Source organism: Mesorhizobium denitrificans (assembly GCF_003403035.1).
In the GTDB taxonomy this organism is placed as follows: Bacteria; Pseudomonadota; Alphaproteobacteria; order Rhizobiales; family Rhizobiaceae; genus Mesorhizobium_G; species Mesorhizobium_G denitrificans.
This window is the reverse complement of record NZ_QURN01000005.1, coordinates 1-114,104: the sequence shown is the minus strand read 5'-3', so window position 1 is coordinate 114,104 and position 114,104 is coordinate 1. Positions and strand designations below refer to the sequence as shown.

Annotated in this window: 109 protein-coding genes and 1 tRNA gene (1 of these 110 running past the window's edge); 56 read left to right on the top strand and 54 right to left on the bottom strand. The window is 58.3% G+C overall.

The features are described 5' to 3' along the window. The 6 genes from DY251_RS07420 to DY251_RS07395 form a co-directional block, all read left to right on the top strand. A protein-coding gene (locus DY251_RS07420; RefSeq protein ID WP_245415890.1) for a polysaccharide deacetylase family protein crosses the window boundary here: on the top strand, positions 1-84 show its final stretch. It extends 957 nt beyond the left edge of the window; the window shows 84 of its 1,041 coding nt (coding positions 958-1,041); its start codon lies off the left edge, out of view; its stop codon occupies positions 82-84. Positions 85-164: 80 nt separating this feature from the next. After that, positions 165-1,580 (top strand): magnesium transporter, encoded by a 1,416-nt coding sequence (gene mgtE, locus DY251_RS07415; protein WP_170971328.1) that lies wholly within the window; start codon positions 165-167, stop codon positions 1,578-1,580. 206 nt (positions 1,581-1,786) lie between these two features. Further along, on the top strand, positions 1,787-2,953 hold the full coding sequence (locus DY251_RS07410) for a tyrosine-type recombinase/integrase (RefSeq protein WP_116623243.1): 1,167 nt from the start codon (positions 1,787-1,789) through the stop codon (positions 2,951-2,953). Between the two features lie 219 nt (positions 2,954-3,172). Further along, the gene (locus DY251_RS21940; protein WP_116623242.1) at positions 3,173-3,373 is read left to right on the top strand and encodes a helix-turn-helix transcriptional regulator; all 201 of its coding nucleotides are present in this window, start codon (positions 3,173-3,175) and stop codon (positions 3,371-3,373) included. A gap of 342 nt (positions 3,374-3,715) precedes the next feature. Next, the gene (locus DY251_RS07400; RefSeq protein ID WP_116623241.1) at positions 3,716-6,136 is read left to right on the top strand and encodes a DUF3987 domain-containing protein; all 2,421 of its coding nucleotides are present in this window, start codon (positions 3,716-3,718) and stop codon (positions 6,134-6,136) included. A 411-nt stretch (positions 6,137-6,547) separates the two neighbouring features. After that, positions 6,548-6,769 carry a hypothetical protein gene (locus DY251_RS07395; protein WP_158553230.1) on the top strand — a complete coding sequence of 74 codons (222 nt, stop codon included), beginning with the start codon at positions 6,548-6,550 and terminating at the stop codon, positions 6,767-6,769. A gap of 59 nt (positions 6,770-6,828) precedes the next feature. Here the strand turns inward: DY251_RS07395 and DY251_RS07390 are convergent, their stop codons facing one another. Further along, positions 6,829-7,632, bottom strand: a complete 804-nt coding sequence (locus DY251_RS07390) for a HEPN-associated N-terminal domain-containing protein (protein ID WP_116623239.1) — start codon at positions 7,630-7,632, stop codon at positions 6,829-6,831. A gap of 447 nt (positions 7,633-8,079) precedes the next feature. Between DY251_RS07390 and DY251_RS07385 the strand changes: the two genes are divergently transcribed. The 5 genes from DY251_RS07385 to DY251_RS07365 all read left to right on the top strand — a co-directional run bounded on the left by DY251_RS07385 (position 8,080) and on the right by DY251_RS07365 (position 10,646). Then, positions 8,080-8,364, top strand: coding sequence for a hypothetical protein (locus tag DY251_RS07385; RefSeq protein ID WP_147307422.1), 285 nt, complete (start codon positions 8,080-8,082; stop codon positions 8,362-8,364). Continuing rightward, complete coding sequence (locus tag DY251_RS07380; RefSeq protein ID WP_158553229.1) at positions 8,361-8,666, top strand: hypothetical protein; 306 nt, start codon at positions 8,361-8,363, stop codon at positions 8,664-8,666. Before DY251_RS07385 ends, DY251_RS07380 begins: the two co-directional genes overlap by 4 nt. Positions 8,667-8,670: 4 nt before the next feature. After that, positions 8,671-9,309, top strand: a complete 639-nt coding sequence (locus DY251_RS07375; RefSeq protein ID WP_116623236.1) for a hypothetical protein — start codon at positions 8,671-8,673, stop codon at positions 9,307-9,309. Between the two features lie 218 nt (positions 9,310-9,527). Further along, entirely contained in the window at positions 9,528-9,821 is a 294-nt protein-coding gene (locus tag DY251_RS07370; RefSeq protein WP_116623235.1) for a helix-turn-helix domain-containing protein, read from the top strand. A gap of 111 nt (positions 9,822-9,932) precedes the next feature. After that, a complete protein-coding gene (locus tag DY251_RS07365; protein ID WP_147307420.1) occupies positions 9,933-10,646 on the top strand; it encodes a hypothetical protein in 714 nt (237 codons plus the stop codon). Here the strand turns inward: DY251_RS07365 and DY251_RS21245 are convergent, their stop codons facing one another. Next, the gene (locus DY251_RS21245) at positions 10,647-11,279 is read right to left on the bottom strand and encodes a HEPN domain-containing protein (protein WP_147307419.1); all 633 of its coding nucleotides are present in this window, start codon (positions 11,277-11,279) and stop codon (positions 10,647-10,649) included. It lies immediately after the preceding gene. 339 nt (positions 11,280-11,618) lie between these two features. On the opposite strand from DY251_RS21245, the gene DY251_RS07360 reads away from it, so the two are divergent. Beyond that, positions 11,619-12,005, top strand: a complete 387-nt coding sequence (locus DY251_RS07360; protein WP_116623453.1) for a MerR family transcriptional regulator — start codon at positions 11,619-11,621, stop codon at positions 12,003-12,005. 3 nt (positions 12,006-12,008) lie between these two features. Here DY251_RS07360 and deoD read toward each other — a convergent pair whose 3' ends face one another. The 3 genes from deoD to DY251_RS07345 are packed head-to-tail and all read right to left on the bottom strand — an operon-like array spanning position 12,009 to position 14,232. Beyond that, a complete protein-coding gene (gene deoD, locus DY251_RS07355) occupies positions 12,009-12,716 on the bottom strand; it encodes a purine-nucleoside phosphorylase (protein WP_116623233.1) in 708 nt (235 codons plus the stop codon). A gap of 59 nt (positions 12,717-12,775) precedes the next feature. Then, positions 12,776-13,246, bottom strand: coding sequence for a methyltransferase family protein (locus tag DY251_RS07350; protein WP_116623232.1), 471 nt, complete (start codon positions 13,244-13,246; stop codon positions 12,776-12,778). Next, positions 13,243-14,232 (bottom strand): heparan-alpha-glucosaminide N-acetyltransferase, encoded by a 990-nt coding sequence (locus tag DY251_RS07345; RefSeq protein WP_116623231.1) that lies wholly within the window; start codon positions 14,230-14,232, stop codon positions 13,243-13,245. The genes DY251_RS07350 and DY251_RS07345 overlap by 4 nt, the downstream gene beginning before the upstream one ends. Before the next feature lie 150 nt (positions 14,233-14,382). Between DY251_RS07345 and cobU the strand changes: the two genes are divergently transcribed. Further along, on the top strand, positions 14,383-14,889 hold the full coding sequence (cobU, locus tag DY251_RS07340) for a bifunctional adenosylcobinamide kinase/adenosylcobinamide-phosphate guanylyltransferase (RefSeq protein WP_116623230.1): 507 nt from the start codon (positions 14,383-14,385) through the stop codon (positions 14,887-14,889). Further along, complete coding sequence (gene cobO / locus DY251_RS07335) at positions 14,889-15,503, top strand: cob(I)yrinic acid a,c-diamide adenosyltransferase (RefSeq protein WP_116623229.1); 615 nt, start codon at positions 14,889-14,891, stop codon at positions 15,501-15,503. Before cobU ends, cobO begins: the two co-directional genes overlap by 1 nt. Positions 15,504-15,609: 106 nt before the next feature. Here cobO and cbiB read toward each other — a convergent pair whose 3' ends face one another. Then, on the bottom strand, positions 15,610-16,569 hold the full coding sequence (cbiB, locus tag DY251_RS07330; protein ID WP_116623228.1) for an adenosylcobinamide-phosphate synthase CbiB: 960 nt from the start codon (positions 16,567-16,569) through the stop codon (positions 15,610-15,612). Here cbiB and cobD point away from each other — a divergent pair. Together cobD and DY251_RS07320 are read left to right on the top strand one after the other, a co-directional pair. Then, the gene (gene cobD / locus DY251_RS07325) at positions 16,568-17,587 is read left to right on the top strand and encodes a threonine-phosphate decarboxylase CobD (protein WP_116623227.1); all 1,020 of its coding nucleotides are present in this window, start codon (positions 16,568-16,570) and stop codon (positions 17,585-17,587) included. The genes cbiB and cobD overlap by 2 nt on opposite strands. Beyond that, positions 17,584-18,087 carry a tyrosine phosphatase family protein gene (locus DY251_RS07320; protein ID WP_116623226.1) on the top strand — a complete coding sequence of 168 codons (504 nt, stop codon included), beginning with the start codon at positions 17,584-17,586 and terminating at the stop codon, positions 18,085-18,087. Before cobD ends, DY251_RS07320 begins: the two co-directional genes overlap by 4 nt. Here the strand turns inward: DY251_RS07320 and DY251_RS07315 are convergent. Further along, positions 18,071-18,895 (bottom strand): creatininase family protein, encoded by an 825-nt coding sequence (locus DY251_RS07315; RefSeq protein WP_116623452.1) that lies wholly within the window; start codon positions 18,893-18,895, stop codon positions 18,071-18,073. The two genes, DY251_RS07320 and DY251_RS07315, sit on opposite strands and share 17 nt — an antisense overlap. 167 nt (positions 18,896-19,062) lie before the next feature. Here DY251_RS07315 and DY251_RS07310 point away from each other — a divergent pair, with 167 nt between their 5' ends. Next, on the top strand, positions 19,063-19,770 hold the full coding sequence (locus tag DY251_RS07310) for a nitroreductase (protein ID WP_116623451.1): 708 nt from the start codon (positions 19,063-19,065) through the stop codon (positions 19,768-19,770). A 10-nt stretch (positions 19,771-19,780) separates the two neighbouring features. Here DY251_RS07310 and DY251_RS07305 read toward each other — a convergent pair whose 3' ends face one another. From DY251_RS07305 to DY251_RS07285, 5 genes are all read right to left on the bottom strand, one after another. Further along, complete coding sequence (locus tag DY251_RS07305; protein ID WP_116623225.1) at positions 19,781-20,407, bottom strand: hypothetical protein; 627 nt, start codon at positions 20,405-20,407, stop codon at positions 19,781-19,783. 140 nt (positions 20,408-20,547) lie between these two features. Next, the gene (locus tag DY251_RS07300) at positions 20,548-21,135 is read right to left on the bottom strand and encodes a sarcosine oxidase subunit gamma (protein ID WP_116623224.1); all 588 of its coding nucleotides are present in this window, start codon (positions 21,133-21,135) and stop codon (positions 20,548-20,550) included. After that, the gene (locus tag DY251_RS07295; protein WP_116623223.1) at positions 21,128-24,124 is read right to left on the bottom strand and encodes a sarcosine oxidase subunit alpha family protein; all 2,997 of its coding nucleotides are present in this window, start codon (positions 24,122-24,124) and stop codon (positions 21,128-21,130) included. Before DY251_RS07295 ends, DY251_RS07300 begins: the two co-directional genes overlap by 8 nt. After that, positions 24,121-24,426 (bottom strand): sarcosine oxidase subunit delta, encoded by a 306-nt coding sequence (locus DY251_RS07290; protein WP_116623222.1) that lies wholly within the window; start codon positions 24,424-24,426, stop codon positions 24,121-24,123. The genes DY251_RS07295 and DY251_RS07290 overlap by 4 nt, the downstream gene beginning before the upstream one ends. Next, on the bottom strand, positions 24,426-25,685 hold the full coding sequence (locus DY251_RS07285) for a sarcosine oxidase subunit beta family protein (RefSeq protein ID WP_116623221.1): 1,260 nt from the start codon (positions 25,683-25,685) through the stop codon (positions 24,426-24,428). The genes DY251_RS07290 and DY251_RS07285 overlap by 1 nt, the downstream gene beginning before the upstream one ends. A 370-nt stretch (positions 25,686-26,055) precedes the next feature. Here DY251_RS07285 and DY251_RS07280 point away from each other — a divergent pair, with 370 nt between their 5' ends. The 5 genes from DY251_RS07280 to DY251_RS07260 all read left to right on the top strand — a co-directional run bounded on the left by DY251_RS07280 (position 26,056) and on the right by DY251_RS07260 (position 33,087). After that, positions 26,056-28,527, top strand: a complete 2,472-nt coding sequence (locus DY251_RS07280) for a mechanosensitive ion channel family protein (RefSeq protein ID WP_116623220.1) — start codon at positions 26,056-26,058, stop codon at positions 28,525-28,527. Between the two features lie 130 nt (positions 28,528-28,657). Beyond that, positions 28,658-28,921, top strand: a complete 264-nt coding sequence (locus tag DY251_RS07275) for a hypothetical protein (protein ID WP_116623219.1) — start codon at positions 28,658-28,660, stop codon at positions 28,919-28,921. Between the two features lie 235 nt (positions 28,922-29,156). Next, a complete protein-coding gene (locus tag DY251_RS07270; RefSeq protein WP_116623218.1) occupies positions 29,157-31,718 on the top strand; it encodes a GcvT family protein in 2,562 nt (853 codons plus the stop codon). 88 nt (positions 31,719-31,806) lie between these two features. Then, positions 31,807-32,622 carry a DUF1194 domain-containing protein gene (locus DY251_RS07265; protein WP_116623217.1) on the top strand — a complete coding sequence of 272 codons (816 nt, stop codon included), beginning with the start codon at positions 31,807-31,809 and terminating at the stop codon, positions 32,620-32,622. Between the two features lie 33 nt (positions 32,623-32,655). Further along, positions 32,656-33,087 carry a GFA family protein gene (locus DY251_RS07260; protein ID WP_425373285.1) on the top strand — a complete coding sequence of 144 codons (432 nt, stop codon included), beginning with the start codon at positions 32,656-32,658 and terminating at the stop codon, positions 33,085-33,087. Positions 33,088-33,162: 75 nt separating this feature from the next. Here the strand turns inward: DY251_RS07260 and DY251_RS07255 are convergent, their stop codons facing one another. The 3 genes from DY251_RS07255 to DY251_RS21615 form a co-directional block, all read right to left on the bottom strand. Beyond that, the gene (locus DY251_RS07255) at positions 33,163-34,164 is read right to left on the bottom strand and encodes a GlxA family transcriptional regulator (RefSeq protein WP_116623450.1); all 1,002 of its coding nucleotides are present in this window, start codon (positions 34,162-34,164) and stop codon (positions 33,163-33,165) included. A gap of 159 nt (positions 34,165-34,323) precedes the next feature. Continuing rightward, positions 34,324-34,464, bottom strand: a complete 141-nt coding sequence (locus DY251_RS21620; RefSeq protein ID WP_170971327.1) for a hypothetical protein — start codon at positions 34,462-34,464, stop codon at positions 34,324-34,326. 335 nt (positions 34,465-34,799) lie between these two features. After that, positions 34,800-34,970, bottom strand: a complete 171-nt coding sequence (locus DY251_RS21615) for a hypothetical protein (protein WP_170971326.1) — start codon at positions 34,968-34,970, stop codon at positions 34,800-34,802. A 130-nt stretch (positions 34,971-35,100) separates the two neighbouring features. On the opposite strand from DY251_RS21615, the gene DY251_RS07245 reads away from it, so the two are divergent. After that, positions 35,101-35,997, top strand: coding sequence for a LysR substrate-binding domain-containing protein (locus tag DY251_RS07245; RefSeq protein WP_116623214.1), 897 nt, complete (start codon positions 35,101-35,103; stop codon positions 35,995-35,997). Positions 35,998-36,100: 103 nt separating this feature from the next. On the opposite strand, the gene DY251_RS07240 is transcribed toward DY251_RS07245, so the two are convergent. The 9 genes from DY251_RS07240 to DY251_RS07200 form a co-directional block, all read right to left on the bottom strand. Continuing rightward, complete coding sequence (locus DY251_RS07240) at positions 36,101-36,283, bottom strand: hypothetical protein (RefSeq protein ID WP_116623449.1); 183 nt, start codon at positions 36,281-36,283, stop codon at positions 36,101-36,103. Positions 36,284-36,533: 250 nt separating this feature from the next. After that, entirely contained in the window at positions 36,534-38,609 is a 2,076-nt protein-coding gene (locus tag DY251_RS07235) for an ASKHA domain-containing protein (RefSeq protein ID WP_116623213.1), read from the bottom strand. A gap of 179 nt (positions 38,610-38,788) precedes the next feature. Beyond that, the gene (locus tag DY251_RS07230) at positions 38,789-39,757 is read right to left on the bottom strand and encodes a methyltetrahydrofolate cobalamin methyltransferase (protein WP_116623212.1); all 969 of its coding nucleotides are present in this window, start codon (positions 39,755-39,757) and stop codon (positions 38,789-38,791) included. A gap of 66 nt (positions 39,758-39,823) precedes the next feature. Continuing rightward, positions 39,824-40,921, bottom strand: a complete 1,098-nt coding sequence (locus DY251_RS07225) for a methylenetetrahydrofolate reductase (protein WP_116623211.1) — start codon at positions 40,919-40,921, stop codon at positions 39,824-39,826. 255 nt (positions 40,922-41,176) lie between these two features. Beyond that, the gene (locus tag DY251_RS07220; protein WP_116623210.1) at positions 41,177-41,821 is read right to left on the bottom strand and encodes a methylenetetrahydrofolate reductase C-terminal domain-containing protein; all 645 of its coding nucleotides are present in this window, start codon (positions 41,819-41,821) and stop codon (positions 41,177-41,179) included. Continuing rightward, the gene (locus DY251_RS07215) at positions 41,814-42,116 is read right to left on the bottom strand and encodes a virulence factor (protein WP_116623209.1); all 303 of its coding nucleotides are present in this window, start codon (positions 42,114-42,116) and stop codon (positions 41,814-41,816) included. The genes DY251_RS07220 and DY251_RS07215 overlap by 8 nt, the downstream gene beginning before the upstream one ends. A 101-nt stretch (positions 42,117-42,217) precedes the next feature. After that, entirely contained in the window at positions 42,218-42,865 is a 648-nt protein-coding gene (locus DY251_RS07210; protein WP_116623208.1) for an exopolysaccharide biosynthesis protein, read from the bottom strand. A gap of 139 nt (positions 42,866-43,004) precedes the next feature. Then, positions 43,005-43,586, bottom strand: a complete 582-nt coding sequence (locus DY251_RS07205) for a DUF4893 domain-containing protein (protein WP_116623207.1) — start codon at positions 43,584-43,586, stop codon at positions 43,005-43,007. Beyond that, positions 43,583-44,209, bottom strand: a complete 627-nt coding sequence (locus tag DY251_RS07200) for a DUF1638 domain-containing protein (RefSeq protein WP_116623206.1) — start codon at positions 44,207-44,209, stop codon at positions 43,583-43,585. The genes DY251_RS07205 and DY251_RS07200 overlap by 4 nt, the downstream gene beginning before the upstream one ends. A gap of 66 nt (positions 44,210-44,275) precedes the next feature. Here DY251_RS07200 and DY251_RS07195 point away from each other — a divergent pair, with 66 nt between their 5' ends. Beyond that, the gene (locus DY251_RS07195; protein WP_116623205.1) at positions 44,276-44,410 is read left to right on the top strand and encodes an entericidin A/B family lipoprotein; all 135 of its coding nucleotides are present in this window, start codon (positions 44,276-44,278) and stop codon (positions 44,408-44,410) included. A 49-nt stretch (positions 44,411-44,459) separates the two neighbouring features. On the opposite strand, the gene DY251_RS07190 is transcribed toward DY251_RS07195, so the two are convergent. After that, positions 44,460-45,152, bottom strand: coding sequence for a corrinoid protein (locus DY251_RS07190; protein ID WP_116623204.1), 693 nt, complete (start codon positions 45,150-45,152; stop codon positions 44,460-44,462). A 264-nt stretch (positions 45,153-45,416) separates the two neighbouring features. Here DY251_RS07190 and DY251_RS07185 point away from each other — a divergent pair, with 264 nt between their 5' ends. Continuing rightward, a complete protein-coding gene (locus DY251_RS07185) occupies positions 45,417-46,997 on the top strand; it encodes a trimethylamine methyltransferase family protein (protein WP_116623203.1) in 1,581 nt (526 codons plus the stop codon). A 77-nt stretch (positions 46,998-47,074) separates the two neighbouring features. After that, positions 47,075-47,740, top strand: coding sequence for a hypothetical protein (locus tag DY251_RS07180; RefSeq protein ID WP_116623202.1), 666 nt, complete (start codon positions 47,075-47,077; stop codon positions 47,738-47,740). Here DY251_RS07180 and DY251_RS07175 read toward each other — a convergent pair. Further along, complete coding sequence (locus tag DY251_RS07175) at positions 47,737-48,693, bottom strand: SH3 domain-containing protein (RefSeq protein ID WP_116623201.1); 957 nt, start codon at positions 48,691-48,693, stop codon at positions 47,737-47,739. The two genes, DY251_RS07180 and DY251_RS07175, sit on opposite strands and share 4 nt — an antisense overlap. Positions 48,694-48,968: 275 nt before the next feature. On the opposite strand from DY251_RS07175, the gene DY251_RS07170 reads away from it, so the two are divergent. From DY251_RS07170 to DY251_RS07155, 4 genes are all read left to right on the top strand, one after another. After that, positions 48,969-49,511, top strand: a complete 543-nt coding sequence (locus tag DY251_RS07170; RefSeq protein WP_170971325.1) for an RNA polymerase sigma factor — start codon at positions 48,969-48,971, stop codon at positions 49,509-49,511. Between the two features lie 2 nt (positions 49,512-49,513). After that, complete coding sequence (locus DY251_RS07165; RefSeq protein ID WP_116623199.1) at positions 49,514-51,493, top strand: vWA domain-containing protein; 1,980 nt, start codon at positions 49,514-49,516, stop codon at positions 51,491-51,493. 132 nt (positions 51,494-51,625) lie between these two features. Beyond that, on the top strand, positions 51,626-52,408 hold the full coding sequence (locus DY251_RS07160) for a class I SAM-dependent methyltransferase (protein ID WP_199498800.1): 783 nt from the start codon (positions 51,626-51,628) through the stop codon (positions 52,406-52,408). A 143-nt stretch (positions 52,409-52,551) separates the two neighbouring features. Then, a complete protein-coding gene (locus DY251_RS07155; protein ID WP_116623447.1) occupies positions 52,552-53,148 on the top strand; it encodes a PadR family transcriptional regulator in 597 nt (198 codons plus the stop codon). On the opposite strand, the gene bmt is transcribed toward DY251_RS07155, so the two are convergent. Continuing rightward, positions 53,149-54,156, bottom strand: coding sequence for a betaine--homocysteine S-methyltransferase (gene bmt, locus DY251_RS07150; RefSeq protein ID WP_116623198.1), 1,008 nt, complete (start codon positions 54,154-54,156; stop codon positions 53,149-53,151). A gap of 47 nt (positions 54,157-54,203) precedes the next feature. Further along, the gene (locus DY251_RS07145) at positions 54,204-55,055 is read right to left on the bottom strand and encodes a helix-turn-helix domain-containing protein (protein ID WP_116623197.1); all 852 of its coding nucleotides are present in this window, start codon (positions 55,053-55,055) and stop codon (positions 54,204-54,206) included. Between the two features lie 151 nt (positions 55,056-55,206). On the opposite strand from DY251_RS07145, the gene DY251_RS07140 reads away from it, so the two are divergent. Genes DY251_RS07140 through DY251_RS07130 form a run of 3 tightly spaced genes read left to right on the top strand, consistent with a single transcriptional unit; the run spans position 55,207 to position 57,063 of the window. After that, a complete protein-coding gene (locus DY251_RS07140; protein ID WP_116623196.1) occupies positions 55,207-56,205 on the top strand; it encodes a fatty acid desaturase in 999 nt (332 codons plus the stop codon). A 22-nt stretch (positions 56,206-56,227) separates the two neighbouring features. Beyond that, positions 56,228-56,941, top strand: a complete 714-nt coding sequence (locus DY251_RS07135; RefSeq protein ID WP_116623446.1) for a phosphate/phosphite/phosphonate ABC transporter substrate-binding protein — start codon at positions 56,228-56,230, stop codon at positions 56,939-56,941. A 23-nt stretch (positions 56,942-56,964) separates the two neighbouring features. Further along, positions 56,965-57,063 (top strand): hypothetical protein, encoded by a 99-nt coding sequence (locus tag DY251_RS07130; protein WP_116623445.1) that lies wholly within the window; start codon positions 56,965-56,967, stop codon positions 57,061-57,063. Between the two features lie 8 nt (positions 57,064-57,071). On the opposite strand, the gene DY251_RS07125 is transcribed toward DY251_RS07130, so the two are convergent. Next, on the bottom strand, positions 57,072-59,648 hold the full coding sequence (locus DY251_RS07125; protein WP_116623195.1) for a GcvT family protein: 2,577 nt from the start codon (positions 59,646-59,648) through the stop codon (positions 57,072-57,074). Between the two features lie 40 nt (positions 59,649-59,688). Beyond that, positions 59,689-61,263, bottom strand: a complete 1,575-nt coding sequence (locus DY251_RS07120; protein ID WP_116623194.1) for a trimethylamine methyltransferase family protein — start codon at positions 61,261-61,263, stop codon at positions 59,689-59,691. Between DY251_RS07120 and DY251_RS21735 the strand changes: the two genes are divergently transcribed. Genes DY251_RS21735 through DY251_RS07105 form a run of 3 tightly spaced genes read left to right on the top strand, consistent with a single transcriptional unit; the run spans position 61,262 to position 63,342 of the window. Continuing rightward, a complete protein-coding gene (locus tag DY251_RS21735) occupies positions 61,262-61,528 on the top strand; it encodes a hypothetical protein (RefSeq protein ID WP_116623193.1) in 267 nt (88 codons plus the stop codon). The two genes, DY251_RS07120 and DY251_RS21735, sit on opposite strands and share 2 nt — an antisense overlap. Before the next feature lie 48 nt (positions 61,529-61,576). Continuing rightward, entirely contained in the window at positions 61,577-62,959 is a 1,383-nt protein-coding gene (locus DY251_RS07110; protein ID WP_116623192.1) for an aspartate aminotransferase family protein, read from the top strand. 38 nt (positions 62,960-62,997) lie between these two features. Then, entirely contained in the window at positions 62,998-63,342 is a 345-nt protein-coding gene (locus tag DY251_RS07105; protein WP_116623191.1) for a hypothetical protein, read from the top strand. Positions 63,343-63,787: 445 nt separating this feature from the next. On the opposite strand, the gene mmsB is transcribed toward DY251_RS07105, so the two are convergent. Both mmsB and DY251_RS07095 read right to left on the bottom strand, forming a co-directional pair. After that, the gene (gene mmsB, locus DY251_RS07100) at positions 63,788-64,675 is read right to left on the bottom strand and encodes a 3-hydroxyisobutyrate dehydrogenase (protein ID WP_116623190.1); all 888 of its coding nucleotides are present in this window, start codon (positions 64,673-64,675) and stop codon (positions 63,788-63,790) included. A gap of 23 nt (positions 64,676-64,698) precedes the next feature. Beyond that, positions 64,699-65,853, bottom strand: a complete 1,155-nt coding sequence (locus tag DY251_RS07095; RefSeq protein WP_170971330.1) for an isobutyryl-CoA dehydrogenase — start codon at positions 65,851-65,853, stop codon at positions 64,699-64,701. A gap of 176 nt (positions 65,854-66,029) precedes the next feature. Between DY251_RS07095 and DY251_RS07090 the strand changes: the two genes are divergently transcribed. Beyond that, a complete protein-coding gene (locus tag DY251_RS07090) occupies positions 66,030-67,499 on the top strand; it encodes a cobyric acid synthase (protein ID WP_116623188.1) in 1,470 nt (489 codons plus the stop codon). On the opposite strand, the gene DY251_RS07085 is transcribed toward DY251_RS07090, so the two are convergent. Continuing rightward, on the bottom strand, positions 67,496-68,281 hold the full coding sequence (locus tag DY251_RS07085; protein WP_116623444.1) for a TSUP family transporter: 786 nt from the start codon (positions 68,279-68,281) through the stop codon (positions 67,496-67,498). The two genes, DY251_RS07090 and DY251_RS07085, sit on opposite strands and share 4 nt — an antisense overlap. Positions 68,282-68,361: 80 nt before the next feature. Between DY251_RS07085 and DY251_RS07080 the strand changes: the two genes are divergently transcribed. Beyond that, positions 68,362-68,796 (top strand): TerB family tellurite resistance protein, encoded by a 435-nt coding sequence (locus DY251_RS07080; RefSeq protein WP_116623443.1) that lies wholly within the window; start codon positions 68,362-68,364, stop codon positions 68,794-68,796. On the opposite strand, the gene DY251_RS07075 is transcribed toward DY251_RS07080, so the two are convergent. The 6 genes from DY251_RS07075 to DY251_RS07050 all read right to left on the bottom strand — a co-directional run bounded on the left by DY251_RS07075 (position 68,740) and on the right by DY251_RS07050 (position 75,926). After that, positions 68,740-69,309, bottom strand: a complete 570-nt coding sequence (locus DY251_RS07075; protein WP_210210079.1) for a DUF924 family protein — start codon at positions 69,307-69,309, stop codon at positions 68,740-68,742. The genes DY251_RS07080 and DY251_RS07075 overlap by 57 nt on opposite strands. Positions 69,310-69,626: 317 nt before the next feature. Beyond that, positions 69,627-71,258 (bottom strand): ABC transporter ATP-binding protein, encoded by a 1,632-nt coding sequence (locus DY251_RS07070; protein ID WP_116623186.1) that lies wholly within the window; start codon positions 71,256-71,258, stop codon positions 69,627-69,629. After that, on the bottom strand, positions 71,255-72,127 hold the full coding sequence (locus DY251_RS07065) for an ABC transporter permease (RefSeq protein WP_116623185.1): 873 nt from the start codon (positions 72,125-72,127) through the stop codon (positions 71,255-71,257). The genes DY251_RS07070 and DY251_RS07065 overlap by 4 nt, the downstream gene beginning before the upstream one ends. After that, entirely contained in the window at positions 72,127-73,071 is a 945-nt protein-coding gene (locus tag DY251_RS07060) for an ABC transporter permease (protein ID WP_116623184.1), read from the bottom strand. Before DY251_RS07060 ends, DY251_RS07065 begins: the two co-directional genes overlap by 1 nt. Before the next feature lie 13 nt (positions 73,072-73,084). After that, positions 73,085-74,566, bottom strand: coding sequence for an ABC transporter substrate-binding protein (locus DY251_RS07055; protein WP_116623183.1), 1,482 nt, complete (start codon positions 74,564-74,566; stop codon positions 73,085-73,087). A gap of 82 nt (positions 74,567-74,648) precedes the next feature. Continuing rightward, positions 74,649-75,926 carry an acetylornithine deacetylase/succinyl-diaminopimelate desuccinylase family protein gene (locus tag DY251_RS07050; RefSeq protein WP_116623182.1) on the bottom strand — a complete coding sequence of 426 codons (1,278 nt, stop codon included), beginning with the start codon at positions 75,924-75,926 and terminating at the stop codon, positions 74,649-74,651. 167 nt (positions 75,927-76,093) lie between these two features. Here DY251_RS07050 and DY251_RS07045 point away from each other — a divergent pair, with 167 nt between their 5' ends. The 4 genes from DY251_RS07045 (at position 76,094) to DY251_RS07030 (ending at position 81,134) form a co-directional block, all read left to right on the top strand. Next, positions 76,094-76,525, top strand: coding sequence for a L,D-transpeptidase (locus DY251_RS07045; RefSeq protein WP_116623181.1), 432 nt, complete (start codon positions 76,094-76,096; stop codon positions 76,523-76,525). A 98-nt stretch (positions 76,526-76,623) separates the two neighbouring features. Then, on the top strand, positions 76,624-79,467 hold the full coding sequence (locus tag DY251_RS07040) for a molybdopterin oxidoreductase family protein (RefSeq protein ID WP_116623180.1): 2,844 nt from the start codon (positions 76,624-76,626) through the stop codon (positions 79,465-79,467). Beyond that, a complete protein-coding gene (locus DY251_RS07035; RefSeq protein WP_116623179.1) occupies positions 79,464-80,201 on the top strand; it encodes a 4Fe-4S dicluster domain-containing protein in 738 nt (245 codons plus the stop codon). The genes DY251_RS07040 and DY251_RS07035 overlap by 4 nt, the downstream gene beginning before the upstream one ends. Beyond that, entirely contained in the window at positions 80,202-81,134 is a 933-nt protein-coding gene (locus DY251_RS07030) for a dimethyl sulfoxide reductase anchor subunit family protein (RefSeq protein WP_116623178.1), read from the top strand. 289 nt (positions 81,135-81,423) lie between these two features. On the opposite strand, the gene DY251_RS07025 is transcribed toward DY251_RS07030, so the two are convergent. From DY251_RS07025 to DY251_RS07000, 6 genes are all read right to left on the bottom strand, one after another. Further along, positions 81,424-82,374 (bottom strand): lipid A biosynthesis lauroyl acyltransferase, encoded by a 951-nt coding sequence (locus tag DY251_RS07025; protein ID WP_116623177.1) that lies wholly within the window; start codon positions 82,372-82,374, stop codon positions 81,424-81,426. 3 nt (positions 82,375-82,377) lie between these two features. Then, positions 82,378-83,406 (bottom strand): zinc-binding dehydrogenase, encoded by a 1,029-nt coding sequence (locus tag DY251_RS07020; protein WP_116623176.1) that lies wholly within the window; start codon positions 83,404-83,406, stop codon positions 82,378-82,380. After that, positions 83,406-84,677: a beta-ketoacyl-ACP synthase gene (locus tag DY251_RS07015; RefSeq protein ID WP_116623175.1), complete on the bottom strand. Its 1,272-nt coding sequence runs from the start codon at positions 84,675-84,677 to the stop codon at positions 83,406-83,408. The genes DY251_RS07020 and DY251_RS07015 overlap by 1 nt, the downstream gene beginning before the upstream one ends. A 7-nt stretch (positions 84,678-84,684) precedes the next feature. Beyond that, positions 84,685-85,872 carry a beta-ketoacyl-ACP synthase gene (locus tag DY251_RS07010; RefSeq protein ID WP_116623174.1) on the bottom strand — a complete coding sequence of 396 codons (1,188 nt, stop codon included), beginning with the start codon at positions 85,870-85,872 and terminating at the stop codon, positions 84,685-84,687. A gap of 50 nt (positions 85,873-85,922) precedes the next feature. Next, positions 85,923-86,207, bottom strand: coding sequence for an acyl carrier protein (locus DY251_RS07005; RefSeq protein WP_116623173.1), 285 nt, complete (start codon positions 86,205-86,207; stop codon positions 85,923-85,925). Positions 86,208-86,338: 131 nt separating this feature from the next. Beyond that, the gene (locus DY251_RS07000; RefSeq protein WP_116623172.1) at positions 86,339-86,815 is read right to left on the bottom strand and encodes a pyridoxamine 5'-phosphate oxidase family protein; all 477 of its coding nucleotides are present in this window, start codon (positions 86,813-86,815) and stop codon (positions 86,339-86,341) included. Positions 86,816-86,949: 134 nt separating this feature from the next. Between DY251_RS07000 and DY251_RS06995 the strand changes: the two genes are divergently transcribed. The 3 genes from DY251_RS06995 to DY251_RS06985 all read left to right on the top strand — a co-directional run bounded on the left by DY251_RS06995 (position 86,950) and on the right by DY251_RS06985 (position 90,583). Next, positions 86,950-87,897, top strand: a complete 948-nt coding sequence (locus DY251_RS06995) for an AEC family transporter (protein ID WP_116623171.1) — start codon at positions 86,950-86,952, stop codon at positions 87,895-87,897. Positions 87,898-88,068: 171 nt separating this feature from the next. After that, positions 88,069-89,526 (top strand): NAD-dependent succinate-semialdehyde dehydrogenase, encoded by a 1,458-nt coding sequence (locus DY251_RS06990; RefSeq protein ID WP_116623442.1) that lies wholly within the window; start codon positions 88,069-88,071, stop codon positions 89,524-89,526. 34 nt (positions 89,527-89,560) lie between these two features. Next, on the top strand, positions 89,561-90,583 hold the full coding sequence (locus DY251_RS06985; protein WP_116623170.1) for an aldose epimerase family protein: 1,023 nt from the start codon (positions 89,561-89,563) through the stop codon (positions 90,581-90,583). Here DY251_RS06985 and DY251_RS06980 read toward each other — a convergent pair. Beyond that, positions 90,580-91,497, bottom strand: coding sequence for a sugar kinase (locus DY251_RS06980; protein WP_116623169.1), 918 nt, complete (start codon positions 91,495-91,497; stop codon positions 90,580-90,582). The two genes, DY251_RS06985 and DY251_RS06980, sit on opposite strands and share 4 nt — an antisense overlap. 45 nt (positions 91,498-91,542) lie before the next feature. Then, a complete protein-coding gene (locus DY251_RS06975) occupies positions 91,543-92,001 on the bottom strand; it encodes an Lrp/AsnC family transcriptional regulator (RefSeq protein WP_483466592.1) in 459 nt (152 codons plus the stop codon). 131 nt (positions 92,002-92,132) lie between these two features. Between DY251_RS06975 and putA the strand changes: the two genes are divergently transcribed. The 3 genes from putA (at position 92,133) to DY251_RS06960 (ending at position 97,943) form a co-directional block, all read left to right on the top strand. Then, positions 92,133-95,750: a bifunctional proline dehydrogenase/L-glutamate gamma-semialdehyde dehydrogenase PutA gene (gene putA, locus DY251_RS06970; protein ID WP_116623440.1), complete on the top strand. Its 3,618-nt coding sequence runs from the start codon at positions 92,133-92,135 to the stop codon at positions 95,748-95,750. A 73-nt stretch (positions 95,751-95,823) separates the two neighbouring features. Further along, positions 95,824-97,014, top strand: a complete 1,191-nt coding sequence (locus DY251_RS06965) for a M23 family metallopeptidase (protein WP_116623168.1) — start codon at positions 95,824-95,826, stop codon at positions 97,012-97,014. Between the two features lie 2 nt (positions 97,015-97,016). After that, positions 97,017-97,943 carry a hypothetical protein gene (locus DY251_RS06960; RefSeq protein WP_116623167.1) on the top strand — a complete coding sequence of 309 codons (927 nt, stop codon included), beginning with the start codon at positions 97,017-97,019 and terminating at the stop codon, positions 97,941-97,943. Here DY251_RS06960 and DY251_RS06955 read toward each other — a convergent pair. The 4 genes from DY251_RS06955 to DY251_RS06940 form a co-directional block, all read right to left on the bottom strand. Continuing rightward, positions 97,940-99,655 (bottom strand): SulP family inorganic anion transporter, encoded by a 1,716-nt coding sequence (locus DY251_RS06955; protein ID WP_116623166.1) that lies wholly within the window; start codon positions 99,653-99,655, stop codon positions 97,940-97,942. The genes DY251_RS06960 and DY251_RS06955 overlap by 4 nt on opposite strands. Before the next feature lie 91 nt (positions 99,656-99,746). Continuing rightward, complete coding sequence (locus tag DY251_RS06950) at positions 99,747-99,998, bottom strand: helix-turn-helix domain-containing protein (RefSeq protein WP_116623165.1); 252 nt, start codon at positions 99,996-99,998, stop codon at positions 99,747-99,749. Positions 99,999-100,111: 113 nt separating this feature from the next. Then, a complete protein-coding gene (locus tag DY251_RS06945) occupies positions 100,112-101,035 on the bottom strand; it encodes a pseudouridine-5'-phosphate glycosidase (protein ID WP_116623439.1) in 924 nt (307 codons plus the stop codon). 23 nt (positions 101,036-101,058) lie between these two features. Continuing rightward, complete coding sequence (locus DY251_RS06940; RefSeq protein WP_116623164.1) at positions 101,059-101,988, bottom strand: carbohydrate kinase family protein; 930 nt, start codon at positions 101,986-101,988, stop codon at positions 101,059-101,061. A gap of 232 nt (positions 101,989-102,220) precedes the next feature. Between DY251_RS06940 and recA the strand changes: the two genes are divergently transcribed. Then, the gene (gene recA, locus DY251_RS06935) at positions 102,221-103,306 is read left to right on the top strand and encodes a recombinase RecA (RefSeq protein WP_116623163.1); all 1,086 of its coding nucleotides are present in this window, start codon (positions 102,221-102,223) and stop codon (positions 103,304-103,306) included. A 295-nt stretch (positions 103,307-103,601) separates the two neighbouring features. Next, on the top strand, positions 103,602-104,666 hold the full coding sequence (locus DY251_RS06930; RefSeq protein ID WP_116623162.1) for a glycoside hydrolase family 25 protein: 1,065 nt from the start codon (positions 103,602-103,604) through the stop codon (positions 104,664-104,666). A gap of 76 nt (positions 104,667-104,742) precedes the next feature. Here DY251_RS06930 and DY251_RS06925 read toward each other — a convergent pair whose 3' ends face one another. Then, complete coding sequence (locus DY251_RS06925; protein ID WP_116623161.1) at positions 104,743-104,988, bottom strand: YMGG-like glycine zipper-containing protein; 246 nt, start codon at positions 104,986-104,988, stop codon at positions 104,743-104,745. Between the two features lie 266 nt (positions 104,989-105,254). On the opposite strand from DY251_RS06925, the gene DY251_RS06920 reads away from it, so the two are divergent. Further along, a tRNA-Gln gene (locus DY251_RS06920) sits at positions 105,255-105,328 on the top strand. A gap of 640 nt (positions 105,329-105,968) precedes the next feature. Here DY251_RS06920 and DY251_RS06910 read toward each other — a convergent pair. Both DY251_RS06910 and DY251_RS06905 read right to left on the bottom strand, forming a co-directional pair. Beyond that, positions 105,969-106,685, bottom strand: a complete 717-nt coding sequence (locus tag DY251_RS06910) for an aspartate/glutamate racemase family protein (RefSeq protein WP_116623159.1) — start codon at positions 106,683-106,685, stop codon at positions 105,969-105,971. After that, on the bottom strand, positions 106,685-107,602 hold the full coding sequence (locus tag DY251_RS06905; protein ID WP_116623158.1) for a 3-hydroxyacyl-CoA dehydrogenase NAD-binding domain-containing protein: 918 nt from the start codon (positions 107,600-107,602) through the stop codon (positions 106,685-106,687). Before DY251_RS06905 ends, DY251_RS06910 begins: the two co-directional genes overlap by 1 nt. Positions 107,603-107,940: 338 nt before the next feature. Here DY251_RS06905 and DY251_RS06900 point away from each other — a divergent pair, with 338 nt between their 5' ends. The 5 genes from DY251_RS06900 to DY251_RS06880 are packed head-to-tail and all read left to right on the top strand — an operon-like array spanning position 107,941 to position 114,034. Beyond that, positions 107,941-108,867 carry a 3-hydroxyacyl-CoA dehydrogenase NAD-binding domain-containing protein gene (locus DY251_RS06900; protein WP_158553228.1) on the top strand — a complete coding sequence of 309 codons (927 nt, stop codon included), beginning with the start codon at positions 107,941-107,943 and terminating at the stop codon, positions 108,865-108,867. After that, positions 108,857-109,804 carry a 3,5-dioxohexanoate:acetyl-CoA acetone transferase gene (gene kce, locus DY251_RS06895; RefSeq protein WP_116623156.1) on the top strand — a complete coding sequence of 316 codons (948 nt, stop codon included), beginning with the start codon at positions 108,857-108,859 and terminating at the stop codon, positions 109,802-109,804. Before DY251_RS06900 ends, kce begins: the two co-directional genes overlap by 11 nt. A gap of 51 nt (positions 109,805-109,855) precedes the next feature. Beyond that, entirely contained in the window at positions 109,856-111,931 is a 2,076-nt protein-coding gene (locus DY251_RS06890) for a hydantoinase/oxoprolinase family protein (protein ID WP_116623155.1), read from the top strand. After that, complete coding sequence (locus DY251_RS06885) at positions 111,928-113,712, top strand: hydantoinase B/oxoprolinase family protein (RefSeq protein ID WP_116623154.1); 1,785 nt, start codon at positions 111,928-111,930, stop codon at positions 113,710-113,712. Before DY251_RS06890 ends, DY251_RS06885 begins: the two co-directional genes overlap by 4 nt. Positions 113,713-113,752: 40 nt before the next feature. Continuing rightward, a complete protein-coding gene (locus DY251_RS06880; protein WP_116623153.1) occupies positions 113,753-114,034 on the top strand; it encodes an ABC transporter substrate-binding protein in 282 nt (93 codons plus the stop codon). Positions 114,035-114,104 lie beyond the last annotated feature (70 nt).

The following is a 114,104-nucleotide window of genomic DNA, read 5'->3' as shown; positions in this document are numbered from 1 at the left end:
CCGCGAATCTCGCTGAACGGCCTTTTTCAACAGCCGCGATATGTGCGCGCCTTGATTTCCGGGCTTCCTTTTCTGTTTCGTTAGGCCGCTCATTTTATTTGAATTTCTGCAGCGTTTGTCTAAACCAAACGCACTCACTTTCGCAGCCAAACTGGGAGGCGCCCTTGGAACAGGACCAGGAGAAAGCGCCGGCTCACGAAGCAATAGATGTGCTGCCGCATGCCGACATTTACAACGAGGATGGCGTGGTTCGCGCGTCCTTCCTGTCGCAGATCGGCGCGGCGATTGCGGACCGCGACGTCCTTGCGCTCAAGGCCGATGTTGGCAGGCTGCACCAATCTGAACTTGGCGACTTGCTGGAAGCGCTGCTGCCTGAGCAGCGCCGCGCACTGGTCGATCTGCTTGGCAATGATTTCGATTTCTCGGCGCTGACCGAGGTTGATGATGCGATTCGCGCGGAGATCGTCGATCATCTGCCGAACGACCAGATCGCAGACGCCGTCAAGGATCTGGATTCAGACGACGCCGTCTACATTCTGGAAGACATGGATGAGGAAGACCGGCAGGAGATTCTGTCGAAGCTTCCTTTCACGGAGCGCATCCGCCTCAAGCGTGCCTTGGACTATCCGGAAGAAACGGCAGGTCGGCGCATGCAGACCGAGTTCGTCGCCGTCCCTCCGTTCTGGACGGTTGGCCAGACGATCGACTATTTGCGCGATGACACCGATCTGCCGGACCGGTTCAGCGAGATTTTCGTCATTGATCCCACGTTCAAGCTGCTTGGTGCAGTCTATCTCGATCAGATTTTGCGCACCAAGCGCTCCACCAAAATCGAAGATATAAAGCACGAAACGCGCCATGCCATTCCCGCCACGATGGATCAGGAAGAGGCGGCGCGCGAATTTGAGCAATACGATCTGTTGTCAGCCGCTGTTGTCGATGACAACGAGCGGTTGGTCGGTGTGCTGACCATTGATGACGTGGTCGACGTCATCCAGCAGGAAGCCGAAGAAGATTTGATGCGCATGGGCGGCGTCGGCGATGAAGAACTTTCCGACACGGTGCTGGCAACCTCCCGCTCGCGCGTTCCGTGGCTGGCGGTCAATTTGCTCACGGCCTTTCTCGCCGCCTCGGTCATTGGCTTGTTCGATCAGACGATCCAGAAAATCGTCGCGCTTGCGGTGCTCATGCCCATCGTCGCCGGCATGGGCGGCAATGCCGGGTCGCAGACCATGACTGTTACGGTGCGCGCGCTCGCCACCAGGGAAATCGACATTTACAACGCCTGGCGCATCATCCGCCGCGAAATGGGCGTCGGAATGATAAACGGTATCGTGTTCGCCATTCTTATCGGTCTGGTGGCGACGTTCTGGTTCGAAAACAAAAACATCGGCGGCATCATCGCCGCTGCGATGGTCATCAACATGTTCGCCGCCGCGCTGGCGGGTATTCTCATCCCGCTGCTGCTGGACAAGGTGGGGGCAGACCCCGCCGTCGCATCCTCCGTCTTTGTCACCGCGGTCACGGATTGTGTGGGCTTTTTCGCTTTCCTTGGCCTCGCCACATGGTGGTTCGGGTAAATCGCCATAGGACCAACATTGACTTTTACGTATAGGCATACGTCGATCTGAATACCTCATATTTCTCCATTGGTTGCGTGATATAAGTTTGTAGCGTTTTCAATAGCTTGTCTTAACTCTGTTTGTTCAAATGATCTCGGTTGATTTCGCATCGTTTCACCTGATAGCATGTCCGCATGTAGGGAAATTGTGGGGAAGGGCGAGGCGTGGCCAAGAAACTTAATGACAGGCAACTGATGTTGAAGAAGAAGCCCGGACGATATCTAGCGGGCGACAACCTGTATCTTGTGGTGGGCAAGGGCAACGCTCGGTCATGGGCGTTCATTTACACTTCGCCGGTTACAGGGAAGCGCCGCGAGTTTGGGCTAGGTTCTGAAAAGGGTATGACGCTCGCCGCAGCCCGTGATGAGGCTGACGAACTCCGGCCCAAGATCAGGAAGGGTTTCGACCCAATCGAGGACAAGAAGTCTACGAAGTCGCAGGCGAAGGCTGGGGCGAAAGCAATCACCTTCGGCGAGTATGTGGATGATTGGATCAAGGCGCTAGAAACGCGCAAAGAGAAACCCTTGCGTCCCGGCACGATCAGAAACATGCGAGGGGCGATGAAGAACCTCTCCGAAGCGTTCACGACCAAGAAGATTGCCGATATTTCTGGCGAAGACGTAATTGCAGAGCTCAAACCCATTTGGGCCAGAACACCGAATGTCGGCGTGCTCGTTCAGAACATCATGGAGCGCGTCTTTGACGTTGCCCGTGTTGAGAAGAAGCGTGAGGGCGAAAATCCTGCAAGGTGGAAGGCCAACTTGAAAACCTTGGACCACCTCTTTCTCAAACCCGATCCTCATGATCCAGACAAGCATCATCCCGCGATGCCGTACAAAGATATTTCCGCGTGGTTCGCTGGCAACGAATGTGATCTGCTCAAGTTCTTGGTTTTGACTGCCGCTCGATCCACAGAGGCGCGACTAGCGCAGTGGTCGGAGTTGGACCTCGACCAAAAGATTTGGACGATTCCGGCGGCGCGCATGAAATCGAAGCGCCAACACAAGGTACCCCTCACAGACGCTGCCGTTAGCATTATTGAGAGGCAAACGCGGACTCGTTCGCCCTTCATATTTAACGGCGGCAAGTTCGCCCAAGCGCATCTCGTGAAAAAGATTGGCGTGCCCGGGGTAACTGTGCACGGATTCCGATCTGCGTTTCGGGATTGGGCACTAGAACAAAGCGACCATTCACGGGAGATCATAGAAATGAGTCTTGCCCACGCTGTGGGAAATAAGACCGAGCGCGCTTACCGCCGTGGCGACGCAATCGACAAGAGGCGCGTGCTGCTGCAAGACTGGGAGAAGTTCGTAACCAGCAAGGTGACGTAACGGAAGATCCTCTTTTTCACTATTGTAGCCAACGCGAAATTATGTGAGCGTAATTGCAACGACGAAACGATGTGAATTAGGAAACTTTGGCATCTGATCCCGCGCCCTTGCAGGACAGCTGCCAACCTCAGCTAGGAAATTAGGAAACTAGGAAGCCCGTGCTTTCACTGGCTGCGCTTTCGCGCGGCTGCCGATGGTTTCAATTTCTGGGCAAATCCCATGTCTGCTTTATCCGATCGACTTTTGTCTATTGACGAAGTCAAAGTCATGGTCGGCCTCTCCGCTCCCACGATTTGGCGCTTGCGGAAGGCTGGTCAGTTTCCAAATCCATTGAAGATCACACCGGGCATGACTGGTGCAACGCGATGGCGGCTTAGCGAATTAATCGCATGGGTGGACACCCGAGAGCGTTCGCTATGAATGCCGCTCCGAACCCTCGTGACTATAGGCTTAGGTCATCCCTATCTCGAAATTCCAAGGGGATAGGGAAGGGCCGTCGCTTGGCCCCCACAGTAACCCCCATTTTCCGCGCGTGTGAAGCAAGTTCCAGCTTTGCGCGGGCGAATGTGCATCACGATAGATGGATGCGCTGTGCGGCGAGCGTCAGCCCCACGATGAAAAAATAATGCCCTGCGGATGTGCCGTCCGCAGGGCGATTCCAACATGAAGGGAACTATTTCGACATGCTGATATTCCCAGCGTTGCCCGTATTTGGCAATCAGCGCGTCGAGGTTCCTTTCGCTACAGCGAAAGCATTCCAATATGACCGCGCCTGACCACAGTGAACGTTTCGATTTCGACAATATCCCAGCTGAACTGCGAGAACGGCGACAATGGGTGAATTGGAAGGCCGTTGAGCGCGACGGCCAGCTAACCAAACCGCCGCTTAACCCGAATGCCCCATCCAGCTTTGCCGATCACGGAGACCCTTCCACTTGGGGAACATTTGAGCAGGCTGTAGATACTTGGCGCGCCAATCGTTCTACAGTTGAAGGCATCGGGTTCGTTTTCACAAATGACGATCCATACTTCGGGATCGACATTGACGACATAGCTAAAGTCGATCTCGCATTTCTGAACCAGCGTCACGCGCTGGAAGAAGAAATTCTGGAGACCGTTGAAACTTACACCGAGTTCTCGCCGTCCGGCAAAGGCTACCACATCATTGGCCGGGGCCGTTTGTCCAACGGTTTGGATGGCAAGCGATCACCCCAGACAAAGATCGAAGTCTATCAAAGCAGACGCTATTTCACTTTCACGGGCAACGTGGTTGGTAAAAAAGCGCAGATAACAGACCAACAAAAATTCCTTGACGACTTCATTGCAGCATTCGGTGGTCAGCAGTCTGCCAAAGAGCTTGGTCCCGTAAGCGATTCCGTCGAGTACCGGCGCACTGATCTACCTGATACCGATGTGATATTGAAACTTGCGATCTATCCGAGCCTGTTAGCGCGGTTCAACGCGCAAACGGGCTGCGAGCCGGGTGCATGGTCCGAAACATTCATGGCCATCGTGGCGGCAATTGACCGTCTGACCGGCAGCGCGACACAGGTTGAACGGCTAGTGATGAACTCGCCGATGGTGATGAAGTCACCCGCGTCAGCGAGCGGCGAATCCCGGATCGCTAAAGCAGAGCGCAACTTTCAGCACGTGTATCGGCAGGTTCGCGAAGGCAATACACCAATGCTGCGTTTCGTTGAGCACGGGCGGGAGCAATACGAGAACATTCAGCGTGCCAATTCCCAGAAAGATGCCGAAATGGCGGCAAACGCGGTCGACATATGGCAAAATGCGGCTGCGCCAGAGTTTCCAGTCAATCAACTTCCACCAGCTATGCGCGCTTATGTTGAGAGCTTGTCAATGTCGACCGGGGCCGACATCTCCGCGTGTGCAATGTCCGCTATTATGTCGATTGCGGGGGTGCTGGACCACCGCATCAAAGTCTATCCCGTTGAAGGTTCCGACCATCGCGTCGGGCCGAATCTGTGGGCGATGATTGTGGGCGCGGTCTCGGCCCGCAAATCCGCTCCTGTTCGCGCATCAATGGGTTTTCTCAGATTTTTCGACATTGAAGACCACAAGAGATTGCAGGCCGTACACGACGAACTGCGGGAAAAGGGTGCTGAAGTTCCCAAAGAGGATTTTTCAAGGCGGCGCATTGTCAAAGACGCTACCAGCGAAGCTCTTTGTGTAATCTTGTCAAAGCAAGATCAGGGTACCACGGGCGCTCGTGACGAAATCGCGGGGTGGATGGGAGCACTAGAAAAGAGTGCTCTCAGCAAAACGGCAGCATCTCAAGATCGCGGAATTTATCTGACTGGCTTCGACGGCGAAGATGATTATGAGCAGGTCCGCATAAGTCGCGGAAGCACCTTCATTCCCCACCTTTCAATCGGCATGTTTGGCGGCATTCAGTTGGACAAAATTCGTTCCATTGCGAAAAGCCTCGATGATGATGGGTTGTTGCAGCGCTTCATCCCGATCACAGTCGGCAGAAGCAGGCCTAGCCAAAGAGTGCTCGATTTCAAACAGCACCGGGCGAATTTTCTAACCATGCTAAGGTTTATGAACGACTTTCCCCCTTGCGACATTCAACTGAGCGCAGAGGCTTGTTCAATCTACAGGGAAGTCGAAGCTGATTATCTTGAAATGGCAGAAGCGGGCGAAACCATGTCGGACGCCTTCGCGGGTTGGTTAGGTAAGACGCCTCGCCGTTTCGCACAATTCTGTCTGATCTTCCATGCGGCGGGGGCAGCTGCTGGTTGCTGGGAACTCACCGATCCAATCCGTGCGGACGTAGCTGGCTTCGCGCGAGAACTAATCGACAAGTTCGTTTTTCGACATGGCTACGCGTTTTATGAGGGGTTGGTCGGCGGCGACAAGCAGCGATCTTTGCATCAAGCGGTCGCTGATTGCTTTTTGCGTTGGCAGCGCGCCAATCCCGATCAGCCGGTTGAGATGCGCCATGTGCAGCAAAACTGCCGGGCGTTCAGAAGCATGACTGACCAGAATGCGCGAGAAGAACTATTCAAGTTCTTTGTCATTTCTGGTTGGCTCACCGAGATCGATGGCAGAAAAGCGTGGTCAATTACGCCAGGGTTGGCTGATCGATTTTCTGCACAGATGGAGGCCCGCGCTCAACAAGTCGCCAAGATTCAGGCGAAGATCACAGGCAGGGCGTAAATCTGCTGTCTACGTCGCGCGCGCATACGCGAGGCAACAATGACAACGTCACGCAACGCTATCTAGCAAAATGTTGCCATTGTTGCCTCGCGCGTCGCGATTCAAAGAGAGAAAGAGAGGGGTTTTCCTTCATTCCCCCTGTGATCGCGAGGCAACAATGACAACGTCAACATTTTCGCGGATCGGCGTTGTTGGACGAGCGCCAACCGGTTCACGCGCGCATATACGCGGACGCGCGCGACCGTACATGGATTCAAACTTACCCATCGCCAGTTCTGACATCCCCGTGTTGTGCGAGACGTTTTGTCACCCACTGCCCGCATTACCCGGGCCCCTTCAATCTCGTGCCAGAGTGCCATCCGATCAACTTGATGAGATTCTTTGTTCGTCAGCATCGAAAGGAATCCCGACATGACGACCGAGAAGAAATCCAAACCCGCTCCTGCAAAGAAGGAATCCCCATTTGCGCAAGCGCGCAAAATCTATTGGGCTAACCCTCGTCAAGATCGCGCGACGTTTCTCGCCGCCTGTGCTGCTATCCAGATGAACGTGGCGACGGCGAAGACGCGCTTCTACTGCCTGACCACAGGACGAGACGCATCTTGCAAAGACGAGGCACTTCGCACCGCCTGATCCAAATCAATGCAGCAACCCGCGTCGAGAGGCGCGGGTTTTTGTTTGGCAGGAGAAAATCAAAACGGAAGGTTATGGCCTATTGCTTCCAACCATTGACTGGCGACATCTGTGAGAGATAGCAGCCGAGTGCCAATTACAACCAGTGCCGCGCGCGTTCCCCAACGACCAAATTGTTTGCCTGCCTCTTTGACCGCTTCCGTGATGAAATTATCTGCCTGCTTAGTAACGTAACCTCCAAGTTTTACAGCCCATTCTTTCAGACGGGTGATTGCAGCTGTGGCGGCTTTACCTCCGTCTTCAGGTTCAACTGGCTGCGCTTTGAGGACCGCAACTGAGTTCATGATATCTTGGAGGTCCACTTGCTCTACGAGTGGATCGATCTCCTCGGGTGGATTGTTGTGACCAATGCCCGGGGTGGCAGGAGGAATTTGAGAGATTGCGTCTTCAAATTGCGAGATCTGATTGAGCATTTCGCTGTGAAGCTCGCTCGCAGTGAATTCATGCTCTAAGTCGTCTTCATCTGGTGGCTGGAGTCGATTGGAGTTTGGTACCCAATCGAAGCCGCCCCTTTGGATCTGGTTGACGGCATCTTCCACAGCAGCCTTAGACGCAGTGTCCTCAAAGACGCTCTCGATTATTTCTCGAGCATCATAAGGTCCGCCCCAGATGTACTGATAGCCGCCCTCAGCGCTCTCGTATGGTGTTGTCTCGGCTGGGTCTTCGAAATTCTCAAAGAACCATTCAACGATTGCCTCGACGACTTCGGATTTCTTCATCCCAGTGAAGTCGCTAGGGGGCATGCTTACCGGATCGTGTTGTATTTCGTCCCAATTGTCGAGAATCGCTGGCCGTTTTTCCATGTTGCCCTCCGATTCATAGATTGCATTTCGTGAAGGCATGAATTCAAGGGCATTTCCCCCAAAAGGGTTAGCGACTTTCCATCAAAGTTGACCACAGCGTGAAATTCCAACGCGGTATCCCAAGACCGGCAACCCTCTCCCAAGACTTTGCCAACATACGCGTCAAAAAATCTCGCCGTACAGGCGATTTCTAGGCGCGACCCTCCCGACCTACGTCGAAACGCCTGTTCTGCGCTGTGAGCGCAGTAATTTTGGCAACGCGCAAGGTCTGATCGCCAACGCTCGCCCCTCCCGTAACGCGCTGCACCTGACAAACGCGACAATCTGCATTTTAGACAACATTAATGTCACTTTTCGGCTTGCCCTAATATTCATCAGCGTGGACCCTCCAATCACACGCCCGAGCATCGTGTACCCGACAACAAGGAACGATGCTCGATGCACCTGATGAAGATTGAAGCGAAGCGAATGAGGCGCTCGAAAGGGGCGACTTACATGGACGTGTTTATGCGCACTGCCGATGAAGCCGGGCACTTATTCGTGGATCGGATCACAGTCTCCCATCCGAAGCGCAAGCGGGATGTGGCTATCGGCATTTGCAAGCGCGATAGCCTCGAACAACTCGCATCCCCTGACCAAACCATTCGGGTCGGGTTCTTCGAAAGTCGGATCAGTGCTTACGGCACGGTCGATGGCAGACGGACCCACCTTTTGAATCTAAACCTCATTTGAAGGAACGAAAAATGAATAGGCAATTTGTGACCACAGGCTCGCAGGGCCAGCAGGAACGGACTAACGTCGAAGGCATTGCCGAGCGCGTGGCGAGCGCCGTCGAAAAAGAAATCACGAAAGCCATTGAGCCTTTGGTTAGCCGGATCGCCGAGGTCGAGAAGAAGCAGGCGAAGGCTGCGGGAAAAAGAATCGACAATAAACTCCATGAGTTCAAACCGCCCAAAGCGGACGGGGGCGACGACAAGCCGAAGGCCGAAAGACGAAAAGACTTCGGCTACAAGCTTCCACGGGCGGAGGACTGAGATCATGACCGTCCGAGATTATGACCTCACGCAGGTTTTCGATCCGTCCGACCTGTGGCCGAACGAGAACGATTGCCCTGATTATCCGATTTTCCAGAACGAGCAATCACGGATGCTCAATCCGCCGTTCTCCCGTCAAGACGCCATGAACAGTCTCATGCGGATCAGATACACGCTCAACAAAGGGACGGAGGATTTGCGTCCACCGTCTAAGGGCGAGGCAGAAGAGGCAAAGGCTCGATATTTCAAGAGCGGCACGCCGACAAACTGGCGTTGGAACAATCTTGGATTGGGTCATCTTCAACCGGCGCGGCTGGACAACGATGATGCTGATCTGATCGTGACAGCGGTCCATCTGCGCGGCTTCATCCGAAAGATCGATGCAAAGGTTGATCGTAAGCTTGACGAGCGAGCAGATCGCGAACGGGCGGCACGGGCCGCACTTGCTGACTATGCGGCCAACGCACCGCGGGTTAGCGCGGAGTTGGACGGGCTGGCGGAAGCCGCAGCACGGCATCAGCAGCGCATGGAAGACGAGCAGGCCTTCTATCGCACACAAGAGTTGCGTAGGTCGTTTTCCGAATTGCAGACGAAAGCAACTAACGCGGCTAATACGCTCGGGGTCGAGTTGCCCACAATCTGAGGAATTCAGCGACGATTTTTCCTGCTCGGATCGGATCGTCGTTGTTAGGCTGTGGAGGAGGGCTTTGACATGGTGGTCTTCCTCCACAGTTCAGTTTGCATACGGTTGCGTGGCCTTGAGCGCGGGCTTGCGGCAACCGATAGCGCTGGTGGGATTGAGTTCGACCGAGATCGCTTGATCCCGCCAGCGATTGAAACCCAGAAAAAGGATTCGATCAGATGAAACTTACCCCTGAGCGAGTTGCCACAGCACTGCACAATGCGGGTGGTATTGTTGCGCAAGCTGCAAGGGCGTTGGGTTGCTCGCGCCAAAGCGTTTACGTGTATCTTTCGGAAAATCCCGAGTTGCAGGCATTGCGTGAGCGTATCGAGACGGACTTGCTCAATCGGGCGAAGGATCGCGTTGCCGAAGGAATCCGAAACGGGGAACTCGAAGCCTCTCTTGTTTACTTGTCAGCAAAGAGCAAGACCGAAGCCATAAGGGCGCGGGTTGAGATTGTGACAGCGGATTAACGTGGCGGACCGAAGCCCTGCTCGGCAGTCGAGCGGCGGACCTGTATTGTTTTAGAGAGAACTTTATGTGCCTCTAAGATGTTTCGCCAACAATAACGTCTAGGGTCGAAAATGTCGGACCACAAACAAACGAGTCTGATGATACCACTGGCAGTTGTGGTTGCTGGCATATTTGCCTTGCTAATTCTCAGCGGCCTCCTCTACTTCAAGCTAGAGGACGGATACCCGCAATGGCTGATGGCGATAGCCGCACTCGTTTCTGTCGGAGTAAGTCTTTGGGCAATTTACCTGTTATCTGAAACGCTTAAAGCAACGCGCGATGCTGTAGATTCCGCAAATCAAACCGTCGAGCTAACTCGCGATATTGGTCAAGCACAGGTTCGCGCTTATCTCGGAATAGTTGCCGTTGCGGCGTTTGAGTGCCATTTGCACGGCGATCTCTCGTTCCAACTACGGATCGACAATACAGGACTGTCCCCTGCTAGGAATGTTCAGCATCGGTCAGCTACGCTTGTCGCCCATGACGTGCCCGACAAATCCGATTTTGCGTTCGGCAGTTTGAGCGAAATGGAGCTTGCGGCGCAGCAAAATGTGAACCTGTACGTACCAGTAGATATTGCAGCGGAAGGTCGCCAAGCCGTGCAAGAAGAACGACAAAGCATCTTCATCGCTTGCGAAGTCGAATATTTTGATGTGTTCAATCAGCAGCACCAAATCTATTGGTTGGGCAGGTACACCGTAGTCGGACGTGCTGCGCTTGTGGACGGCCAGCCACAACTGCACTGGGGTGTAACTCCTGTTTTTGGATCGCTACGCTCGACGTGACTACCAAGGGGCTGGCATTCCGTGGCTCTGCATCAAATGGTGCGAGAATGCTCGATCCGTTTCGCGCACCAAAAAATCGAACAGTTCCCTGCATTCCTTAACGAGATTGAGTGTCAGTCGCGACTGGCCGTTTGATCCCGCCAGCCATATGATTTGGGCAGGTAACGCAAACCCGTGCGCTATTGAATGTCGTATATTCAGCCAGTTATTTATTCGCTCTCTTACCGCACTTGACGCCCAATTTCGGCGTCCCTGTCTCCATTGCCATGCTGGCCAAGGATCGAATCCAAGAGAGTCATTGAACAGTCGCCTAACGTTCTCAGAGTTGGGCGTATTGAACTTGTTAATTTCGCTGTTCAACTGCGCCCTGCGCATCTCGAACGCGTGGATAGACCATTGTGGCGCGCTAGGCGTTGTATTCTGATAGCTAACAGAAATTGCGTTCAAAGCTTCTTGAAGAATCTTTTCGACATACGACTCCCATGCGGCGACGGTGAGAACAACACTGGCACGATGCAAAGCTTCTTGTTCATGCCGCCTGCCGCGTCCTTGCTGCAATTGTCCGTGTATGCCGAAAATCTGATCTACCCAACCTATAAGGGTTTCATACTCTCCAGCCGATTGTGATGGCATCTGACCTCCTGAATGGGCAACCAACCCACAGGGTACAGACTTAATCTTCACATGCGCTGAATCTTTCCCAAAGATCTGGGCTCGATGGTCCACATTGACACCAAAGGTGCCTACGCATAGACCTTGCAAGGAGCGAGCCGCAATCCGTTGCAGCGCGCGTTTTGTTGTGGGGAAATATGTGGGGAAGGGCGATTGGCAGCCCCCTCAGTTACCCTCGCAAATCGTCAAATTGCGTAACGTTTTCAATTTGTTATGTTTCGTCGGCTTGTTTTCGGTATTGACTTTTACGTAAATGTCGTGGCATTTTGCCAACAAATTTTGGAACTCCGAGTCGGTCACATGCGGGAATACTATTCGATTACCGAACTCACCCGCGAGTTTGACATCTCCACGCGAACATTGCGCTTTTATGAGGACGAGGGGCTGATCCAGCCTTTCCGACGCGGGCGCACACGGCTGTTCCGCCCGTCGGATCGACATTTGATCCGCCAGATTTTGCGCGGCAAGAGATTGGGCTTTTCCATCAACGAGATACGCGAAATCATTCAGATGTATCGGGAGCCGCCGGGCGAGGTCGGACAGCTCAAGCTGATGATCCAGCGCATGCATGAAAAGCGCGAACATTTGCGCCAGAAGCGGCGCGATCTTGAGGAATCTCTGGCTGAACTCGATCAGGCGGAAGAAGCTTGCGTAGAGCGCCTCGCTGAGCTTGGCGTCAACACCTGATCGTCAGGTCGAAACGGCCACGTCCAGCGCGAGCTTCACCATTTCCGTCAGCGAGCTTTGCCGGTCCGCTGCGCTCATTTCCTCGTGCGTCACAAGGCAGTCCGTCATCGTGCAAATCGCCAGTGCCCGCGCATTGTATCGCGCGGCCAGCAGGTAGAGGGCCGCCGCCTCCATCTCCACGCCCAGCACGCCATGTGCGGCCAGCTTCTCGTAGGCCGAAAAACCGTCCTGATAGAATACATCGCTTGAAAGAATATTGCAGACGTGGCTGCGCAAGCCCGCTTTCCGCGCCTTTTCAACAGCCGAAGCCAGTAGTTCGAAATTCGCGATTGGCGCATAGCCGTAGCCCGGAAATGCGTCGCGCACGATGGCGGAATCGGTTGTCGCGGCCTGCGCGATAATCAGGTCGCGCACCTTTACCTTGGTGCTTAAGCCGCCACAGGTGCCGACGCGTATCAGCGTTTTCGCGCCGTAAACATTGATCAGTTCGTGGACGTAAATCGAAAGCGAAGGCTGGCCCATGCCGGTTGCCTGCACGGAAATGCGCTTGCCTTGCACCGTGCCTGTAAAGCCGAGGCAGTTGCGCACGCTGTTCACTTGCTGCGGGTTCTCGAAGAAGTTTTCCGCGATCCATTTTGCGCGCAACGGGTCGCCCGGCAGCAGCACGGCTTCTGCGAAATCACCCGGCTTTGCGTGGTTATGCGGTGTCATTCAAACCTCTCATGCAGATTCAGGAATGCGCTTCAATATATTGAAATATATCCTCAAAATCATATCCAGCGACGCACGCGCTTTGCGTAGTCATGATATTTTTTGCCGAAACGCTGGGCGAGATGGCGCTCTTCGCGCTCAATCGCAAGCTTTTGGACTGCGTACGCTGCAATCAGCCCGAACACGATAAACCACACGCTTCCATAGACCAGCGCGACGCCGAACATCAGCAGCGTATTACCCAGATAGATCGGGTTGCGGCTGAAGGAGAATGCGCCGTTTGTCACCAGATGTTCGGCGGAATGCGTCGGCATTATCGGCGTCTTTGCCTTGCGCATTTTTCCCATTGCAGAAAAGTCGATTGCCAGCGCTGCGTAGATGCACAGCCCACCAATTGCCACCAGCAGGTCCGATAGCGGCGAGGGCACCCAGGGCAGAGGCATGAGCCAGTCCGCAATCACGCTCGCCGCCGCGGCTAAGATATAGATTAAAGGCGGCCACGGAATGCGATTTGGTGGCGTCGGTGTCATTTCGGAAGCCCTCCTGACAGAGCGTCCTGTGTCCTGATGGTGCATTGTGCCGCGAGGTTCTGAACCGTCTCGCGTTGCTCCGCAGATTGCGCGGAGTTGAACATGCCGTCCATCAAGCCATTGTCGCTCAACTCGTCCAGCATACAGACGCAATACGCAGAGCAGAAGTCCGCATCGCGCGTTTGCTCGCATGTGCGCTGGCATGCGCGAACGAATTGCTGTTCATTTGAAATCGGTGTTGGCGGAATAATCTGTGCAGCGATCCAGACCAAGCCGATCAGCACCGGTTGGTGAATCAGGTAAAAGGCAAGGCTGTGCCTTCCGAGGAAATCGAGCGGTCGTGACCAGCGCGGCTCGCCCGCTTGCCGTAATCTTTCCAGCAGTCCGCTAGCCGTTGCGAATTTGGCTGCCGCTATGCCTATCAGCACTGCGCCAAACCACGGGAAAAGCGGCACGTAATCGTTGGAGCGCGGATTTGTCGGCGCAAGCCCCACCCACCACAGCGCCGGATGCGCAAACACTTCGGAGCGCAGAAGCTGCGGAGCCGCGATCACCGCCGCCGCGACCAACAGCGTCAGCCAAAATGGCGCGCGGATGAATAGCAGACCGAGCAGGCTCGCCAGCGCGATCTGGTGCAGAATCCCGAAGAATATAAAAGCGCCGGGCGTCGCGATGTATGTCGCGATGCTGATGAGCGCTGCGGCTGCCGCCACCTTCGCCAGTCGAATCAGAAATGGTCGCCAGCGAATCGCGTTTGCGTGGGCGAGGAAAAGGCTCACCCCGACCAAAAACAGGAAGGATGAGGCGATGCATCGCGCAAAGAGCTTCCAGCCGCCCACGGCAGTCAGGCCGGGCTCCACATAGCCGAAAAATTCGAGATCCCACGTAAAATGGTAGATCGCCATCGCCAGCAGGGCTGTTCCGCGCGCAATGTCGATTGCGGCGATGCGGCGCGTGCTGCGGGCAGGGGGTGCAAGATCGGTCATGGAATGCGCCGCTCTCCGAATATTGCCGAGCGTTACCACGGCTTGCGGCGTCCGGTGAAGCACCACGCGCTGATTCAGCTTTGTATAGCGCGGGCGAATTGACTATAGTTCGCGCGCTTCCAGATTTCTGTACTCTCATCGGCGCCTGAATTGCCTCATCTCACTTTTATTCTTGGTGGCGCGCGCTCTGGAAAGAGCGCACATGCCGAAAAACTGATCGAGCAGTTGAGCGGTCCGTGGTTTTACATCGCGACTGCGCAGGCGTTTGACGATGAGATGCGCCAGCGTATCCATCTGCACCGCGAGCGGCGTGGCTCGCCGTGGCAAACGATCGAAGCGCCGCTTGACCTTTGTGCGGCGCTAGACGCCATTCCCGATGGCGCGCCGGTGCTTGTCGATTGCCTCACGCTCTGGCTTTCCAATCAGATGCTTGCCGATGCCGATCTCGAATCGCAATGCGCTGCATTGGCCGAAAAACTGGCGCATTCGCGCGGTCCGTGGTTTGTCGTGTCGAACGAGGTCGGGCTGGGCATTGTGCCGGATAATGCGCTTGCCCGGCGCTTTCGCGACGAAGCCGGGCGGCTTAACCAGAGTATTGCGGCTGTTGCCAACCGCGTGCTGTTCATGGTCGCAGGTTTACACATACAGGTGAAATGATGCGCGATATTTCTGAGAACGAAGCCGAGCGACACAAGGCCAAGATGGCCAAGCGCAAATCCGTGCAGGATGCGGAAGTCGCGGGCAAGACCGTCGAAAAAGGGCTTCTGATCGTCAACACCGGGCCGGGCAAGGGCAAGAGCACTGCCGCCTTCGGCCTTGCCCTGCGCATGCTCGGCTACGGCAAGCGCGTCGGTGTGGTGCAATTCATCAAGGGCGCGTGGCATTCCGGCGAGAAGGATGCGTTTTCTACCTTCGGCGACAAGCTCGTCTGGCACACGATGGGCGAGGGGTTCACGTGGGAAACGCAGGATATCAAGCGCGACATCGCTGCTGCTGAAGCCGCGTGGCTGAAGGTGCAGTCGCTGATGGCCGATCCTTCCATCAGCCTTTTGGTGCTCGATGAACTCAACATCGCGCTGCGTTATGACTACCTGGATATCGAAAAAGTTGTCGCTGTGTTGCGTGCGCGCCGCCCTGATTTGCACGTGGTCGTGACGGGCCGTAACGCCAAGCCTGCGCTGGTCGAAGCTGCCGATCTGGTCACTGAAATGGGCGCGGTAAAGCACCACTTCACCGCTGGCGTGAAGGCGCAGAAGGGTATTGAGTTTTAGGGCAATTTTGCCCCTCACCCTTACCCTCTCCCCGTTTACGGGAAGAAGGTGCCGGCAGGCGGATTGAGGGGCAGCACAAACTTTGAACGGCTCTGCGCAAGCCGCCTCAATTCGCCAGCCCCAACACCGCGCATAACGCGACCAACCCGATCAGCATTGCGTCGGCGGTCCAATACAGCCGCAGCGCGCGGCGAATATCAGCTGGCGTTACGTCGCGCCTGCCGCCTTCGCCCATATATGTATCGGGCACCATGACGCCGCCATAGACGCGCGGCCCGGCCAGCGCGATACCGAGGGCACCAGCCATTGCGGCTTCCGGCCAGCCGGCGTTTGGCGAGCGGTGCTTTCCGGCGTCGCGCCGCAACGCTGCCCACGCTGCCTTCCAGTTCGTTTCCGGCAAGGCCCATGCCGCCGCGATGATCGCCAGCCCGGTTAGCCGCGAGGCGGGCAGATTGATGAGGTCGTCGAACCGCGCGGATGCCCAGCCGAAGTCCCGATACAGGTCGCTCTTGTGGCCGATCATCGAGTCGGCCGTGTTGGCGGCTTTGTAACCTGCTCCGCCTGCCAGCCCGCCGAGTGCCATCCAGAACGCCGGTGCCACCACGCCGTCCGAGAAATTCTCGGCCAGACTTTCTATCGCCGCGCGGCAAATCGCGGCTTCGTCCAGCCGTTCGGGGTCGCGTCCCACGATCTGCGAAACGGCTATCCGCCCAGCCTCGACGCCACCGCTCTCCAGGGCGTCGGCAACCGCTTCCACATGCTTTGCAAGGCTGCGCTGGGCGATCAGCGAACTGCCGATCAGTGCGCAGATAATCAGCCCGATCCAGCCATACCCCAGCACGCGCTCCAGCAGCAGCCCGATCACCGCAGGCACAAGCACGATGATCAGTGCCGCAATTGAGCCTGCGATTTTCTTTTCGCGCGGCGAATATTCGTGGCGATTCAGCGCGACGTCCAACCGGGTAATCAGTGCGCCGATCCACGTCACCGGATGGCCGATTGATTTGAACAGCCGATCCGGGTAGCCGAGGCCGAGTTCAAAAATGAGAGACAGCAGGGCGAGCATGCAGGATCAAACCTTATTGCCGGTCGAACATGGCGGCAGTCTTGCGCGTGCGGGGGCTCTTTTCCCACATGCGCCTCGACCGTTCGTCGATCTTTCGACCGGTATCAATCCGCATGCCTATCCGCTTTTCGATTTGCCTGCCAGCGCGTTTACGCGACTGCCAGAACCCTCCCGCATTGCCGAACTATGCGCCGTCGCCGCGCGCAATTATGGCGCTAAGGCCAATGAGATTGTCGCGGCTCCCGGCACGCAGATTCTGCTGCCGCTGGTGGCAGAGCTTTGTTCGCGAGGCACCGCCTCCGTTCTTGGCCCGACCTATCAGGAGCACGCACGCGCTGCCGCCGTTGCCGGTCACGAGGTGCGCGAAGTCCGAAGCTTCGATGCACTGGCCGAGGCCAATCTCGCCGTGGTCGTGAACCCGAACAATCCCGATGGCCGCCTCATTTCGCGCGGCGACCTCCTCGCGCTTGCCGCGCATATGCGCGCGAAATCCGGTCTGCTGGTCGTGGATGAGGCTTTCATGGACGTCGCACCGCGTGCAGAAAGCGTAGCCGATGCGGCCGAGCAAGGCGGGCTGGTGGTGCTGCGCTCTTTCGGCAAATTCTTCGGGCTTGCCGGTGTGCGGCTCGGCTTTGCGATTTCCGCTCCCGAAATTGCCGCAAAGCTGGCCGCACGCCTCGGGCCTTGGGCGGTCGCCGGGCCCGCGCTGGAATATGGTTTGCACGCCTATGCTGACAAAGCTTGGCAGGAGTCCATGCGTGTGCAACTTGCGCAGCAGGCTGCGCGTTTGGATAGCTGTTTTGCAGGCGTCGGCATTGTGGTGACTGGCGGCACGGGCCTGTTTCGTCACATCGCCATTGACAATGCGTCGCGTCTGCATCGCCATCTTGGCGAGCGCGGCATCCTGCTGCGGGCGTTCAGCGACAGGCCGCGCGAGTTGCGCTGCGGCCTGCCCGGAAGCGAAGCGGAGTGGCTGCGCCTTGAGGAAGCGCTGGCCGCTTGGGAGGAGTGTGAATGATCGTTGTTTGCTCTTTGTCGAAGCTGGAAACGACCGTCGAGGAGGTTCGGCCGGACCGCATCATCTCGTTGCTGTCGGAAGGTACGACGCTTGTGCGGCCTGCCTCGGTCGAGGAAGCTAACCACCTGCACATCACCATGCACGATATTCACGAGCCGCGCGAAGGCATGACTATGCCGGGCGAGGAGCATGTGCGCCGCATTCTGGATTTCGCGCGCGGCTGGGATCGCAGGCGCCCGCTGGTCGTGCATTGCTATGCGGGCATCAGCCGGTCCACCGCGACTGCCTATATGATCGCCGCTGCTTTTGCGCCGGGACGCAGCGAATCGGAACTGGCGCGCACGCTGCGCAAGTTGTCGCCATCGGCCACGCCGAACCCGCGGATGATTGCGCTTGCCGATCACATCTTGCGCCGTGAGGGCCGCATGGTTCGCGCAATTGCAGAAATCGGGCGCGGTGCGGATGCCTTCGAAGGCACGCCGTTCAAGCTGGATATCTAGGTAACAATTCTTCCAGCTTGGCCTTGCGAATGTCTGCCAGCAGGCGAACGAAACCATGGGCCTGATGCTCTGCGGCCTGCCGCCCTTTCTCCGCCGTCGCCGCAGCAGCATTGCCCACCACGCCCGCCGGATTGAGATCGGTTGCCATCCACGCAAAGCCGAACGGTCCCGTCTGCCGCAACAGGTCAAACTTCTTTTCGGCGGCTTCCACGTTGGAGCAGAAGTGTTCCGCGCGACTCATATCGACCAGTTCCGGCCGGAAATGCAGCATCAGCGAAGTTTCAATGTCGCCGCCATGCACGCCATAGCGCTGCTCTTCCTCGGTGAACATGCCCGCCGGATAGCCGAACCTCCGCCAGCTCGATTTAACCGCCAACATGCGATGACGCACGCGCATTTCGCGCGTCAGCAGCGCCATCACTTCCTCATTGCCGCCATGCGAGGTGACAACCACGAGCTTTCTGATGCCCGTGCGTGCGATGGAATCGCCGATCTGTGTCCAAGCCTCCAGCGCGATAACCGGGTCGAGCGAAAGCGTACCCGGCACATTCACATGCTCGTTGGATTTGCCGACGTCCTGAATTGGCAGCACGCGCAAATCGAGCGAGTCCGGCACCTGTCGCGCAACTTCCGCCAGCATTCCGCGCATGATTTCGGCGTCGGTGGAAAGCGGCAGATGCGGGCCGTGCTGTTCTGTTGCGGCCAGCGCAAGCACCGCAATCGTCGCGTCGGGATCGATGGCAGCGAAGTCTGCCGCCTTGAAATCGCCCCACCAGAATTGCCGATTGCTTGCCACCGACTGCCTCATTTTGCTGTCAGGATCATCTATCGCCACGCGGTTCGCTTGTCGAATCTGGTGATAAGCTGCGCGGCTCATGTTGCAGGCTTGCAATATTTTGTGTGCGGCGTATCCCCCATTTCTGCCGCAAAATGTGTCATATGGCCGATAAAACAATGACCTACCCAAGTGACGCCATGCTTGCAAAGACCGAATCTACAGGACTGACCGAACAGGAAATCGTCGATGAGGCGATCCTGACGCGCCGCTCCGTACGCGCTTTTCTGCCCACGCCGATTGAGCCTTCCGTAATCCGCGACATACTCGAAGTTGCGCGCTGGGCGCCCTCCGGCACCAATATGCAGCCTTGGCGCGCTTATGTCGTGACTGGCGACATAAAGGACAGCATTGCCGATTCGATCCTTAACTCAGGCATTCGCGCCGAGAAAATCGAGTGGGACGAGTACAAATATTACCCGGACCAGTTTTTCGAGCCATACCTTACGCGCCGCCGCACGGTTGGCTTTGCGCTCTACAATTCGCTGGGCATCGGTCGCCGCGAGGTCGAGCGCATGCGCGCCCAGCACGACCGCAATTTCGTTTTCTTTGACGCGCCCGTCGGCCTGCTGTTCACAATCGACCGCCGGTTGAACACGGGCTCTTGGATGGACCTCGGCATGATGTTGGAAAACGTCATGATTGCCGCGCGGGGCAGGGGTCTGCACACCTGCCCGCAGGCTGCCTTTGCGCCTTACCACAAGCAGATCCGCCCTATCATCGGCATGGCAGATGAGGAAATCCTCGTTTGCGGCATTGCGCTTGGCTACGAAGACACCTCGAAGCCGGAAAACCAGTTCCGCTCCGAGCGCGCCCCGCTTGAAGAATGGGTCAAGTTCGTCGAGTGACCGCTACGCGCTAATTGGTCGCGAAGCAGTAGAACAGGCCGTCTCCGCCCGTTCCTTTAAACGCATCGATGGTGCATCCGCCGCGCGTTGGGTGCGATGAGTTCCACGACTTCGCCGCGTCGGAATCATCCAGCCCGGTGCGGTCCGAATGGCCAACGATTGCCGCGCCGTCTGCTCCGCCCATTGTCCAGTTGCCGCAAGTCTGGGGCGCTTTTGTCCCATCGGGCAGGGAACCCGTCAGAATGTCGTGGCGGTTTGGCGTGTCGCCGCGCCCGTTGATGACCTCACCCTTTTCGTTCAACGCTGTCTGCTTCGTGATGTTGTTCGTGGCGCTATGCAACGACGCCACATCGTCGGCGATCTTCTCGCCCTTGGCGTTGTACCACGGGCCGGAGCCAATGCGGTCGCGCGCATTTTCGCTATCCGTGGATAGGTATGCGTGCCAGGTCTTGCCCGTCGAGCCGGCCGCGCTGGCCAATTGCCCGCAATAGGCGTCCGCGCCCGCCAGTCCGCCAAGATCACCGCCCTTGCCGGGGTTTGCGCTGGTCACGAAAAAACTCATGGAAGTGTCTTGGGCAATCGCTGCCCCCGCCATGCAAAGCAAGGCGGCTGCGGCCATTCCGGCAATAGGTTTCATGCGATCTCTCCCTGAAAGCTCAGCCCGCTGTGCAGAGAGTATCGACAGTGATAATGACGTAAAGTCAAACTATTGTGATATATTTCTAATATAAAACATAAACCGATCAGGCCGGGCGCGCGTCGCGACCTGCCGATATGCTAACGCACCTCGTAGCCATTTTCTTCCGCGCCGTGGCAAAGCGCCTTCCAGAAAGAGCGCGCAAACGATCTGAATACATAAACCTCGAAACAATTCTCGGTTCGCCGCTGGATCTGCGCGAAAACATCATGGTGATTGGTCGAAACGCCGCGACCGACCGGAAACTTTGCTTTCGAAAAATCCACCGCGAAAAACTTCGCCAACAGCCATTCGGCCTTTTCGCCCTCGATGCGTATGGCCGTGCGCCCGTGCGAAAGGTCCGTCACCGACCCCACCGTCGCCGGTATCGCGCCCAACAGCCGGTCGGCCAATCCCTCATCCTCGCTGATCACCAGAAAACGCCCGGGTGCAATGCCGAACGCGGCGACATTTCCGCTGACCGCTCCTGCGCCCGGCTCGCCACCGAGCTTCAGCTTTGTGGTCTTCGCTATCCCCTCGAGCACTTTTGCTTCTGTGTCCGGCCATGCCGCCACCTGCACGATTGAGCCGGGCGAAACCTCGGACAAAGTCACGCCGATCTTCGCTGCCGTATTGGCATAGCGGCCCGCGCGCAAAACCGTGTCCAGCGGCGATAGTGTCTCAGCCATGCATGCGGCTCCCGTCTGGATCGAAGAAATGATGGCTGACAATCTCCACCGGCCCGAAGCGCTTGCGCAGCGGATCAGATACGTAGGCTCGCGTTCCGCGTCGTGCCTTGCCGCCCTTCACCAGCGCCAGTGCGATATATTTGCCGAGCGCGGGCGAATAGCACATGGCCGTCACATGGCCGATTGAGTTCATCGGATGGTCTTCATGCAACTGCTCGACAATATGCGCGCCGCCATTGATCGGCCTGTTGTCCAGCGGCACGATGCCCACCAGTTGCAGCCGGTTTTCATCGACCAGCCCTTCGCGATCCATCATTGCGGAGCCGATAAACGGCTTCTTCTTCGACAGCATCCAGTCCAGATGCAAATCGCGGGCGGTCGTGCGACCGTCGATTTCCGCGCCGGTCACATGGCCCTTCTCGATGCGCAGTGTTCCCAGCGCCTCAAGCCCGTATGGCACAATCGCGAACGGTTTGCCCGCCGCCATCAGCGCTTCCCAAACGCGCGTACCCTCATTTGCGCCGCAATAGACCTCATAGGCCAGTTCGCCGGAGAATGAGAGACGGCAGATCATGACGTTCACACCATCGATCGTGCCATGCACAATGCCCATGAAGGGCAGGGCGTCATTGTCCACCTTCGTGCCCTGAACGCAGGCTTCCAGCACCTTGCGCGACAGCGGACCGGCAATCGCAGCGCCCGCCCATTGATCGGTCACGGAGGTCACATGCACGCGCAAATCCGGCCATACTACATCCAGAAAATACTCCAGCTGCTGCATCACCTTGCCCGCATTGGCTGTGGTGGTCGTCATCAGGAATTCTGTCTCGCCGAGCCGCCACGTCGTGCCGTCATCGAAGGCGAAACCATCCTCGCGCAACATCAGGCCATAGCGTGCCTTGCCCACCGGCAGGGTGGAAAACATGTTCGTATAGACCCGGTCCAGAAATTCGCCCGCATCCGGCCCCTGCACCGCGATCTTGCCCAGCGTTGAAACATCGACGATGCCGACGCCTTCGCGCACGACCTTCGCTTCGCGCACATAGGCCTGCTCGACCGTCTCGCCCTTTGCGCCATAGATCATCGGGCGGAACCACAGCCCGGCGGAATACATTGTCGCGCCATGTTCCAGATGCCAGTCATGCATCGGCGTCAGCCGCTCCGGCTTGAGGTCGCCGAACCGTTCCGCCGCCAGCGACCCCACCGATACCGGCGCAAAGGGCGGGCGGAAGCGCGTGGAGCCAACCTCCGGGATCGGCTTGCCGGTCGCTTCGGCCATGATTGCCATGCCCGGCACGTTCGACGTCTTGCCCTGATCGGTCGCCATGCCGAGCGTGGTGTAACGCTTCAAATGTTCTGCAGACGTGAAGCCCTCGGTGTAGGCGAGCCGCACATCGTCGGCGGTCACGTCATGCTGGAAATCGACAAAAGCTTTGCCCTTGCCTTTACCTTTGATCTCGAAGACCGGCGCGGGGTTCGGCTCGCCAGCAAAGCCCTCGACCATTGGCGGCGTCAGCTTCCTTGCGTTGGTCCCACCTGTTGCGGCAAGCCCTGCCGCATGGCCTTCGGCAATTGCATCGGCTGTCTGGAAAGCACCGTTGAATGCGCCAGCGCCCACCCAATTTTCTGTTGGCTGCGGTGGTAAAAATGCCTGCAACGTTTCATCCCAAACCGGGCGCGATCCCGCCTGACTTGCCAGATGAATCGCAGGCGACCAGCCGCCCGAAACCAGGAGGCAATCTGCATCGATTTTGCGAGCCGCGCCGCTCACCCTTTGGCCGTCGAACGGCTGCACCTCGATGCCGTCGAGCATCTTGCCGCCCCTCGTCGCCGTCACCGCATAGCCGGTCAGCAGTTCGGCGGAACACTCGCTCGCCGCGTGCCGCGCCTTTTCGGAAGCATCGCGCCTAACATCCACAATCGCCACGATGCTTGCGCCGGTGCGCTTCAGCGCGAGCGCCGCGCCATAGGCCGTGTCGTTGTTGGTGAAAATCGCGATCCGCTCGCCCGTCCGCACACCAAACTCGTTGGCGTATCGCATTGCGCCCGATGCCAGCATCACGCCCGGCCTGTCATTGCCCGGAAACACGATTGGCCGCTCAAACGCACCCGTCGCCAGCACAACGCTGCCCGCGCGAATGTTCCAATGCCGGTGCCGCGGTTCGCCCGATGCGCCCATCGGTTTGTGGTCCGTCACGCGCTCCAGCGCGGCAATCGTGTTGGTGTCGTAATATCCCCACACGCTCGTGCGGTTCAGCATCCGTACATTGGACCGCTTCGCCAGTTGAGCAACCGCCTCGCTCGCCCATGCCGACGCTGGCGTGCCGTCTATCGTCTCGCCCGACCAGTTTGCCGAGCCGCCAAAGCGCGAGTCGATCTCCGCCAGCATGACGTTCGCACCCTGATCCGCCGCCGCTGCTGCCGCGCTCAAACCTGCCGGACCCGACCCCACCACCAGCACATCGCAGAACGCGTTCATGCGCTGATATCGCGATTTGTCAGGCGCCAGTCCCGCGCGTCCGAGCCCCGCCGCACGGCGAATGAAGTGTTCGCAGAGCATCCAGAACCGCGTGCCTTTCAGCGGCCCGAATTCCGGCCCCATAAAGGTCTTGTAGTAGAATCCCGCGCCGATGAACTTGCCTGCGAACTGGTTGACGGCGCTGACATCGAATTGCAGCGACGGAAAGCGGTTCTGGCTCTCCGCCACCAGGCCCTCATAGAGTTCCACCGTGGTCGCCGGAACGTTCGGCTCGCGCACGCTGTCGCGCAACACCGTCACCAGCGCATTCGGTTCGTCCACGCCAGCGGTCAGCAAGCCGCGTGGGCGGTGATATTTGAACGAGCGCCCAAACAGCGTCACGCCATTGGCCAGCAAAGCCGAGGCGAGCGTATCGCCCGGATGGCCTGTATAGGCTTGCCCGTCGAAGCGGAAGTTGATTGCGCGCGAGCGGTCGATGCGCCCACCGGAAGCGATGCGGATCGCGCTCATGCCTTTGCCCTCGGCTTTTTGCGCGCGGGCTTGGGCGGCGCTGGCGGTTCGGCGTGTGTGGAGCGCACGCTCGAAATCTTGTGCGTCAGCGTGTTGCGCGTCACCGCAAGATGCGTGCGACACCCGCCCGAATGTTGCCAGATCTCATTCTGGTCGCCTGCAATGTTCACGCGGTCATAAACATAGGCGTTCCATGCGTTGAGATCGGTCGAGGCGGGGTCCGGGCGCGTGCGGTTGCCGTCGCCCTGATAGGTGAATTCCACCACGTCACGCGGGCCGCAATAGGGGCAGGTAATCAGCATCAGTGCAGCCTCGGCGTTGCGCCTTGTCCCTTGTCGTCGATCACCGTTCCGCGATGGAACCGGTCGAGCGTGAAGGGGGCGTTCAGTTCGTGCGGCGCGTCTTTGGCGATGGTGTGCGCGAAGCACCAGCCGGAGGCGGGCGTTGCCTTGAACCCGCCATAACACCAGCCGCAATTCAGATACATGCCGGGCAGAGGGCCGGTCGTGATAATCGGCGAGCCGTCCATCGACATGTCGCACACGCCGCCCCACGAGCGCAGCACGCGCACGGTTGTCAGCGATGGAAACAGCGCGGCCATCTCGCTCATCACGTCTTCGACGATGGGCAGGTTGCCGCGCTGCGCATAGGAGTTATAGCCGTCAATGTCGCCGCCATAGACCAGCCCGCCCTTGTCGGATTGCGACACATAAAAATGCCCCATGCCGAAGGTCACGACCGTGTCCAGAATGGGTTTCAGCGATTCCGAAACGAACGCCTGCAACACATGGCTTTCAATTGGCATCCGGTCGATCCCTGCCATGCGCATCACGTGGCCTGTCGAGCCAGCAACGGCCACGGCCACTTTCTTCGCTCGAATTTCACCCCGCGAGGTGGTCACGCCGGCAATCCTGTCGCCGTCGCGGATAAAGCCGGTCACTTCGCAGTTTTCCAGAATATCGACTCCGCGCCGGTCCGCCCCGCGCGCATAGCCCCAGGCGACCGCATCGTGTCGCGCGGTTCCAGCGCGCCACTGCATCAGCCCGCCATAAATGGGAAAGCGCGCGGTCTTCGAGTCGTCCACAATCGGCATCAGCCGCTTGATCGCTGCGACGTCCATCAACTCCGCATCGGCGTCCAGATGGCGCATGGCGTTGCCACGCCGCGTATAGTCGTCAAGCTGCGCGGGCGTGTGGGCGAGGTTCAGCACGCCGCGCTGCGAAAACATCACATTGTAGTTCAGGTCGTGCGAAAGCCGCTCCCACATCTTCATCGAATGTTCGTAGAAGCGAATGTTCTGCGGCAGCAGATAGTTCGAGCGCACGGCCGTCGTGTTACGACCCACATTGCCGGAGCCGAGATAGCCGCGTTCGAGCACGGCCACGTTGCGAATGCCATGTTCTTTGGCGAGATAATACGCGGTCGAAAGCCCATGCCCGCCACCGCCAATGATGATCACATCGTAGCTCGGTTTCGGATCGGGCTTTCGCCAGGCTGGCTTCCAGTTCGTATTGCCGGAAAGCGCGTTCCGTATAATCGACAGCGCTGAATATTCCGCCATGCTGGCACCGACTCCCGAACCATGATCGTCGGAAGCTATCCCTGCGGCATATTTCCGACGAATAATAAAACGTCATCGCTTTTCAATGCACCGACGCATGGGACGAATGAATAGCGACGCAGCGGTTTTCACACAACTGTCATCCGAGCACCTGGGTGAGGTGGTGGACGTGGCTGAGTGACGTCCTTTACCCCTCATGGGGTACTTTTCCCTTGTGGAACGAGGAATGCTCCGCCAAGTGGAAGAGGGGTAATTGCCCGCTCTCGACATCATGCGGCCAATATTGACCGCCAAGGGCTGCATTTCGCAATCCATATCGGTTAAGCTCCGAATATCGCTGGGGCGTCCAACGAATCGCTGCAAATTCCATATGAGCCTTGTTCGCAAACTAATTGCCTTAAGCTTTGTCCTTGTCTGCCTCCTGGCGGGCGGTGCATTCGCGCAAGACCCGCAAGATCGCCAACCTCTCTCCGGCATAGCTGCCGAGCAGCAGGCAGCGATTGAGCGACTGTCGACCCAGGCGGATCGTCTCGAAAAAGACATCAACACCAATTCCGAAGACGACGTGCGGCTGGTGGAAATTCGGCTGGCGCTGGAAGATTTGCAGGCCGATGTTCTGAAAAGCGGCGTGGCATTCCGGCCAACACTCACCGACATCAACGCAAAGCTCGAAGCCCTTGGTCCAGCCCCGAAAGACGGCGCACCGGCCGAGACGGACGAAAAGGCGACGCAGCGCGCGGCGCTCAGCAAAGAGAAGTCGCAGATCAATCAGGTGATAGGGCAGGCAGAAGACCTGCTCGTCCGCGTCAACGGGTTGGTGAACAAGATCGCCGTCATCCGGCGCGACCTGTTCGCGAATACGCTGATGAAGCGTTATCAATTGCGCTCCGCAATTGGCCCTGATGTGGGTGAGGCCGTTGGCGACCAGGTATCCATGCTGTCGCGCAACATCTCCGCGTGGTTCCGCTTTGTTGTGCGGTTCAAGCTGCAAGCGGCACTTGTCGCCACCTTCTTCGCCTCTCTGGTCGGCGTTATTTTCTATGTTGTCGGGCGGCGCGTAATCGCGCGTCTGCTGCGCAAAGACCCAACTGCCGATCCCGATTATCTCAGCCGATTGTCGGCAGCGTTCTGGTCCACGCTCATGCCGTCCATCGCGCTGTTGCTGTTCCTCACGCTGACGGTCGCGCTCTACCAGTCCTACAACGTGTTGCGCGGCGATATTTCCGACTATTTCATCGGCCTGCTGCAAATTTTCTTCACCTGTTTCTTCGTGAACCGGCTCTCCAACGCAATCCTTTCGCCGGACGCGCCGAACTGGCGTCTCGTCAAGATTGAGGCGCAGCCTGCGCGCGTGCTCATCTGGCTGACGACTGCTGCGGCGTTGGTCGTGGGCCTGGATCGCTTCACGGGCATCGTAACCGAAAGCCTGGGCTCACCGCTCTCGGTCACGATCCTGAAAGGGCTGTTCGCGGCGTTGCTCGTTGGCGCGCTGCTGATGGCGGTTGGCTCCGTGAAGCCGTTTGCGAGTGAGGATGGCGTGGCTCGGCCTTGGCCAAGCTGGTTCCGCGCAACGGTCTATGTGCTCGGCACGGCGACCATTCTGTCTGCTCTCACCGGCTATATCAGCCTTGCGCAATTCGTATCGCGCCAAGTCGTCGTCACCGGCGCTTGGGTCGCCACCGCCTATATCGGCCTGCTCGCGTCGCGCGCCATTTCGGATGAGGGTGCATTCGGCAGTACGTCTGCAGGCCGATGGATCAAGCAGACCTACGACACCGAGGATTCAAAGCTGGATCAGCTCGGCGTGTTGGCGAGCGTTCTCATCAATCTGCTGATCGTGTTCGCCTTCCTGCCGGTCATCCTCTTCCAGTGGGGCTTTCAGGCGGGCGATATGGCGGTCTGGATGCGCCGCCTCGGCGCGGGCTTCCAGATCGGAACCTTCACCTTTTCGCCGCTGGCTATTCTCACTGGCATTATCGTTTTCGGCATAGGCTATTCGGTAACGCGCTGGTTCCAGTCGTGGATCGACGGAACCGTGATGGCGCGCGGTCGCGTCGATATTGGCGTGCGCAATTCCATCCGCACCGTCGTCGGCTATGCGGGCATGGCGATTGCGACACTCATCGGCATTTCGGCAGCCGGGCTCAATCTTTCCAGTTTCGCGCTCATCGCTGGCGGCCTTTCGCTCGGTATCGGTTTTGGCCTCCAGAACATCGTGTCGAATTTCGTGTCCGGCTTGATCCTGCTGGTCGAGCGCCCCTTCAAGGTGGGCGACTGGGTTGTGGCTGGTGATGTGTCCGGCACGGTTCGCAAGATCAGCGTGCGCGCTACCGAAATCGAGACGTTCCAGCGACAGACTGTCATGCTGCCGAACTCGCAACTCATCAACAACGCGGTCGGCAACTGGACCCACCGCAACCGCCTTGGCCGAATTGAAGTGCCGGTCGGCGTGATTCACGGCACCGATCCTGAACATGTGTATCGCGTGCTGCTGGAGCTTGCGCGTGGCAGCCAACTCATCCTCAAAAATCCCGAACCGTTCGTGCTGTTCACTGGCTTCTCCGAAACCGCGATGAACTTCGAGATCAGGGTTTTCCTCGCCGATATCAGCAATGGGTCCTCCGTGCAGAACGAACTGCGCTTTGGAATCGTAAGAGCGTTCTTGCGCGAGGGCATCGAAATTGCACACACGCCGCGCCCGACGTCAGCGCCGCCTTCGGCAAGCTGGAGCCTCGATGACGACAAGGCCGAGGCGCAATTTGTCGAGCGCATAGCCAAGCGCGCCGATGAGTTGGTGGAAGAGAAGCGCAAGCCGCGCAGGCGCAAGCCCGATCCCGCATAAATGTGCATTAGCGCAATCTGAATCCATCGTTCAGTTGCCGTTCAGGCTCATTGTCCTATAGCATTCACATCCAGGGGGTTATTTTGGCCCTTGGGGATGCAATAGAGGCGGTGAAATACCGGTACTGGACATGATGAAGTCAATTGCCTTCACGCTGGCGATGGCCCTGACGGGCGGTTCTGCAATGGCTGCGAGCGCGGTCAATCTCGACAGTGAGACCCGGACGATCGTTGTGACCGAAGGCGGCAACCGCCAGCAGATCGACATCGGCCCCGGCGAGACGGTCGATTTCTGCCCAAGCGGCTGCTTCGTGACCCTGCCCAATGGCGACCGCGAGGCATTGACCGGCGGCGAAACCGTCGAAATCTCCGGCGGCGCCGCGAAGATCAAGTAAAATCGATTCATCATAGTGCTAGCGCGGCAATGTTCGCGCTGCCCCTCACTCTCACCCTTTCCCCATAAACAGGGAGAGGATGCCGGCAGGCCGATGAGGGGTGTTTGGCTGCGCTAACCTCGCCGTATATTTCTGCCAAGTCGCGGCGCATTTCTGCGATGTCGCAAACAGGCTGCATTGCATCGGCGCTGCCACAATATAGTCTCCCGCGAACAATACTTTGGAGTCGCGGGCAATGGCAGAGTTTCCCAGTAAGGCAAAGGTCGTCATCATCGGCCTGGGTGGTATCGTTGGCGCATCGATCGCCCACCACCTGATCGAGCGCGGCTGGGACGATATTGTCGGCATCGACAAGTCCGGCATACCCACGGACATTGGCTCGACCGCACACGCTTCGGACTTCTGCTACACCACCAGCCATGATTTTCTGTCGTGCTGGACCACGCTTTATTCCATCGATTTCTACGAAAAAATGGGCCACTACGCCCGTATCGGCGGTCTTGAGGTTGCGCGCGTCGGCGATGATGGCCGCATGGACGAGATCAAGCGCAAGGTCGCGTCGGCAAAGGCGTTCGGTACCCGCGCCCGCCTCATCGACCCTGCCGGCATCAAGGAAAAATTCCCGCTCATCGAAGCGCACATGGTGCAGGGCGGTCTATGGGACCCTGACGCCGGTCTGGTCGTGCCGCGCTCGCAGACCGTCGCGGGCAAGCTGGTCGATAAGGCCGAAGCCACCGGTAAGCTGAAGGCGTTCGCCAACACACCTGCGAAATCGCTCATCATCGAGAATGGCCGCATCAAGGGTGTCGTCACCAGCCGTGGCACGATCCATGCCGATTACGTTGTCGTCTGCGCCGGCATCTGGGGTCGTCTCATTGCCGAGATGGCAGGCGAAGACCTGCCCATCATGCCGGTCGATCACCCGTTGACCTTTTTCGGCCCGTACACCGAGTTCGCCGGAACCGGTAAGGAAATCGGCTGGCCGTTAATGCGCGATCAGGGCAACTCCGCCTATATGCGCGACACTGGCGATCCGAAAACCACCGAGGGCGGCCAGATCGAGTGGGGTTATTACGAGGAAACCAATCCGCGCCTCTGCCACCCGCGCGACCTGCTTGAGAAGGATCAGGCGCGTCTGTCGCCCTCGCAGCGCGACCTCGACATGGAGCAAATTCTCGAACCGCTTGAGCGTGCCATCGAGCTAACCCCGATCCTCGGTGAACTCGGCTACAATGAGAGCCATTCCTTCAATGGCCTGCTGCAAGTCACCTCCGATGGCGGCCCGTCGGTGGGCGAGAGCCAGAAGGTTAGGGGGCTTTGGTACTGTGTCGCGATCTGGGTCAAGGATGGCCCCGGCTTCGGCAAGCTGGTTGCGGACTGGATGACCGATGGCCGCACTGCCATCGATCACGCCCGCATCGATTATTCACGCTTCTATCCGCACCAGTTCGACGAGAAACTCATCGAAGGCCGCTGCGGTGAGGCCGCCTGCAAAATCTACAACCCCGCCGTTCACCCGCGCGAGCCATATGCGACGGGCCGCAACATTCGCCGTTCGCCATTCTACGAGCGCGAAAAAGAGCTCGGTGGCTACTTCATGGAGCTTGGCGGCTGGGAGCGCGCCCACGGCTACGCCGCAAACGAGCATTTGCTGGAGAAATACGGCAACCGCGTACCGGTGCGCGAAAACGAATGGGACAATCGCCATTTCTGGCGCGTGTCAAACGCCGAACACCTCGCCATGAGCGAGGATTGCGGCATCGTGAACCTGTCGCACTTCGCCATGTTCGATGTTGAAGGCCCGGATCACGTCGAGCTCATGGAATGGGTTTGCGCGGCGAAAATCGGCGGCGATGCGAATATCGGCAAGGGTATTTACACGCACTTCCTTGATGACGAAGGCATGGTGCGCGCCGACCTCACCGTCATCCGCATGGCCGACCGTTGCCGCGTGGTGGACGGGGCCGACGCCGGTCCGCGCGACTACCATTATCTGCGCCGCGTGGCTCAGGATAAAGGCTTTGACGTCACCATTACGGACGTCACCGAGAAATTCGTCACAATCGGCATTTGGGGACCGAATGCCCGCGCCACGCTGCAAAAAGTGGTCGAAAACCCCGATGGCCTCGCACCGGAAAACTTCCCCTTCGCGGCCATCAAGCCGATCCGCATTGGCGGCAAGGACGTCACTGCCTTCCGCATTTCCTATGTTGGCGAGCAGGGTTGGGAGCTTCACATGCGCTATGAGGACGGCCTCGCCGTCTGGGACGCGCTGCGCTCTACTGGTGTCATGCCGTTTGGCGTCGAGACTTATGCCAACAGCCGCCGTATGGAAAAAAGCTTGCGCCTCCAGAACGCCGACCTGTTGACCGAGTACAATCTTCTGGAGGCCGATCTGGCCCGCCCGAAGGTCAAGGAAGCAGATTTCCGCGGCAAGGCGAAACACACTGAATATCGCGCGCGTGAAAGCCAGCCGGCCATGCTCTGCACGCTGATCATGACGGAGAACGTCGATTCCAGGGGCGTCGCGCGGTATCCGGTCGGCTCCATGCCGGTCATGGATCCGGCAACCGGCGAGACGCTGGTGGACGAGCTTGGTCGTCTGTCCTTCACCACCTCCGCCGCCTATGGTCCGACCGTCGGCAAGAACATCGCGCTGGCCTATATTCCGCGCGAATATGCGCAGGAGGGCCGCAAGCTCACCGTCGAATATTTCGACGAGCGCTTCCCGGTCGAGATCGTCGCGGTTGGTTACAAATCCATCTACGACCCGGAGAATCTCAAGCCGCGAAGCTGATCGCGTCTCTCAAAAAGTTGAATGTGCGGAAAAAATCCCGGACGAGGGGCCCATTGCCATCGCCCGGGATTTTCTTAATCCTTGGTGGATGCGCGGAACGCCTCATATCGTGAGGACTGCTCTCGTCATCGCTGCTTTGGCGACGGCAGGTGCGGGAGCGTCAGCGGCTGAGCCTGTCGATATCGAGCTTGTTCTGGCTGTGGACGTTTCGCTTTCCATGTCGCCTGCTGAGCTTGGAATCCAGCGGGACGGATACGCTGCTGCGCTGCTGGACAAAGCCGTGCTGGACGCCATTGCCGGCGGTGCCTATGGGCGCATTGCCGTCACCTATTTCGAGTGGGCCGGAAATACGTCGCATCAGATCGTCGTGCCGTGGACGATCATTGCCACCCGCTCAGATGCGGAGCGCGTCGTCTCGCGCCTCACGGCCAATCCGCCTGCAAGTGCGCGTCGCACGTCAATATCCAGCGCGCTTGAGTTTGGTGCGGATTTGCTCGCCGAAAGCCCGTTCAAAAGCGCCAAGCGCGTCATCGATATTTCTGGCGACGGTCCAAACAATCAGGGCACTCCGGTCACGGAAATTCGCGACCAGTTGATTGAGCAGGGGATCATCATCAACGGCCTGCCGCTCATGACGAATGGCGGCTATTCCAGCGCTTACGATGTGCCCGACCTTGATGCTTATTACTCAAATTGCGTCATCGGCGGGCCCGGGTCGTTCGTGGTTCCGGTCAATGATTGGGAGCAATTTCCGGAGGCGATCCGGCGCAAGCTTGTGCTGGAATTGGCGGCTGCGCCTAGTTCCCGACCTCCGATCATCTATGCGCAGGCCGAAACGCCGTATGATTGCCTGATCGGCGAGAAAATCTGGCGCAACCGCTCATGGATGTGGGACAGTCGCTGAGTCCAAAGAGAGCCGCATCGCATGAAGCCCGTTATTTCAGATGATCCGATCGAACTCGAGGGTGCCTGCCATTGCAGGGCGGTGAGGTTTCGCGTGCGCTTGAGCGAAGGGCTTGGCTGGGCGCGGCGGTGCAACTGCTCGCTTTGCCGAATGCGCGGCGCGGTGGCTGTCAGCGCGCGTGTCGGCGACCTGGAAGTGTATCGGGGTGCCGACAAGCTCACGCTCTATCAATTCAATACGCATGTCGCGAAGCACTATTTCTGCTCCATCTGTGGCATCTATACCCACCATCAGCGCCGCTCGAATCCGAACGAATTCGGCATCAACGCCGCTTGCCTTGAGGATGTGAGCCCGTTCGATTTCGAAGCCGTGCCGGTTACAGAAGGCATCCGCCACCCGACCGATTATCCTAGATCAGATTCTGAAGGAATTGTCGGCATTTTGAGATTCGAGCCGAAGAAGTAGGCTTTTCAACCCCTTATCCGGCCCTTTCGGCCACCTTCCCACCGTAAACGGGGCGAAGGAAGAGGCACCCCTACATCAAGCGGCAGCTAGCTGCTTCCTGTCAGCGCGTTCCTGTTGCGGGGAGCGGGCATACAATTCCCGATAGCATTTGGAAAAATGCGACGCTGAGACAAACCCACACGCGACGGCCACTTCGACCACCGGCATGGATGACTGGATCAGCAGATGCCGTGCTCTATCCAGCCGGATTTCCAGATAGTACCGCGCCGGAGAACGTCCCATTTCCGTGCGAAACAGCCGTTCGATCTGCCGTCGCGACAGTCCCACATGGTCCGCAATCTCAATCAGCGAAAGCGGTTCGGACAAATTCGCCTCCATCAATTCAATGATGGTCAGCACCTTGGAGTTCTGCACGCCGAGCCGCGCCCGCAGCGGTAGCCGCTGGCGGTCGGTGGGGTTGCGCACCCGGTCGGTCAGCATCTGCTCGCACACGCGGTTGACGAGGTTATCGTCGAAATCGTCACCGATCAGCTTCAGCATCATGTCGAGCGCCGCTGTGCCGCCCGCGCAGGTGTAAATGTTCTGATCGACCTCGAACAAATCGGCAAAAACATTTGCTTTCGGGAATGATTCCGCAAATCCCGGCAGGTTTTCCCAATGGATCGCGCAGCGCTTGTTGGCCAAGAGTCCGGCGGCGGCCAGCACATGCGCACCGGTGCAAAGGCCGCCAATACTCACGCCGCGATTATATTCTTCGCGCAGCCATGCGAGCGCCGATTTGTTCTGGAATTTCTCGACATTATAGCCGCTGCAGACGATGACCATCGAGGGGCGATCTGCGCCGGCCATCTTCTTGCGCTCTTCCTCAAGCGAGGTATCGGCAGCGCACAACACACCATTCGAGGCCGGAACAGACTTACCGTCGAGGCTGGCGAGGCGCCAGCGATAGGCCTCATAGCCAAGCATGCGATTTGCGATGCGCAGCGGCTCCAGCGCCGTCGCAAATGCGACCATCGTAAATTCGGGCACGAGAAAGAAGACAAGCGACCGTTTGATCTGATTCTTCACGATGTTCATGGCACCATCCGGCTGCGCGATTCGCATTTGCGACTGCGTGGCTTTTCTATATGCGACACCATATTTGGGCCTTGTCAATGCCGTCTGCGCAAACATCAAATGCGAAAGGCCGCCAACGCTGGGCGCTGGCGGCTACGCTATCTGAATTGATGAGGCAGATCAGCCGACGAGCATTCCAAGCCGGTTTGCTACTACGGCACCCGTCTGGCCCGGCATCGTCTTGGCAAAGCGGTCGCGCTCACGAAGCGTCGAAAGGTTCGCTGAGTTGCGGGTTTTGAACAGGCGGGTAAAAAGCGTCATGGCACATCTCCGTTTTATCCAAGGGGACACGGGTGCCTTCGCGTTTTTGCCGGAGTGGGGCAGCTCGGTTCTTGTTCACGCTGATATAGGAGCGCTTGAAACCGGCTGCTATATATAAAAGCGAAATGGCTTGTCGCAGAATCGACATTGCGTATGAGATACGGCTCTTTTCACCACGAATATCTCGTTGATTAACAAACCGTTAGCCTGCGTTTTACCACCCATGCGAATGCCGCATATGCGGCATGCAAGGCCCGCATAGCATTCAGGCAAAGAAAAAGCCCGCTGGGCTGGCCAGCGGGCCGATCTACAAATTGGCAGCACATTTTGGTGTCTCAGTGCGCCGTTTTGGTGTGGACGGTGCGGCGTGTATCTTCCGGCTGAGGCCAACCAATGTCCTTCTGCACCTCAAAGGGCAGGGCGTGCAAAAGCCGCTCAGTCTGATACCGGGTGCGTGTCCGGCTATATTCTTTGGCGATATAGCTGAAAGCTGAAAGAATACCCATAACTTGCTCCTTTTTGTGGTCCGGCAACCTGCCGGGCGTTTCTGATGGCTTGACTATCGCGCACGATTTGTGTTCAATCAAACGAAATGAAATGATCTGTTCTGTCAGAAAAATTGAATGAGGCCGGAAAATGAATGCGCCGCTGAATCACCCCTTGCCGTTGCTCGATTTGGACGTGTTGCGCACCTTCGTCGCCATTGCGGAAACGGGCAGTTTCACCTCGGCGGCCAATGCCGTTTTTCGCACTCCCTCTGCAGTTTCCATGCAGATAAAGAAGCTTGAGGACATTCTTGGTCGCGCCGTTTTCGCGCGTGATGCCCGCTCCGTTTCGCTCACGACGGATGGCGAAATCCTGCTAGGCTATGCCCGTCGTTTGCTGGCGATCAATCGTGAGGCCGTTTCCAAATTCGTCGTGCCGGATATTGTCGGCGTGGTGCGTCTTGGTGCGCCGGATGATTTCGGCGAGCGCGTTTTGCCCCATGTTCTGCGCCGTTTTGCACAGACCCATCCGTCAATCGCCGTTGATGTCGTCATTGATCAGAGCGTGAACCTGCGCCGCCGCATGGATGACCGTGCGCTGGACATTACCCTGCTGACCAATTCGACCGGCGCTTCGCATGGTGCGGAAACGCTGTTGACCGAGCCATTCGTCTGGGCCGGAGCGCGCGGTGGTTCTGCGCATTTGCGCGAACCGCTGCCTGTGTCTGTCTGGGAGGAGGGGTGCGCCTGGCGTGCCGGTGCCATGGAGGCGCTGGCCCGTGACGGTCGCAATTTCCGCGTTGCCTATATGAGCGCCCACACCGCCGGACAGCGCGCCGCGATCATGTCGGATCTTGCCGTCGCGCCTTTGCCGAAGTCGTTCATTACCGACGAAATGGTCGAGCTCGGACCGAAGGACGGTATGCCATCCATTGGGCAATATTCGCTGGCCATGTTGGTTGGGCAGGATGCTGCGGCGCCGGTCAAAGCCGCCGCGGATCACATCCGCGCGGCATTCGAGGCATTCCGCGAAACGGGCAAATTCTGATGCCTTCGATCGGCATCCGTCCGGCACTTCCAACCGTTCGAAGCCACCGCCAGCCGTAGTTCTCGGGCTTGTCCCGAGGATGACGAAAGTTCAGATCGTCAAATCAGATGATTTCGAACTTCAGATCAGCTTTGCCGCCCTTTTCGCGACGGTTTGACGTCCAGCGCCAACCGATGTCCTTCTGGATTTCTTCAGGCAGCGAATTGATGATGTTTGCGGTACGGCGGTCAGCACGCGATTTGAGATGACCGCTGGCGATCCACGCCAGTGCTTTGGACATGTTCATTTTGGTTTTACCTTCAAAAACGCGAAGCACATGACTGCCTCAAGCGTCGAATTATCACGCGGTTGATATATCAATTGTGACGATGGGCGACAAGGTTGGATCGCCTGCCAAATTTGCAGGTGAGCTATGAAAATTCACGATGTCATGATTAATGCGCGTACATAAATGCAATTTTGCGCGCGGTTTCGGCAATTATACGGGCGTATTTTTGCCGAAACAGTTCATTTTGCGCGCAGAATGCGGGGGTTTATCAGCGGTTTCGGCGTGCTGCGCGCTCTTCGCGTGACCTTCGGCGGGGTGATCCGTCGCCCGAATCGCCATTTCCTTCGAGCACTTTTCGGGGCGGCAGCGTCACCTGTTCCGACAGTTTGGGGAACGGATCGACCTTGTTCGGCAGCGCCATTGCGTCGATGAATAATTGCTGGAAATTGGGTTCCAGCGCTGTCTCGATCTTCTCGATTTTCGACACTTCTTTTTCGATCTCACGGCGGTATCCGCGATTGAGAAGCGCCATCAACGCGCCGGTTCCGGCGGCGTTGCCGACCGCCTTGACTTCGGATAGATCGCAATCCGGGATCAGGCCCAGAACCATCGCATATTTGGGATCGATGAAGGAGCCGAAAGCACCCGCGAAACGGATCGTGTCGACGTGGTCAATGCCTTGTTTTTCCATCAGAAGTTTGACGCCGGCATAAAGCGCTGCCTTGGCAAGCTGGATGGCGCGAATGTCGTTTTGCGTAACGGTGATGCGCGGCTCGCCCTCGCGTCCTTCCCGGAGCAAGTAAGAAAAGGTTCTGCCGTTTGGAATGATGCGCGTGCTGCGTTCGGCAAGCGATCCATCGACAACGCCGTCTTCGGAGATGATGCCTGACAGATACATCTCCGCGACCACCTCGATGATGGCCGAACCGCAGATACCGGTAACGCCGGTTTTCCAGGATTCGTCCTCGAAACCTTCCTCATCGGACCACTTGTCAACGCCGATGATCCGGTATCGCGGCTCAAGTGTTATCGGGTCGATACGCACCCGCTCGATGGCTCCCGGCGCGGCGCGTTGACCAGACGAAATTTCGGCACCTTCAAAAGCCGGTCCGGTCGGAGAAGATGCTGCTACAACCCTGTTTTTATTGCCTAATACGATTTCCGCATTGGTGCCGACATCAACCAGAAGCATCATCTTGTCTTGACGGTACGGGCCTTCGGAAAGGGTCGCGCCTGCCGCATCTGCGCCCACATGGCCGGCGATGCAAGGTAGAGTGTAAAGCCGTGCGCCGCGGTTCACTTCGATATCGATTTCATGCGCCCAATATTGCAGCGCGCCCGATACCGCCAGTGCGAATGGAGCTTGCCCGAGTTCCGTTGGGTCGATGCCCAGGAACAGGTGGTGCATGATTGGATTGGCAACAAAAACGCAGTCGAAAATGTCGTTTCGATCCACATTGCCTTCTTCGCAAACCTTGCCGATCAGCGTGTTTACCGCCTCGCGAACGGCCTTGGTCATGGCCTCGCGTCCGTCCGGGTTCATCATCACATATGACACCCGGCTCATCAGGTCTTCGCCGAAGCGAATCTGCGGGTTTGACGTACCGGAAGAGGCGGCAATTCGGCCCGATAGCAGCGATACGAGGTGCATTGCGATGGTCGTCGAGCCGATGTCGCAGGCGATGCCGTAGGCTTCGTTCTTCAGACCCGGAAACAGGCCGATAATGAAGGGCCGCGCAGATTCCATATCGCGATGGATTGCAGCGGTTACGCCCCAGTTGCCCTTGCGCAGAATGGATTGAACTTGCGGAATGATATGCGGCGCAACCAGCAAATCCTTCCAGCCCCAATCCTTTTCAAGAACGAGCTTGAGGCGGTCCAGATCGCCAAGCGGCTTGTGCATGTCGGGTTCATCGACCTCGACATAGCAAAGCTGAACCGGCGAATTTCGCTCGATAACGCGGTCGGTCGCTGCCTTGCGCACCACCTGCGCGTTGATGACCGTATCTTGCGGAACATCGATGACAAGATCGCCCTGAACCGTGGCGGAGCAGGAGAGGCGGCGACCGTCCGGCAGGCCGCGAATTTTCTCGTAGCGCTCTTCCTTTGGCCCTTTCGGCGAAATGTGATCGAGCGAGGAAACGATCTTGTGCTTGGCGAAATTGCCTTCCTGCACCTCGATCTGACAGCGCCCGCATGTCGCGCGTCCGCCGCAGACCGACTCCACATAAACGCCCAGTGAGCGGGCCGCGTCGAGTATCGGCGTGCCTAGAGGAAAGCGCCCGCGCTTGCCCGATGGCATGAAGAGAACGAGAGGATCGTCGCTATTTATAGGTGCGTTCATGATGAATACCCCTCATCCGCCTGCCGGCACCTTCTCCCGCACGGAGAGAAGGCCGATATTGCGAGCGTTGGTTTCAATCGCCAACGCTGCAAATTGCGTGGGACATTGCGGAAGTCTTCCTTCTCCCCTTGAGGGAGAAGGTGCCGGCTGGCGAATGAGCGGGTCCGGCATGGCTGCTATTATCCCTGCGCTCTGCGGGCTTCACGTCCGCCACGGCGGCGGCCACCGGCTGCGCCAGCGTCGCCCGGAGCAGTGACCGGAACCGGAGCAGGAGCGGCGTGTTCACCGGGCTTGTAGTCCTTGTAGGTGCGGATCCAGTTCATGCAGTCCTTGTCCGTGCCGTTGAGCACGTTTGCGCCGCGAACAGCTTCCATTTCCTGCGGACGGCAAGGATTCATGATGGCCGACGTCATGCCCGCGCCGATGACCATCGGGATGAATGCACCGTTGATGCCGTGACGGTGCGGCAGGCCGAACGAAATGTTCGAAAGGCCGCAGGTTGTATTGACCTTCAATTCTTCGCGCAGGCGGCGCAGCAGCGCAAACACCTGACGGCCAGCATCGCCAAGTGCGCCGATCGGCATGACGAGCGGATCGACTACGACGTCTTCCGGCTTGATGCCGTGATCCATGGCGCGTTCGACGATCTTCTTGGCGACCGCAAAACGCACATCCGGGTCCATGGAAATGCCGGTTTCGTCGTTCGAGATCGCGACGACCGGAACGTTGTATTTCTTGACCAATGGCAGAATGGCTTCGAGCTTTTCTTCCTCGCCGGTGACGGAGTTTACCAGCGGGCGGCCCTTCGCCACCTTCAGGCCAGCCTCGATGGCGGCGGTGACGGACGAGTCGATGGAGATGGGGAGGTCCACCAAATTCTGCACGATTTCAATTGTTTGAACGAGCAGCGCCGGTTCTGTCGCGTTCGGGTCAACTGCCGTTACGCCCGCATTCACGTCGAGCATGGTTGCGCCAGCTGCAGCCTGTTCGAGCGCGTCCTTGATGACAGTCTCGAAGTTGCCTGCCTGCATTTCCGCAGCGAGCTTCTTGCGGCCGGTCGGGTTGATCCTCTCGCCGATCACGCAAAAGGGTTGATCGAAGCCGATAACGATTTCGCGGGTTGCAGACGCAACGATCGTGCGGGTCATAAAGCTCTCCTCTGATATAAAGACTTCTTTATATCGTTATTTGTTCTTGTTCAAGAGCGCGCACGGTCAGTGCGCCGTCTTCACCAGATCGACTTGTGTTTCGATCTTGTTTTTCTGCAAAATTTCGTCGAGCCGTTCGGCAACCATGCGGTCGTCCTGCCGCGCTTCGCGCTGCCACGGACGCCGGCCTTTGAGCACGCCTGATTCATCGACGATCTCGGCGACATATTCCTCCTGCCGATACGCCATGACATGGACGCCGGAAACGCCTGCAATTTCCTTCACCTCGTTGATGATGTCGATGCAGATGCGCTTGCCTTCTTTCTTCTGATCTTCAGCACCTTCCAACCGCTTGATGATCGCATCCGGGATATGGATGCCGGGAACGTTCGAGCGAATCCATTTTGCGGTTTTCGCGGAGGCCAGCGGACCGACCCCGCACAGAACGAAGACTTTTTCAGTATGGCCGAGGTCACGCGCCTTCTGCATGAAGGTTTTGAACATCGGTACGTCGAAGCAATATTGCGTTTGCACGAATTGCGCGCCCGCCGCGATCTTCTTGCCGAGGTGAAGCGGTCGGAAATCAAAGGGCGGCGCAAAGGGGTTCACGGCCGCGCCAAGGAAAAGCTGTGGCGGTGTGGTGAGCTTGCGGCCCGACAGGAATTTTCCATTGTCGCGCATGATGCGGATGGTTTCGAGCAGCGAGATGGAATCGAGGTCGAATACGGGCTTTGCGCCGGGCTGGTCGCCTGCCTGAACGCCGTCGCCAGTGAGGCAAAGGATGTTTGCGACACCCATTGCCGCCCCGCCCAAGACATCACCCTGAATTGCGATGCGGTTCTTGTCGCGGCAGGCAATCTGCATGATTGGCGCATAGCCCATGCGGGTGAGCAGCGCGCAAATTCCGACAGACGACATGTGGCAGTTTGCGCCCGACGCATCGACAGCGTTGATGCCGTCCACCCAGCCGTCAAACACCTTGGCGCGGTTGTAGACGTCTTCCGGGTCGGCGCTGTCTGGCGGGTTGAGTTCGGTGGTGACGGCAAACTCCCCGCGACGCAGAACGCGCTCAAGCCGACCACGCGATGAATGGCCGGGCAGGGGCTCTAGCGGAAGGTGTACGCCTTCGGGGTTTTCGTCGATGTGTACGGGCCGCTTAGCCATGAAAAGACTCTCCCGCTTTGCGTCCGATTTGTTTGGTAGCGAGGGCGGTTTTTGTACCCCTCATCCGCCTGCCGGCACCTTCTGCCACAAGGGGAGAAGGCAGGTGGTTGCGACCTCTGGCAAGCTCCGAGACGCGTGAGATTGACGCCCACGCTGCAATTTTCGTCCTTCTCCCCTTGTGGCAGAAGGTGGCGGCAAGAGGATGAGGGGTAAGGGGTGGGGGTGCCATGCGCGCCATCGAGGTCGAAACGGCCATCACGTTTGCGCTCCGTGTTCCCGCGAAGCGGCGGCCTGGGCCGTGACGCGCAGCCACGCGGATGTTTCGCGCAACGACTGATCCACCGGCTTCTGCACGTTCAAAATCATATCCCCATGCGCCATGTTGCGCGACCCTTCCCACGCCTTCACCCATACACAGGGCATGTTGGGCTCAACCTCGCAATTGCCGTTTGCGCGCACGCCGCCGCAAGGGCCGTTGCGCAACTGCTTGGGGCAGTTCATCGGGCAGGACATGCCGGTGGAGGAAAGCACGCATTGGCCGCACATGCGGCAATCGAACATGAAACCTTTTACGTTGCGCTCGACAAATTTGATCGGCGCTTCAACGCGACCGTAGCCAATTGCCTTCCAAATGGGATGCAGCTTCAGGAACATACTGGCAAAGCGCGCGTAGAACCATTCCAGTGCGCGCGAATGGCGGATCGACCATAGCCGTACGGTATAGCTGCGCTGGACGCGCCGCTGAGGCGAAACGTCTGCCGGTTTGTAGTCAGTTTTCGGCGCAGTTTTCTTGACCACACTTGCCTGCGTTTCGCCTGCCTTGGCGACGGGTGGCAGCGATTCAGCTGCAGCGCTGGCCGGTCCTGCTGCTGTCGTCGATTGGGTCTTGTTCTCAGCCATTTTCCTTGCCGCCTGCCTTGGCAAGCGCAACGAGGCGCTCGCGTGGGTACTCAGCATCCAGCGCCGCAGCGGCCTTGTCCGCCTCAGCTTCGAGTTCGTCGCCAACGGCTACGGGGTTGGCCTTGCGCCACTCGGCAAGGTAGGCATCCGTATCGCTGTCGCCGGAACGCATGGCGGCCATGTCGATGGCCTCGGTGAAGCGCAGCGGCAATTCCCGCTTTGCATTCTGCCGCCCCTTGCGCACGATTACCTGCGCGGGAATGTCTCGCCAATAAACGACAATAAGATCAGCCATATCGCCTCACATGGATCTATCTGAAAGCATTGCCGCAAGCAGTGATCGCTCGCTTGTTGCGGCACGACGCGCGCGCATTCAAAAACGACGCGTACTTTGCGCTACATTATCCACGCAAGAAGTGCATGCCCCGCGAAGCCCGCAGCTGTGAATATACCGACAATAACGGCCATAGCGACGACGCCCACAAGGCCGCCAAGCGCGAACAATATGCCGTCGCGTTCAAGAAGCGAAAGACCGAGCAGGGTAGTGCAGAACGCCGGAAGCCAATTGCCGCCGGGAATCGGCAGCGTCACCACAATCGCCATGAACAGCGCGATGCCGCCGACAACGCGTTCGCCCTGCCTGCGCCAAAAGGGCCAGTAACGCGGCTTGATAAGCTTTTCCATCTTTGCAAGGCGCGGCACCAGCGATGCCATGATGCTGCGAAATTGCTCGGCGCTGAGCGATCGCTTGCCAAGCATTTCCGGCAGCCATGTCCGGCGTCTGCCAGATACCATCTGTGCTGCGATGATGATGAGCGGGAGGCCGAGAACGGCTGAGGAGCCAGGCGGCAATGGCAAGAGGTTAAGCCCGGCGAAAAGCACCAGCATGGGCGCAAAAGCGCGCGCGCCGAGCGATTTGCAAATATGATCAAGCGTTACGGGGCCTTCGGCGTCGCGCGCAAGCTGCGCAAAGACTTCCGACAGGCGCCGGGAGCGACGAAGTCGCGGCGCAGAGCCTTCCGGCCCGTCGTCAAACGTCTTCATTCACATAGCCCCATACGTGCACAGTCTCCAGCGAAGCAACCCGCCGAGATTGTGAGGGGGATGCCTTAATCTTTGATGACAGCTTTCAGCCCTGAAACATAAACAGCGCGTTGATGCAAATCAAACCGATCAAAGCAATTCACCGCCGCAGTTCAAGTATGTCCAGTTTCGACTCATAATAGGGCTCTGGGAACTCGATGCGCCAGCTATCCTTTCCGGTGCGGAAGGCGTAGCCAACCTGATCCGACTTTGGTCCTGCGCCGTATGCCGGGGGCGTATCGCCGTCGATATAGCCCACGCCGAGGTAGGTGAGGCGGGTGGGGCCGTCATCGAAAAAGCGACCCTTTGTGCGCTGCGAGCCGGTGCGCTTTTCCAACTGCCAGCCCGAGCCGTCATCGGTGACTTTGCACTTGAACCAGCCATAGACGACGAGCGGCAGATTCTCGCCAAGCTTGACCACGCGGCAGCGCCAATTTCCGGTCAGCTTCATGCCGGAAAACTCAAGCTGCTTTGCGTTGAGCAATTTCTCTACGCCCGCAAACTCTCCGGAATCGCCACCCGCCTTGGCTTCGGCAATGGCGGCAGCCCGCGTTTTTTCATAATTGTCGAGGCGCTTCTGGTCCGCTGGCGTGATTGTGGACAGGATGGTGCCTGTCGCGAACGCGCTGCCGCAGATGGCGAGCAGACCGAGAAAGGCAACAGCAGCGGAGCGTTTTTTCATTTGGTCATCCCGGCTTGATGGGCGAGGGAAGGGGTGAGGTCGCCATAGCCCGTCGAGCGGCGTTCATAGGTCAGGCCGAGCAGTTTTGCTGCGCCTTCGGCCACCTCATCCAGCGCAGGATCGTCTGTTTGCGCCAGATAGATCAGCTTTTCATAATTGCCGAAATAGTCAGGAATGAGTTCGGGGTGCCGATCCAGCCCCAGCGGTCGGATGAAGAAGGCATCGAACTGGCGGCAGAGAAAATCGGTCATGTAAAAGGCGAGCATGTCTGCCTCGCCGGAGGCCATGAATTGTGCAGTTCCCTGATAGAACGCGAAGCAATGAGGGCCGTCCATGCGCTCCACGCCATGTTTTTGGCAAATAATGTCGAGCCCACCGCCGGTTCCGCAATCCGCATAACCAACGAAGATTCGGTCGTAGCCCTCGCCCTTGGCTTTGGCGATGGCTTCGTCCATCGCTGGCGCGATGCGGTCCGGGTAAAAGTGAAATTCGGCGGGCAGACAGGTGAGTTCCAGATGGTCCAGGCCAAGCTGGGACTTAACCGCCAGCACTTCGCGCGCAATCATGCCGCAGGCAATGACCAGCAGCTTTTCGTGAGGTTCTTTTTTGGCTTTTCGAGTCATTGGAACCAACAGGCTCCCTTCGCGTTTTCTAACCGCCGAACCTATCCAATGAGGGAGACATCGTCCATGAAACTGTCACGACTTGCCCCGGTTGCAATCCTCACAGTGGCCCTTTTCGCCTCCGCATGCGCCAACACCGTACGTGGCGTCGGCAAGGATGTGAAACAAACCGGCCAGGCCGTTGAGGATACGATCGAGTAGGCTACGGCTGAGCATAGTTAAAGGCCGCGCTTCGCGCGGCCTTTTGCATTTAAGCCCGCACGTTATGGCGGCGTTTCATAAATTCCTTGGCGGTTTCGACGGCCACGGCAGCGTCTCGGCAATAGGCATCTGCGCCGACAGCCTTGCCGAACTCCTCGTTTAGCGGCGCGCCGCCGACCAGCACGACAAAATCGTCGCGAATGCCTTTTTCCTTCATCGTGTCGATAACCACCTTCATGTAAGGCATCGTGGTGGTGAGCAGCGCAGACATGCCGATGATGTCCGGCTGGTGCTCTTCAATCGCGGCGAGATAGTTCTCGACCGGGTTGTTGATGCCGAGATCGACAACATCGAATCCAGCGCCTTCCATCATCATGCCGACGAGGTTCTTGCCGATGTCATGAATGTCGCCCTTGACTGTGCCAATAACCAGCTTGCCTTGCTTTGGTGCGTTAGTGGCCGCCAGAAGCGGACGCAGGATCGCCATGCCGGCCTTCATCGCGTTGGCCGAGAGGAGCACTTCCGGCACAAACAGAATGCCGTCTCGGAAATCTTCACCGACGATGCGCATGCCCTCGACAAGCGCTTCAGTGAGCACCTTATAGGGCTCCCAGCCGCGCTCGAGCAGGATATGCGTGCCTTCCTCGATCTCTTCCTTCAACCCGTCATACAGGTCGTCATGCATCTGCTGGACAAGTTCGTCGTCCGAAAGTTCGGAGAGGATAATTTCGTCGTCCGACATGAGTGGCTCCTGCAGCGAATGGCTCAGCCCTTTTTAGGGCAATTGCGATGGATGCGAAATTACCGCGCCCAAGTTAATTTCCCATAGCCGATTTGCGACCTAACGCAAAAGGAAAGCGACTGAAGAATCCACGCTTTGCTTGTCGATATTGAGATAGGGCTTGGCGCTGTCGGGCCGTTTCGATTAGCGTGCTTGACTACGATCCCGAACAATCGGCCCGAACAATCGGAAAGCGGCGCGAACAGCCTGGCGAGGAGCAATATCATGGACGACAATCTGCCGGTCGAAGCGGAAGCGGCTACAGGAGGCCGTAGAGGCAGGGCAGATCGCGGCGGCGGCGCTGCGGCGCGACGCGCTGCGCGCGGCGGAAGCGGCCCCGGCACGCAGCTGACCTACATCAAGCGCAAGATCCCGGTCTATGAGGTGCTGGACGAGGAAGGTCTGGCGCTGATCGAGAAGAACGCGGACACGGTGCTGGAAGAAATCGGCATTGAGTTTCGCGACGATGCGGAGGCGCTGAAGCTCTGGAAGGATGCGGGAGCCGACGTCAAGGGCGAGCGCGTGCATTTCCCCAAGGGGCTGCCGCGCTCGTTGCTCAAGACCGCGCCGTCGACCTACACACAACACGCGCGCAATCCCGAACGCTCGGTGGAGATCGGTGGCAAGGGAACGGTGTTTGCGCCGGTTTATGGCCCACCATTCGTGCGCGATCTGGAAGGCAATCGCCGCTATGCGACGATCGAGGATTTCCGCAATTTCGTGAAGCTGGCCTATATGGCGCCGTCGATCCACCATTCGGGCGGCACGGTTTGCGAGCCAGTCGATGTGCCGGTGAACAAGCGCCATCTGGATATGGTGTATTCGCACATTCGCTATTCCGACAAGCCGTTCATGGGCTCGGTGACTGCGCCGGAGCGCGCGGAAGACACGGTCGAGATGTGCAAGATCCTGTTCGGTGATGAGTTCGTGCAGAACAACACCGTGCTGACCAGCCTCATCAACGCCAATTCGCCGATGGTGTTTGACGAAACGATGCTCGGCGCGCTGAAGGTTTATGCGCGCAACAACCAAGCCTGCATCGTGACGCCTTTCATTTTGGCGGGTGCGATGAGCCCGGTGACAGTTACGGGTACGCTGACGCAGGTGCTGGCTGAAGTGCTGGCGGGCGCTGCGCTGACACAGCTGATCCGGCCCGGCGCGCCAGTGCTTTTCGGCACATTTGCGTCGTCGATTTCCATGCAGTCGGGTGCGCCGACATTCGGCACGCCGGAGCCTTCGCTGGTGTCTTACGGCGCAGCGCAACTTGCCCGCAGGCTGGGCCTGCCGTTCCGTACCGGCGGTTCGCTTTGTGCTTCGAAAGTGCCGGATGCGCAGGCAGCATATGAAAGCGCGAATACGCTGAACTCGACCATTCTGGCAGGTACAAACTTCGTGCTGCACTCGGCAGGCTGGCTCGAAGGCGGACTGGCGTCCTGCTACGAAAAGTTCATGATGGATGTCGACCAGCTCGGTATGCAGCAGAAGTTTGCGGAGGGCGTCGATCTTTCCGAGAACGGGCAGGCGATGGACGCGATCCGCGAGGTAGGGCCGGGGAGCCATTACCTCGGCTGCACACATACGCAGGCGAATTTCCAGACAGCGTTTTACCGCTCGTCCATTGCTGACAACAATTCGTATGAGCAATGGCTGGCGGAAGGCCAGAAGACCGCCCCGCAGCGTGCAAACGAACTCGCGCGGCGCTGGTTGGAAGCCTATGAAGCGCCGCATCTCGACGCTGGCATCGATGAAGCGCTGAACGCGTTCATCACCAAGAAGAAAGAGTCGATGCCCGACGCCTTCACTTGAAAGGAGCCCGAATCCAGCCGGGCTAAAGTGGCTGGTCTGATTCACAAGGACGTCTGGCGGAGCGCATTCCGCCAGTGATGAAGGTGCTTGCCGAATTTCTTGAACGGCAGGGCCTGAGCCTTCGAGGTGGGATCAATTTCGGGATGGACGATGATGCGCCGCATGGCGCGTCAGGCCAGCCGGCAAAGGCGGTTTTGCTGGTTGGCAATGTGGGTGCTGGGTTCTGGCCGCATTTTCAGCAATGGTACTCAGCGCAGGCGAGGCGAACAGAAAATCCGCTGGATGAGTGGTCGCGCGAGGTGATTGGCGCTGCCGGTGCGCTGATCGGCGCGCGGGCCGTGCTGCCAAATGACCGGCCATTTCTGCCATTTCAGCAATGGGCGATGCGCGCGGAGGGTTTACGCGCTTCGCCCCTCGGAATTCTCATGCATCCCGAATATGGCCTATGGCACGCGTATCGCGGCGCACTGCTTCTTAATGCCGAATTGCCGGATGACGGGCAGGTAGCCACCGAGCATCTTTGCGACCTATGTGTTGAGAAGCCCTGTCTGAAGGCTTGCCCGGTTCATGCACATCAAGCGACTGGATTTGCCTATCAGCGGTGTTTGCAGCACGTGAGGAGCCCAGCAGGCGCGGACTGTCGATTGGGCGGATGTATGGATCGCAACGCTTGTCCGTATGGCACGAAGTTTCGCTATCCGCGCGCAGTCCAGCAATTCTTTATGGACGCTTTTGTGCGTTAACGCATGGATGGTTCGGCTACCGGTTTTTTTGCCGCCGGTGTCGTGGTGTCCGCAGCCGTTTTCTCATCATCAGACGAGTTCTTGGACTGTCCGCCAGAACTGATGAAGTTGGAATCGCCGTAGATGGCCTTATCCAATGGCTCCGTGCTCGCCGCGTCGGTCCTGGCGCGGGGCTTTGATGCTGCCGCGGCCCGTCCACTGCCTATGAAGTCTTTATAAACAAAGCCGCGCTGACCATTATACGAAATTTCGCACCATTGCTCGCAACCGGGAGCGATGGAAACGCGCGCGCCATCCGGCACGACAAGGATTACCTTTGACCCGCTGCGTGGCGCGGCGCGCATGTTTGCGGCTTCGTTAAGCGCGGTGTTGCCCGTCAGCGCGCGGCCCGTCGTTGCCGCTTTTGCTGGAGCCGGGTCATTATCGACAGGCTCACGCGCGCGCTCTGCGCGAGGTGCGGCCAGAGGAACATGAGGCACCGTTGCCGCAAGATCGACTGTGGGCTCAGAATTTTCATCTGGCGTTACGATCATCGCAAACGGATCGTTCGCGCTCGACGCATCCTGAGCCAGATTGCCGGAATTGCTGTCATCATCAGCATATGCTGCAAGCAGCGCGCGCTTTTGGGCCGAAGCGTCCGTATTTACGGCGGCTTCGCGCGCCCAGCGTGGATTTGCGCCGTGCAGCGCGGCGCTCTCTTGAGGCGAGGCCTTAACCGATGCCGTGGGTGCGCGGTCTGTCTGCTGTGTGACTGCGGCACCCTTATCGGCGGGCTCTTCGGAGATGGCTACAGTCTTGACCTTGTGCGCGGGCAACTGAAAAACCGCCGCTTGTGCGCTTGTGGTTGGCAAATCCGAGAAGAAGGAGCCTGCGGAAACGACAGCCGCAGCAATGCCTACCATCGCAGCGCAACCGGCACCGAGCACCAGAAGGGTGGTTTTTGCGTCGCTCACGACACGAGCGCCTTGCCGGACTTGTTGCCGACATATGTACTGAATCGAAACTGCATCGCGTCCTACAAGAACAAAAAAGATACGCGTGGTGGCCCGACCAGACCGGAGAGTTTTAATCCGGGTGAAATGTGGCCGAGATGTGGCAAAACACAATTTGTTACCGGATCGTTAATATTTTGCGGCCTCTTTCGTGTGCGAAATATTTTCTGTTTTTCACCCAAGGATTGGCCATTCTTTCACGTCAAAGCGAGTGAAGAAACGGGATTGCGCATCGCGTGAAAACTGGGGACGCAGAGCTGATAAGTCTTGCCCGGCAAGGGGATAGCGCCGCTTTTGGCCAATTGGTCGGGCGCTATTACGACTTTATTTATCGGGTGGCTTTTCGCTGGTGCGGGCGGCAGGCCGATGCAGAAGATGTTGCGCAGGACGTTTGTGTGCGGCTGGCACGCGCGATTGAAAGTTATCGTGGAGGATCTGCATTCACGACCTGGCTTTATTCAATGACGCTTAATGCGGCTCGCGATCTGCGGCGCAGATCTGTGCGGGAAGAGATGCGCAACGATGCCTACCGGGCTCACGCTCTGAGCGCCGCTTCCGTGGAACCAGCGGAAACGCATGACCCCGCAGACGAGCTTTGGCAGGCGGTGCGGCAACTTTCTGACAAACAGCGCGACGCGGTCCTGCTCGTCTATGGCGAAGAGCTTTCGCACGCGCGCGCCGCCGACGTGATGGGAATTTCAGAAGCAACCGTCTCCTGGCACATCCACGAGGCGAAGAAACGGCTGAAGACGCTGATGCGCGCGGCCGGGGAAGTTTGACGATGACCGACGACCACACACTCGGCCGATTGGCAAAACTCGACATTCCGGCTCCGCGCCCGGCTGCGCGGGAAAGTGCTGTCGCCGCGGCGATGCACGCGTTTGCGCAGGAAAAAGTCCAACACCAGACCCAAGGAATAGCTGCCCAACCGCGTCTTACCCACCGGATACTGAACCTGTGGGGCAAGATCATGGACCGCAAATTACTTTCGACATCTGCGCTGGCGGGAATATTGGCGCTGCCGCTGGCCGGATACACGGCCTTCTATTTGATGAAGGAAAATCCAATCGCGCTGGAAAGCGCTCCGGTGGCGGCGACACCCGCCTATGCGCCAGAGCCGGTGCCAGTGCCAGCGCCAGAGCCAGCGGTAGAGTCGGATGCAGGTGTAGCCGCCGCCTATGATATGAGCCAGATGCAGCAAGAAGTTCGCAGGCAGGCGCAAGCATCCGAGGCGTCCGGTGTTATGGACAAGCGCGAACGCAAGATGGTTGCGCAGCAGCCTGCCGTCGCGCCGGTGTCTGCGCTGCAGGATGTGGTTGTCGCAGAAGAAACCAGCAGCGACCGGGTGCAAAGCTTTGATACGAACCCGCTGAAAGTGGTGGCGGAATCGCCTGTTTCGACGTTCTCCATCGATTCAGATACGGCTTCCTATGCCTATGTTCGCCGTGCGCTGAAGGAAGGGCAATTGCCGCAGCCCGATACGGTTCGGGTCGAGGAAATGATCAACTATTTCCCCTATGACTGGAAAGGCCCGGACAGCGCGGCGACGCCGTTCAACACGACGGTGACGGTGATGCCGACACCTTGGAACAATGGCACCAAGCTGCTGCACGTCGCTATCAAAGGCTATGACGTGAAACCGGTCGAGCAGCCAAAGGCCAATCTGGTGTTCCTGATCGACGTTTCCGGCTCAATGAACGAACCCGACAAGCTGCCGCTGCTGCGCGCGGCCATGCGTATGCTCGTCAACAAACTGCAGCCCGGCGATACGGTTTCCATCGTGACCTATGCAGGGGAGGCGGGAACTGTGCTGGAGCCGACCAAAGTTTCCGACAAGGCGAAGATACTCAACGCCGTGGAGGCGCTGACGCCGGGTGGCTCGACGGCGGGCGAGGCAGGCATCCGCGAAGCCTATCGGCTCGCGCAAAGCTCGTTCGTCAAGGGTGGCGTCAACCGCATAATGCTGGCGACAGATGGTGACTTCAACGTTGGCCAGACGGATGACGGCAGCCTGACGCGGCTGGTTGAGGAAAAGCGCGACAGCGGTGTTTTCCTCTCGGTCCTTGGTTTCGGGCGCGGCAATTTGAACGACCAGATGATGCAGGCGCTGGCGCAGAACGGCAACGGTACTGCCGCCTATATCGACACCTTGCAGGAGGCCGAGAAGGTGCTGGTGGAAGATGCGTCATCGACGCTTTTCCCTATCGCCAAGGACGTGAAAATTCAGGTGGAGTTCAATCCGAACACAGTCTCGGAATACAGGCTCATCGGCTATGAGACACGCGCATTGGCTCGCGAGGATTTCAACAATGACGCGGTGGATGCGGGCGAAATCGGTTCCGGCCACGCGGTGACGGCGATCTATGAGATTACGCCGAAGGGCAGCCCGGCCGAGCAGGTGGATGCGCTGCGCTATGGCAAGGCGGAGGCGGATAGCGAGGTGGGCAACGGAGAATTCGCGTTCGTGAAGCTGCGCTACAAGCAGCCGGATGGCGATGTGTCGAAGCTTATCACTACGCCAGTGACGCAAGCCAACGAGGTGGCGAGCTTTGATGCGGCCGGGACAGACCAGCGGTTTTCGGTGGCTGTGGCGGCGTTTGGGCAAAAGCTGCGGCATGCCAGCGAAGTGAGAAATTTCAGCTTCGACCAGATCGAGAAGATGGCGTCGAGCGCGCGGGGCGACGATCCATTCGGCTATCGCACAGAGTTCCTTTCGCTGGTGCGACTGGCGGATGCGATGGGCGGTTCCAAGGCGCAGTAAGCAAAGTTTTCGGGCAGGGTGGCTGGCCGGCGGGAAACCGCCGGCCAATTTAAAATAACAAACAATTCTTTATTTATATATTTCGAATGTTTAATAAGAGTATATAGGCCTTTTTTGCTCCGGAATTTTTTGATGCAGGAACGTATAAAATACGAAGGTTGCCCGCTTTGCGCTTCAAGGGCGGCGCAACTGTATGTACTCGCTGACTGCAGCATCCACCCGCTCTACAATCCGGCGCTAAGTTCGACGCTGCACTGGCTGCGCTGCGATGATTGCGGCCACATTTTCACCGAAGGCTATTACACGGACGAATGTTGCAACCTCATTTTCTCAAAAGCGAATGAGCACCAAACGATCGGGCACGATTTCGAGCGCAAGAGATATATCGCCTCCAAGATGGTCGATAAGGTGCTGCCATACGCATCCAGTGGCACCTGGCTCGACGTAGGATTTGGTGACGGGGCACTTTTGCTGACGGCGCACGAATATGGATTCGATCCGGTAGGAATCGACCTGCGTGAGGAAAATGTACAAGCGTTGGCTAACCTTGGCGTGCGCTCGTTCTGCGGGGATATTGCCGAACTGAAACTGGACGAGCCGTGCTCCGTAATCAGCATGGCGGATGTTCTGGAGCACATCCCTTATCCCGCCGAGGCGTTGAAGGCGGCGAACAGGCTTCTTGACCAGGATGGCATTCTGCTGATTTCCACGCCCAATATCGATAGCTTTGCGTGGCGGATACTGGATGGCCAAAAAGCCAATCCTTACTGGGGGGAGCTGGAGCACTATCACAGTTTCGGTAGAGTGCGGCTCTATGAACTGTTGAAGCATTGCGGGTTTACGCCGGTTCGTTACGGAATCAGCGCGCGATATCGACTTGGCATGGAAGTGTTGGCGCAGAAGCATCGCGACTGACCGTTCCGCGATTTGAATAAAGGCGATTGCAGTTTCGTTGGCTGGCGGGAAACCGCCGGCCAATCTTTTTTGCACGTGCCTCTTGCAAAAGATATATCGTTGCGTAGATATATCGCATGAAAGATATATCGAAAGGAAATGCAATGTTTGGTCATAAACATCATCATCACAATGAGTGCGGCGGCTGGAAAATGGCTGGTCGCGGGCGCGGATTTGGCGGACCGTTCGGCGGCCGTGGTGGACGCGGTGGTCCGTTCGGACGGCATGGCGACGGACCGTTTGGCGGTCGCGGACGCCGGATGTTCGACAGCGGCGCGCTGCGCTTGGTCGTTCTGGGCCTGATCGCGGAAGAGCCGCGCCACGGCTACGACATCATCAAGGCGCTGGAGACGAAATTCCAGGGAGCATATAGCCCAAGCCCCGGCGCGATCTACCCGATGTTGCAAATGCTGGAAGAGGCCGATCTCGTGCGCTCCGATGCGGAAGGCAACAAGCGGCTCTATTCCATCACGGATGAGGGTAGAGCGTTTCTGGCGGAGCACGCCGAAGAATTGGCGCGGATCAACGCGCAGATCGATGAGGCTTCGGCAGACGTGAGCGGCGTGGCTCTCGGCGAGGAAATGCGCGCGCTAAAATGGTCGCTGTTCGGGCGGATGCGCGAGGGTTCGCTCGATACGGCCAAGGCAGGCAAGGCGCTGGAAATTCTGCGCCGTGCCCGCAAGGAAATAGACGAGCTTTAATTAGCCGCGACGGCGGCGGCGAGGCTCGCCGCTTGTCGTTTCGCTCGCAGCCTTGTTGCGAAGCGGGCCTATGCGCTCCACGATCGTTTCAATCGTGGGGCGCGCTTTCGGCTGCTTGTGACCGTCGAGCGCCTGGCGCATCGCGGCCAGATGCAGGAATGATGTGCCGCAACAGCCGCCGATGATTTTTGCACCCGCATCCACAGCCAGCCGAACATAGTCGGACATCAATTCCGGCGTGCCCGAATAGTGGATCTCGGTGCCGCGAAACTCCGGTATGCCGCAATTGCCTTTGACGATGACAGTCGCGTCGGACTTCGCTGCGGTCATGTCGAGCAGCGAGGCGAGAATGTCGGATGCGCCAACGCCGCAATTTGCGCCAACGGCGACTGGCGCTTCGGCAAGACCTTCCGCAACGCCGTGAATATCCTTCGGCAGCAGGCCCATCATGGTGCGGCCAGCGGTGTCGAACGAGCCGGTGTAGGTGTAGGGCAGACCGACTTTGATGGCGGCTTCTGCCGCTGCGCGGATTTCTTCCGGCGCGGACATTGTTTCAATCCACGCGACCTCAGCGCCGCCTGCTTTCAGACCTTCGATCTGTTCGACAAACGCTGCGACGGCATCCTCATAGCTGAGTGCGCCGAGCGGGATCAGCAATTCGCCGGTTGGGCCGACCGACCCCGCGACGATGACCTTGCGGCCCGCATTGTCCGCCACTGAGCGGGCGACTTCCGCTGCCTTTTTGTTCAATTCAAATACGCGGTTCTGCGCATGGTGAAGCTTAAGGCGATGACGCGTGCCGCCGAAAGAGTTTGTGAGGATGATATCCGCACCCGCATCAACGAAACGCTGGTGCAACTGGGCAATGGTTTCCGGCGCAGTTTCGAGCAAAAGCTCCGGCGCTTCGCCTGCTTCAAGGCCCATCGCGAAAAGGTTGGTGCCGGTTGCACCGTCTGCAAGGAGTACGCCTTTTTCAGCGAGCAGGGCGTCGATTGGATTCGCCGTCATTGGATGAGCCTTTGAATGGGATTCTGGATAAAGATATAAAGAACTCTTTATGTCTCGTCAACGACCATAGATGCGAGATTGCGCGCGTATGAGGCGGTGTCGTGTGCATGAACGACGGCGGCGCGGATCAGATTATCGAAATGGCGGGTAAGCATCGAGATGGGTGTTGGCGCGTTCAGCACGAGATACATGTCGCCGACATAGATCGCAGCGCGAAGTGAGCCAAAAATCGTATAGGGAACGGAGTAGCGCTGCCTTCCATCATAGAGGATGAGGCGGAAGGCGGGATATAGTTCTTCAAGCAGGGTGGCCATGTGCAGCAACTGGCGGCGGCGCTGCGCCGCGGGGAAGCCGCTCCATATGCCGCGACCTCGCGCGAAAATCTCAAGCGTATGCCGTGGCATACAGGCTTCCATGTCCGTTTCCGGCCTGCGATTATAGTCGATGCGGTTGCGGGCCTCATTGGCCTGCGCTTCGGCATCGCGATGGCTGATGCCCGCCTCGTAATCGACAAGCTCCTGCGTGCGCAGAAGGTCCGGGATGCCTGCTGGAACGTAGCGAACCTTCATGCCCGCGGCTTCGGCATACCAGCGCGCCATGAAGGACTCGCCATAGCCGGAAACGCCTTCCTCGATTTCCATCATGTCCCGGATTTCACCCGTGACGACCTCATCTTGCGAAAGACCGAGCAGCCAATCGAGCGAAACCTTGTGCCGGTCTGCGATGGTCATCAACGTTTCCGCACGGGGCAGGCGCGTGGTCGCACCCGACAGAATTTGCGACAGGGCGGAGCGGTCTATCCCGATGGTTCCCGCAAAGGTGGATTGATTCAAACCGGAGCGCAGCAGCAGCGCCTTTAGCCGCTCTCTGAACAGAGCCGAAACGTCGCGCTTGTCCATGTCATCCTGCTGTCAACGAACGTCTATGTTTACTTAACATAACATATGAGAATTATTGTGTGCAATATAATCGTATTGTGCGCATTGTATCGTTGAAGTGCGCACGATCTGGTGACAGCCTTATGTCAGCATCATCCAGAAACACACTTGCATGTTAGACAAACCGCGCAGCAGCAGAAAATCCAGGGTCGAATGGCCGACCGTATTTTTGGTTATCTTGTGCTATGGCCTGTGGGCCTTTGCGGGACTTTTCATCTGGCCAGCCTATCCAGTTTTCGCCTTGCTCTTGATGGGCGTGGCAGTTGCGCTGCATTCCTCGATTACGCATGAGGTGTTGCACGGCCATCCGACCCGCAACGCGCTGCTGAATGAAGCTTGCGTGTTCCTGCCGATTGGTTTGGTGTGGCCGTATCGCCGGTTCAAGACGCTGCATCTTCGCCATCACGCGGATGAGCGACTGACAGATCCCATGGACGACCCGGAAAGCTACTATCAGGCTTTGTGGCGGCATGAGGCAATGCCGCGCTGGCTGAAAACGCTGTTGAGGATCAACAATACGATGGTTGGTCGCTTTGTGCTTGGTCCCTGGCTGTCGAGCATTGGTTTTGTGGCCGGTGACGTCAAGCTGATCGCCTCAGGAGACAGGGCGGTGGCGCAGGCGTGGTCGTTGCATCTTGCCGGGCTGGCCATCGTTGTTCCGATTGTTATCTACGGATTTGGAATTCCTTTCTGGCTCTATATTCTGGTGCCGGCCTGGCTCGGCCAGTCCATGATCGCTATCCGCACATTTGCCGAACACCAATGGGACGAGAATCCCGAGGGGCGGACTGTGATTGTGGAGCGCACGCCGTTGTCTTTTCTGTTTCTGAACAACAATCTGCACTTTGTGCACCATGCCAGCCCGACGGTTGCGTGGTACAAGTTGCCGAGGCTTTTCAGGGAGAGACGGGACGAATGGGTGCGGCTCAACCACGGGTATGTTTTCCCGAATTATCTCGCCATGCTGAAAGCATATGCGTTCAGGGCGAAGGAACCGGTGGCGCATCCCGTGCTGCGCGCAACGCCGGAGTGCGGCGGCGCAAGCGCATGGCTGGAGAAGCGCCGCGCCGACCAAGCAGGACAATCTACATCAAAGATTCCCGCCGAGTGATTTCAGCTCAGGCGTGCTGCTCGTGAGCGGGGTTATCGCGGCACTGCCGATGTATGACTGGCCGGAGCGTCGTGGGGAGGTGGATGCGCAGTGGGCTGCGCTTCGCGATCATCTGCGGGCGCGCGGTGTCGATGCGCCGCAGGAACTTTCGCGACGGACCGGCGATCTGCTGGATTTTTGGAAGCGGCCCGACCTGCTGTTCTCGCAAACTTGCTGGGGACCGATGGAGCAAGGGCTCGATGCATTTGCACAAGTGCTGGGACAGCCGAGCTATGACGGGATCGAGGGCGGCGACGGCGAGTTGTATTCCAGTGCGATAATCATGCGGCGGGCGGACGTTGCGGGCGGCGAAGTAGCTGCGCCAGCTGGTGCGGAGGCCGTGTTGCCGGTCGAGCTCATGCGTGGACGGCGCTTTGCCTATAATGTGCCGGATTCAATGTCCGGGATTATCGGCATAACGCGCGACCTCGAAGCCGTAGGCGAGGACATCGGCGTGTTTAGCGAATTGATCGAAACCGGCGGGCATCGCGGATCGATCCGCGCAGTAGCGGATGGACGCGCCGATGTGGCGGCCATCGATTGCCTGAGTTGGGATCTGGCGCAAAAATACGAACCGCCCGCGAGGGAGCTTGTCGTGGTGGGCTGGACCGCGAAACGCAAGGGACTGCCGTATATTTCGGCGAAAGATACGGCGATTGAGGTTGTGGAGGCGCTGCGCGAGGCGTTGAGATTTTAATTAGTATTGTCTAATATCTCGTACTGAGGTTTTGGAACGACGACGTGCTGAAAGACATCGATGGCGTGTGCGCGACCATCCTTGCGTATGCATGCGACCGTTCATTGCAGCCGTGGCGGTGATTACCCCCTCATCCGCGCATTTTTTCGCCAGCAGGATCGAAAAGCGGCTGGAGGTTGATGCGGGCAGGGCGACGGTGACCGAGAATTTCAATCTCGAACATGCCTTCGCTTTCGTCACCCGCAAGCTCCGTAGGCAAGTAGCCCTGCGCCAGCGATTTCTGGACATAGTGCGCGTAGCCTCCCGACGTTATCCAGCCAACGACGCGCCACTCGCCATCGACTGCGCCAAGCACACCTGAGCCATCCGTGCCGACGCGCTTGCCGTCGCCTTTGGCTGGCTTGCCGTCAGACCCATAGCGCTTTGCGCCGTGGCCGTGCGATGGTGCGACGGTGCCGTAATCCTTGCTGACCTTGGCCCAGATTGGCTCGTCGCCCATGACGTCTGCATCGATCGCATCCACGACGAACGAAACGCGCCGCAGCTTGGGCCCATCGGCCTTTTCCTGCGCGGCAGCTTCGCGGCCGATGAAGTCGTTTTTGTCGAGCCGAATAAAGCGCTCCATCGAGCCTTCGAACGGCCCGTAGATCGGGCGAAGTTCGCGGAACCATGTCGGGAAGTTCTTTTCCAGACGCATGGAAAGCAAAGCGCGCATGCCGAAATCGACAATGCCAAACTCCTCGCCTGCTGTCTTGATCGCGGCGTAAACCTTGCGCTGATAGGCGGGCGCCATCCAGATTTCATAGCCCAGATCGCCGGTGTAAGTGACGCGGTTGATCATGCACGGCGCGCCGCCCACAGCCATCTGGCGGTGATCCATGAATTTGAACGAGGCGGTGGAAACATCCTCATCGACAAGCTTTTGCAGCAGCGCCTGCGCCTTGGGGCCAGCGATGGAAAGGCCGACGAGCGTTTGGTCAAAGCGGTGAATGTGCACGGAGCCGTCCTTCGGCTGGTGCTGTTCGAACCAGCGCATGTGATATTTCTGCGCCGCGGAAGAGCCCCAGATCATGAAGGTTTCGTCGCCGGTTTTGGCGATGGTGAAATCGCCGATCAGCTTGCCATTATCGTTCAGCATCGGAGTCAGAACGATGCGGCCTTTTTTCGGCATACGGTTGGTCATGAGGCGATTGAGAAATTCTTCAGCGCCCGGACCGGAGACTTCATATTTTGCGAAGTTGGCGATTTCGGTGATGCCGACGCCTTCGCGCGTGGCGCGAACCTCATTGCCAATATGCTCGAAATCATTCGAGCGATGGAACGACACGATGTCCTTGGGCTCGGTGCCTTTGGGCGCGAACCAGAGCGGCGTTTCCAGACCCCAGCTATCGCCCATGACGGCATTTTGCGCGACCATCGTGTCATAGAGCGGCGTGGTTTGATTTGGGCGCGCGGCGGGCAACTCCTCATTCGGAAACCGGATGGAGAAGCGACGCGAATAGTTTTCGCGTACCTTGGCGTTGGTGTAGCGCAGGGTGGCCCACTCGCCCCAGCGGGTGACGTCCATGCCCCACACATCGAAGCCGGGGTCGCCGTGAACCATCCAATTTGACAGCGCCAGCCCGACGCCGCCGCCCTGGCTGAAACCGGCCATGACGCCGCAGGCCACCCAGTAATTCGTCAAGCCCTGAACCGGGCCAACGAGGGGGTTGCCATCCGGCGCGAAGGTGAAGGGGCCGTTGATGATCTGCTTGATGCCCGCCTTTTCAATTGCCGGGAAATGCCGGAATCCGATTTCGAGCGAGGGGGCGATGCGGTCAATATCGGGCTGGAGCAGCTCGTGTCCGAAGTCCCACGGTGTGTTGACCGGCGACCACGGCTTGCACGCCTTTTCGTAGGTGCCGAGCAACATGCCCTGTCGCTCCTGCCGGGTGTAAATCTCGCCCTTGAAGTCGATGACGTGGCAGATCTCACGGCCATGCGTTTTGTTGTATTCGATGACTTCCGGCATGTCCTCGGTGAGCAAATACATGTGCTCCATTGCCAGCACGGGAAGCTCAAGGCCGACCATGCGGCCGACTTCGCGCGCCCACAGACCGCCGCAGTTCACGACATGCTCGGCTTTGACCGTGCCCTGTTCGGTGACGACATTCCATGTGCCATCAGGGTCTTGCGTGAGTTCCCTGACGGGATTGCGCAGCACGATTTCCGCGCCGAGCTTGCGCGCGGCCTTGGCGTATGCGTGCGTGGTGCCGGAGGGGTCGAGATGGCCCTCCACCGGGTCCCACAGCGCGCCGACGAAGTTCTTTTCGTCCATCAGCGGGAACATGGCTTTCGCCTCGGAGGGCGTGACCAGTTCCGTATCCATACCGAGATAGCGGCCCTTGGCATGGGCAAGGCGCAAGAAATCCATGCGCTCCGGCGTGTCTGCCATCATGAAGCCGCCGACGAGATGCAAGCCGCAGGACTGGCCCGAAACTTCCTCCAGCTCCTTGTACAGGCCGATCGTGTAGGCCTGGAGCTTGGCGACGTTGGGGTCGCCGTTCAGCGTATGAAATCCGCCTGCCGCATGCCATGTGGAGCCGGAGGTAAGCTCCGAGCGCTCGATCAACATGATGTCGGTCCAGCCCGCTTTTGCGAGATGGTAAAGCACCGAGCAGCCTACGACGCCGCCACCAATGACGACAACTTTCGTATGAGATTTCATGCGGATAGGTCCAATTTCAGAGAGATTGAATCAGGTTATTCTAGAAGTCGGTCGGCGCGCCGCCTTCGGCCTTGCGGCGGGCAACGAAGGCGCCGAGTTCTTCGCGAATGGCGGGGTCGAGCGGCGGCGCTTCATACATGGCCAGCCGCTCCTTCCAGATGCGGTTAGCCTTCTGGATCGCGGTTGGGCTGCCGTTCTCTGCCCAAGTTTCGTAATTGCGCCAGTCGGACAGGACGGGCTGATAAAACGCGGTTTTGTAGCGCGCCTGCGTGTGCGGTGTGCCGAAGAAGTGACCACCGGGACCGACGTCGCGGATCGCGTCGATGGCCAGCGCATCTTCTGACAGGTCTAGCGGTGTGAGGAATTCGGCGACCATTTGCAAAAGGTCGATGTCGAGGATCATCTTTTCATAGGAGCAGGTGAGGCCGCCTTCCAGCCAGCCAGCGGCATGCTTGATGAAATTGCCGCCGCCCTGAATGCAGCCCCACAGCGAAAACACGCTTTCATATGCCGCTTGTGCGTCTACGGTGTTGGCCGCGCAGACATTGGAGGTGCGATAGGGGATGTTGTAGCGCCGCGCCAACTGCCCTCCGACAAGCTGCGCCTTCATATATTCCGGCGTACCGAATGCGGGCGCGCCGGATTTCATATCGACGTTGGACGTGAAGCCGCCATAACCCACGGGCGCGCCCTTGCGGACCATCTGGGCAAAGGCGAGGCCCGCCAGCGCTTCGGCGTTCTGCTGCACGAGCGCACCGGCGATGGTGACGGGGGCCATCGCGCCGGACAGGGTGAATGGAGTGACGACAACCAACTGCCCATGCGAGGCCATCTGGATGATGCCTTCCATCATGGGAACGTCGAGTTTCAGCGGCGAATTCGTGTTGATGATAGTGATGAGCGACGGCTCGTTGAGGAATTGCTCTGGCGAAACGCCGCGCGCGATGCGGGCGATTTCCAGCCCATCGAGATTGCGTTCCTTGCCTAGCGAATAGCAGTGGAACACCTTGTCGGTTAGCGTGACGAAATCGGACAGGCATTCGAGATGGCGGATTGACGGGTGCAGGTCGATGGGCTCGACCGGATAGCCACCCGAGAGATGCAGAATGTTATGCATCTGGCCGAGCTTTACCAGATTACGAAAATCCTGCTGATTGCCAGCGCGGCGACCGCGATCCGTATCCGAGCAATTCGGAGCGGAAGCCATCTGCGCGAACAGTATGTTGTTGCCACCAAAGCGCAGATTGTGCTCGGGATTGCGTGCGTGGAGCATTACCTCCGGCGGGCAATGCGCAATGTATTCCATGATGAGATCTGAATCGAAGCGCACGCGCTGCGAGCCGGATTGCAAATCCGCGCCAGCCTGCCGCATAGTTTCGCGCGCACCATCATGCAGCACCTCGACGCCGATTTCCTTCAACACGCGCAGCGAGGCGAGATGGATGGATTCCAGTTCGTCGTCCGACACGAACTTGGTCGGCGTGAATGGAATACGCAACTGCCGGAAAGCCGGTTGATCGAAACTGGAACTGCTGGGCCGCTTGCCCGCGCGACCACCGCGCCGCGCACGCTCTGGAGGAAGGACAGGCTCAACGGCTTCAACAGCAACGTTCATGGATGCACTCGTGGTTCGAATTCTGGCATTATCTTGCAGCGGCGCAAAGCTGGTGGTTGCGGGCGCGGCGACGCAAAGCACGAAGGAAGCGACATGCGCGCGTAGTGCCGCCGCTTGCGGGGCGCGCTATCACTCAGCTATGCTGGCGAGCATGAAAGGGATTTTCGCGCAGCTTGCCATCGCCGTGACGCCGTCGTCCGTGACGCGTCATGCCGAATTGCTGCGGCTATGCGCACGCATCGGCTATTCGCCACCTCGCGGTTGAATTCGCCCCGGCATCTGCCGGATCGATTCAACTTTTGAGGATAACCCCATGACCTATCAGAATTATTCGCTGAAGCAGCTTCAGCAGATCGACGCCGCACATCATCTGCATCCATTCACTGACCACAAGGATTTGCGCGATGCGGGCACGCGCATCGTCACCCACGCCAAGGGGCCTTTCATTTACGATAGCGAGGGCAACGAAATCCTCGACGGAATGGCGGGGCTTTGGTGCGTGAATATCGGATATGGGCGCGATGAACTGGCCGAAGTCGCGGCCGAGCAAATGAAGGAACTGCCATACTACAATTCCTTCTTTAAATGCACGGTGCCGACGGCGGCGCTGCTCGCGCAGAAAATAGCTTCGCTGGCGCCAAAGCACATCAACCAGGTGTTTTTCGGGTCTTCCGGCTCGGAGTCCAACGACACCGCGCTGCGGATCGTTCGGCACTATTGGGCACTTGAGGGGAAGCCGGAAAAGAACCGGATTATCTCGCGCAAGAATGCCTATCACGGCTCAACCGTTGCGGGCACATCGCTTGGCGGGATGGAGGGTATGCACGGCCAACTCGGCGGTGCGGTGCCGAATATCGTACACGTGATGATGCCCTATGCGTTTGAACTGGCACTGCCGGGCGAAAGCGATCACGATTTTGGCCTGCGCGCGGCCAAATCAATTGAGGACGCGATCCTTGAAGCCGGACCAGACAAGGTTGCGGCGTTTATCGGCGAACCGGTAATGGGAGCAGGGGGCGTGAAGATTCCGCCCGCAAGCTATTGGCCGGAAGTTCAGCGCATCTGCCGCAAATACGACGTGCTGCTGATGCTGGACGAGGTGATTACCGGCTATGGCCGCACGGGCAACTGGTTTGCAGCCGAGACGTTTGGCGTGGAGCCGGATACCATCACCACGGCGAAGGCGCTGACCTCGGGCTATCTGCCCCTGTCCGCGCTGTTGGTGGGCGACCGGATTGCCTCTACCTTCATTGAAAAGGGCGGCGAATTTTACCACGGCTACACCTATTCAGGGCATCCAGTGTGTTGCGCGGTTGGCTTGCGCAATCTGGAAATCATTGAGCAGGAAGGGCTGGTAGAGCGCGTGCGCGACGACACGGGGCCTTACTTCGCCCAAGCGCTGCGGGAACGCATCTCGCCGCATCCGCTGGTGGGCGAAACGCGGTCTGTCGGGCTGATGGCTGCGATTGAAATCGTGGCAGACAAGGCAACGCGCGCGCGGTTCGAGCCGGCGGGCAGCGCTGCTGTCATAGTGCGAGACTATGCCATCGCAAACGGCATGATGATGCGCGCGACGGGCGATTCCATGATCCTGTCGCCGCCGCTGATCTGGACGCGCGACACGATCGATTTGGCGTGTGACCGAATTTTGAAGGCGCTGGACCTTGCACTGACCGACCTTAAGCCTGCATCCTGACAGCGGGAGGAGCTGTTAGGCTTTTGGGAAAGATAGCGATGGCAAAGCGCAAGCGCAGAACCGCAGTAACCGGCGCAGACCTGATGTTTGCGCCGATGGTCGCAATGATGCGCTTGCCGCTGATGTCGGCAGAGGCGAATAACCCTGCAGCGCTGCCAACCGAAACGATGAAGGCCGGAGCGGAAAAGTTTGCGGCCTTTGTCGAAGGTGTTGTGGCCGCGCAAACGACCTATGCGACCGCAATGCTGTCGTTTTGGCCCGAGGTGATGTCGGGACGCAAACCTTCGATCATGAACAGCGGTTTGGCGGAAAAAGCCATGACTGCCGCGCTTCACCCCACGAGCAAGCGGGTGCGCGCAAATTACCGCCGGTTATCAAAATAGGTTTATTCGCGATAAAAAGTTTAGCTGTAACGAACTGTTTCACCCGATTGAAGTAAAGTGATTGCGACGCTGATTGTGCGAATCGCGACATGGGCGTATCACCGACAAATGGATGTCGGGCGGGCACCTGGGGCGTCCAAAAAAGCCTAGCTTACCGAGCGGTAAGCGGGCTTTTTCTTTTTGGGCAATCAGCTGAAAGTTTGGAATATGTGCTGAAAAGCAAAAACCGCGCTTTTGGAGCGCGGTCTTGCCAAAAGTACGCATGGCCACGCATACACACGCAGTGAACCGTTTTGGCTCCGGTACGCGAGACCTGATCCGGAGCGCTGGGCGGATGCGACGACCGCCGTGCTCATCCTTCTAAGGCAACATCGTTACCGCACGGTTAGTAAGTGCTTAAGCAAAGCTTAATCGCGCGATTTTGTTTGATTTTTTGCGATGAGGCTTATTGGCCCACATCGCCGCGCAAAAAGCGGATGATGCCGGAAAAATCCGTGCCGCCATGACCGAGCGCGTTGAAGAGGCTGTAAAGCTGCGTGGCTTCTGCGCCGAGTGGCGTTATCGCGCCTGCGGACTGTGCTGCTTCTTGCGCGAGCTTGAGATCTTTGAGCATGAGCGCCGCTGCAAAACCCGGCTGATAATCGCGGTTTGCGGGTGAGGTGGGGACCGGACCCGGTACGGGGCAATATGTGTCCAGCGACCAGCAGCGACCCGACGATGTGGATGCGACATCGAAAAGCGCCTGATGCGACAGGCCAAGCTTTTCGGCCAGAACAAAAGCCTCGCCGACTGCTATCATGGAAATGCCGAGGATCATATTGTTGCAGATCTTGGCGGCCTGACCGGCACCGGCGTCGCCGCAATGCACGATGCGGCCAGCCATTGGTTTCAGGATCGGCTCGGCTTTCGCGAAGGCATCTTTCGAACCTCCCGCCATGAAGGTGAGGGTGCCTGCAGCCGCGCCGCCCGTGCCGCCGGAAACAGGCGCATCAACGCTGAGATGGCCCGCGCCGGTGGCGATGGAATGCGCACGGCGAGCGGAATCGACGTCGATGGTTGAGGAATCGATGAACAGCGCGCCCTTCTTTGCCTTGGTCGCGAGCTCTTCATAGACCGCGATTACATGCTTGCCCGCAGGCAGCATCGTTACCACCACATCGGCGTCTTTAACGGCTGCGGCGGCGCTGGCCATGACGGTGATGCCATGCTCGCTGGCGGTCTTGAGGTTTTCCGGCAGCAGGTCGAAACCGTGGACCGTATGCCCAGCCTTGACCAGATTGGCGGCCATGGGGTTGCCCATATTGCCGAGGCCGATGAATGCGATGGTGGTCATGCTGGTTCTCCCTGCCAAGCTGCTCAACGCCCGATCAAATGACGGGCGACAATGACGCGCATGATTTCGTTGGTGCCTTCGAGAATCTGGTGAACGCGCAGATCGCGAACCAGCTTCTCGATTCCGTAGTCGTGAAGGTAGCCATAACCGCCCAGCAATTGCAGCGCGTCATTGGCAACCTTGAATCCAGTATCCGTGACGAAGCGCTTCGCCATAGCCGACCACTTCGATGCGTCCGGCGCTTTGCGGTCCAGCTTTGCAGCTGCGGTGTAAAGGAACATGCGCGCGGCCTGCAGCTCAGTTTCCATATCTGCCAGCCGGAACTGGAGCGCCTGAAACTGATTGATCGACTGCCCGAATGCTTTGCGCTCTGCTGTGTAGGCAAGCGCCTTGTCGAGCGCGGCCTGTGCGCCGCCAAGCGAGCAGGCGGCAATGTTGAGGCGACCGCCATCAAGGCCCGACATGGCGATACCGAATCCTGCGCCCTCGTCGGAAAGGCGATTTGCGACAGGCACGGCGCAGTCCTGAAAATTCACCGTGCGGGTGGACTGCATGTGCCAGCCCATCTTGTGTTCGTTCGCGCCGAAGGAAAGCCCCGGCGTGCCGTTTTCGACAACGATGGTGGAAATGCCCTTTGGACCATCCTGACCCGTGCGCACCATGCAGACATAAAGGTCGCTATCGCCGGCGCCGGAGATGAACTGCTTTGCGCCGTTCAGCACATAATTGTCGCCTTCTCGCGTGGCGCGCGCCTTGAGAGCCGCGGCGTCGGACCCCGAACCGGGTTCGGTGAGGCAATAGCTGGCGAGCCATTCCATCGAAGTGAGCTTCGGCAAATAGCGCTGGCGCTGCTCCTCATTGCCGAAGCGGTCGATCATCGACGCGCCCATATTGTGAATGGAAATGAAGGACGAGAACGCCGGGCAGGCCTGCGACAAGGCTTCAAAAATCAGCACAGCATCGAGGCGACCGAGCGCGGAGCCGCCGACATCGTCGCGCACATAAATGCCGCCCAGCCCGAGGGGGCCCGTTTCGCGGATCACATCGGCGGGAAAGTGCTTTGCCTTGTCCCATTCGAGCGCATAAGGCGCGACGCGGTCTGCCGCGAATGCCTGCGCCATTTCCTGAATAGCGCGTTGATCTTCGTTTAACTCGAATTGTTGTGAATGGGTATCGATGGCAGCGTCCATCGTTTCCTCCCCGATGCTATTTGACGGCTTGCGCGACAGTCTAGATCAATGGTTTGAAGGCGCAATCCAAACCGCCGCACGGACGTTGTGCAAAATTTGAGTAACGGTATGCAAGCAAGTGCATCGATTCGACTGCAGGTAGAAATGAGTGGCAGGCCCTGAATATGGCAAAGGCAATCATGCTTCAGGGGACCGGCTCAGATGTCGGCAAAAGCGTGCTGGTTGCGGGGCTTTGCCGACTTGCGCGCAATCGCGGGATGAATGTGCGGCCATTCAAGCCGCAGAACATGTCGAACAATGCGGCAGTTGCAGCGATACCCGGTGAGGCGGGCGCGGGTGAGATTGGTCGCGCGCAATGGTTGCAGGCGCTGGCCTGCGGTGTGGAGCCAACGGTTCACATGAATCCGGTGTTGCTCAAGCCGCAGAGCGACACGGGTTCGCAAATAATCGTGCAGGGCAAGGTTTTCGGTACGGCGCGCGCTGCGGACTATCAGGTGCTGAAGCCCAAGCTGATGGATGCCGTTATGGATTCGTGGGGGCGGCTGAAGGCTGAGGCGGATCTGGTGGTGGTGGAGGGAGCGGGTTCGCCTGCGGAGATTAATCTGCGCCCGCGCGACATTGCCAATATGGGTTTTGCGACAAAGGTCGATGTGCCTGTCGTGCTGGTTGGCGACATACATCGCGGCGGCGTGATTGCGTCGATTGCAGGAACGCACCTGATTTTGCCGGAAGAAGATCGCCGGATGATCTGCGGCTACATCATCAACAAGTTTCGCGGCGATGTTTCGCTGTTCAGCGATGGAATTGCGGCGATTCAACGGTTTACGGGGTGGCAGTCCTTTGGCGTGCTGCCTTGGCTGAGCGCGGCCTCGCGCTTGCCCGCCGAGGATTCCGTGGCAATCGAGCGGATGAAGGGAATGGGCACGGGCAAATTGATTGTTGCCGTGCCGATACTTGGCCGCATCTCCAATTTCGACGATCTCGATCCGCTTTCAGCGGAGGATGATGTCGAGGTCGTTTTCGTACCGCCGGGCGAACGACTGCCGGAGGCGGCGAGGCTTGTGATCCTGCCGGGGTCGAAATCTACGATTGCCGATCTGGCTGCCTTTCGCGCGAATGGCTGGAATGCCGATCTGTTGGCGCATCGCGCGCGGGGAGGGGCGATCATCGGCATTTGCGGCGGTTATCAGATGTTGGGACGCCGCGTTTTCGATCCGCAGGGTATCGAGGGAAACGTGCGCGAAGCCGAAGGGCTTGGCCTGCTCGACGTCGAAACCGTGATGGAACCGGAAAAAACGGTGCGCGATGTGGCGGCGCATTCGAGCGTGTTCGATGTGCCGCTGCGAGGCTACGAAATACATTTGGGTAGAACTACGGGGCCGGACACCGCGCGACCGGCGCTGACGATCAATGGCGCGCCGGATGGCGCAGTTTCTACCGATGGGATGGTGTTTGGCTGCTATCTGCACGGCCTGTTCGAGGCTGCGGAATTTCGGCGAAAATATCTAGGCACGATGGGCATAGACGCGGGAAAGGCAGATCACCGGGCGGTGGTGGAAGCGGCGCTGGACGACATCGCAACGGAGATGGAGCGGCATCTGGATTGCGATGCCTTGCTGGCGACGGCGCGCTAGATTCCGATCAGCACACGTAGTGGATTTGCGGGGTCGATCAACAGGCGGATCGCAAGCGCGACGCAGGCTGTGACCAGCATCGGCTTGATGAGCTTGGAACCGACGCGCATGGCGACGGTTGCGCCAAGCCGCGCGCCGCAGAACTGCGCTGCGCCCATGAGCAGGCCGACTTTCCAGACGATTGCGCCTGCGAACACGAATACGGCGAAGCTGCCGATATTCGACGCGAAGTTGAGAAGCTTCGTGTGCGCTGTTGCTTTCAGCAGCCCGAAGCCCATGAGGCTGACGAAGGCGAGCATGAAGAACGACCCGGTGCCGGGGCCGAACACGCCATCATAAAAACCGATGGATGGAACGACGGCGGCACCGAACAAAAACGGGCTGATGCGCTGATGGCGGTCGACATCGCCCATATTCGGCTTGAATGCAAAATAGAGCGCGATTGCGATGAGCAGGACCGGCAGAAACGCCTGCATCCATTCGCCCGGAATGCGGGTCGCAAGATATGCGCCAAGCGCGCCGCCGATTGCGGAAAGTATGCCGACCGGAAGCTGCTTGCGAAGGTCGACATAGCCCTTGGAAGCATAGGTAAGCGTTGCCGAGCCAGACCCCCACAGCGACTGCCATTTGTTGGTGCCAAGCGCTTCGACCGGTGACAGGCCGGCGAGCAGGAGAGCCGGTACACTTATGAGGCCGCCACCGCCCGCAATGGAATCGATGAAACCGGCAATAAAGGCGGCAAGGCCAAGCAGCAGCGCGGTTTCAGTGGCAATTTCGAACATGCGCGCTTGCAACACGCTTGCGGCATTTGCGCAAGGGCCAAATCGCGCTACCAATCAGCCACGATTCGAGGACAGTGGACATGGCGCTGAAATTGCTTGAGCAGATCAAATCGGTGTTTGAAGGCGATCCGGGCGTGCGCAAGGTTGCCGACGATCCTGTGCTGACCGCCGAACTGCTTCTGCTTTTCCGCATGATACTGGCCGACGGCGTGGCCACCGAAGATGAGATGGAAACGCTGCGCCGGATTTGCCGGGATTCGTTCGGCATTCCCGATGAAAGCATGGACGGCGTGGTCGAATATCTGAACGACTACGGCTATGAAACGAATGGCGAGCAGGCGATCGAGATGTTTCTTGATCTTGATGTCGAGCGGCGCAAATTGCTGGCGCGCCACATGGCCGAAATTGCGAAATCAGACGCCAAACTCGCGGAAGGCGAATTGAAGCTGATGAAGCGCTCACTTGAAATGCTTGGACTTCGCCCGGGGGATCTCGTTTTGCCAAGCGGGTCCTGACGTATTTTTCAGCTCGGGCTTTTCGAGCAGGAACGCCACTTCCTCTTGCGTGCTTGGCCTGCCCAGCATCTCATTGCGATGCGGAAAGCGGCCAAATTTGTTGATGATTTCCATGAAATCTCGCGCCTTCGTCGCCCAGTGCTGGCCGAGATTTCCAATCAAGGCAACTGAAATGCGCTGGTCGGACAGGTCTTCGGAATGAGTGAAGGGCAGGTAGAAGAAGAGTTTCAACCTGTCTTCCACCAAGTTCGGATAACCGGCCTTTAGAGCGATCCGCGCATATTGGATCGCGAGCGCGTCGGTGCTGTACATTTCGACCGTGCCACGGAACGCGAAGCGCGGATATTGATCGGTCAAAAGGATCAGCGCGAGAGCCCCATAGGGGTCTGCGAGCCAGCTATCGTGCTCACGATTTATGACCTGCTTCGCCAGTTCGGCAGAGAAATCACGAAAAAAGGAGTCGAATGCGGAATTCTTCGCGAACCAGTATCGCGAGGATTGCCGCCAAAACATGATCAGCTCAGATGCTGCTGCGGGTTTGGAACTGAATACGCCCTTCCCGACAGAAGCTCCTATGAAATGCTGCCCCACCAATGTGCCCTCTTTAGCCTCGTGACCTTTCATCCGAGGCGAGTGTTGATTTTTTGGAGTTTCCAACGCGTGAACTTCAAAGTGAGCTGAGTTCGTTGATTTTGTTTCTGCGTTGAACCTCAGTCTTATATTAGCTGTTGATGAAAGATTAGAGAAGTGTTATTTTAGAAGTCAGATTGTCGCTTTCAACGCTACGATATCAAATATTATAATTTTTGGATGCGTACGGAGGCCGATTGCTACCCCTGTTCGCGCAGCTTTCGGGCTATTGCACGATGTAAGTCGGGCGTTGCGGAAACTAGTTCCTGAGCGGGTTTTGATTGCGGATTTTCAAGCACCGATTCCGTCCGGCCAGCCTCCACAATGCGACCTTCATGCATGACAAAAACATCGTCGGTTATTGCTCGGGCGACGGTCAGATCATGCGTGATGAATATAAATGCTAGGTTGTAACGGGCATTCAGTGACGCAATCAGGTCAAGTATTTGTGATCGGATAGATACGTCCAGTGCCGACACCGGTTCGTCGGCTATAATGAGCTTCGGACGCGTGATCAAAGCGCGCGCAATGGACAGGCGCTGACGCTGGCCACCGGAGAATTCATGCGGGTATTTTTCGAGGTCTGATGTTGTCAGGCCGACCTCATTCAGGGCCTTCTCAACACGTTCGCGGCGCTCTTTGGAGCCCAATGTTGGCTGCAGTAAATGCAGAGGCTCAGACACCAGGCGTGCGACATTTTGGCGCGGGTCAAAAGATCCGTAGGGATCCTGAAAAACGACCTGCATGTGTCGGCGGATTGGCTTGAGTTCTGCCTCGCTTTTCCCAGTGATTTCAATGCCTTCGAATTCGATTGAACCGGACGTGGGCGGATCGAGCGCCAGTATCATGCGTGCAAGCGTAGATTTTCCACAGCCTGACCTGCCGACGAGCGCAACCGACTGACCGGGCCATAGTGAGAAGGAAACGTCGTTTACGGCGCGAGTTGGCGCGGATCTTTTGAAGAAGCCGATGCGCTGGCCGAGATAATCGCGTGTGAGTGACGTGACTTTCAGCAACGGAGTTTCGGCGGGTTGGTGCTGCACCAAAGGGTGCTTGCGGCGCGCAGGAACGTGGGTCGATGCAAGGGCAAGCTGGCGCGTGTAAGGGTGCGTCTGTTCCGAGAGGACACGGGCTGTGTCGCCTTCCTCCATGACCTGCCCGCCGCGCAGGATTGTGATGTTGTCGGTCATGTCTGCGACGACAGCCAGATCGTGCGAGATCAGCAGAAGCCCCATCTTGTTTTCGTGGCAGAGGTCGCGCAGCAGGTCGAGAATCTGCGCCTGCAACACGACGTCGAGGGCGGTGGTCGGTTCGTCCGCGATGAGCAGGCGTGGGTTCAGCGCTGTCGCGATGGCAATGACGACCCGCTGCCGCTGGCCGCCTGAAAGCTGATGCGGATACCGGGAGAGGGGGTATTTGACCTCGGGCAGACCAACGCGATCCAGAATTTTGCGCGCGCGATCTTCGGCTTCGGGGCGCGACGCCCTGGTGTGAAAGCGGATGCCTTCCGCGACCTGTTCGCCAATCGTTTTGACGGGGTTGAGCGCGGTCATTGGCTCTTGAAAGACCATGCCGATGTCGTCGCCACGCAACTGGCACATCTCATTTTCGCTTGCAGCGAGCAGGTTCTTGCCGTCGAAGCGAACCTGGCCGGTTGCGCGCGCGCCTAGTGGCAGGAGTTGCATGACGGTGAGCGCGGTCATGGATTTGCCCGAGCCGCTTTCGCCGACAAGGCCCCTTATCTCGCCGCGATCTATGCTGAGTTCGACGTTGCGAAGGATCGGGGTTCCGTCGATTTCCAGGTTCAGACTTTCGATTTCGAGGAGGCTCACCGCTGACGCCTCAATTTCGGGTCCAGCAAGTCTGACAGGCCGTCACCAAGAAGGTTCAGCCCGAGAACAGTTATGACAATGGCGAGGCCGGGGAACAAAGCCATATGTGGTGCAATGCTGATCATGGTTTGAGCCTCGAACAGCATGCGGCCCCAACTTGGCATTGGCGGCTGCGCGCCCAAGCCGACATAGGAAAGGCTGGCCTCCGCCAGAATACCGAGCGCGAACTGGATGGTTCCCTGAACCAGCAGCAGATTGGCGATGTTAGGCAATATGTGTTCGACGGTTATCAGCAGCCTGCCTTTGCCGGCGGCGCGCGCGGCGAGGATAAATTCGCGCGGCCAAAGCGCGATGGCGCCTGCGCGTGCAACACGGGCGAAAACCGGAATGTTGAAGATGCCGATGGCGATGATGGCGTTAACCGCGCCGGGGCCGAATATGGCCGTTATCATGATGGCCGAAAGCAGGGCAGGAAATGCGAATACAACGTCGTTGAAACGCATCAGCACTTCATCCAGCCAGCCACCGCGCGCTGCGGCCCAACAACCAAGCGGCACGCCTATGCCCATGCCAATGCCGATGGCGACAAGCGCCACCGCGATGGAGTTGCGCGCACCGACCATAATCATGGAGAGGATGTCTCGCCCGAAATGGTCTGTGCCGAACCAGTGGGCTGCCGAAGGAGGTTTCAGCTTGTCGCTGACAACGAGATGGGTCACGTCGTAGGGCGTCCACACGAAGGAAAGCGCCGCCGCGAAAGCGATTATGACGGTGATTGCGAAGCCGATGACGAATGAGCGATTGGCGAAGGCGCGGGGCCAGAAATCATCGGTGCGGGGCGTGGCTATCGGCGCGACGGGAGTGTCCATCACGCGTTCCTCAACCGTGGGTCAATGACGGCGTAGGACAAATCCACCAACAGATTGACCACGATCACCGTTGCGACCAGCAGCATTACGACGCTTTCAACGACGATAAGGTCGCGCTGTGTGATTGCCTGAAACACGAGACGCCCCAGACCGGGCAGGTAGAACACGTTTTCAATGATGATCGTGCCTGCCAGCAGGAAGGAAAATTGCAGGCCGAGGATGGTGAAGACAGGGATCAGCGCATTGCGCAAGGCGTGGCGCCACAGCACCGTGTTTCTGGGCAGGCCCTTGGCGCGCGCCGTGCGGATGTAGTCTTCATTCAGAACGTCGAGCAGGGCCGAACGCGTGACGCGCGCAAGAATGGCGGCTTGCGGCAATGCAAGCGCAATGGCGGGCAGAATGAGCGCTTTGAGGGCGGGCCAGACACCCGCACCCCAGCCGGGAAAGCCGCCCGCGGGAAGCATTCGCAGCGCGACGGCAAAGACATAAACGAGCAGCAGGGCGAACCAGAAATTGGGGATGGCGACACCGAGTTGGCTCGCGCCCATCGCGACCGTGTCAGACGCCTTGCCGCGATGCGCGGCGGCATAGAGCCCGACGGGGATGGCGATCACCGTCGACAGGAAAAGCGAGATGAGCGCGAGCGGCAGCGATACAGCCGAACGCTCGGCGACGAGTTGGGCGACCGGCACGGAATAGGTGTAGGAGCGGCCGAAATCACCTGTGAGGAAGCCGCCAATCCACGAGAGATAGCGCATGATGAGCGGCTGATTCAGGCCCATTTGCTCGCGTAGAGCCTGCACCGCGTCTTCGGTGGCATTCATGCCAAGCATCATTCTGGCGGGATCGCCGGGCACCACCTCCAGCATGGCAAAAACCACGATGGAGGCGAGCAGCAATGTGACAATCCCAATGCCCAGACGCTTGAGCAGGAACGGTGTCATCGTGTTCGACGACCTATTCGGTCCAATGCACCTTTGTCAGGTCATTAGCCTGTATAGGGGCGTTGACCCAAAGACCTTCGAGCTTGGCGTCCCAGACGTTCATGCGCGCAAGCTCGAACAGGAAGCCGACAACGGCATCATCCGCGAGGATCTTCTGCGCCTGACCGTAAAGCTCCTTGCGCTTGGCCTCGTCGCTGGTGACGTTCAGTTCCTCGATCACCTTGTCAAAGGCCGGATTGTCGTAACCGAAATAATAGTCCTTGCGGGAATAGATATCGATGTCGTTCGGCTCGGTGTGCGAGACAATGGTGAGATCGAAATTCTTGTCCTTGAACACCTGCTGGAGCCAATCGGCCCACTCGACCGGAACAATTTCGCACTCAATGCCGATTTCGCGGAGTTGCGACGCGATGATTTCGCCGCCGCGACGCGCATAGGGCGGGGGTGGCAGTTTTAGAGTAACCTTGATGCCGTCTTGCAGACCCGCTTCCTTCATCAGTTCCTTGGCCTTTTCGACATTATGCGGGTAGGTGCCGGTCAGATCGATATAAGCTGGATTGTGCGGGGCGAAGTGCGATCCAATCGGGGTGCCGAGGCCGAACATCGCGCCGTCGATAATGGCCTGCCGGTCGATGGCGTAGGCAATAGCCTGGCGAACCTTGATGTTGTCGAATGGCGGCTTCTTGTTGTTGATCGACAGGATGGTTTCACCTTCGGTGGTGCCTATCGTGACCTTGAAGCGCGGATCGGCCTCAAGCTGTGCGCGAGCCTCCGGTGCGGGAAAGAACGGAAACGCCTGCACGTCGCCGGATAGCACGGCGGCGGTCGCGGCGGCCGGGTCGGGGATTACGCGAAACTCGGCCTTGTCCAGCGCAACCGGCGTGCCCCAATAATCCGGGTTCTTCACGATGGTGATGGAGGAACCGCGCGCCCAGTTTTCAAACTTGAACGGGCCGGTGCCGACCGGCTTTTCCTTATTCGTCGCAGCGCTTTCGGGCGCAACGATAACCGCATCGCCCCAACCCATATTGTAAAGAAATGCGCCTTGCGGCTGTTTGAGCGTGACCTTGACGGTGGCGGGATCGACCGCCTCGACAGTGTCGATCTGGGCGAAGAGGCCCTTCTGCGCATTGGTGGAATCTGCGGCGCGGGCGCGATCCAGCGAGAACTTTACATCCTCGGCGTCGAACGTTGAGCCATCGTGGAATTTGACGCCGGTGTGCAGCTTGAACGTGTAGACCTTGCCATCTGGCGAAATCGTCCAGCTCTCGGCAAGGGCGGGTTGTACGGATCCGGTTTCGTCAATGCGCGTAAGCCCCTCGAAAACATTGGCATAAACGACTTCGTCGATGGCTGCAGCGGCGCCTGCGGTGGGGTCGAGGTGCGGTGGTTCAAGAACAACTCCGAGCACAAGATCGGTCCGCGCTGCAAGCGCAGCCGCGCTTGTGGCGAGCAGAAGCACACCAGCGGCCAGAAGTTTCTTGAAACCGTTCATTCAAATCTCTCCCAAGGTCGGTCTTGGCACGGATAGAACCGCGAATCGCGACCGGAGTAAACGTACGCTATGCAGCTTGTGGTCACTTCCCCTTGTTTCGCAACAGGATTTCCAATCCGCGCGCCATAACTTGCGCCGACTGCACCATGTCGTGAATGCCAACCCACTCGTCCGGGCGGTGGGCGAGGTCCAGAATGCCCGGTCCGTAGGCGATGCAATCGAATGTATTGCCGATGCGCGCGATGTGCTTCTGGTCGTAAGTGCCGGGCGAGATGACATATTCCGGCTCTCGATCGAAGATTTCGCGGATAGCTTCGGAGACGGCCTTTACGACCGGCGCATCCCGCTCGGTCATGATGGGCTGAACTTCCATTACATCCGCGATGGAATAGTCGAATTTGGGGCGCTCGCGCTTGAGGCGTTCAAGGATTGTGATGACCTCGCCTTTGACGTCATCAATCCGCTCTTCGAGCAGGAAGCGCCGGTCGATCGTGAGACGGCAGCGATCCGGCACGTTCGGCGAGGGCAGGCCGGGGCGGAAATCGTCAGTCTGGCCGCCGTGGATGGCGTTGATGTTCATGGTGGAGCGCCGCGCGCCGGGCGGGACAACCGGCATTTGCGTGCGCTTGGCGTCAAGCGCAGGGTATAGCTCCTGCTCGAATGCTTCGATCAGCGCGCCCATGTGGCGCACGGCGCAATCTCCGAGAAACGGCATCGAGCCGTGCGCGATTTCGCCCTTGGTTTCGATCTCCGCCCACCAAACGCCGCGATGGCCAAGGCACACCCGATCCTTGTTGAGTGGTTCGGGGATAATGACGTGATCGACGCGGGGCTTTGAGAAATATCCAAGCTTGGCGAGATAGGCGACGCCACCGAAACCGCCTGATTCTTCGTCGGCCGTGCCGGATATTTCTATTGCGCCGGAGAAATCAGGATAGCGCTCGATGAACGCCTCGGCGGCAATGATGGAAGCGGCGAGACCGCCTTTCATGTCGCACGCGCCGCGCCCATAAACACGACCATCGCGGATGATCCCGGCAAATGGGTCCATAGTCCAGTCGTCACCCGCCTCTACGACATCGATGTGTGAATTGAAGTGCACCGTGGGACCACCCGCGCGGCCTTCATAGCGCGCGATCACGTTTGTTCGCGGGTAGCGGTCCGTATCGCCGGGGGTGCCTTCGGCGCGGATATATTCAACCGCGAAGCCGCGCTTCAGCAGCCGGTTGCCGATATATTCGGCGCATGGCGTATAAGCCTCACCGGGCGGGTTCACGGTGGGAAAACGGATCAGTTCGGCGGTGAGTTCTGCCATCTCATCGGCGCGCGATTCGATGGCTCGGCGTAGTCTTTCATCCATGCCGACTATTCAGCAACCAATGCGAAGCGATGGCAAGGTGTGTAAATCATCACAACGAATTGTTCGGCATCATTCCTATAGGTTTTTGAATATATTTAGGATTTTGGCTTTCAATCATTTGCGTGAAGGCAACGTGGACCCGGTTTCCGGGTCTGGAGGGGAAAATCATGAAGCGCATTCTTGCGATGGCGGCTGCCGTGGCCGCCATGATTATGACTTCCACGGTTTCCAGCATGGCGGCCAATCTGGTCGCTCATATCGACATTGCAACGCAGACCATGACGGTGACGGACGGGGGCCGAATTCTGCACCGATGGCCGGTTTCGACGGCGCGCAACGGCTATTACACGCCGCGCGGATCCTACAAGCCGACCCGTATGCACAAGATGTGGTATTCGCGCAAATATGACATGACGCCAATGCCTTACTCGGTTTTCTTCCGGGGCGGCTATGCGATTCATGGCACGACGCAGGTGAAACGGCTTGGGCGACCTGCCTCTCATGGCTGTGTGCGCCTCGCGACGGGTAATGCGCGGGCATTTTACGAGTTGGTGCGGATGCGCGGTGCGCAGAATACACGCATTGTGCTGACCAACTAGATCACTGATGTATATACAAATTTGGCAGGTCCTGACCCTAACCGTTGCTTTCCGCTTCAATGCAGCTACGACTCTTGGCAGGAGAGTCGTAGCCAGCAATGCCTAATGAGCCAGCAATAGCTCTGTCGCAACCCGTCGGAGATGAGGTTCGCAAGACAACGTGCTATATGTGCGCGTGTCGTTGCGGCATTAATGTGCACCTTAAGGACGGCAAAATCCGCTATATCGAAGGCAATCGCGACCACCCGGTGAATCGCGGTGTGCTGTGCGCCAAGGGCTCGGCTGGCATCATGCAGCACTACGCGCCGGCGCGACTGGATGCGCCGATGTTGCGAACAGGGCCGCGAGGTTCCGGCGAGTTCAAGAAGATTTCATGGGACGAGGCGCTGGGCATTGCCACGAAATGGCTGAACGAGGTGCGCCGCGACGATCCCAAGAAACTCGCGTTTTTCACGGGGCGCGACCAATCGCAATCGCTGACGGGTTTCTGGGCGCAGCAATTCGGCACGCCAAACTATGCCGCGCATGGCGGCTTCTGTTCGGTGAACATGGCGGCCGCCGGAATCATGACAATAGGCGGCGCGTTCTGGGAGTTTGGTGCACCGGACTGGGACCGAACGAAGCTTTTCGTTTTGTTCGGAGTGGCGGAAGACCACGATTCCAACCCGATCAAGATCGGCATCTCCAAGCTGAAAAAGCGCGGTGCGCGCTTTGTTTCGGTCAATCCCGTGCGGACGGGATATTCGGCGGTGGCGGATAATTGGATCGGCGTTCGCCCCGGTACGGACGGGCTGCTTATACTTTCCGTGATCCATGAATTGCTGAAAGCGCGGCGTATCGATGTGGACTACGTACAGCGCTACACGAATGCGTCGTGGCTGGTGATCGATGCGCCCGGCAGCGCGGACCACGGCCTTTTCGCGCGCAATGGCGAAGGCACGCCACTGATGTTCGAGACAGTGACGGAGCGCGTTGTGCCGAAGGGAACGGCAGGTGCGCGCGCCGCATTGTCTGGCCGCGTGAAGCTGGAGGATGGGCGCGAGGCTGTGCCGTCGTTCCAACTGCTGGCGGAAAAATATCTGGATGAGCGCTACGCGCCGGAAGCGGTTGCGGCGGAAACCGGCATCGATGCGCAGACTATTCGTGGGCTGGCGGCGGAAATTGCGCGGGTAGCCTTTGACGAGGCGATTTTCATCGATCAGCCCTGGACTGATATAGACGGGGTGCGGCACGAGGGCTTTACCGGCAGGCCGGTGTCGTTCCACGCGATGCGCGGGATTTCGGCGCATTCGAATGGGTTTGAGACTGCGCGCGCGCTGCATCTGTTGCAGGTGTTGATTGGCGCGGTGGATTGTCCCGGTGGATTCCGGTTTGAGCCGCCATATCCGAAGCCTGTCGAGGCGCACCCGACGCCGCATGGCAGAGCGGAGCATTTCGGCTCCAACAAGCCGCTGTCCGGTCCTCATCTTGGCTTTCCGCGCGGGCCGGAGGATTTGCTGGTTGACGCGCAGGGCAGGCCGCAGCGCATCGACAAGGCATTTTCATGGGACGCGCCGCTTTCCGTGCATGGGCTGATGCATATGGTGATTGCCAATGCACATGCGGGCGACCCATATCCGGTAGACGTTCTTTTTCTCTACATGGCGAACATGGCGTGGAACTCGTCCATGAACACGGCGGGCGTGATCCGCATGTTGGAGGACAAGGACGAGGCAACGGGCGAATATCGCATTCCGAAGATCATTTATTCTGATGCCTATAGTTCGGAGATGGTCGCCTATGCCGATCTGGTGCTGCCGGACACGACCTATCTTGAACGCTATGACTGCATTTCGATGCTGGACAGGCCGATTTCCGAGCCTGACGCAGTGCAGGATGCGATACGCTGGCCGGTGGTGGAGCCAGATCGCGATGTGCGCGGATTTCAATCGGTGCTTATCGATCTCGGCAGCAGGCTGGGATTGCCGGCATTTGTCGATAATCGCGGCAAGCCGATTTACGCAGATTATGCCGATTATATCGTGCGGCACGAGCGGCGGCCGGGCATCGGGCCGCTGGCTGGATTTCGCGGCTTGCAAGGCGACCGGGCAGGGCGCGGCGCGGCCAATAGCGACCAACTCAAGCGCTATATCGAGAATGGCTCGTTCTTTTCCGTCCACATTCCGATGGAGGCGCAATTCTTCAAGCACGCGAACCGCGCGTATCAGGAGTTCGCCGTGCGCATGGGCTTTTTCGATACGCCGCAGCCGGTGACGTTCCAGCTATATCAGGAGAACTTGCAGAAGTTTCGACTTGCGGCAGAGGGCGTGCGCGAGCCGGTTGCGCCGGAAACGCATCGCGAGCGGATATTGGCCGCGTTTCACCCCTTGCCTGAATGGTATCGCCCGCTGGAGGAAGCGGCGGTTGATCGTGTGGCGTTTCCCTATCACGCCGTGACGCAGCGGCCTGCCGCGATGTACCATTCGTGGGGCTCGATGAATGCGTGGCTGCGCCAGATCCATACGCGCAATGTGCTCTATGTGCCGGGCGCGATTTGCCAGGCGCACGACTTGAACGATGGTGACTGGGTTTGGCTGATTTCGCATCATGGCCGGATCAAGGTTCCGGTCGCGCGAACGAACGCTGCAAACAGCGATACGATCTGGACGTGGAACGCCATCGGCAAGCGGGCAGGCGCGTGGTCGCTAGACACGGGTGCGCCGGAGGCAAAGCGTGGCTTTCTGCTGAACCATTTGATCCATGAATTGCTGCCGCCCAAGGGCGACGGAATGCGATGGTCCAATTCCGATCCGATAACGGGACAGGCCGCATGGTACGATTTGCGCGTGCGGATTGAAAAGGCGGAGCGGGGCGATACGAGCCTGCCGCAGTTTGGGGCGTTGGCTCATAAGGACGCGCCGCATGAATTGCGCTACGGGCAGGAGTGGTCGGACAAGAAATGACCAGCCTGCCCGAACAAGCAACGCCGAAACGGCTCGGCCTCGTTATCGACCTCGATGTTTGCGTCGGGTGTCACGCCTGCGTCGTGAACTGCAAGGAATGGAACACGGGCGGATATGGCGCAGCACTTTCCGATCAGGAGCCTTATGGGGCGGATGTTTCCGGCGCGTGGCTGAACCGCGTCCACAGCTTTGAAGTGGGCGAGGCGGAGCAGGCGCGCATCGTGCATTTTCCGAAATCGTGCCTGCATTGCGAGAGCGCGCCTTGCGTTACCGTTTGCCCAACCGGCGCATCTTATAAACGCTCGGCTGACGGCATCGTGCTGGTGGATGAGGACAAATGTATCGGCTGCGGACTGTGCGCCTGGGCGTGTCCGTATGGCGCGCGCGAACTCGACCTTGCGGCAGGCGTGATGAAGAAATGCACGCTTTGCATCGACCGCATCTACAATGAGACGTTTGAGGAAGTGGATCGCGTTCCGGCCTGTGTGCGCACCTGCCCAGCAAGCGCGCGGCATTTCGGCGACTTCGCCGATCCGGCGTCGGCGGTTTCGATCATGGTTGCGGAGCGCGGCGGGATCGATCTGATGCCGGAGCAAGGCACGCGCCCGGTGAATAAATATCTGCCTCCACGCGCCAGCAAACCGCTGAAGGATTCGTCCTCTTTACTGGCAGAAAGCACGGAGGGCGCGACGGGCTTTTTCGCGTGGCTCGACGGCATGCTCGACAGGATTTGAATGCATCCCGCCTATTCGATCATATTCTTCACGGTGCTTTCCGGCCTGGGCTATGGTCTGGCGGCGGTGCTTGGCCTCGGGGTGCTGGACGCGGCGGCGATTTCCACGCGCGTGGCACATGTGCTGGCACTGGGGATGATCGGGGCGGGCCTGTTGTCTTCGACGCTGCATCTGGGCAATCCGCAACGAGCATGGCGCGCGCTGAGCCAGTGGCGTTCGAGTTGGCTGTCGCGCGAGGGCGTGATGGCACTGGCGAGTTTCGTGCCGCTGACGATTGCTGCGGGGTGGAGCATGTTCAGCGGCGAGGCTGCGCCAATCGCAGGCGTGCTGGGTGCGGCGATGGCGATGGTGACGGTGTATTGCACCTCTATGATCTACGCGTCGCTGAAATCCATCGATGCATGGCACACCAATCTGACATCGGCCTGCTATCTGGCGTTTTCTGTCAGTGGCGGGTTGGTCGGGGCAAGCTTCTTTGCGTTTCTTGCGGGCGATGGCGTGGCACGGGTGCTTTCAATTTGCGCTTGTGTGGCGCTGGGCATCGCGTGGCTGTTGAAATTGCGCTGGCGGCGGAGAACGAAAACGCTGGTGCCGCTTTCCACGCCTGAAAGCGCGACGGGTTTGGGCAGCATGGGGCGCGTGCGACTGTTCGAGCCGCCGCACATGACTGCGAATTATCTGACGAAGGAAATGGGTTTCAAGGTTGCGCGCAAGCACGCGGACAAGCTGTTTACGATTGCCGTGTTGCTTGGTGGAACTGCGCCAGCGCTTTTTCTGGTGGGGGCAATGTTGGCTGCGCCGGGCGCAATGCCAGTTATGGCGGTGCTGCTGTCGGGCGCAGCGTTTGCCGCCCATATTGCTGGGCTATTCTTCGAACGTTGGCTGTTCTTTGCCGAAGCGCGGCACTCCGTAATGAACTATTACGGCTCGTAAGCGCATTCAGGCTTAGCAAGTGCGGCGTCGCGCCCTGTTTTATGCGTCTTCGGCGTTGCAAGCTTGCGCAAGGTCCGCCGCAAAGACGAGAATTGCGGCTTGGTTTCCGATGCGGTCTGAGGACCCCAGGGAGTCCAAAGCACACAACCACCGGACTGGGTCGGATTCATTGTGCTGCTGGCCATGGTTTAATCTCCATTACCGATAGGTTAACCGGTAACGTGATTATTTCAACCTGTTAAAAAGTGGTAATCGCGCAATTGTGTTCACATTGGCGGGAGGAGCGACCTCACCGCGTGCGGCGGCGGGGATTGTCCGACAGCTTCCAGCGCTTGTGAAACCACATCCACTGACCAGGATTTTCGCGCACCCAACGCTCCACGACATCGTTTAGCAGCTGCGCGGTGGCGGGCACGTCCACGATGCCTTTATCGTTGCGCGGGAGGTCCAGCCTGTCCTCGATGATAAGGCGATAGCGATTGCCGGGAAGGCGAATGCAGCGCGCCGGATACACGTCGCACTCGAAATGGCGCACGAGTTTTGGCAGAAGCGGACTTGTCTCGCATTCGCGGCCAAAGAAGGTGGTGCGAACGCCATTTGTGAACTTCTGATCGACCAGTACGCCGATGTTGCCGCCGCGTTCCAGAATGCGGGAAAGCGCGAACGCCGCGCCCTGCCGGGAGGCGAGCAAGTCGCCCATCGAGGCGTTGCGCCGATTGTGGATGAAATCGGCAATGTAGGGGTTGTTCGGTGGGCGGAAAAGGGCCGTGACCTTCACGCCCAAGGCTGCGCCCGCGACCGGCAGAAGCTCGAAATTGCCGATATGTCCGGTAAAGACGATGTGCGGACGATCCTCGCCCGCGATGCGCAGAAACACTTCCTTGCCATCGACTTCGATGCGGTCGCCGCTCTCGGTCGCCTTGTCGAAGTCGAATAGATCGTCGAGGTAGATATATTCAGCGGCGAGGCGGCCCATATTCTCCCACATATCGAGCGCGATGGCTTCGATCTCCGCCTCGGGCTTTTCGGGATAGGCCTGCCGCAGATTGTCCAGCGCCACGCGGTGACGCCCGAAAAGCGGGCCGAAGCGGCGGGCAAAACGACCGGCGAACGCGATTGCACCATCAGCGGGAAACAGGCGCAGGAGCGCGATGATGCCCAGCGCGGTTTTGCCGATCAAAAAATCCTTGGTGTTGAGAAGCGCCTGCCGAACCTTAGCGACGATGCGGCGAGCAAGCATGGATCAACCCACGTGCAGGATGATCTTGCCGAAAACGTCGCGGCCTTCCATGCGCTTGAGCGCAGCATCGATGCCGTTGAAATCGACTTCCGTATCGATGACCGGATGCACCTGACCGGCTGCCATTTTCTGCATGGCGTTGGCCATGTTTTCCATGCGGCAACCAAAGGAGCCAAGCAGCTTCAACTGCTGCTGGAACAATTGCATCAGGTTCATCTGCGTGGAAACGCCGGAGGTGGAACCGCAAGTGACGAGACGACCACCGCGACGAAGCGAGAGCATTGAGCCTGCCCACGTATCCGCGCCGACATGTTCGAATACCACATCGACACCACGCTTCTTGGTGATCTTGCGCACCACGCCCTCGAAGCGGTCTTCGCGGTAATTAATGACGTGATCCGCGCCGAGCGTCTTGGCCTTCTCGATCTTGTCGTTGGAACCGACCGTGGTGATGACCGTGCAGCCCATGCGTTTTGCAAGCTGGATCGCGGCGGAACCAATGCCAGACCCGCCTGCGTGAACAAGGATCGTCTCGCCGGGTTCGAGCCTGGCGTTGTCGAACAGCATGTGTTCGACCGTGCCAAAGGTGACGGGCGCAACCGCCGCGCCGACAGCATCCACGCCGGGAGGAGCAGGGACCAGCAAGCGCGCTGGCAGGTTGATCTTTTCCTGCGCGAAGCCATCGAGATGGAAGCCATGCACACCGGAAACGTGCTCGCAGAGATTATCGCGACCCTCGCGGCAAGGACGGCAAAGCCCGCAGGTGCGCGCGCCATAAATCGAAACAAGCTGGCCGGTGGAAAGGTTCGACACGCCGGAGCCGACGGCATCGACTTCGCCGGACGCTTCCGCGCCAATGGTGAGCGGCAGCTTGCGCTTGGCAAAGGCCATGCCGCGCCAGCCCCAGACATCAATGTGGTTCAGCGCAACGGCCTTGATGCGCAATGTTACCTCGCCATGAGCCGGTGGAGGCGGCGGCGGAAGATCGACCTGCTCAAGGCGGCGATCTTCGATGAGTTGCAATGCGCGCATCAGGCAGGCTCCCGCGCCATGACAAGGCACGTGTTTTGACCGCCAAAGCCGAAGGAATTGGAAATCACGGTAGTGACATCCGCCTCGCGCTTCACATTCGGCACGACATCAAGGTCGATGGCGGGGTCTGGATGGTCATAATTGATGGTGGGCGGAATGACGCCATGGCGCATGGTGAGCAGCGAGAACGCCGCTTCGATTGCGCCGGCGGCTGACAAGGTGTGGCCGATCATCGATTTGTTAGACGAAACCGGGATGTTGCGGATGCGCTCGCCAAACACCGTGGAAAGCGAAAGATGCTCCATCTTGTCGTTTTCCGGGGTCGATGTGCCATGCGCGTTGACATAGGCGATGCCGGATTCGTCCAGCCCTGCGTCTTCGAGCGCAGCGCGCACGGCGGCGATGGCCGGTGAGGCGTCGGGCTTCGAGCGGGTGCGATGAAAGTCGTCGGCGCGCTCGCCGCAGCCGGTCATCAAGCCGATGATGGTCGCGCCGCGCGCAATGGCGCTGTCGAGCGATTCCAGAACGAGGGCAGCCGAGCCTTCCGCAAGCACAAAGCCGTCACGATCTTTCGAGAATGGCTTTGATGCCTTTTCCGGCGTGTCATTGCTGGTGGAAAGCGCAGAAAGCAGCGAGAAGCGGATCAAGGCTTCGGCCGTGGCGGAGCCATCCGCGCCGATGGCCAGCGCGCGGTCGCACTCGCCGCGACGGATGGCTTCGACACCCAGTTGGATTGCAGTTGCGCCGGATGCACAGGCGGTGGAGAGCGTGATGGGCAGGCCGCGCGTGCCGAATTTTTCCGACAAACGGTCGGCTATTGAGCCAAACTGCGCGGACTCGAACAGGTCGAGCGTTTTGAGTTCGGATGCTGCCTGCGCGATGCGTTGCGCGGCGGTTTCACCCTTGCCGGCCTTGTAGAGGTCGAAGCGGTCGCGCCAGTCGAGTTCGACCGGCGGCGAGGCGAGAAACAGCGGGCCGCCGAAATCCTCCATGCTGAAACCGGATTCGCCGATGGCTTCTTCGGCTGCTGTGGCCGCGAGTTCAAAAGTGAGCGGGCTCGCGCCCTTGGTGCTGGATGGCAGGAAATCCACCATGCCGGAAATCTGAGTGTTCAGATGATCGACCGGAAAGCGCGTAATGCGGTGAATGCCCGACTTGCCTGAAGTGAGCGCGGCCCAATTGTCGCCCTTACCGACACCGAGCGAGGTGACGACGCCGATGCCGGTGACTGCAACAAGGGGTCTGCCGAGGTGATCTGTCGTTTTCGCCATGGTTCACCTATGCCTTGCCGAGAAGGGCCATGCCCTCAAACACGTGATAGCCAAGTGTGGTGGCGAGCACGGATTCGGGCGCATCGGCAACGGGGCGCTCCGTTTCCGGGTCAAAAGGCGGGTAGGGCGCGCCGTTATGAAGCGCGAGTGCTGCCAGTGCGACCGCAAATGGAAACTGCGCTTCCTTGAGATGGCCGGTACGGGAGGAGAAGGCGCGCGGTGCAAGCGCCCGTGCGCGCTCGTAAAGGTCGAGTTCTGCGCCGGTGGCGGAATGTGCGCCGGACGCACCGGAGATAACCAGCGTTTCACCCGCAGGCCGGTGGATATTCTCCGCCATCTGCTCAAGCTCAGCCTCGAATGCGCCGTCGCGGCGGCGGATGCGGTTGGACAATACGGAATCGATGCGCGCATAAGCCTTGCGGCCACGAGATTCGGCATGGGCGCGGGATTCGAGCACGAGAAACGCGCCGCCGGATCCCGAAACCAATCCGCCTCCCGCTGAACCTTGGCGTTGCCAGACAGGCTTCCATTCGCCGCGATGCAGGAAGCCGCCGAGTTCGTAGCCGAGAAGCATGTCCGAATGTTCGGACTGGAAAGCGCCGCCGACAAGAATGTGGTTGGATTGCCCGGAGCGGATGCGTGCCGCTGCCGTCTCGATTGCGGCGATGCCCGCGCCTTCTTCGCCCATGAAGGTGCGCGACGATCCCGTCACCTTGTGGACGATGGAGATGTTTCCGGCGAGCAGATTGGAAAGCTGAGCGAGAAAGAGCGTTGGGCGAAGGTCCGTCGAGAGCTTTTCGTTGAGCAGAACTTCGCGGTCGTTCCGGTTGGCTGAAGCTTCCAGAATGCTGGCGTCTACGGCTTCGTCGCGTTCTCCGCCGCCTGCCGCGACAACCATATCCATCGATGCGCAAAGCGCCTCGTCATTCTTGATGCCTGCATCATCCAGCGCCAAACCGGCGACATAGGTGCCGAGCCGCTGCCATGTTTCCATCTGGCGCTGGTCGCCGCGCTTCGGAATCTGAAGATTCCAGTCGATCTCCGGCAGGGGATGGATCGTGTAGGGCGCAAAGCGCTCCGAATCGATACGAGGTGGCGCGGTCTCATCATTCAGCGCGCGCCAATGCGCATCCGGGCCTTCGCCCAGACAGGAAACAAGACCGATTCCGGTTATAAGTACGTCGCGATTGCTCATGGCTGGCCGTTTTGAGCGGCAGCGCCTTCCTCGTCAAGCGTCAGACGCAATTACGCTGCGTTCTTTGCGGCGACCAGGCCGTCAATTTTGGCGCAAAGGTTTTTCATCACGAAGTAATCTTCGGTCGAAGCCTTGCCGTCATTCACGTCCTGCGTCCACTTTTCCAGCGGAACCTTGATGCCGAATTCCTTGTCGATGGCGAACACGATATCCAGAAAGTCGAGACTGTCGATGCCCAGATCGTCAATCGTGTGCGATTCCGGCGTGATCTTGTCGATGTCGATTTCCGAGGTATCGGCGATAATCTTCGCCACTTTTTCGAATGTCGTAGCCACAGCGCTATCCTTGCTTCTTCAGGCGCGTGCGCCCGAGTCTTTCGTTGGCAGGCTGTCTAATCGGTTTTTATCGGGAAAAAAAGAGGGCGCGGGAAAACGCCCTCCTATGGTTTCCAAAGAACTCAGCCGACTTATCTGAGTTGCACGCTTGCGACCTTGTCCTTGTAGTCTTCCTTGGGATCGATGCCGAGAAACATCTTTATGCCTGCCATGAGGCTGGATGCGTCGACCCAGATTTCTGCATCGCCGGGATCGAAGCGCAGCAGGGTGAGTTTCGGGTCGTCCTTGCCCTTTTCAAACCACGCGGCGACAAAACGATTCCACAGCCGGTCAATGGTCGCTTTGTCATTGTCGATGCGCAGCGTGCCGCGCACGGTTGCAAAAACGTTATGACCCTTGGCTGCATAAATGAGTGTTGCTTTGCGGGCGCGCTTCAGCTTAGGCGGCAGTTCAGTATCTTTTGCCGTGAAAAAATAAATGGTTTTTCGATCGCCGTCGAACTGTGCGGTCATGGGGCGAGCGTCGTCGCCTTCAAGTCCGATCATCGCTGTCATGTCGGATCGGATCGACTTCCAGAACTTCTGCTCGATTTCGCGTTTGTCGGTCATTGGGATTGCTCCTGTGTTCTCAAAAGCAAACGGCAGTGGGGTGCCCAAGTTCCGCCTCCCAGGCAAAAAGAGCATAGGCGCCCGTTGCGGCGAACTGCATTGCACGGCGCGTATGCAGCGCCTATCAGGCGTGTATGTCGCCTCTCGTCGAAACGATCCTGTTTGTCTTCAGCCTTGTAGCGCTGGGTTATCTGTCTGGCTTGACCGGTTATCTCAACCAGGAGATCGGCGAGGGCGTGTCAGCGTTCGCAGTGAATGTAGCGATGCCGCTGCTGCTTTTTCGCACGATGATCGGAGCAGATTTTCACGGGGCTGCGCCCTGGTCGTTCTGGGGCGTGTATTTTGCGGCGGTAATCGTGGCTTGGACCGCAGGACACCTGATCACTACGCGAATATTCGATAGGGATTCGCAGGCTGGTGTCGTGGGTGGCGTTTCCTCCGCCTTCTCGAATCTGGTGCTGCTGGGTATCCCCTTCATTCTCGGAGTGTTGGGGCAACCCGGCTTCGAGATATTGTCGCTGCTTATCTCGGTGCATCTGCCGATTATGATTATGGCCTCGGTCATTCTGTTCGAGGTTTTCGGCGGCGCGGGCGAAGCAGTGCAGCCGATGCGCATCGTACGCACATTCATAAGGAGGATGGCGGTCAATCCGCTGATCGTCGCGATTATCGCTGGACAGGTGTGGCGCGCGACGGGAGTTCCCTTACCCGCGCTTCCGTTTCGCATTGTGGATGCGCTCGCCGATACGGCCGGACCGGTCGCTCTGTTTGCGATGGGGCTAAGCCTTTGCAGGTTCGGGCTGTCCGGCAACATACGCCCGGCCTTGGTTTTGTCCGGCGTGAAGTTGATTTTGATGCCCGCCATCGCGCTGGGGTTGAGCTGGTTGCTCGGTCTGCCGCCGCTCACGGCAAAGGTTGCGGTGGCGGCCGCGGCGCTGCCTTCCGGCGTGAATTCGTATCTTATTGCGGTGCAGTTCGGCACCGGACAGGCGCTTGCGTCTAACCAGATGACAATCGCGACGGCCTGCGCGGCTGTGACAACTGTGGTGTGGCTCTCATTGGCGCAATTGGTGTTCGGCTGAGCACTGCACCAGTTGCCTCAATGATGGGGCCAGCATGCCTTTGTGCCGCTTCTTGATTGATGGTCATTGTCCTGTGCGTTAATAGCATGAATGTGTGTGAGGTGCCGCAATGCCTTGGGCTTGCAGGCGAAGAGATTTAAAAGGGCGCGCACGGCGCGCGGAGTGATCGAGATGCTCAAGAAGTTCAGCCAGTTCATGCGAGAAGCCAACCTGATCGATGGCGAATGGGTCCAGGCCGATAGTGGCAAAACCATCGATGTGACGAATCCAGCGACCGGCCTGAAGATTGGCACCGTGCCTTCGGTTGGCGTTGCCGAGACGCGCCGGGCGATTGAAGCCGCGCAGACGGCATTTTTGACGTGGCGCAAGACTTCTGCGCTGGAACGCTCGAAGCTGCTGCGCAAGCTGCATGATGCCATTATGGACAATCAGGAAGCGCTGGCCGAACTGCTTACCACCGAGCAGGGCAAGTCGCTGTTCGAGGCGCGCGGCGAAGTTGGAAGCTCGGCGGCCTATGTGCTGTGGTTTGCCGAGGAAGGCCGTCGCACCTATGGCGACGTTGTTCCGTCACCTTGGGCGGATCGTCGTATCCTCGTTACGAAGGAGCCCGTTGGTGTCGTCGCGGCCATTACGCCGTGGAACTTCCCGTCCTCCATGCTCGCGCGCAAGCTCGGCCCGGCACTGGCCGCTGGCTGCACGGCGGTGGTGAAACCCGCGACGCAGACGCCCTATTCGGCGCTCGCATGGGGTCTGCTGGCTGAGGAAGTCGGCATTCCAAAGGGCGTGGTCAATATTGTTACCGGGTCGGCAGGTCCGATCGGCGATGAGCTTTGCACCAATCCGCTGGTCAAGAAGATCACGTTTACGGGCTCGACGCCTGTCGGAAAGCTGCTGATCCAGAAGTCTGCCGGAACAGTGAAGAAGGTCTCGATGGAACTGGGCGGCAATGCGCCGTTCATCGTGTTTGACGATGCGGACCTCGACCGCGCTGTGGAAGGCGCGATCACAGCGAAGTTCCGTAACTCTGGCCAGACCTGCGTTTGCACCAACCGGTTTTTCGCGCAGGCGGGTATCTACGACAAGTTTGTCGAGCGGCTTTCTGCTGCAGCCCAGAAGCTCAAGGTTGGTTCGGGTCTTGAGGACGGCGTGCAGCAGGGACCGCTGATCGATGAAAAAGCTGCGGCAAAGACGGAAGAATTCGTGGCCGATGCGAAAGCAAAAGGCGGTCGCGTTTTGACCGGCGGCAAGCGCCATGCGCTCGGCGGCTCGTTCTTCGAGCCGACCGTTATTGCAGACGCCAAGCCGGAAATGATGTTCATGAAGGAGGAGATTTTCGGACCGGTGGCTCCTGTCTTCAGATTCGAGACGGAAGAAGAGGTCGTGCGCCTCGCCAACGACACCGAGTTCGGTCTGGCCTGCTATTTTTATACGGGCGATCTGGGCCGGGCGTTCCGCGTGATGGAAGGCTTGAAATATGGCATGGTTGGCGTGAACGAGGGTCTGATCACAACGCCGGAAGCGCCGTTTGGCGGCGTGAAGGAATCCGGCCTTGGAAAGGAGGGCGGGCATCAGGGCATCGAGGATTATCTCGATACCAAATATGTCTGCCTTGGTGGCCTTGGCCTCTAGACGTAGCCACGAAACGGGCCGAGGGCGACAGCCGATGATACAGGGCGAGCGCTTCGGCACCACACCGGATGGCGAAACCGTTCAGCGTTTCGCCATTTCGGGCGGCGGGTTGACCGCGCAGATCATGACGTGGGGTGCAGTCGTGCAAGATCTGCACCTCGAAGGACATGACGCCCCGCTGGTGCTTGGATTCGACAAGTTTGACGATTATCCTGCGCACTCGCCCTATTTCGGGGCAGTGCCGGGGCGCTATGCAAACCGCATCGGCAATGCCAGGTTCACGATTGACGGTCAGCTTTTCAAGACCGATCCGAATTTTCTCGGCAAGCACACGTTGCATGGCGGCAGCATGGGGTTTGGCAAGCGCAACTGGTCTGTAGCTCTGCACGGGCCGGATTTCGTTACGCTGACACTGCATTCTGCTGACGGAGATATGGGCTTTCCGGGTGCGCTGGAAGCGAGCTGCACCTATCGGCTCAAAAATCCCGGCACGCTTTCCATCGAGCTGAATGCGACGGCGAACGAGGCCACGCTCTGCAACCTGACCAACCATTCCTATTTCAATCTGGATGATGGTGGCGCGAGTGATACGCTCGATCATCATTTGCAGATCGGCGCGGCGGCATATCTGCCCGTCGATGATGAATTGATCCCGACCGGCGTTGTTCAGCCGGTGGCGGGCACAGCGTTTGATTTCACAAAGCCGCGTCCGATCCGCCACACAAAGACGGGCGAGCAATTCGTCTACGATCACAATTTCTGTCTGGCTTCGGCGCATGGCAAGTTGCGGCGCGCGGCGTGGGCGCGGGGCGCGAAATCCGGCGTTGAAATGGAAATGTGGACGACGGAACCGGGCGTGCAGTTTTACGGTGGTCACAAGGTTGCACGCGAGCAACCGGGGCTAGGCGGCAGGCAATATGGCCCGCATGCGGGCTTCTGCCTTGAAGCTCAGGTTTGGCCTGATGCGCCTAACAGGCCGTATTTTCCGACCGCGATGCTGCGCCCCGGCGAGACATATCACCACGTTACGGAATACCGATTCCGGCTGGACAGTTAGATCGCAAAGGCTTTTTGCAGCGTTTCGAACGGCGCCAGCGCGCCACGAACCTGCACGACATGGGCCGCAACGCTGTGCGCACGGCGAGCGGCGTCAACCGGATCATAGCCATGCAGGCGCGCAGCCAGATAACCGCCATTGAAGGAATCGCCTGCGCCGGTCGTGTCGACGGCCTGCACACTGATGGCCGGTACGGTTTCCGTATTGCCGTAGTGAACGACGAGGCAAGGCTGCTCGCCATTCTTCACGACGATCTCCGGTATGTCTGCCTCGGCCAGACGTTGGGTGGTGTCTTGTGGAGTGGCATCGCCATAAAGCGCCTGCTCGTCCGGAAATGTCGGTAGGGCGATGTCGGTGAGGCGCAGCGCGTCGGCGATCGCCGACTGGGCGGCAAGTGCGTCTGGCCACAGGCGCGGGCGGTAGTTGGGATCGAATGCAATGCGGCTTCCGGCAAGGCGCGCGGCGGCGATGGCGTCCAGTAATATCTTACGGGCGGACACATCCAGAATTGCCAAAGTGATTCCGGAAAAGTAAATAAGAGACTGTTTCTGCAGGCTTTTCGACAGAGCAATGGGATCACTTGCGAGCTGACGGGCAGCGGCGTCAGAGCGCCAGTATGTGAAGGAGCGCTCCGCCCCGGTGAGCGTGATTGCGTAAAGGCCAGGACGCGCACCTTGCAGAATGGGGCTGCTTGCAATGCCTATGCCGTTGTCTTCCATGAAGGCGATTTGCTGCGCGGAAAACGGATCGTCGCCGAATGCCGTTACGTAGTCCGTTCCAGCAGTGGGGTCGAGCAGCGCGCGCATCGCCCAAAGCGTGTTGAACGTGTCGCCCGCAAAGCTGAGTTTCCAACTGTCGTTGCCTGTGCCCGACAGCTCGATCATGCACTCGCCGATACAAGCCACTGAAACCATTCGTCTCTCCTTTTGCCCCGCTTAGCACGGTGCGGAAGAATTCGTCTAATGATCCTTGACCGTTTCCATGGCAACGAAGGTTGATGTTTGGGCGACAAAGGGCAGGGCAGAAATGCGCTCGCCCAGCACGCGGCGGTAGGAGGCGATATCGCGTGTGCGGACTTTCAGCAGATAATCGAAGCTCGCCGCCATCATGTGGCACTGCTCGATTTCGGGAACCGCCTGCACGGCGCGGTTAAACGCATCCAGCGCGCTGGAGCGCGTATCCGACAATTTGACCTGCACGAAAGCGACGTGACCCTCGCCAATGCGCTCGCGGTCGACGACTGCCGCATAGCCGCGGATGATGCCATCCGCCTCCAGTTTTCGGACGCGCGCCTGCACTGGAGTTTTCGACAGGCCGACCTGTGCGGCAAGCTCGGCCATGGATAACCGACCCTCTCGCGCAAGCGCAGATAGTATGTTCCGATCTATGCGGTCCAGATGATCTGTTTGACTCACTATACCAGTCCAATTGATAGATATTTTGCCGAATGATAGATCAATCGCGCTTTAGTATCCAGATATTTGGAACAGCTGAAACGTCTGGATTATGATAATTGAGCTTCAACTCAGCATCGAAGGAAACGGCTGCAATGGCGAGGCTCGATACGATCCGCAAACAGATTCGCGCGAACTATCTCCCCGACGAGGGCGAAGCGCTGGCGCGTCTGATCAAGCTGGCCGATCTTTCCGATAAGGATCGCAAGGCGATCAGTGCTCGTGCGACCGAATTGGTGCGTGCTGTGCGGTCTTCGTCCGACCCCCGCCTGATGGAAGTGTTCCTTTCGGCATATGGGCTTTCCACGAAGGAGGGCGTTGCGCTGATGTGCCTTGCGGAAGCGCTGCTGCGCGTGCCGGACGCGGAAACGATGGACGATCTGATCCGCGACAAGATTGCGCCGCATGATTGGTCAGCGCATTCAGGTTCGTCGTCGTCGATTTTCGTGAACGCGTCCACCTGGGCGCTGATGCTGACGGGCCGGGTTTTGGATGAAGGCGAGGGCTCGATTGAGCGGACATTGCGCAGCATGGTGCGCAGGCTAGGCGAGCCGGTGATCCGCACGGCGGTTGCGGCGGCAATGCGCGAAATGGGCGAGCAGTTCGTGCTTGGCCGCACGATTGCCGAGGCGCTCAAGCGCGGCAAATCCATGCTCGATAAGGGCTATCTCTATTCCTATGACATGCTTGGCGAGGCCGCACGCACGGAGGCCGACGCGCTGCGCTATCTCAAAGCCTACACCGATGCGATTGCCGCGCTGAAGCCGCACGCAAAGGGTGATGATATTCGTCGCAATCCGGGAATTTCGGTGAAGCTTTCTGCGATCCATCCGCGTTACGAAGTGAGCCAGCGTGAGACGATGCTGCCGGTAATGTCCGAGCGGCTGCTGTCGTTGGCGCTTGCGGCCAAGGACGCGCGCATGGGCCTGAACATCGACGCGGAAGAGGCGGACCGGCTCGACCTTTCATTGGACGTGATCGAGCGCGTGCTTTCGGACGAGAGGCTGGCAGGTTGGGACGGCTTCGGCGTGGTCGTGCAGGCTTATGGACCGCGCTGCGCCTTTGCCATCGATTGGCTCTATGAACTCGCGAAGAAGCTCGACCGGCGCATCATGATACGGCTGGTCAAGGGTGCCTATTGGGACACAGAGATCAAACGTGCGCAGACGCTTGGCCTGCCGGGCTATCCAGTGTTTACCCGCAAGACGAACACGGACGTTTCATACATGGCCTGCGCGCGGAAGCTGCTCGGCTATACGGACCGTATCTATCCGCAATTCGCTACGCATAATGCGCACACCGTTGCGGCGGTGCTTTCAATGGCGCCGGATCGCGATTGTTTCGAGTTGCAGCGACTGCACGGCATGGGCGAGCAATTGCACGAGGCAGTGCGCAAGGCCGAAGGAACGCGCACGCGCATCTATGCGCCGGTTGGGGCGCATTCAGACCTGCTTGCCTATCTGGTGCGCCGCCTGCTGGAAAATGGCGCGAACTCGTCATTTGTTCATCAACTGACGGATGAGGACGTTGCGCCGGAAGATATTGCGCGTGATCCGCTGGCGGTTGCTGCTGCGCAGGGACCGGCGACAAATCCAAACATCGTGCGGCCTTCGGCTATTTTCGGCGGCAATCGGCGCAACGCGCAGGGCTGGGACATTACCGACCTGACGACGCTTGGGGCGATTGAGAGCGGACGCGCGCGGTTTTCCGACCAAAATGAATGGGCTGCAAAACCCATGACCAACGCGGCGGGGCAGGGCGCGGAAAAGCCTGTTATCAATCCTGCGCGGCCAGCCGACACGGTTGGAAAAGTTCGCGAGGCTGGTCCCAAGCAGGTGGCGGGTGCGGTGAAGGCGGCCGTTGCAGCGCAGCCCGCATGGGCGAAAATGCCGGTTGCGAAGCGCGCCGCGGTGCTGACGAAAGCAGCTGATCTTTATGAAAAGCACGCGGATGAGTTCTTTGCGCTGGCAACGCGCGAGGCGGGCAAAACGCTTGCCGATGGAATCGCGGAAGTGCGCGAGGCGGTGGATTTTCTGCGCTATTACGCTGCTGAAGCAGCGAACGTGGAAACTGGCACGGATGCGCGCGGCGTGATCGTGTGCATTTCGCCGTGGAACTTCCCGCTGGCGATTTTTACGGGACAGGTTGCGGCGGCTCTCGTGACCGGCAATGCCGTGATCGCCAAGCCCGCTGAACAAACTCCGCTGATCGCTGCACGCGCTGTGGAGTTGCTACGCGAAGCTGGTGTGCCGGATGACGTGCTTCAACTCTTGCCCGGCGACGGGCCGAGCGTCGGCGGGCCGCTGACTGCCGACCCGCGCATTGCGGGTGTCTGCTTCACAGGGTCCACCGAGGTTGCCAAGATCATCGAAAAGCAACTTGCCGAAACCGCTGCACCGGACGCCATGCTGATCGCCGAAACGGGCGGCCTGAATGCAATGATCGTGGACTCGACCGCACTGCCTGAACAGGCGGTGCGCGACGTGCTGGCTTCAGCGTTCCAGAGCGCCGGTCAGCGCTGTTCGGCGCTGCGCATTCTCTACGTGCAAGAGGATGTGGAGAAGAAGGTGCTGGAAATGCTCAAGGGTGCGATGGAAGAACTGAACATCGGCGACCCCTGGGAAATTGCCACCGACGTTGGGCCTGTTATCGACGAAGAGGCGCAGAGTTCCATCAAGGCTTATTGCGACGCGATGGAGAAGGCGGGCAAGCTTGTGGCGCGGCTGGATGCGCCGAAGGATGGCCGTTTTGTTGCGCCGCATGTGTTCCGCGTGCGCGGCATCGAGGATATGGAGCGCGAAGTTTTCGGCCCCGTTCTGCATGTGGCGAGCTTCAAGGCCGATGAGATCGACAAGGTGATCTCTGCTGTAAACATAAAGGGTTATGGCCTTACGTTCGGGCTTCACACGAGAATTGAAGGCCGCGTGCAGCACTTTGTTGATGGTGTTCACGCCGGCAACATCTATGTGAACCGCAACCAGATTGGCGCGGTTGTTGGTTCGCAACCATTTGGCGGGGAAGGACTTTCCGGCACCGGTCCGAAAGCGGGCGGACCACACTATCTGCGCCGCTTCCGCAAGGAAGTTGCCGGGCAGGCAGATCAAGCTTTTGCGACCGCGCAGCCGGTGGCATTGAAGGTCGTTCAGGACCACCTGAAGATTGCCGGCGCGAAAGCTTGGGCGGAACGTCAGGATCGTGTCGCGATTTTGCGCAAGCACTTGCGCGGCAAGGCATCAAGCGCGATTACCGCGGCAGCAGCGATGGATTTCGGGCCGGTTGACCTTCCGGGACCGACAGGCGAGGCCAACACGCTGTCCCTGCACCCGCGCGGCATCGCGCTGTGCCTTGGGCCGGATGCCGAGACATTGCTCGCGCAAACCGTGCAGGCGCTGGCCGCTGGTTGTGCGGTGTTGGCGGTTGGCGCCAATGCTTCTAGCGCGCTGAATGCGCTGACGGGCAAGGGTTTGCCGCTGTCGGTCGTGGATGGCGGTTTCGATCCGGAGCAACTGGAAAAGATCGGCGTTGATGTCGTGGCTTTCGCAGGCGATGAGGCGAACATGCGCGCGTTGCGCAGGGCGCTGGCGGCGCGCAAAGGCGCTATCGTTCCGCTGATTAGCGAGACGATCTATCCGGCAGCCTATGCGCATGAGCGCGCCGTGTGCGTGGACACGACTGCGGCAGGCGGAAACGCGAGCTTGCTCGCGGCTGCATAAGCTCTGCCACACTTGACTCCGGGCCGAAACTGCATGCCGTATTGGCGGCGGGGACGGCACCGGAGGATATTCGATGCGTATGCTTTTTCAGGCAGCACTGGCGGCGGCGCTCTTTTTGCCTGCGCAAACTTTTGCGCAAAGTCTGAAGCCGGATGAGGTCTATAGCTCGCTTGCAACAGGGGTGCTCAGCAATCCAAATCCGGTTGCTGGCGCGGATGGCCGTACGCACCTGGCTTACGAAGTGCTCGTTACAAATCCGAGCCGCGTGTTCGTCACCATCGACAAGGTCGAGGCGATTGATACCGGCGGCAATGTTCTGTCTCAAATTGCAGGAGACGAGCTTGCAAAAATGATTGAGCGGTTTGGCCTGCAAGGAGCGTTGATTGCGCCGGGCGGCACCGCAATCGTGTTTATGGATGTGGCTTTGCCGGATGGCAGTAAGGTACCCGGCGAAATTCTGGCGCGCATTACGGCCACACGCCAGATGGCTGATAAGGACGGCAAACCTCAGCCTTTGCCCGCAGATTACCCACTCGTGGCAAACTACAGTTTTGCGGGCGCGCCTGCGACGACTGAAAAGGCCGCAACGCTGATTGAGCCGCCACTGCGCGGCAAGGGCTGGGTCTCCATAAACGGCTGTTGTGACGCAATCACCTCGCATCGTGGCGCGGTGATGTCGATCAACGGTCACATTCGCGTGCCGGAACGCTTCGCCATCGACTGGATTAAACTGGACGATAAAAGCCTGATGTACACCGGCGAGGCAACGAAGCTTGCAAGCTATGCCTATTACGGCGCGGAGGTTCATTCGGTCGCCGATGGCACTGTAGTCAATCTTTACGACGAAACCGACGAGCAAATACCCAGCGAAGATGCGAAGGGCATCAACACCGCCAATATTGGCGGCAACATGCTGGTCATCGAAATTGCCGATGGTGTGTATGCATTTTACGCTCACCTGCAGCGTGGCAGCTTGAAGTTCAAGCTTGGCGACAAGGTGAAGGTCGGTGACGTGATTGGCCTGCTGGGCAACACCGGCAACAGCACCGCGCCGCATCTGCATTTTTACCTGATGGACGGGCCTTCGCCACTCAACGCCAACGGTCTGCCCTTCATCCTGTCGAAATTTTCCAGCCCCGGTGTCGTGCCGGAACAGGAACTGGACAACATGTTCTCAGGAAAGCCGGTTAAATTCGACGCCCGGCTCGCGGGCGAACACGCAAATCAATACCCGCTCAACAATCAGGTCGTGGATTTCGAATAGCCATGTCCGAGGGTTTTCTGGGGCAGGGCTATCTGCTGATTGCGCTGCTGGTGATACTCGGCGGCTCGTTGCTGATCGTCTCAGTTGTTTTCAATTTGCGGGTCGCGGACAGTGTGCGGCACGATGCGCGCCATCGCGAAAAACTGCTTGAATATTATCGTAATATCGTTTCGCAGCTTGGCGTCATCCTGATCGGCATCGGGGTTTCGCTTTTTATATTTTTCTTCCAGCAAAGTTTTCAGGAAAGCAAACGCCGGGAAACAGAAACGCAAGCCGCGGCGGCGAAGCTGTCCGTGCGCGTTTCTCGCGCGGCGGCCATCATGGAAGGGCTCAACGAATTTGATGTGCTGCTCGATGAAGGCGGGCCTTATATCGGGCCGGAAAATGGCGGTGCGAATGCGGCCGTTACCAAGTCTGGCCCCGAACTTTTGAAGCAGGCGCAGGCGCTTTTTCTGATTGAGCGAGACGTGGACCAGCGTGCGTTCGAGGTGCTTGCAGCATCGAAGGATTTTGAAACTACGTTCATCGCGCGCGAGCTTAACGCGCAGCTCTGGTTCAACATGGTTAAGGACGAAGCTGATCTCGGTTACGCCGTAGCGCAGCTTGGGCAAGATTATGCCGACCTTCACCGCGAGGTTGACGGGCTGAACGGTGGCGAACCAACACCGGAGCAGGAAGCGGCTGTGAAGCGCGAAGTTCTCGATGTCTTTTACGACGCCGATCTGCTGCGGCAGCGCAGCCGCAAACTGCTGGGGCGAGCGTGCTGGCTGCTAAGCAAGGGCAATGCATTTGTTTCGTCCAAACCGGAAGCAGCTATCGAAACCGACGCGCCCAATCAGAAGGCATGGCTGGAACAGGCAATGCCGGTTCTCTCCAAGGTTAAGGTCGGCCAGCGAAGCTGCTATGATTTGCTGGCCGCGCCGACCTAGTTGGCGTCTGCTTCGCTGGTCTGATTGCGCTTTTTAAGACCCTCCAAAGCGTCGGCCAGTGTGCTTCGATAGCGCACGCGCGGCGGCTTGAGCTCATGCATCAACAGGCTGCGGCGTACAGCAGTTGTCGCGCCTGCGATGTAAATGCGTGCGCCGCGCCGGGACGCCTTTCGCGCAAAAGCTTCGATGGTGGCTGCGCCTGTCGAGTCCAGAATTGAAACCGACGACATATCTATCACGTAGGTTTTGGGATGCTCGCCGATGCGGTCGAGAGCGGCGGTGACAGCCGCTGCCGCGCCAAAGAAAAACGCACCCGATATGCGGATAATCGCAATGTCGGGGTCGGTGGTCAGTTCGGGATCGTAGGGTTTCCTTTCGCCGTTTTCGCTATCGGCGCGATCCGACTCAACAAGCGGACGCCCACTCTCGACCGCCACAGCCTGGCCAATGCGATGCAGAAAGAGCAGCGAGCTTATGACGAAGCCTACAACGATGCCTTCCGTCAGGTCGCGGAAAATAACCAGCGCGAATGTGACCAGCAGCACCACGGCATCGCCGCGTGAGGCGCGCAGCAGCACGCCAAACTCGTGCTTTTCAGCCATGTTCCACGACACGATCACCAGCACACCGGCCAGCGCCGCAAGGGGGATATAGGAAGCGAGCGGAGCCGCGACCAGCATGAAGCACAGCAGAAATACGGAGTGCAGCATTCCCGAAACAGGCCCATGTGCGCCAGAGCGCACATTGGTTGCGGTGCGTGCGATGTTGCCGGTCACGCAGAAGCCACCGAATAGCGGCGATGCAATATTGGCTAGTCCTTGCGCGACGAGTTCGCAATTTGACCGGTGGCGCCGGCCCGTCATCGAATCCGCCACAACTGCCGACAAAAGGCTTTCGATGCAGCCCAACAGCGTGAATGAAATCGCGTTTGGCAGCACGGCGCTGATCTTATCAATCGACATGGACGGCAGATGCGGTGCGGGCAGGGCGCTTGGGATGCCGCCAAACCGTGTGCCAATGGTTTCGACCGGAAGGCCGAAGAGCACGGCCACCGCAGCGGCGACGCCCACGGCGATGATGAAGCCCGGCCAGTTTGGCCGATAGCGGCGCAGCATCAGAATGATGCCTATCGTGATGGCTGCAATGACGACCGCCGCGAAGCTGATCGTGGGTAATGCCTCGGTCAAGGCAAGCAGCTTCGGAAGCAGCGGAGCAGGCTCCTTTTCGAGCGTGAGCCCGAGCAGATCCTTGATCTGGCTGGCGAAGATGATGACCGCGATGCCCGCAGTGAAGCCAACCGTTACCGGGTACGGGATATATTTGATGAAGGTGCCGAGCCTGAGCAAGCCGATGGCCGCAAGCATCAGGCCCGAAAGGAATGTTGCAAGAAGCAGACCTTCAACACCGTGTTGTGCCACAGTTGCAGACACCAGCACGATGAACGCGCCTGCGGGTCCACCAATCTGAAAGCGGCTGCCGCCAAAGGCGGACACGATGAAACCGCCGATAATCGACGTGTAAAGCCCACGGTCCGGCGTTACGCCAGACGCAATGGCAATGGCCATGGAAAGCGGCAACGCGACGATGGCGACGGTTAGGCCGGAAATCGCATCCGCCTTGAACTTGGCGAAGTCGTAGCCTTCGCGCAGAACGCTCACCAGCTTTGGCGTGTAAAGCTCAGTGAAGTCGGGCCTTATGGCTCCTGCAGTCATTACAATCCCTAGCGGTGCGCCATCTGGGGCAGGATCGTCGGCCGTTTAAGGGTCGGCGCCGTGCCATCGGACGGCTGAACATCGACATGTATCAAGTTTGGCTTTTCAGCCGCACACCTCGTCCACCGCCTGAACTCACTACGTTTTCGCCAATCAATTCGATGCCAGCGCGGTCAAAAGCTTCGACCAGTTTCGTCAACGAATCGATCACGCCGCGCACTGTGCCCTCGCTACTCTCCATCCGCTGGATCGTAGGAAGTGAAACACCTGCCATCTCGGCCAGTTGACGCTGGTCAATGCCGAGCAGGGCGCGTGCGGCGCGCATTTGTGCAGCTGTGATCATGCTGCCGTTCCACGATTTGTGCCAAACATATATATCATCTCTCTATGATGATGTCTAGAACATCAATAGTGATGCAATCTAATTTATTAGTCAGGCATGAGCAGCGCGCAAACTCATTTGCTGACGTTCAGCGCGCGTGCGATCTGAGCGGCCAATCGCGCATTGTTTTCAACCAGCGCGATATTGGTCTTCAGGCTCAGCCCGTTGGTCAATTCGAGTATTTTTGCGAGCAGATATGGCGTGACGCTCTTGCCGACTATGCCTTCGCGCGTTGCTGCATCTTGCGCGGCGGCGATGTGAACCGCCATTATGTCGGCCGCAATCTCATCTTGCTCCGGCACAGGATTCGCTATCAGCATCCCGCCAGTCAGGCCGAGCGCGCGACGTGTCGTGTGGAACTTTGCAATCGCTGCTGCTGAATCGAGCCGGAGCGGAGCCTTGAACGGCGAATTACGCGACCAGAAGGCGGGCATGGTGTCGCTGCTATAGCCGACAACCGGCACGCCTTTCGTCTCCAGAACTTCAAGCGTTTTTTCGATGTCGAGGATCGCCTTCGCGCCTGCAGACACGACAATTACTGGCGTTTGCGACAGTTCTTCCAGATCGGCAGAAATGTCGAAGGTTTTCTCCGCGCCTTTATGGACGCCGCCAATGCCACCTGTCGCAAACACTGATATGCCAGCGAGATGGGCGGCGATCATAGTGGCCGCAACCGTCGTGCCGCCTGTCCGTCTTTCTGCGATCGCAAAACCAAGGTCAGCGCGCGACAGCTTCATTACATCTTTGGCGCGAGCAAGCTCATCCCGCTCGGCGCTTCCGAGCCCGATCTTCAACCGTCCATCAATGACGGCGATTGTCGCAGGCGTGGCACCTTCATCTTCTATGATGCGCTCGACTTTCGCAGCCATTTCGGCATTTGCCGGGTACGGCATGCCGTGCGTGATAATCGTGCTTTCCAGCGCGACAATGGGCTTTCCAGCTCTGAGTGCATCGACAACGGGTTGATGAATATCGACGAAGGGTGCGTGTGCTTTCATTTGCTTAACTCCGGTCGCGGTCTTCATGCCATTTGCCGGGCTTGGGGCACAAGCGCGAGTTTCTTCGCGAACGAATCGGGTTCGAGTTGAGATACGGCCTTGCCACTTTCGAGCGTCAGCAAAGCAGCCGCGACGCCTTGGCGTACCGCGTCCTGAAACTTCGATCCCTCGAGCAATGCTGAAATGGTTACGCCAGCGAGTGCATCGCCAGCGCCTGTTACATCCACGAGCCGCGTCGGCGGAGGTGGTTGCAGTGAGAAGGCGCCCTGCTCGTCAAATAATATCAGCTCGCCGCCGCCTGATGTAATGACGCCTGCTTGCAGGCCGGTTGAACGCAATACCTGTGCGGCTTCTATCGCTGAGATGTCGGCGCTGGCGGCAAGTACCCGCGCTTCCGTGATATTCATGAACAGGCACGCGAGATTAGCCAGAATTGTTCGCAGTCGAACAACCTTCGCGGGCGAGACAGCAATAGCGAAAATCGGCTGCGCTTCGCTGAGCGCAGCAAGCCGTTCAAGGCCGATCGCGGGAATATTCGCGTCGCACAACACCGCGTCTTGTGTGGCAATTACGTGCCGGATCGTGCTTCGGCGCAATTGCTTCGGAAACGCCAGGTCGTACAGCCCCATATCGGCGAATCCGGCTATCAAGTCGCCGTGACGGTCGAGCAACGCGGTATAGCTCGGAGTGGTGCGGTCAAGAAAAGTTGCAGACAAGTCTGCAATCCCGGCATCCGAAATCGCGCGCGAGACCTGCTCGCCGGCACTGTCACCGCCGCGCACGGACACAAAGGTGCACGCCTGACCCCGCTGAACGGCATTGCGCAGCGCGTTTAGCGCCCCACCGCCAATATCCTCCAGCATTCTGCCAGGATTGGAGGCGGCCGGAACATAGTCGCCCGCGATCTGTCCGCGCCGGTCTATGTGGCCACCTCCGATGCCGATCAATCTCATAGATAAACTGCCACCAAAATCCTCGAATCAATAACCACGTATCGCTTCCTCAAAAGCTCCAGACTTTCATGGCCGAACCAGAATCATATAGCAAGAACTAAATAGGAACATTTGTGGATATCATAATTAAATCAATTCGTTGAAGCCTCTTGTCAAACAAGAACAAAGCATGTACAACATTTATATCAAAGAGCACTGATGAGCCTTCATAGGCGTCCAGGGGAAATGTATCATGGCACAAAATGTTTTGAGGCTCGTAGAGGATAACAAGGCAGTGGACAAATCGAAGGCGCTGGACGCCGCGTTGTCGCAGATTGAACGCGCGTTCGGCAAAGGCTCGATCATGCGTCTGGGGGCAAATGAGCAGGCGGTTGAAATCGAGACTATATCAACGGGGTCATTGGGCCTCGATATTGCATTGGGTGTTGGCGGATTGCCGCGCGGCCGCATAATCGAGGTCTACGGGCCGGAAAGTTCGGGTAAGACCACGCTTGCGCTGCATACTATTGCAGAAGCGCAGAAAAAGGGTGGTATCTGCGCCTTTGTAGATGCGGAACATGCGCTTGATCCTGTCTATGCTCGCAAACTTGGCGTCGAGCTCGAAAACTTGCTGATCTCGCAGCCGGATACGGGCGAACAAGCGTTGGAAATCTGCGATACGCTGGTTCGTTCAGGTGCGATCGACGTTCTGGTGGTTGACTCCGTGGCGGCGCTTACGCCGCGTGCGGAAATCGAAGGCGAAATGGGTGAATCGCTTCCGGGCTTGCAGGCGCGTTTGATGAGTCAGGCGCTGCGCAAGCTCACTGCCTCGATCTCTCGATCCAATACGATGGTTATCTTCATCAACCAGATCCGCATGAAGATCGGTGTGATGTATGGTTCGCCAGAGACGACGACAGGCGGCAATGCGCTGAAATTCTACGCCTCCGTGCGACTGGATATTCGCCGCATTGGCTCGGTTAAGGATCGTGAAGAAGTAGTCGGCAACCAGACCCGCGTGAAGGTGGTCAAGAATAAGCTTGCGCCGCCCTTCAAGCAGGTTGAGTTCGACATCATGTATGGCGAGGGCGTCTCCAAGATGGGGGAGCTTGTTGATCTTGGTGTCAAGGCTGGCGTCGTTGAGAAGTCTGGTGCCTGGTTCTCCTATAATTCTCAGAGATTGGGGCAGGGGCGCGAAAATGCGAAAGTATTCCTGCGTGAAAATCCTGATACCGCACGGGAGATCGAACTGACACTGCGTCAGAACGCTGGTCTTATCGCGGAGAAATTCCTGGAGAATGGCGGTCCTGGCGAGCAGGATGTCGCGTCGGATGGCTGATCCTTTAAGTGGCTAATTGCAATTATGGTTAAGCCACCGGATTTGTCCGGTGGCTTACAAGGCTCGATGGATGCGTTTTCTTTTTTATTTATGATTTCAATATGTTGGAGCAGTCTTTGGCATATTCGGTAATATTGTCGGTCTGATCTTGTGCGCCGAAGGATCGGAAGCGGCAGAGCGAAGGCGAGATGCTGAGCAATCGATTCAAACTTTATTGAGAATTGGCCAATAGCTGTTTCGTGATGTTGCCCGGAGGCTTGGCCGTCGGCTGGTTTTGTTTGTGGTTCAGGTCGTGATGCGTTTGCGCAGCCTTGGTTCAGTTTTTGTATTTTGCCTGGCGGCTGCGGGCTGCACGAGTTCCGGTATCGAGGATTTGGTTCCGACCTCTTCCGACACCACGGCTTCTATTGTAAGGCCGAAAAGCCTGGTTTCGCAGGAAGCAGTCTTGGAAATGCCTGAGGCGCAGCAGGACGCATTAGTTGCTGCTGTACGTCCGCCTGATGCGATAGGCAATTCTCCGGCGCTGCGTGCGGTCGATGAAGTCACTGTGGTTCCTACACTAAAGCCTTCAGAAGAGGTTGATGTGGCTTCGCTCATCGCGCCGATGCCTTCAGTACCGAAGCCGATGCAGCGGCCCGTTGCTACGGCTGCGCTGCTAAAGCCTGACTTTGTCAGCCGCCGACGCTTTCGAGATGCGAAGCCTATAAATTTTGGCAGGGCATCGCCCCGTGATTTGGCGGTTCACGGCGTGGATGTATCGCGTTGGCAAGGTGTGATTGATTGGGAGCGTCTGCGCTCCCAAGGTGCGAATTTTGCTTATATCAAGGCGACGGACGGCGGCGACCATCTCGATCCAATGTTCAGGACGAACTGGAATGGCGCTCACAAGGCGGGGCTACGACGCGGGGCTTATCACTTTTTCTATTGGTGCCGGACTGCCTCAGAGCAGGCGGATTGGTTTATTCGAAACGTGCCGCGCGTTGCTGGAGCGTTGCCACCGGTCATCGATGTGGAGTGGAACGGCGAGTCGAGTTGCAAGCGGCGACCATCTGCAGCGCAGGTGCGCGAAAAGATGCAGGTATTCATGGACAGGCTGGAGCGGCATTATGGTCAGCGCCCGGTCATTTATACGGCACCGGACTTCTATGCTGATAATTTGCGCGGAGCCTTCCCGAATCATCCATTTTGGCTGCGGGCGGTCGCGCAGCACCCGTCGCGGGTTTATCGTGATCGCAAATGGGTGTTCTGGCAGTATTCCGGGTCAGGGCTATCACACGGCGTCAGTGGACGGATCGACCTGAATGCATTCCACGGATCTGAGGGTGAGTGGCACAATTGGCTCGCCGGCAACGTGCATTAGGCATCGGCGCTACTAGGCGAAGTAATCAGACCGGCGTATCCGATAAGTGACGGCCGGTCTGAGTTGAGCGCGTTTTCTATCTGCAGCGCGCAGTGTAGATTCGACCGCGGTGGTCACGATACTGGCAGTATCCGTTTCGGAGATTTCGTACCAGCAATCCACCCAGAGCGCCTGCGCCTGCGCCGATTAGCGCACCTCTTCCGCCATCCACAATACCGCCGATGACAGCGCCCGCAGCGGCGCCGGTTCCGACGTCCCGCTCGGTTGTTGTGCAGCCCTCCAGTGAAACGGCTGCTATAATTGCAATAATTGCCTTCCGCATGTTGCCTCTCTCCGCAGATTGACACGGTATGGTGTCACTAAAGATTGGCGTTGTGAAGCGGACATACTCAACTGGGTTAAGGCGGCGGCTGGGGCAATCGTCACGGATATCTGGATTGTCACAAAAAGAAATTGGCGCTGCACTTGATCGGAGTCGAAGATGTGCTAAAAGGCCGCCCACAGACGCCTAGGCAATGTGGCGGCGGCTCTGGAAATTTCTGATCGTGCATTGCGAATGCAATTGAGCCGACTGATTTTTCAAAGTGTTGGGGAATAGGTTAACGGTAGACCCACGGACTCTGACTCCGTTAGTCCTGGTTCGAATCCAGGTTCCCCAGCCAAGCAATTTCACTAGATAATTAAGATGGTTAGCGGATCGCAGATTGCTTGTTTGCAGCTTTCATGTCGCGCCTATGTTGCAAACTATTTCTGTTGAATTTCAACAGCTTCCGCTGGTACGCGGCTGCTCGAAGCGACATGATATGCGAAAAGAAAGCGTTGCTTCGGGAGGGAAGGTGCAGGCAAATTATCCTGCTGAAACTCGCCGATAAACCACCCGAGTTTTGCAGCGAGAATGGTATCTCTACTGAGTATTGTCGTGCGATTTAAGGTGAACCTAAAAGCAGGATGACGTTAAGAACCGCTCACAACCGGCGGTTATCGCTTATGTCTCGTCTGATTCTGAAGGATCTGGCCTGTAGGCACCTCTGGCGCCAACTGCCGCTGCACAGCCGCATTGATGGACGGGCCCAATTCCGTCCGGCTCTCGACGCTGAGCTGGGCCTCGCCTTCCTCGACGCGAATATTGATGCAATTTCCAACGTGCATGGAATCTTCACGGCGTCCCATAGTGCATGCGCCGTGAGATCCGTGCGCAGAAGGAAGCGGTGGCTTTCCTTAACTGTACCAGCTTCCCTCTTAGCTCCAGAGCCCAAACGGCTCAGATGAAACCCTGGCGACAAAATATTGGATAAGCGCCCGCTATTTTGTCAATTGGTAGTTTGGGCTTCCACAGTGCACAACCAGTCTGCGCATCTCCACAACAGCGCTATGCGGCGTCGTAAGGACGGTAGCGCCGGGCATGCTTCGCTGCACCGCGCTCCTCGCTCGCGCCTGCGAAAATTGGCCGAGAACAACGGTGTCAACTAGTCCCGCATAGCGCGCAGCCGCCTCGGCGAGTAACGCGTCGTGCTGTGGTGAATCGCCCGATTTCAGCGCTTGCATGGCGCCCTCTACAACAACGGTGGTCAAAGAAATCGACTTTCCCCGCTGGCGTGCCATTTCTTCAAATTCAGCCTTGAGAGTTGCCTCGGATGGCTGGAAACTCACCATCAAGAGGAAGCGAGTTCCTTTTTCGAGTGCTTGGGAAAAGGCTGCTTCGTTTGGGCGCAATACGGGAATAGTCAGCCTGGCCTTTATAGCATCGATTGCGGGACCAAATGCCGAGCATGTAAACAATATCCCTGCGGCCTTTCCGCCCTTGCCGGTGCTCGTGGACGCGTAATTCGCCAGTGTCGCGAAACGCTGCATCATGGCTGCGTCGAGTTCTCCGGCAAGAGCCCGATCTACCGAAAGCGATGTGTCAAGAAGGTCGAAACAAAAAGCTTCGGGCCATGTTTCCGCAAAGGCAATGCGCGCAGGTGCAACGGATTCTTCAAGGGCGTGGATCAGCGCGATCCGAGGCGTGTCGAGTGTCATTAAAGCCTGCCTCCAGCTTTTGCTGCGAGCACTCGCACAAGCGCCGCGTCGCGCTCGGCTTCAAGTTCCTCGATTGTGCGGCCGCCCGCCTCCTCCAATACGCCTTCCACGATTTTTCCTACAAGCTCTTGCGTAAGTGTTGGCGTTCCAAGTGATGCCCAGCGCCTCTCCTGACTCGGACCCAGGTGTCTGAGATAGTATTCGATTCCTCCGCTGCCACCGCCGAGGTGGTATGCCATATGCGCGCCGATAACAGACCATCTGAGGCCTGGCCCATTCACCAGCGCGGCATCTATTGCACTTACGCTGGCTACTCCCTCTTCAACCAGACTTACCGCCTCGCGCCAGAGCGCAGAGGCCAGGCGATTTGCGATATGTCCGACCGCTTCACGGTCAAGAACGACAGTGTGGCGACCGAGACCATCATAGAAGCCTCTTGCAGTTTCCCTCGTTTGCGGATGGGGTGCGAATATCTCAACCAAAGGCATCAAATGCGGCGGGTTGAACGGATGCGCCGTGATGAAACGGTCAGGGGCGCGAAGACTGGAAGCCAGCATCGACCAAGTGAGCGATGAGGTGCTGCTGGCTAGGATTGCATCCTTGGACGCTGATTCCTCAATCTGTTCATAGAGTTCAATTTTGACGGGGACTGATTCAGGGGCATTTTCCTGAATCCAGAAGGCGCTCGCAACCGCTTCCTGCAGCGTTCCTACGGCCTGAATGCGACCGATCTCGCTGAGCGAAGGTGCGATGGAACAAACCTGGCGGAGAGCATGGCTGCTCTTCGCCTGAAATCGCTCTTCCCAATTGTTAGCGGGATCCCAGGCTAGAACATCGTAGCCATGCGCCGCGAATAGTGCGCTCCAGCTTTGACCAATAAGACCCGCGCCGATCACTGCAACGGTTCGATCCTGCATCCCGGGCCTCTCCCTTTCTGATAGCGAAATGTACTGGCGCAACATCGAATTTTCGTTGCTTAAACTGCCGCCAAGCGATCCCCCATCTCAGCCTGCGCTCATAAACAAAATACGCAAGAAATTTGATTTGGTGTCAAGCGCTATAACAAAATAACAATCTCGAACAATATTTGGCATTTTTCTCTATGGTCAAAATTTGCCTCTTAACGGCATAAAATCCACAAAATTTGCGTGTATGCGAACGGAAATATGATCGAACAATTCTAAAAATTATTTTGTTACAACAATATTGACTTGCTGCAAGTTGCGATCCTACAGTCATGAAAAAGGGGAACGCCATGAAGGCGCGACAGATCGCAATATTAGGCGGTGGCCTGATCGGCCGCTCGTGGTCCTACATGTTTGCCCAGTCCGGACATAGGGTTCGGATCTGTGACGAGGCCAGCGAAAGCATCGTGTCCGCGCGCAACTGGCTCGCTGGAGAATTGTCTTCTGAAGATACGGCTCGGGTGCAGTTCTGCTCCTCGTTGGAGGACGCAGTATCCGGCGCGGATTACGTTCAGGAATGCGTTTCCGAACTGATCGACGTGAAGCGTGCAATTTTCAGAGAAGCAGTTTCGCTCGCGCCTGCCAGTTGCATTTTCGCGTCATCGACTTCGGCCTTGTTGCCTGACGCAATCTTTTCAGACATCGCTCATTCGGATCGATGCCTCGTAGCCCATCCAGCCAACCCGCCGCATGTGCTTCCAATCGTGGAACTGGTGCCCGGTAGGAGTACGTCGGAACGGACGATGGATGAGGTCGAAGAGTTGATGCTTTCGCTCGGACAAGACGTTGTGCGGCTGAAACGTGCGTCACCAGGCTTCGTTCTCAACCGGCTGCAGGCCGCACTTGTTGAGGAAGCTCTCTCTCTGGTGGAGGCGGGCATTGCTGACCCTGACGATATCGACCGGACTGTTCGATCTGGGCTGGGTATGCGCTGGGCCTTTGTCGGGCCATTCGAGACAATGGATCTCAACTCCAAGGGTGGCTTCGAGATGTATACCCGCACCTTGGGGCCGGCGCTTGCCGCTTCCGCGCCGGGCGGCCCTGAAACCAGCAAATGGAACGGCGGCGCGCCTGCAAGGGTCGCAACCGCGCGGCGGCAATTGCTGAAGGTTTCCGACATTCCGGCTCGTCAGAGCTGGCTAATACAAAAACTCAAATTGTTGAGAGCGTTGAAGAACGGCGTCGAAACAGCAGGTGAGGAACAGCATGAACGATAAATCGAAATCCGCTCGCAAGGTAATCATCACCTGCGCAGTGACGGGATCGATCCACACCCCTACCATGTCCGAGCATCTGCCGTTAACGCCGGCTGAGATTGCAGAAAGCGCACTCGGCGCGGCGAAGGCAGGAGCAGCGATCCTTCATCTGCATGCGCGAGATCCAAGAGACGGAAGTCCGACGCCGTCTCCAGATGTTTTCAGTGAGTTCCTTCCGCAGATCGCTGCGGAAACAGACGCCGTGCTGAACATCACGACGGGTGGCGGACATAATATGACCGTTCAGGAGAGACTTGCAGCTCCTCTGAGGTTCAAGCCGGAGATGTGTTCGCTGAACATGGGTTCGATGAACTTCGGTCTATTTCCGATGTTGTCGCGCTATCCGAACTGGCGTCACGATTGGGAGCCGCGTTATCTCGAAAATTCGCGCGACTTCATCTTCAGGAACACCTTCAAGGACATCGAGTACATCCTGAAGCATTTGGGGGAAGATTGCGGCACGCGCTTCGAGTTTGAGTGCTACGACATCGGTCATCTCTATACGCTGGCGCACTTCCTCGAACGTGGCTTGGTCAAGCCGCCGCTATTTGTGCAATCCATCTTCGGCATTCTTGGCGGCATTGGCCCCGCACATGCCGACGTCATGCACATGCGCACCACGGCTGATCGGTTATTTGGCTCGGACTACCAGTGGTCGATCCTTGCCGCCGGTCGTCACCAAATGAGCCTCTGCACCATGGGCGCAATCATCGGCGGCAATGTTCGCGTGGGCCTTGAAGACAGCCTGTACATCGGAAAGGGCGAACTCGCCAAGACGAACGCCGACCAGGTGGCGAAGATTGGACGCATACTTAAAGAGCTATCGCTGGAAATCGCCACACCGGCGGAGGCGCGAAAGATGCTCGATCTCAAAGGCGCCTCTCAAACAGCCATCTGAGCATCCACCAACGTGACCGACACCGAGACCTGCTAGGGGAGACTACCACCGATGCGCTTCGCAACTGACACTGGGGGAACGTTCACGGACTTGGTGGTCGAGGACGACGACGGCAACGTTCAGATGTTCAAGGCGTCGACCACGCCTGACGATCCGATACGAGGTGTTCTTGATGTTCTTCAGATTGCAGCGGACCAACTCGGCCTCGACCGCGCAGATATGCTCGGCAAGGGTGATCTGTTCATTCACGGAACTACGCGGGCAATCAACGCAATCGTCACTGATACGGCCGCAAAGACAGCGTTGCTTACGACTTGGGGCAACCCCGAAGTATTGGTCCTGCGCGAGGGTGGGCGCATCGAACCATTCAACTTCACGGTGCCCTATCCGAAACCATACATTCCAAGATCTCTGACATTCGAAGTCGTAGAGCGGGTGCTATACGATGGGACAATCGATATCGCGCTCGACGAAGCTGCCGCGATTGAGATAATCGCCCAGTTGAAGGTGCAGGAGGTTGAGGCGGTAGCCGTTAGCCTGCTCTGGTCAGTCGTCAATCCAATTCACGAAAAGCGCCTCGGAGAGTTGCTGGCCGAGCATCTGCCCGGCGTGCCGTTTACACTCTCGCACGAGGTGAACCCCATTCTCAGGGAGTATCGGCGCACATCCGCAGCGGCTATCGACGCTTCGCTGAAACCGCTGATGACCGCCTATATGGAGACGCTTGAAGCGCGTCTTCGCGATGCTGGTTTTGCTGGGCGCGTGCTGGTGCTCACGTCGCAGGGCGGTGTTCTCGATGCGGCTGATGTAGCAAAACAGCCTATCCACTCAATCAATTCAGGTCCATCAATGGCGCCGGTCGCTGGTCGCTACTTTGCACTGGCCGATGTTGGTGCTTCGGATGCAATCGTCGCAGACACTGGCGGCACGACCTACGATGTAAGCCTCATCCGGGGCGGTTCTATTCCGTGGGCACGCGATACGTGGATTGGGCAACCATTCCGGGGCCACATGACCGGCTTTCCGTCAATCGACGTGAAGAGCGTTGGCGCTGGCGGTGGCTCAATTGCCTCTGTGGATGCTGGTGGCCTCCTTTCTGTCGGTCCACGCAGCGCCGGATCGGTGCCTGGCCCGGTGTGCTATGGCAATGGCGGCACTGAACCTACCGTGACTGATGCTGCCTTGGTGCTCGGCTATCTCAATCCTGAAAATTTCTTGGGTGGGGCTATTACGCTCGATCTCGAAGCGGCGCGGCACGCGGTCGAAACCAAGATCGCGAAGCCACTCAATCTTTCCATTCATGACGCGGCTGCTGCCATCCTCGATGTCGTCACCGAGAATATGGTTCAGGCCATTGACGACATTACGGTCGCGCAGGGTTTTGACCCCGCACAGGCCGTTCTCGTTGGCGGTGGTGGCGCGGCTGGCTTCAACTGTGTGCTGATTGCACGCAGGTTGGGCTGCAAGGAGTTGATCATGCCACAGGTTGGCGCGGCTCTTTCTGCTGGTGGCGGCCTTATCTCCGAACTAACCAATAATTTCCGTGTGGTCGCGGCGACGCGTACAGACGAGTTTGATCATGAGGTGGCTCGGTCCGCTCTCGCAGAACTTACATCCAGAGCGAATGCCTTTCTTGCGAACACAGGTGATCAGGCAATCGATAGCCGGATGACTTTCAGCATCGAAGGTCACTATCCATCGCAAGTCTGGGATATTGAGGTCCCGCTGCCTCAAAGCGCAATTGATGGCGAGGCTGGCGTCGCGGCCTTAGAAGAAGCATTCCATCAAACACACGAAAAGCTATTCGCTGTGCGCGACGACGGCTCGCCGGTCGAGATCGTCGGATGGCGTGTGGATGTGGCGGTGAAAATCCGCTCCGGCGAAATCGGCCAAATGCACAATATCGCCGTCGCGCAGGGTTCTGAAAATCGCCGGTGCTTCTTCCGCGAGACGGGTGTCGCCGACGTACCGTTGGTGAGTTTCGCCGACATGCATGAAGACAGCAAGATCAGCGGTCCGGCAATCGTAGAGTCTCCGTTCACAACTGTTGTGGTGTTTCCCGGATCCGAAGCGCGGAAGGTCGCATCGGGATCGGTCGTCATCGAAATTCTAGGAGAAAACGCATGAACGCCGCCGCTACCCGACCAGTCGACGCGCACCTCGCGTTTGATGGAGTCAAGCTCGCAATCCTCAACAACCGCTGGGAAGCGGTTGCGCGCAAAATGGCGAACACGCTGCTGCGCACTGGTCGTTCAGGAGTTTTGGCAACAGCGCGAGATTTTTCCTGCTGTATCGTGACCGCCGACAATCGCCTACTCGCAACTGCTGAGAGCATTCCGATTCACGTGCTTGTCGGTCCCGACATGATGGCGAAATCGATGTGCGACCTGCACCCGGAACTGAAGCCGGGTGATGCCTTCCTGCACAATTCGCCGTATCATGGATGCTCGCATGCCGCGGACCTTTCCATCCTTGTGCCGGTCTTCGACGAGAACGGAAAACATCGCTACACTGCAATCGTGAAAGCCCATCAGGCGGATATCGGCAACTCGATACCGACCACCTATTATGGGCACGCCAAAGACGTCTACCAGGAAGGCGCGCTGATCTTCCCCGCCGTTCAGGTTCAGCGCGACTACAAGGACATTCAGGACATCATCCGGATGTGCAAGATGCGCATCCGCGTACCCGAGCAATGGTGGGGCGACTATCTGGGCATGGTTGGCGCGGGCCGCATCGCCGAGCGGGAAATACATGCCATCGGCAACGAATTCGGCTGGGACCAATTGGCGGAATATGGTGAGCAATGGTTCGCTTACAGCGCCGAGCGGATGAAGGATGCGATCTCTAAACTGCCTCGGAAGACAGCAACGTCGTCCAGCACGCATGATGCTCTTCCCGGCACTCCAAAAGACGGTGTGAAGATCAACGCAACGGTGGCAGTCGATCCCACCGACGGCTTCATCGATATCGATCTTACCGATAACATCGATGCGCTGGAACTGGGCATCAACGTGTCGGAAGCCTGTACGCGAACAGCGGCTTTGATAGGCGTTTTCAACTCCATAGATCACAATGTTCCGCGCAATGCGGGTTCGTTTGGGCGCGTGCGGCTGAAGCTGCGGGAAGGTGGGGTTGTCGGCATTCCGCAGCACCCGACCAGTTGCTCGGTGGCAACCACCAACGTCGCGGATCGTATCACCAACTCGGTACAGACAGCGATCGCATCCATGGATAGCCGGTTCGGACAGGCCGAAACCGGAGCACTCAGTCCAGCAACGATGGCTGTAATTTCGGGCAAGGACCCCCGAAAGGGTCGCCCCTTCGTCAACCAGATATTCCTTGGCGTGACTGCTGGCGCTGGTACGCCGACACAGGATTCATGGATGACGATCGCGCATGCCGGCAATGCGGGCATGCTCTACATCGACAGTATCGAGATAATGGAAATGGCCTATCCAATTCGCTGCTATCAGCGACGGCTTGTGACGGATTCCGAGGGAGCAGGGCAGTTTACTGGGGCGCCCAGCCTGATGGGCGAGTACGGCCCCGCTGGATGCGAGATGACCATTAACGCGGTCAGCGACGGCACCTTAAACCAAGCCAAAGGAGCCGCTGGTGGTGGCAAAGCCTTCGGTGCGCGGCAATACCGAAAGCGCGCGGATGGAAGCCTTGAGGAGCTGCCCGTCGTGGTTTCGGTAACGCTCGCTCCAGATGAACGTGTTGTCTCTTACTCCTGCGGGGGTGGTGGATTTGGTGATCCTAAAACGCGTGCCGTCGAGAAGGTTTTGAACGACGTGCGCGAAGGCCGCATCGGCAAGGATAGAGCGCGTGAGGTCTACGGCGTTGCCGTCGATGACGTTTTCTCGCTCGACAGTGCGGAGACGAAGAAGCTTCGCGCGAGCTGAATACAGGTTGGAAATCTGCAATTAACAGAGGAGAACTGGCATGAAACGCATGGTTATGGCGGCTTGCGCCGCCGCTTTCTCCGTCGCAGGAGTACATCTTGCGAACGCCGAGGGTGAGCCGATTGTCATCGGGGTTGCCTCCGGCCAAACAGGGACGCTTGCGCCTTGGGATCAGGGTGCCGCCCGCGGCGCCGAGCTTGCGGTAGAAGATATCAACGCGAAGGGCGGTGTTCTTGGCAGGCCTTTGAAACTGGTAGTTCGTGACACGAAATCCGACCCTTCTCTTGGACCGACAGTCGTGTTGATTTCCACCCAGAAGTGAGCCGGGTAGGCGTCTAATTTCCACTGAGAATTGAGCCATGTGAACCTTTCCCCAAAGCGGTGAGCGGCGG

Coding starts and splice junctions, on each gene's coding strand:
- DY251_RS21940 (WP_116623242.1), top strand. CDS start 3,173: ATGTCTGCTTTATCCGATCGACTTTTGTCTATTGACGAAGTCAAAGTC.
- DY251_RS07400 (WP_116623241.1), top strand. CDS start 3,716: ATGACCGCGCCTGACCACAGTGAACGTTTCGATTTCGACAATATCCCA.
- DY251_RS07395 (WP_158553230.1), top strand. CDS start 6,548: ATGACGACCGAGAAGAAATCCAAACCCGCTCCTGCAAAGAAGGAATCC.
- DY251_RS07390 (WP_116623239.1), bottom strand. CDS start 7,632: ATGGAAAAACGGCCAGCGATTCTCGACAATTGGGACGAAATACAACAC.
- DY251_RS07385 (WP_147307422.1), top strand. CDS start 8,080: ATGAAGATTGAAGCGAAGCGAATGAGGCGCTCGAAAGGGGCGACTTAC.
- DY251_RS07375 (WP_116623236.1), top strand. CDS start 8,671: ATGACCGTCCGAGATTATGACCTCACGCAGGTTTTCGATCCGTCCGAC.
- DY251_RS07370 (WP_116623235.1), top strand. CDS start 9,528: ATGAAACTTACCCCTGAGCGAGTTGCCACAGCACTGCACAATGCGGGT.
- DY251_RS07365 (WP_147307420.1), top strand. CDS start 9,933: ATGTCGGACCACAAACAAACGAGTCTGATGATACCACTGGCAGTTGTG.
- DY251_RS21245 (WP_147307419.1), bottom strand. CDS start 11,279: ATGCCATCACAATCGGCTGGAGAGTATGAAACCCTTATAGGTTGGGTA.
- DY251_RS07360 (WP_116623453.1), top strand. CDS start 11,619: ATGCGGGAATACTATTCGATTACCGAACTCACCCGCGAGTTTGACATC.
- deoD (WP_116623233.1), bottom strand. CDS start 12,716: ATGACACCGCATAACCACGCAAAGCCGGGTGATTTCGCAGAAGCCGTG.
- DY251_RS07350 (WP_116623232.1), bottom strand. CDS start 13,246: ATGACACCGACGCCACCAAATCGCATTCCGTGGCCGCCTTTAATCTAT.
- DY251_RS07345 (WP_116623231.1), bottom strand. CDS start 14,232: ATGACCGATCTTGCACCCCCTGCCCGCAGCACGCGCCGCATCGCCGCA.
- cobO (WP_116623229.1), top strand. CDS start 14,889: ATGCGCGATATTTCTGAGAACGAAGCCGAGCGACACAAGGCCAAGATG.
- cobD (WP_116623227.1), top strand. CDS start 16,568: ATGCAGGATCAAACCTTATTGCCGGTCGAACATGGCGGCAGTCTTGCG.
- cbiB (WP_116623228.1), bottom strand. CDS start 16,569: ATGCTCGCCCTGCTGTCTCTCATTTTTGAACTCGGCCTCGGCTACCCG.
- DY251_RS07320 (WP_116623226.1), top strand. CDS start 17,584: ATGATCGTTGTTTGCTCTTTGTCGAAGCTGGAAACGACCGTCGAGGAG.
- DY251_RS07315 (WP_116623452.1), bottom strand. CDS start 18,895: ATGAGGCAGTCGGTGGCAAGCAATCGGCAATTCTGGTGGGGCGATTTC.
- DY251_RS07310 (WP_116623451.1), top strand. CDS start 19,063: ATGCTTGCAAAGACCGAATCTACAGGACTGACCGAACAGGAAATCGTC.
- DY251_RS07305 (WP_116623225.1), bottom strand. CDS start 20,407: ATGAAACCTATTGCCGGAATGGCCGCAGCCGCCTTGCTTTGCATGGCG.
- DY251_RS07300 (WP_116623224.1), bottom strand. CDS start 21,135: ATGGCTGAGACACTATCGCCGCTGGACACGGTTTTGCGCGCGGGCCGC.
- DY251_RS07295 (WP_116623223.1), bottom strand. CDS start 24,124: ATGAGCGCGATCCGCATCGCTTCCGGTGGGCGCATCGACCGCTCGCGC.
- DY251_RS07290 (WP_116623222.1), bottom strand. CDS start 24,426: ATGCTGATTACCTGCCCCTATTGCGGCCCGCGTGACGTGGTGGAATTC.
- DY251_RS07285 (WP_116623221.1), bottom strand. CDS start 25,685: ATGGCGGAATATTCAGCGCTGTCGATTATACGGAACGCGCTTTCCGGC.
- DY251_RS07280 (WP_116623220.1), top strand. CDS start 26,056: ATGAGCCTTGTTCGCAAACTAATTGCCTTAAGCTTTGTCCTTGTCTGC.
- DY251_RS07275 (WP_116623219.1), top strand. CDS start 28,658: ATGATGAAGTCAATTGCCTTCACGCTGGCGATGGCCCTGACGGGCGGT.
- DY251_RS07270 (WP_116623218.1), top strand. CDS start 29,157: ATGGCAGAGTTTCCCAGTAAGGCAAAGGTCGTCATCATCGGCCTGGGT.
- DY251_RS07265 (WP_116623217.1), top strand. CDS start 31,807: ATGCGCGGAACGCCTCATATCGTGAGGACTGCTCTCGTCATCGCTGCT.
- DY251_RS07255 (WP_116623450.1), bottom strand. CDS start 34,164: ATGAACATCGTGAAGAATCAGATCAAACGGTCGCTTGTCTTCTTTCTC.
- DY251_RS21620 (WP_170971327.1), bottom strand. CDS start 34,464: ATGACGCTTTTTACCCGCCTGTTCAAAACCCGCAACTCAGCGAACCTT.
- DY251_RS21615 (WP_170971326.1), bottom strand. CDS start 34,970: ATGGGTATTCTTTCAGCTTTCAGCTATATCGCCAAAGAATATAGCCGG.
- DY251_RS07245 (WP_116623214.1), top strand. CDS start 35,101: ATGAATGCGCCGCTGAATCACCCCTTGCCGTTGCTCGATTTGGACGTG.
- DY251_RS07240 (WP_116623449.1), bottom strand. CDS start 36,283: ATGAACATGTCCAAAGCACTGGCGTGGATCGCCAGCGGTCATCTCAAA.
- DY251_RS07235 (WP_116623213.1), bottom strand. CDS start 38,609: ATGAACGCACCTATAAATAGCGACGATCCTCTCGTTCTCTTCATGCCA.
- DY251_RS07230 (WP_116623212.1), bottom strand. CDS start 39,757: ATGACCCGCACGATCGTTGCGTCTGCAACCCGCGAAATCGTTATCGGC.
- DY251_RS07225 (WP_116623211.1), bottom strand. CDS start 40,921: ATGGCTAAGCGGCCCGTACACATCGACGAAAACCCCGAAGGCGTACAC.
- DY251_RS07220 (WP_116623210.1), bottom strand. CDS start 41,821: ATGGCTGAGAACAAGACCCAATCGACGACAGCAGCAGGACCGGCCAGC.
- DY251_RS07215 (WP_116623209.1), bottom strand. CDS start 42,116: ATGGCTGATCTTATTGTCGTTTATTGGCGAGACATTCCCGCGCAGGTA.
- DY251_RS07210 (WP_116623208.1), bottom strand. CDS start 42,865: ATGAAGACGTTTGACGACGGGCCGGAAGGCTCTGCGCCGCGACTTCGT.
- DY251_RS07205 (WP_116623207.1), bottom strand. CDS start 43,586: ATGAAAAAACGCTCCGCTGCTGTTGCCTTTCTCGGTCTGCTCGCCATC.
- DY251_RS07200 (WP_116623206.1), bottom strand. CDS start 44,209: ATGACTCGAAAAGCCAAAAAAGAACCTCACGAAAAGCTGCTGGTCATT.
- DY251_RS07195 (WP_116623205.1), top strand. CDS start 44,276: ATGAAACTGTCACGACTTGCCCCGGTTGCAATCCTCACAGTGGCCCTT.
- DY251_RS07190 (WP_116623204.1), bottom strand. CDS start 45,152: ATGTCGGACGACGAAATTATCCTCTCCGAACTTTCGGACGACGAACTT.
- DY251_RS07185 (WP_116623203.1), top strand. CDS start 45,417: ATGGACGACAATCTGCCGGTCGAAGCGGAAGCGGCTACAGGAGGCCGT.
- DY251_RS07180 (WP_116623202.1), top strand. CDS start 47,075: ATGAAGGTGCTTGCCGAATTTCTTGAACGGCAGGGCCTGAGCCTTCGA.
- DY251_RS07165 (WP_116623199.1), top strand. CDS start 49,514: ATGACCGACGACCACACACTCGGCCGATTGGCAAAACTCGACATTCCG.
- DY251_RS07160 (WP_199498800.1), top strand. CDS start 51,626: ATGCAGGAACGTATAAAATACGAAGGTTGCCCGCTTTGCGCTTCAAGG.
- DY251_RS07155 (WP_116623447.1), top strand. CDS start 52,552: ATGTTTGGTCATAAACATCATCATCACAATGAGTGCGGCGGCTGGAAA.
- bmt (WP_116623198.1), bottom strand. CDS start 54,156: ATGACGGCGAATCCAATCGACGCCCTGCTCGCTGAAAAAGGCGTACTC.
- DY251_RS07145 (WP_116623197.1), bottom strand. CDS start 55,055: ATGGACAAGCGCGACGTTTCGGCTCTGTTCAGAGAGCGGCTAAAGGCG.
- DY251_RS07140 (WP_116623196.1), top strand. CDS start 55,207: ATGTTAGACAAACCGCGCAGCAGCAGAAAATCCAGGGTCGAATGGCCG.
- DY251_RS07125 (WP_116623195.1), bottom strand. CDS start 59,648: ATGAAATCTCATACGAAAGTTGTCGTCATTGGTGGCGGCGTCGTAGGC.
- DY251_RS21735 (WP_116623193.1), top strand. CDS start 61,262: ATGGATGCACTCGTGGTTCGAATTCTGGCATTATCTTGCAGCGGCGCA.
- DY251_RS07120 (WP_116623194.1), bottom strand. CDS start 61,263: ATGAACGTTGCTGTTGAAGCCGTTGAGCCTGTCCTTCCTCCAGAGCGT.
- DY251_RS07110 (WP_116623192.1), top strand. CDS start 61,577: ATGACCTATCAGAATTATTCGCTGAAGCAGCTTCAGCAGATCGACGCC.
- DY251_RS07105 (WP_116623191.1), top strand. CDS start 62,998: ATGGCAAAGCGCAAGCGCAGAACCGCAGTAACCGGCGCAGACCTGATG.
- mmsB (WP_116623190.1), bottom strand. CDS start 64,675: ATGACCACCATCGCATTCATCGGCCTCGGCAATATGGGCAACCCCATG.
- DY251_RS07090 (WP_116623188.1), top strand. CDS start 66,030: ATGGCAAAGGCAATCATGCTTCAGGGGACCGGCTCAGATGTCGGCAAA.
- DY251_RS07085 (WP_116623444.1), bottom strand. CDS start 68,281: ATGTTCGAAATTGCCACTGAAACCGCGCTGCTGCTTGGCCTTGCCGCC.
- DY251_RS07080 (WP_116623443.1), top strand. CDS start 68,362: ATGGCGCTGAAATTGCTTGAGCAGATCAAATCGGTGTTTGAAGGCGAT.
- DY251_RS07075 (WP_210210079.1), bottom strand. CDS start 69,309: ATGTTTTGGCGGCAATCCTCGCGATACTGGTTCGCGAAGAATTCCGCA.
- DY251_RS07065 (WP_116623185.1), bottom strand. CDS start 72,127: ATGGACACTCCCGTCGCGCCGATAGCCACGCCCCGCACCGATGATTTC.
- DY251_RS07060 (WP_116623184.1), bottom strand. CDS start 73,071: ATGACACCGTTCCTGCTCAAGCGTCTGGGCATTGGGATTGTCACATTG.
- DY251_RS07055 (WP_116623183.1), bottom strand. CDS start 74,566: ATGAACGGTTTCAAGAAACTTCTGGCCGCTGGTGTGCTTCTGCTCGCC.
- DY251_RS07050 (WP_116623182.1), bottom strand. CDS start 75,926: ATGGATGAAAGACTACGCCGAGCCATCGAATCGCGCGCCGATGAGATG.
- DY251_RS07045 (WP_116623181.1), top strand. CDS start 76,094: ATGAAGCGCATTCTTGCGATGGCGGCTGCCGTGGCCGCCATGATTATG.
- DY251_RS07040 (WP_116623180.1), top strand. CDS start 76,624: ATGCCTAATGAGCCAGCAATAGCTCTGTCGCAACCCGTCGGAGATGAG.
- DY251_RS07035 (WP_116623179.1), top strand. CDS start 79,464: ATGACCAGCCTGCCCGAACAAGCAACGCCGAAACGGCTCGGCCTCGTT.
- DY251_RS07030 (WP_116623178.1), top strand. CDS start 80,202: ATGCATCCCGCCTATTCGATCATATTCTTCACGGTGCTTTCCGGCCTG.
- DY251_RS07025 (WP_116623177.1), bottom strand. CDS start 82,374: ATGCTTGCTCGCCGCATCGTCGCTAAGGTTCGGCAGGCGCTTCTCAAC.
- DY251_RS07020 (WP_116623176.1), bottom strand. CDS start 83,406: ATGCGCGCATTGCAACTCATCGAAGATCGCCGCCTTGAGCAGGTCGAT.
- DY251_RS07015 (WP_116623175.1), bottom strand. CDS start 84,677: ATGGCGAAAACGACAGATCACCTCGGCAGACCCCTTGTTGCAGTCACC.
- DY251_RS07010 (WP_116623174.1), bottom strand. CDS start 85,872: ATGAGCAATCGCGACGTACTTATAACCGGAATCGGTCTTGTTTCCTGT.
- DY251_RS07000 (WP_116623172.1), bottom strand. CDS start 86,815: ATGACCGACAAACGCGAAATCGAGCAGAAGTTCTGGAAGTCGATCCGA.
- DY251_RS06995 (WP_116623171.1), top strand. CDS start 86,950: ATGTCGCCTCTCGTCGAAACGATCCTGTTTGTCTTCAGCCTTGTAGCG.
- DY251_RS06990 (WP_116623442.1), top strand. CDS start 88,069: ATGCTCAAGAAGTTCAGCCAGTTCATGCGAGAAGCCAACCTGATCGAT.
- DY251_RS06985 (WP_116623170.1), top strand. CDS start 89,561: ATGATACAGGGCGAGCGCTTCGGCACCACACCGGATGGCGAAACCGTT.
- DY251_RS06980 (WP_116623169.1), bottom strand. CDS start 91,497: ATGGTTTCAGTGGCTTGTATCGGCGAGTGCATGATCGAGCTGTCGGGC.
- putA (WP_116623440.1), top strand. CDS start 92,133: ATGGCGAGGCTCGATACGATCCGCAAACAGATTCGCGCGAACTATCTC.
- DY251_RS06965 (WP_116623168.1), top strand. CDS start 95,824: ATGCGTATGCTTTTTCAGGCAGCACTGGCGGCGGCGCTCTTTTTGCCT.
- DY251_RS06960 (WP_116623167.1), top strand. CDS start 97,017: ATGTCCGAGGGTTTTCTGGGGCAGGGCTATCTGCTGATTGCGCTGCTG.
- DY251_RS06955 (WP_116623166.1), bottom strand. CDS start 99,655: ATGACTGCAGGAGCCATAAGGCCCGACTTCACTGAGCTTTACACGCCA.
- DY251_RS06950 (WP_116623165.1), bottom strand. CDS start 99,998: ATGATCACAGCTGCACAAATGCGCGCCGCACGCGCCCTGCTCGGCATT.
- DY251_RS06945 (WP_116623439.1), bottom strand. CDS start 101,035: ATGAAAGCACACGCACCCTTCGTCGATATTCATCAACCCGTTGTCGAT.
- DY251_RS06940 (WP_116623164.1), bottom strand. CDS start 101,988: ATGAGATTGATCGGCATCGGAGGTGGCCACATAGACCGGCGCGGACAG.
- recA (WP_116623163.1), top strand. CDS start 102,221: ATGGCACAAAATGTTTTGAGGCTCGTAGAGGATAACAAGGCAGTGGAC.
- DY251_RS06930 (WP_116623162.1), top strand. CDS start 103,602: ATGCGTTTGCGCAGCCTTGGTTCAGTTTTTGTATTTTGCCTGGCGGCT.
- DY251_RS06925 (WP_116623161.1), bottom strand. CDS start 104,988: ATGCGGAAGGCAATTATTGCAATTATAGCAGCCGTTTCACTGGAGGGC.
- DY251_RS06910 (WP_116623159.1), bottom strand. CDS start 106,685: ATGACACTCGACACGCCTCGGATCGCGCTGATCCACGCCCTTGAAGAA.
- DY251_RS06905 (WP_116623158.1), bottom strand. CDS start 107,602: ATGCAGGATCGAACCGTTGCAGTGATCGGCGCGGGTCTTATTGGTCAA.
- DY251_RS06900 (WP_158553228.1), top strand. CDS start 107,941: ATGAAGGCGCGACAGATCGCAATATTAGGCGGTGGCCTGATCGGCCGC.
- kce (WP_116623156.1), top strand. CDS start 108,857: ATGAACGATAAATCGAAATCCGCTCGCAAGGTAATCATCACCTGCGCA.
- DY251_RS06890 (WP_116623155.1), top strand. CDS start 109,856: ATGCGCTTCGCAACTGACACTGGGGGAACGTTCACGGACTTGGTGGTC.
- DY251_RS06885 (WP_116623154.1), top strand. CDS start 111,928: ATGAACGCCGCCGCTACCCGACCAGTCGACGCGCACCTCGCGTTTGAT.
- DY251_RS06880 (WP_116623153.1), top strand. CDS start 113,753: ATGAAACGCATGGTTATGGCGGCTTGCGCCGCCGCTTTCTCCGTCGCA.